Source organism: Escherichia sp. KTE159 (assembly GCF_000408805.1).
GTDB classification, from domain to species: domain Bacteria; phylum Pseudomonadota; class Gammaproteobacteria; order Enterobacterales; family Enterobacteriaceae; genus Escherichia; species Escherichia marmotae.
Map to the genome: position 1 here is coordinate 605,731 of NZ_KE137292.1, position 115,343 is coordinate 721,073.

At 51.0% G+C, this 115,343-nt stretch carries 108 protein-coding genes, 1 pseudogene and 1 riboswitch (1 of these 110 running past the window's edge); of the genes and pseudogenes, 51 read left to right on the plus strand and 58 right to left on the minus strand.

The annotated features are described in order from the left end of the window. Positions 1 to 50: 50 nt before the first annotated feature. The 3 genes from A31E_RS18515 to bioA all read right to left on the minus strand — a co-directional run bounded on the left by A31E_RS18515 (position 51) and on the right by bioA (position 3,310). The gene (locus A31E_RS18515; protein WP_001091591.1) at positions 51 to 1,334 is read right to left on the minus strand and encodes a putative acyl-CoA thioester hydrolase; all 1,284 of its coding nucleotides are present in this window, start codon (positions 1,332 to 1,334) and stop codon (positions 51 to 53) included. Between the two features lie 151 nt (positions 1,335 to 1,485). After that, the gene (locus tag A31E_RS18510; protein ID WP_001516024.1) at positions 1,486 to 1,962 is read right to left on the minus strand and encodes a kinase inhibitor; all 477 of its coding nucleotides are present in this window, start codon (positions 1,960 to 1,962) and stop codon (positions 1,486 to 1,488) included. 58 nt (positions 1,963 to 2,020) lie between these two features. Beyond that, positions 2,021 to 3,310 carry an adenosylmethionine--8-amino-7-oxononanoate transaminase gene (bioA, locus tag A31E_RS18505; RefSeq protein WP_016248498.1) on the minus strand — a complete coding sequence of 430 codons (1,290 nt, stop codon included), beginning with the start codon at positions 3,308 to 3,310 and terminating at the stop codon, positions 2,021 to 2,023. An 86-nt stretch (positions 3,311 to 3,396) separates the two neighbouring features. On the opposite strand from bioA, the gene bioB reads away from it, so the two are divergent. The 5 genes from bioB to uvrB all read left to right on the plus strand — a co-directional run bounded on the left by bioB (position 3,397) and on the right by uvrB (position 9,598). After that, positions 3,397 to 4,437: a biotin synthase BioB gene (gene bioB, locus A31E_RS18500; protein ID WP_000951218.1), complete on the plus strand. Its 1,041-nt coding sequence runs from the start codon at positions 3,397 to 3,399 to the stop codon at positions 4,435 to 4,437. Continuing rightward, positions 4,434 to 5,588, plus strand: a complete 1,155-nt coding sequence (gene bioF / locus A31E_RS18495) for an 8-amino-7-oxononanoate synthase (RefSeq protein WP_001516027.1) — start codon at positions 4,434 to 4,436, stop codon at positions 5,586 to 5,588. Before bioB ends, bioF begins: the two co-directional genes overlap by 4 nt. Next, complete coding sequence (gene bioC / locus A31E_RS18490) at positions 5,575 to 6,330, plus strand: malonyl-ACP O-methyltransferase BioC (protein WP_001516028.1); 756 nt, start codon at positions 5,575 to 5,577, stop codon at positions 6,328 to 6,330. The genes bioF and bioC overlap by 14 nt, the downstream gene beginning before the upstream one ends. Beyond that, on the plus strand, positions 6,323 to 7,003 hold the full coding sequence (bioD, locus tag A31E_RS18485; protein ID WP_016248499.1) for a dethiobiotin synthase: 681 nt from the start codon (positions 6,323 to 6,325) through the stop codon (positions 7,001 to 7,003). Before bioC ends, bioD begins: the two co-directional genes overlap by 8 nt. 573 nt (positions 7,004 to 7,576) lie before the next feature. Beyond that, the gene (gene uvrB / locus A31E_RS18480) at positions 7,577 to 9,598 is read left to right on the plus strand and encodes an excinuclease ABC subunit UvrB (RefSeq protein ID WP_000042544.1); all 2,022 of its coding nucleotides are present in this window, start codon (positions 7,577 to 7,579) and stop codon (positions 9,596 to 9,598) included. Between the two features lie 192 nt (positions 9,599 to 9,790). Here uvrB and yvcK read toward each other — a convergent pair whose 3' ends face one another. After that, complete coding sequence (gene yvcK / locus A31E_RS18475) at positions 9,791 to 10,699, minus strand: uridine diphosphate-N-acetylglucosamine-binding protein YvcK (RefSeq protein ID WP_001246027.1); 909 nt, start codon at positions 10,697 to 10,699, stop codon at positions 9,791 to 9,793. Between the two features lie 264 nt (positions 10,700 to 10,963). Next, a riboswitch (molybdenum cofactor riboswitch) is annotated at positions 10,964 to 11,108 on the plus strand. On the opposite strand from yvcK, the gene moaA reads away from it, so the two are divergent. The 7 genes and pseudogenes from moaA to A31E_RS26715 all read left to right on the plus strand — a co-directional run. Beyond that, the gene (gene moaA / locus A31E_RS18470; protein ID WP_001516029.1) at positions 11,096 to 12,085 is read left to right on the plus strand and encodes a GTP 3',8-cyclase MoaA; all 990 of its coding nucleotides are present in this window, start codon (positions 11,096 to 11,098) and stop codon (positions 12,083 to 12,085) included. It overlaps the preceding riboswitch by 13 nt. 21 nt (positions 12,086 to 12,106) lie before the next feature. Further along, positions 12,107 to 12,619, plus strand: a complete 513-nt coding sequence (moaB, locus tag A31E_RS18465) for a molybdenum cofactor biosynthesis protein B (protein ID WP_016248500.1) — start codon at positions 12,107 to 12,109, stop codon at positions 12,617 to 12,619. 2 nt (positions 12,620 to 12,621) lie between these two features. Continuing rightward, positions 12,622 to 13,107, plus strand: coding sequence for a cyclic pyranopterin monophosphate synthase MoaC (gene moaC, locus A31E_RS18460; protein WP_000080885.1), 486 nt, complete (start codon positions 12,622 to 12,624; stop codon positions 13,105 to 13,107). Beyond that, the gene (gene moaD / locus A31E_RS18455; RefSeq protein ID WP_001516032.1) at positions 13,100 to 13,345 is read left to right on the plus strand and encodes a molybdopterin synthase sulfur carrier subunit; all 246 of its coding nucleotides are present in this window, start codon (positions 13,100 to 13,102) and stop codon (positions 13,343 to 13,345) included. Before moaC ends, moaD begins: the two co-directional genes overlap by 8 nt. Position 13,346: 1 nt before the next feature. Beyond that, positions 13,347 to 13,799 (plus strand): molybdopterin synthase catalytic subunit MoaE, encoded by a 453-nt coding sequence (gene moaE / locus A31E_RS18450; protein WP_000852287.1) that lies wholly within the window; start codon positions 13,347 to 13,349, stop codon positions 13,797 to 13,799. Between the two features lie 137 nt (positions 13,800 to 13,936). Then, positions 13,937 to 14,641: a Bax inhibitor-1/YccA family protein gene (locus tag A31E_RS18445; protein ID WP_000373618.1), complete on the plus strand. Its 705-nt coding sequence runs from the start codon at positions 13,937 to 13,939 to the stop codon at positions 14,639 to 14,641. Positions 14,642 to 14,855: 214 nt separating this feature from the next. Next, positions 14,856 to 14,972 (plus strand): annotated as a pseudogene (locus tag A31E_RS26715) (BAX inhibitor (BI)-1/YccA family protein); the annotation flags it as partial. Positions 14,973 to 15,183: 211 nt separating this feature from the next. On the opposite strand, the gene A31E_RS18440 reads toward A31E_RS26715, so the two are convergent. The 3 genes from A31E_RS18440 to A31E_RS18430 are packed head-to-tail and all read right to left on the minus strand — an operon-like array spanning position 15,184 to position 18,139. Then, the gene (locus A31E_RS18440) at positions 15,184 to 16,140 is read right to left on the minus strand and encodes a lysylphosphatidylglycerol synthase domain-containing protein (RefSeq protein WP_001516033.1); all 957 of its coding nucleotides are present in this window, start codon (positions 16,138 to 16,140) and stop codon (positions 15,184 to 15,186) included. Further along, positions 16,140 to 17,381: a cardiolipin synthase ClsB gene (gene clsB / locus A31E_RS18435; protein WP_000649633.1), complete on the minus strand. Its 1,242-nt coding sequence runs from the start codon at positions 17,379 to 17,381 to the stop codon at positions 16,140 to 16,142. The genes A31E_RS18440 and clsB overlap by 1 nt, the downstream gene beginning before the upstream one ends. Beyond that, the gene (locus A31E_RS18430; protein WP_001113330.1) at positions 17,378 to 18,139 is read right to left on the minus strand and encodes an endonuclease/exonuclease/phosphatase family protein; all 762 of its coding nucleotides are present in this window, start codon (positions 18,137 to 18,139) and stop codon (positions 17,378 to 17,380) included. The genes clsB and A31E_RS18430 overlap by 4 nt, the downstream gene beginning before the upstream one ends. A gap of 132 nt (positions 18,140 to 18,271) precedes the next feature. Between A31E_RS18430 and A31E_RS18425 the strand changes: the two genes are divergently transcribed. Next, entirely contained in the window at positions 18,272 to 18,682 is a 411-nt protein-coding gene (locus A31E_RS18425) for a YbhQ family protein (RefSeq protein ID WP_000871975.1), read from the plus strand. Here the strand turns inward: A31E_RS18425 and A31E_RS18420 are convergent. From A31E_RS18420 to cecR, 5 genes are read right to left on the minus strand one after another with little or no spacing between them, the layout of a single operon-like run. Next, complete coding sequence (locus A31E_RS18420; protein WP_000469021.1) at positions 18,644 to 19,750, minus strand: ABC transporter permease; 1,107 nt, start codon at positions 19,748 to 19,750, stop codon at positions 18,644 to 18,646. The two genes, A31E_RS18425 and A31E_RS18420, sit on opposite strands and share 39 nt — an antisense overlap. A gap of 10 nt (positions 19,751 to 19,760) precedes the next feature. Further along, entirely contained in the window at positions 19,761 to 20,894 is a 1,134-nt protein-coding gene (locus A31E_RS18415; protein ID WP_016248501.1) for an ABC transporter permease, read from the minus strand. Continuing rightward, complete coding sequence (locus A31E_RS18410; RefSeq protein WP_000997115.1) at positions 20,887 to 22,623, minus strand: ATP-binding cassette domain-containing protein; 1,737 nt, start codon at positions 22,621 to 22,623, stop codon at positions 20,887 to 20,889. Before A31E_RS18410 ends, A31E_RS18415 begins: the two co-directional genes overlap by 8 nt. Further along, the gene (gene hlyD, locus A31E_RS18405; RefSeq protein ID WP_001516038.1) at positions 22,616 to 23,611 is read right to left on the minus strand and encodes a secretion protein HlyD; all 996 of its coding nucleotides are present in this window, start codon (positions 23,609 to 23,611) and stop codon (positions 22,616 to 22,618) included. Before hlyD ends, A31E_RS18410 begins: the two co-directional genes overlap by 8 nt. Before the next feature lie 2 nt (positions 23,612 to 23,613). Further along, the gene (gene cecR, locus A31E_RS18400) at positions 23,614 to 24,285 is read right to left on the minus strand and encodes a DNA-binding transcriptional regulator CecR (RefSeq protein ID WP_024191852.1); all 672 of its coding nucleotides are present in this window, start codon (positions 24,283 to 24,285) and stop codon (positions 23,614 to 23,616) included. A 228-nt stretch (positions 24,286 to 24,513) separates the two neighbouring features. Here cecR and rhlE point away from each other — a divergent pair, with 228 nt between their 5' ends. Next, positions 24,514 to 25,878, plus strand: a complete 1,365-nt coding sequence (gene rhlE, locus A31E_RS18395; protein WP_016248502.1) for an ATP-dependent RNA helicase RhlE — start codon at positions 24,514 to 24,516, stop codon at positions 25,876 to 25,878. Positions 25,879 to 26,111: 233 nt separating this feature from the next. Here rhlE and A31E_RS18390 read toward each other — a convergent pair whose 3' ends face one another. After that, entirely contained in the window at positions 26,112 to 26,594 is a 483-nt protein-coding gene (locus A31E_RS18390) for an NADAR family protein (RefSeq protein ID WP_072274915.1), read from the minus strand. Between the two features lie 119 nt (positions 26,595 to 26,713). Here A31E_RS18390 and dinG point away from each other — a divergent pair, with 119 nt between their 5' ends. From dinG to A31E_RS18375, 3 genes are all read left to right on the plus strand, one after another. Next, complete coding sequence (gene dinG / locus A31E_RS18385; RefSeq protein WP_016248503.1) at positions 26,714 to 28,864, plus strand: ATP-dependent DNA helicase DinG; 2,151 nt, start codon at positions 26,714 to 26,716, stop codon at positions 28,862 to 28,864. A 27-nt stretch (positions 28,865 to 28,891) separates the two neighbouring features. After that, on the plus strand, positions 28,892 to 29,860 hold the full coding sequence (gene ybiB / locus A31E_RS18380) for a DNA-binding protein YbiB (RefSeq protein ID WP_016248504.1): 969 nt from the start codon (positions 28,892 to 28,894) through the stop codon (positions 29,858 to 29,860). Between the two features lie 140 nt (positions 29,861 to 30,000). Beyond that, entirely contained in the window at positions 30,001 to 31,074 is a 1,074-nt protein-coding gene (locus A31E_RS18375) for a malate/lactate/ureidoglycolate dehydrogenase (RefSeq protein ID WP_016248505.1), read from the plus strand. A 222-nt stretch (positions 31,075 to 31,296) separates the two neighbouring features. On the opposite strand, the gene ybiJ is transcribed toward A31E_RS18375, so the two are convergent. The 5 genes from ybiJ to mcbA all read right to left on the minus strand — a co-directional run bounded on the left by ybiJ (position 31,297) and on the right by mcbA (position 35,856). Then, positions 31,297 to 31,557 (minus strand): DUF1471 family protein YbiJ, encoded by a 261-nt coding sequence (gene ybiJ / locus A31E_RS18370; protein ID WP_000849310.1) that lies wholly within the window; start codon positions 31,555 to 31,557, stop codon positions 31,297 to 31,299. A gap of 263 nt (positions 31,558 to 31,820) precedes the next feature. Further along, a complete protein-coding gene (ybiI, locus tag A31E_RS18365) occupies positions 31,821 to 32,087 on the minus strand; it encodes a C4-type zinc finger protein YbiI (protein ID WP_016248506.1) in 267 nt (88 codons plus the stop codon). Positions 32,088 to 32,160: 73 nt separating this feature from the next. Then, complete coding sequence (gene ybiX / locus A31E_RS18360; RefSeq protein WP_024193558.1) at positions 32,161 to 32,838, minus strand: PKHD-type hydroxylase YbiX; 678 nt, start codon at positions 32,836 to 32,838, stop codon at positions 32,161 to 32,163. A gap of 211 nt (positions 32,839 to 33,049) precedes the next feature. After that, on the minus strand, positions 33,050 to 35,332 hold the full coding sequence (locus A31E_RS18355) for a catecholate siderophore receptor Fiu (protein ID WP_016248508.1): 2,283 nt from the start codon (positions 35,330 to 35,332) through the stop codon (positions 33,050 to 33,052). Positions 35,333 to 35,595: 263 nt separating this feature from the next. Further along, positions 35,596 to 35,856, minus strand: coding sequence for a DUF1471 family periplasmic protein McbA (gene mcbA / locus A31E_RS25645; RefSeq protein ID WP_001516045.1), 261 nt, complete (start codon positions 35,854 to 35,856; stop codon positions 35,596 to 35,598). A gap of 275 nt (positions 35,857 to 36,131) precedes the next feature. Between mcbA and rlmF the strand changes: the two genes are divergently transcribed. After that, positions 36,132 to 37,058: a 23S rRNA (adenine(1618)-N(6))-methyltransferase RlmF gene (rlmF, locus tag A31E_RS18345; RefSeq protein WP_016248509.1), complete on the plus strand. Its 927-nt coding sequence runs from the start codon at positions 36,132 to 36,134 to the stop codon at positions 37,056 to 37,058. On the opposite strand, the gene ybiO is transcribed toward rlmF, so the two are convergent. The 6 genes from ybiO to rhtA all read right to left on the minus strand — a co-directional run bounded on the left by ybiO (position 37,055) and on the right by rhtA (position 43,859). After that, positions 37,055 to 39,280 (minus strand): mechanosensitive channel protein, encoded by a 2,226-nt coding sequence (gene ybiO, locus A31E_RS18340; protein WP_016248510.1) that lies wholly within the window; start codon positions 39,278 to 39,280, stop codon positions 37,055 to 37,057. The two genes, rlmF and ybiO, sit on opposite strands and share 4 nt — an antisense overlap. Positions 39,281 to 39,532: 252 nt before the next feature. Further along, a complete protein-coding gene (gene glnQ / locus A31E_RS18335) occupies positions 39,533 to 40,255 on the minus strand; it encodes a glutamine ABC transporter ATP-binding protein GlnQ (RefSeq protein WP_000569100.1) in 723 nt (240 codons plus the stop codon). Next, positions 40,252 to 40,911 carry a glutamine ABC transporter permease GlnP gene (gene glnP, locus A31E_RS18330; RefSeq protein ID WP_001159054.1) on the minus strand — a complete coding sequence of 220 codons (660 nt, stop codon included), beginning with the start codon at positions 40,909 to 40,911 and terminating at the stop codon, positions 40,252 to 40,254. Before glnP ends, glnQ begins: the two co-directional genes overlap by 4 nt. 108 nt (positions 40,912 to 41,019) lie before the next feature. After that, positions 41,020 to 41,766, minus strand: a complete 747-nt coding sequence (gene glnH, locus A31E_RS18325) for a glutamine ABC transporter substrate-binding protein GlnH (protein ID WP_001516049.1) — start codon at positions 41,764 to 41,766, stop codon at positions 41,020 to 41,022. 402 nt (positions 41,767 to 42,168) lie between these two features. After that, complete coding sequence (gene dps / locus A31E_RS18320; protein WP_000100800.1) at positions 42,169 to 42,672, minus strand: DNA starvation/stationary phase protection protein Dps; 504 nt, start codon at positions 42,670 to 42,672, stop codon at positions 42,169 to 42,171. 299 nt (positions 42,673 to 42,971) lie between these two features. Then, a complete protein-coding gene (gene rhtA, locus A31E_RS18315; protein WP_001119539.1) occupies positions 42,972 to 43,859 on the minus strand; it encodes a threonine/homoserine exporter RhtA in 888 nt (295 codons plus the stop codon). 233 nt (positions 43,860 to 44,092) lie between these two features. On the opposite strand from rhtA, the gene A31E_RS25650 reads away from it, so the two are divergent. Continuing rightward, entirely contained in the window at positions 44,093 to 44,158 is a 66-nt protein-coding gene (locus A31E_RS25650; RefSeq protein ID WP_120795379.1) for a protein YliM, read from the plus strand. Positions 44,159 to 44,210: 52 nt separating this feature from the next. Next, positions 44,211 to 44,726 (plus strand): outer membrane protein OmpX, encoded by a 516-nt coding sequence (gene ompX / locus A31E_RS18310; protein ID WP_001516050.1) that lies wholly within the window; start codon positions 44,211 to 44,213, stop codon positions 44,724 to 44,726. A gap of 50 nt (positions 44,727 to 44,776) precedes the next feature. On the opposite strand, the gene opgE is transcribed toward ompX, so the two are convergent. Together opgE and mntS are read right to left on the minus strand one after the other, a co-directional pair. Next, a complete protein-coding gene (gene opgE / locus A31E_RS18305; protein ID WP_001054649.1) occupies positions 44,777 to 46,360 on the minus strand; it encodes a phosphoethanolamine transferase in 1,584 nt (527 codons plus the stop codon). A 268-nt stretch (positions 46,361 to 46,628) separates the two neighbouring features. Further along, positions 46,629 to 46,757: a manganase accumulation protein MntS gene (gene mntS, locus A31E_RS18300; RefSeq protein ID WP_001001759.1), complete on the minus strand. Its 129-nt coding sequence runs from the start codon at positions 46,755 to 46,757 to the stop codon at positions 46,629 to 46,631. Positions 46,758 to 46,942: 185 nt separating this feature from the next. On the opposite strand from mntS, the gene mntR reads away from it, so the two are divergent. Together mntR and A31E_RS18290 are read left to right on the plus strand one after the other, a co-directional pair. Then, positions 46,943 to 47,410, plus strand: a complete 468-nt coding sequence (gene mntR / locus A31E_RS18295; RefSeq protein WP_000091026.1) for a manganese-binding transcriptional regulator MntR — start codon at positions 46,943 to 46,945, stop codon at positions 47,408 to 47,410. Beyond that, the gene (locus A31E_RS18290; RefSeq protein ID WP_016248511.1) at positions 47,407 to 48,525 is read left to right on the plus strand and encodes an anion transporter; all 1,119 of its coding nucleotides are present in this window, start codon (positions 47,407 to 47,409) and stop codon (positions 48,523 to 48,525) included. The genes mntR and A31E_RS18290 overlap by 4 nt, the downstream gene beginning before the upstream one ends. A gap of 57 nt (positions 48,526 to 48,582) precedes the next feature. Here A31E_RS18290 and ldtB read toward each other — a convergent pair whose 3' ends face one another. Continuing rightward, the gene (ldtB, locus tag A31E_RS18285; RefSeq protein WP_001056379.1) at positions 48,583 to 49,503 is read right to left on the minus strand and encodes a L,D-transpeptidase; all 921 of its coding nucleotides are present in this window, start codon (positions 49,501 to 49,503) and stop codon (positions 48,583 to 48,585) included. A 218-nt stretch (positions 49,504 to 49,721) separates the two neighbouring features. On the opposite strand from ldtB, the gene A31E_RS18280 reads away from it, so the two are divergent. Beyond that, on the plus strand, positions 49,722 to 51,314 hold the full coding sequence (locus A31E_RS18280) for an ABC-F family ATPase (protein ID WP_000961451.1): 1,593 nt from the start codon (positions 49,722 to 49,724) through the stop codon (positions 51,312 to 51,314). A gap of 221 nt (positions 51,315 to 51,535) precedes the next feature. Here the strand turns inward: A31E_RS18280 and A31E_RS18275 are convergent, their stop codons facing one another. The 4 genes from A31E_RS18275 to A31E_RS18260 all read right to left on the minus strand — a co-directional run bounded on the left by A31E_RS18275 (position 51,536) and on the right by A31E_RS18260 (position 57,244). After that, positions 51,536 to 52,795, minus strand: coding sequence for a DUF1479 domain-containing protein (locus A31E_RS18275; RefSeq protein ID WP_016248512.1), 1,260 nt, complete (start codon positions 52,793 to 52,795; stop codon positions 51,536 to 51,538). 150 nt (positions 52,796 to 52,945) lie between these two features. Beyond that, entirely contained in the window at positions 52,946 to 53,761 is an 816-nt protein-coding gene (ybiV, locus tag A31E_RS18270) for a sugar-phosphatase YbiV (protein WP_016248513.1), read from the minus strand. A gap of 145 nt (positions 53,762 to 53,906) precedes the next feature. After that, positions 53,907 to 56,339: a glycyl radical protein gene (locus tag A31E_RS18265; RefSeq protein ID WP_000209339.1), complete on the minus strand. Its 2,433-nt coding sequence runs from the start codon at positions 56,337 to 56,339 to the stop codon at positions 53,907 to 53,909. A gap of 5 nt (positions 56,340 to 56,344) precedes the next feature. Continuing rightward, positions 56,345 to 57,244, minus strand: coding sequence for a glycyl-radical enzyme activating protein (locus tag A31E_RS18260; RefSeq protein WP_001516054.1), 900 nt, complete (start codon positions 57,242 to 57,244; stop codon positions 56,345 to 56,347). Between the two features lie 128 nt (positions 57,245 to 57,372). On the opposite strand from A31E_RS18260, the gene fsa reads away from it, so the two are divergent. Next, positions 57,373 to 58,035 carry a fructose-6-phosphate aldolase gene (gene fsa / locus A31E_RS18255; protein ID WP_001516055.1) on the plus strand — a complete coding sequence of 221 codons (663 nt, stop codon included), beginning with the start codon at positions 57,373 to 57,375 and terminating at the stop codon, positions 58,033 to 58,035. A 187-nt stretch (positions 58,036 to 58,222) separates the two neighbouring features. Here fsa and moeB read toward each other — a convergent pair whose 3' ends face one another. Beyond that, complete coding sequence (gene moeB, locus A31E_RS18250) at positions 58,223 to 58,972, minus strand: molybdopterin-synthase adenylyltransferase MoeB (protein ID WP_016248514.1); 750 nt, start codon at positions 58,970 to 58,972, stop codon at positions 58,223 to 58,225. Continuing rightward, on the minus strand, positions 58,972 to 60,207 hold the full coding sequence (gene moeA / locus A31E_RS18245; RefSeq protein ID WP_016248515.1) for a molybdopterin molybdotransferase MoeA: 1,236 nt from the start codon (positions 60,205 to 60,207) through the stop codon (positions 58,972 to 58,974). Before moeA ends, moeB begins: the two co-directional genes overlap by 1 nt. 204 nt (positions 60,208 to 60,411) lie before the next feature. Between moeA and iaaA the strand changes: the two genes are divergently transcribed. The 7 genes from iaaA to A31E_RS18210 all read left to right on the plus strand — a co-directional run bounded on the left by iaaA (position 60,412) and on the right by A31E_RS18210 (position 70,507). Beyond that, positions 60,412 to 61,377 carry a beta-aspartyl-peptidase gene (iaaA, locus tag A31E_RS18240; protein ID WP_016248516.1) on the plus strand — a complete coding sequence of 322 codons (966 nt, stop codon included), beginning with the start codon at positions 60,412 to 60,414 and terminating at the stop codon, positions 61,375 to 61,377. After that, the gene (gene gsiA, locus A31E_RS18235; protein WP_016248517.1) at positions 61,364 to 63,235 is read left to right on the plus strand and encodes a glutathione ABC transporter ATP-binding protein GsiA; all 1,872 of its coding nucleotides are present in this window, start codon (positions 61,364 to 61,366) and stop codon (positions 63,233 to 63,235) included. Before iaaA ends, gsiA begins: the two co-directional genes overlap by 14 nt. A 19-nt stretch (positions 63,236 to 63,254) precedes the next feature. Beyond that, complete coding sequence (gene gsiB / locus A31E_RS18230) at positions 63,255 to 64,793, plus strand: glutathione ABC transporter substrate-binding protein GsiB (RefSeq protein ID WP_016248518.1); 1,539 nt, start codon at positions 63,255 to 63,257, stop codon at positions 64,791 to 64,793. 17 nt (positions 64,794 to 64,810) lie between these two features. Further along, the gene (gene gsiC, locus A31E_RS18225) at positions 64,811 to 65,731 is read left to right on the plus strand and encodes a glutathione ABC transporter permease GsiC (protein ID WP_016248519.1); all 921 of its coding nucleotides are present in this window, start codon (positions 64,811 to 64,813) and stop codon (positions 65,729 to 65,731) included. 2 nt (positions 65,732 to 65,733) lie between these two features. Further along, a complete protein-coding gene (gene gsiD, locus A31E_RS18220) occupies positions 65,734 to 66,645 on the plus strand; it encodes a glutathione ABC transporter permease GsiD (RefSeq protein WP_016248520.1) in 912 nt (303 codons plus the stop codon). Positions 66,646 to 66,822: 177 nt separating this feature from the next. Then, positions 66,823 to 69,171 (plus strand): sensor domain-containing phosphodiesterase, encoded by a 2,349-nt coding sequence (locus A31E_RS18215; protein WP_016248521.1) that lies wholly within the window; start codon positions 66,823 to 66,825, stop codon positions 69,169 to 69,171. 7 nt (positions 69,172 to 69,178) lie between these two features. Next, the gene (locus A31E_RS18210) at positions 69,179 to 70,507 is read left to right on the plus strand and encodes a GGDEF domain-containing protein (RefSeq protein WP_001516061.1); all 1,329 of its coding nucleotides are present in this window, start codon (positions 69,179 to 69,181) and stop codon (positions 70,505 to 70,507) included. Between the two features lie 46 nt (positions 70,508 to 70,553). On the opposite strand, the gene rimO is transcribed toward A31E_RS18210, so the two are convergent. The 3 genes from rimO to A31E_RS18195 all read right to left on the minus strand — a co-directional run bounded on the left by rimO (position 70,554) and on the right by A31E_RS18195 (position 74,579). After that, positions 70,554 to 71,879, minus strand: coding sequence for a 30S ribosomal protein S12 methylthiotransferase RimO (gene rimO, locus A31E_RS18205; protein ID WP_000049369.1), 1,326 nt, complete (start codon positions 71,877 to 71,879; stop codon positions 70,554 to 70,556). Between the two features lie 127 nt (positions 71,880 to 72,006). Continuing rightward, positions 72,007 to 73,242, minus strand: coding sequence for an oligosaccharide MFS transporter (locus A31E_RS18200; protein ID WP_016248522.1), 1,236 nt, complete (start codon positions 73,240 to 73,242; stop codon positions 72,007 to 72,009). 254 nt (positions 73,243 to 73,496) lie between these two features. Continuing rightward, positions 73,497 to 74,579, minus strand: coding sequence for a LacI family DNA-binding transcriptional regulator (locus tag A31E_RS18195; protein WP_000849774.1), 1,083 nt, complete (start codon positions 74,577 to 74,579; stop codon positions 73,497 to 73,499). A gap of 233 nt (positions 74,580 to 74,812) precedes the next feature. Here A31E_RS18195 and A31E_RS18190 point away from each other — a divergent pair, with 233 nt between their 5' ends. The 3 genes from A31E_RS18190 to A31E_RS18180 all read left to right on the plus strand — a co-directional run bounded on the left by A31E_RS18190 (position 74,813) and on the right by A31E_RS18180 (position 78,584). Next, the gene (locus tag A31E_RS18190) at positions 74,813 to 76,867 is read left to right on the plus strand and encodes a beta-galactosidase (protein ID WP_016248523.1); all 2,055 of its coding nucleotides are present in this window, start codon (positions 74,813 to 74,815) and stop codon (positions 76,865 to 76,867) included. A gap of 104 nt (positions 76,868 to 76,971) precedes the next feature. Beyond that, positions 76,972 to 77,355 (plus strand): biofilm formation regulator BssR, encoded by a 384-nt coding sequence (gene bssR / locus A31E_RS18185; protein WP_016248524.1) that lies wholly within the window; start codon positions 76,972 to 76,974, stop codon positions 77,353 to 77,355. A gap of 110 nt (positions 77,356 to 77,465) precedes the next feature. Continuing rightward, a complete protein-coding gene (locus tag A31E_RS18180; protein WP_016248525.1) occupies positions 77,466 to 78,584 on the plus strand; it encodes a PQQ-dependent sugar dehydrogenase in 1,119 nt (372 codons plus the stop codon). Here A31E_RS18180 and gstB read toward each other — a convergent pair. Further along, positions 78,581 to 79,207 (minus strand): glutathione S-transferase GstB, encoded by a 627-nt coding sequence (gene gstB / locus A31E_RS18175; protein ID WP_010379678.1) that lies wholly within the window; start codon positions 79,205 to 79,207, stop codon positions 78,581 to 78,583. The genes A31E_RS18180 and gstB overlap by 4 nt on opposite strands. A gap of 244 nt (positions 79,208 to 79,451) precedes the next feature. On the opposite strand from gstB, the gene dacC reads away from it, so the two are divergent. Further along, on the plus strand, positions 79,452 to 80,654 hold the full coding sequence (gene dacC, locus A31E_RS18170; protein ID WP_016248526.1) for a serine-type D-Ala-D-Ala carboxypeptidase: 1,203 nt from the start codon (positions 79,452 to 79,454) through the stop codon (positions 80,652 to 80,654). A gap of 47 nt (positions 80,655 to 80,701) precedes the next feature. Here the strand turns inward: dacC and deoR are convergent, their stop codons facing one another. Next, positions 80,702 to 81,460 (minus strand): DNA-binding transcriptional repressor DeoR, encoded by a 759-nt coding sequence (gene deoR / locus A31E_RS18165; protein WP_000450142.1) that lies wholly within the window; start codon positions 81,458 to 81,460, stop codon positions 80,702 to 80,704. Between the two features lie 57 nt (positions 81,461 to 81,517). Continuing rightward, on the minus strand, positions 81,518 to 82,114 hold the full coding sequence (gene ybjG / locus A31E_RS18160) for an undecaprenyl-diphosphate phosphatase (protein ID WP_000892326.1): 597 nt from the start codon (positions 82,112 to 82,114) through the stop codon (positions 81,518 to 81,520). Positions 82,115 to 82,399: 285 nt separating this feature from the next. Here ybjG and mdfA point away from each other — a divergent pair, with 285 nt between their 5' ends. Further along, positions 82,400 to 83,632, plus strand: a complete 1,233-nt coding sequence (gene mdfA / locus A31E_RS18155; protein ID WP_001516067.1) for a multidrug efflux MFS transporter MdfA — start codon at positions 82,400 to 82,402, stop codon at positions 83,630 to 83,632. 40 nt (positions 83,633 to 83,672) lie between these two features. Here the strand turns inward: mdfA and ybjH are convergent, their stop codons facing one another. From ybjH to A31E_RS18140, 3 genes are all read right to left on the minus strand, one after another. Further along, complete coding sequence (ybjH, locus tag A31E_RS18150; RefSeq protein WP_010379680.1) at positions 83,673 to 83,957, minus strand: protein YbjH; 285 nt, start codon at positions 83,955 to 83,957, stop codon at positions 83,673 to 83,675. Positions 83,958 to 84,041: 84 nt separating this feature from the next. After that, positions 84,042 to 84,857 (minus strand): Cof-type HAD-IIB family hydrolase, encoded by an 816-nt coding sequence (locus A31E_RS18145; protein WP_016248527.1) that lies wholly within the window; start codon positions 84,855 to 84,857, stop codon positions 84,042 to 84,044. Next, positions 84,857 to 86,065, minus strand: a complete 1,209-nt coding sequence (locus tag A31E_RS18140) for an MFS transporter (RefSeq protein WP_010379705.1) — start codon at positions 86,063 to 86,065, stop codon at positions 84,857 to 84,859. Before A31E_RS18140 ends, A31E_RS18145 begins: the two co-directional genes overlap by 1 nt. Before the next feature lie 84 nt (positions 86,066 to 86,149). Between A31E_RS18140 and rcdA the strand changes: the two genes are divergently transcribed. After that, positions 86,150 to 86,725, plus strand: a complete 576-nt coding sequence (gene rcdA / locus A31E_RS18135) for a DNA-binding transcriptional regulator RcdA (RefSeq protein WP_001516071.1) — start codon at positions 86,150 to 86,152, stop codon at positions 86,723 to 86,725. Positions 86,726 to 86,860: 135 nt separating this feature from the next. Here the strand turns inward: rcdA and A31E_RS18130 are convergent, their stop codons facing one another. After that, a complete protein-coding gene (locus A31E_RS18130) occupies positions 86,861 to 88,546 on the minus strand; it encodes an aspartate:alanine antiporter (RefSeq protein ID WP_001024862.1) in 1,686 nt (561 codons plus the stop codon). A gap of 268 nt (positions 88,547 to 88,814) precedes the next feature. Here A31E_RS18130 and A31E_RS18125 point away from each other — a divergent pair, with 268 nt between their 5' ends. Continuing rightward, a complete protein-coding gene (locus tag A31E_RS18125; protein ID WP_000681115.1) occupies positions 88,815 to 89,192 on the plus strand; it encodes an inner membrane protein YbjM in 378 nt (125 codons plus the stop codon). 32 nt (positions 89,193 to 89,224) lie between these two features. Here A31E_RS18125 and grxA read toward each other — a convergent pair whose 3' ends face one another. Next, the gene (gene grxA / locus A31E_RS18120) at positions 89,225 to 89,482 is read right to left on the minus strand and encodes a glutaredoxin 1 (RefSeq protein ID WP_001195226.1); all 258 of its coding nucleotides are present in this window, start codon (positions 89,480 to 89,482) and stop codon (positions 89,225 to 89,227) included. 159 nt (positions 89,483 to 89,641) lie between these two features. Here grxA and A31E_RS18115 point away from each other — a divergent pair, with 159 nt between their 5' ends. The 10 genes from A31E_RS18115 to rlmC all read left to right on the plus strand — a co-directional run bounded on the left by A31E_RS18115 (position 89,642) and on the right by rlmC (position 98,365). After that, positions 89,642 to 89,929 (plus strand): YbjC family protein, encoded by a 288-nt coding sequence (locus A31E_RS18115; protein WP_001259126.1) that lies wholly within the window; start codon positions 89,642 to 89,644, stop codon positions 89,927 to 89,929. Then, entirely contained in the window at positions 89,913 to 90,635 is a 723-nt protein-coding gene (nfsA, locus tag A31E_RS18110) for a nitroreductase NfsA (protein WP_016248528.1), read from the plus strand. Before A31E_RS18115 ends, nfsA begins: the two co-directional genes overlap by 17 nt. Before the next feature lie 60 nt (positions 90,636 to 90,695). Continuing rightward, positions 90,696 to 91,598: a 30S ribosomal protein S6--L-glutamate ligase gene (gene rimK / locus A31E_RS18105; RefSeq protein ID WP_000684354.1), complete on the plus strand. Its 903-nt coding sequence runs from the start codon at positions 90,696 to 90,698 to the stop codon at positions 91,596 to 91,598. 87 nt (positions 91,599 to 91,685) lie between these two features. Further along, positions 91,686 to 92,162, plus strand: coding sequence for a type III secretion system chaperone family protein (locus A31E_RS18100; protein ID WP_001516074.1), 477 nt, complete (start codon positions 91,686 to 91,688; stop codon positions 92,160 to 92,162). A gap of 350 nt (positions 92,163 to 92,512) precedes the next feature. Next, positions 92,513 to 93,625: a spermidine/putrescine ABC transporter substrate-binding protein PotF gene (gene potF / locus A31E_RS18095; RefSeq protein WP_000147250.1), complete on the plus strand. Its 1,113-nt coding sequence runs from the start codon at positions 92,513 to 92,515 to the stop codon at positions 93,623 to 93,625. Between the two features lie 94 nt (positions 93,626 to 93,719). Continuing rightward, entirely contained in the window at positions 93,720 to 94,853 is a 1,134-nt protein-coding gene (gene potG / locus A31E_RS18090) for a putrescine ABC transporter ATP-binding subunit PotG (RefSeq protein ID WP_000995979.1), read from the plus strand. Between the two features lie 9 nt (positions 94,854 to 94,862). Beyond that, positions 94,863 to 95,807 (plus strand): putrescine ABC transporter permease PotH, encoded by a 945-nt coding sequence (gene potH, locus A31E_RS18085; RefSeq protein WP_001516075.1) that lies wholly within the window; start codon positions 94,863 to 94,865, stop codon positions 95,805 to 95,807. Beyond that, positions 95,804 to 96,649, plus strand: a complete 846-nt coding sequence (gene potI / locus A31E_RS18080; protein WP_001516076.1) for a putrescine ABC transporter permease PotI — start codon at positions 95,804 to 95,806, stop codon at positions 96,647 to 96,649. The genes potH and potI overlap by 4 nt, the downstream gene beginning before the upstream one ends. A gap of 59 nt (positions 96,650 to 96,708) precedes the next feature. Continuing rightward, the gene (locus tag A31E_RS18075; protein ID WP_000389253.1) at positions 96,709 to 97,197 is read left to right on the plus strand and encodes a YbjO family protein; all 489 of its coding nucleotides are present in this window, start codon (positions 96,709 to 96,711) and stop codon (positions 97,195 to 97,197) included. Positions 97,198 to 97,237: 40 nt separating this feature from the next. Then, on the plus strand, positions 97,238 to 98,365 hold the full coding sequence (rlmC, locus tag A31E_RS18070; RefSeq protein ID WP_001149757.1) for a 23S rRNA (uracil(747)-C(5))-methyltransferase RlmC: 1,128 nt from the start codon (positions 97,238 to 97,240) through the stop codon (positions 98,363 to 98,365). A 174-nt stretch (positions 98,366 to 98,539) separates the two neighbouring features. On the opposite strand, the gene artJ is transcribed toward rlmC, so the two are convergent. From artJ to A31E_RS18040, 6 genes are all read right to left on the minus strand, one after another. Further along, the gene (gene artJ, locus A31E_RS18065) at positions 98,540 to 99,271 is read right to left on the minus strand and encodes an arginine ABC transporter substrate-binding protein ArtJ (protein ID WP_001516078.1); all 732 of its coding nucleotides are present in this window, start codon (positions 99,269 to 99,271) and stop codon (positions 98,540 to 98,542) included. Positions 99,272 to 99,574: 303 nt separating this feature from the next. Beyond that, entirely contained in the window at positions 99,575 to 100,243 is a 669-nt protein-coding gene (gene artM / locus A31E_RS18060; RefSeq protein WP_000895404.1) for an arginine ABC transporter permease ArtM, read from the minus strand. Next, the gene (gene artQ, locus A31E_RS18055) at positions 100,243 to 100,959 is read right to left on the minus strand and encodes an arginine ABC transporter permease ArtQ (protein ID WP_001001690.1); all 717 of its coding nucleotides are present in this window, start codon (positions 100,957 to 100,959) and stop codon (positions 100,243 to 100,245) included. Before artQ ends, artM begins: the two co-directional genes overlap by 1 nt. A 6-nt stretch (positions 100,960 to 100,965) precedes the next feature. Continuing rightward, on the minus strand, positions 100,966 to 101,697 hold the full coding sequence (gene artI, locus A31E_RS18050; RefSeq protein WP_000756581.1) for an arginine ABC transporter substrate-binding protein ArtI: 732 nt from the start codon (positions 101,695 to 101,697) through the stop codon (positions 100,966 to 100,968). A gap of 17 nt (positions 101,698 to 101,714) precedes the next feature. Then, positions 101,715 to 102,443, minus strand: a complete 729-nt coding sequence (gene artP / locus A31E_RS18045) for an arginine ABC transporter ATP-binding protein ArtP (RefSeq protein WP_000027205.1) — start codon at positions 102,441 to 102,443, stop codon at positions 101,715 to 101,717. Between the two features lie 217 nt (positions 102,444 to 102,660). Beyond that, entirely contained in the window at positions 102,661 to 103,176 is a 516-nt protein-coding gene (locus tag A31E_RS18040) for a lipoprotein (RefSeq protein WP_001516079.1), read from the minus strand. A gap of 125 nt (positions 103,177 to 103,301) precedes the next feature. Here A31E_RS18040 and A31E_RS18035 point away from each other — a divergent pair, with 125 nt between their 5' ends. Then, on the plus strand, positions 103,302 to 103,625 hold the full coding sequence (locus tag A31E_RS18035) for a heavy metal-binding domain-containing protein (protein WP_001160731.1): 324 nt from the start codon (positions 103,302 to 103,304) through the stop codon (positions 103,623 to 103,625). Beyond that, positions 103,622 to 104,452: an N-acetylmuramoyl-L-alanine amidase AmiD gene (amiD, locus tag A31E_RS18030; protein ID WP_001516080.1), complete on the plus strand. Its 831-nt coding sequence runs from the start codon at positions 103,622 to 103,624 to the stop codon at positions 104,450 to 104,452. The genes A31E_RS18035 and amiD overlap by 4 nt, the downstream gene beginning before the upstream one ends. On the opposite strand, the gene A31E_RS18025 is transcribed toward amiD, so the two are convergent. From A31E_RS18025 to aqpZ, 8 genes are all read right to left on the minus strand, one after another. Beyond that, positions 104,449 to 105,462 (minus strand): NAD-dependent epimerase/dehydratase family protein, encoded by a 1,014-nt coding sequence (locus tag A31E_RS18025; RefSeq protein ID WP_000866894.1) that lies wholly within the window; start codon positions 105,460 to 105,462, stop codon positions 104,449 to 104,451. The genes amiD and A31E_RS18025 overlap by 4 nt on opposite strands. Positions 105,463 to 105,562: 100 nt before the next feature. Then, entirely contained in the window at positions 105,563 to 106,993 is a 1,431-nt protein-coding gene (locus A31E_RS18020) for an SDR family oxidoreductase (protein ID WP_001136516.1), read from the minus strand. A gap of 10 nt (positions 106,994 to 107,003) precedes the next feature. Continuing rightward, positions 107,004 to 108,005 carry a low-specificity L-threonine aldolase gene (gene ltaE / locus A31E_RS18015; protein ID WP_000566404.1) on the minus strand — a complete coding sequence of 334 codons (1,002 nt, stop codon included), beginning with the start codon at positions 108,003 to 108,005 and terminating at the stop codon, positions 107,004 to 107,006. A gap of 36 nt (positions 108,006 to 108,041) precedes the next feature. Further along, a complete protein-coding gene (gene poxB / locus A31E_RS18010; RefSeq protein WP_000815343.1) occupies positions 108,042 to 109,760 on the minus strand; it encodes a ubiquinone-dependent pyruvate dehydrogenase in 1,719 nt (572 codons plus the stop codon). Between the two features lie 132 nt (positions 109,761 to 109,892). Further along, complete coding sequence (hcr, locus tag A31E_RS18005) at positions 109,893 to 110,861, minus strand: NADH oxidoreductase (RefSeq protein ID WP_001516083.1); 969 nt, start codon at positions 110,859 to 110,861, stop codon at positions 109,893 to 109,895. A gap of 11 nt (positions 110,862 to 110,872) precedes the next feature. Further along, positions 110,873 to 112,525, minus strand: coding sequence for a hydroxylamine reductase (gene hcp / locus A31E_RS18000; protein ID WP_000458827.1), 1,653 nt, complete (start codon positions 112,523 to 112,525; stop codon positions 110,873 to 110,875). Between the two features lie 142 nt (positions 112,526 to 112,667). Then, positions 112,668 to 113,567, minus strand: a complete 900-nt coding sequence (gene lysO, locus A31E_RS17995) for an L-lysine exporter LysO (protein ID WP_016248529.1) — start codon at positions 113,565 to 113,567, stop codon at positions 112,668 to 112,670. A 140-nt stretch (positions 113,568 to 113,707) separates the two neighbouring features. Further along, positions 113,708 to 114,403 (minus strand): aquaporin Z, encoded by a 696-nt coding sequence (gene aqpZ / locus A31E_RS17990; protein WP_001516085.1) that lies wholly within the window; start codon positions 114,401 to 114,403, stop codon positions 113,708 to 113,710. A gap of 424 nt (positions 114,404 to 114,827) precedes the next feature. Here aqpZ and A31E_RS17985 point away from each other — a divergent pair, with 424 nt between their 5' ends. Then, positions 114,828 to 115,343: the beginning of an ATP-dependent endonuclease gene (locus A31E_RS17985; RefSeq protein WP_000599821.1), read on the plus strand. 1,143 nt of this gene lie beyond the right edge of the window; only the first 516 of its 1,659 coding nucleotides appear in the window; it begins with the start codon at positions 114,828 to 114,830; its stop codon lies beyond the right edge, outside the window.

Below are 115,343 nucleotides of genomic sequence, written 5' to 3' on the forward strand. Positions count from 1 at the left end.
GTAGGCCGGATAAGGCGTTTACGCCGCATCCGGCCAATAGTTAACAGCGCTTACTTCTTCGCCTCTGCAACCACTTTGCTACCCACGCCGCGGTTATTGTATTCCCACATACGGTTGTAGTTTGTGTCATTCAGATTGCGCTGCACTTCGTCATCATCATCAACGCTGCCGGTGTTACCCGCAAACGGACGATTAGAGATCACCGCATCGGCCCACGGTTTGACAGTGTTGAAGCCTTCGTTGATCACACTGTCACGGATTACCACCTGACCGTTGGTATTGGCATCAACATCCAGCGAGCGGCCTAATTGCGCGACACCATCACCAGAAGCATTGAAACGGCTGTTTACCGCGAGGAAACCGTAATAGATGTTAGACAGCGTCGCCGGTGCAAAAACATACGCTTCCTGCTGGGTACGAGAGTTCACCACGCGGAATTCGGTGTTATCGAACACCACTGCGCCACGACCGGAAACGATATCCACATCCCCTTCAATGTAGCTATTTGTCACCAGTGTACGCGGCTGGCGATTGGTTTCCAGACGGTTCTGCACACCGCTGTTGGTGACAAAGAAGGTATTCTGACGACCGAGAATATTGACGTTATTGATCTGCACTTTATCGCCATCGGTACGCAGCGCCACTGCCGGATGATTACCCGCATCTACGCTATCGCCCAGGGTGTTTTCGATGGTCAGATTTTGCAGTTGCAGACCATTGTTTTGCGACCAGAAGACCGCAGAACACAGTACACCGATACTGTCGCTGCGTTTGCTCTGGCAGCTATCGTACATATACCACGCTGGTTTACCTGGCATATATTTGCCGCGTGGGTTGACGTCGTGACGCCAGTCGGCAGGACTCATTCCACCATCAAGGGAAAGCCCAATTTTGACATCAATCGGTTTTTCACCCGTACCGTACAAAGTGATTCCACCCGGAGCTGCAGGAACGTAAACCGTGCCTTCATACTCACCTGGCAGCACGGCAATATACTGGCGCTTATTGGTGCGCTTGATAATTGCCGCATCCACCGCAGCCTGAATGGTCGTGTGCGTCACACCTTGTGTACCCGCCGGTCCAACAACAAAGTCAGGTTGCGCGGGCAGGGTAATCGGTGAAGGGTTCCACGCTGCAGCACCTGGCGTCAGTGAGGAGAAATAGTGCTGCGCATCGAAATTCTGCGCTTCTTTTGCCGACAGAATCGGGCGAGAAGACGTACCAGGCGCGGTTTGATCAGAAGGACGTTGATCGGGCGGTGTTGAGCTACAGGCGGTCAGCGTCACGCCAAAAGCCAGTGCCAGCGCCAGACGGGAAACTGAAAATGTGTTCACAGGTTGCTCCGGGCTTTGAAATGGAAAAATGAATCCGTTGAAGCCTGCTTTTTTATACTAACTTTAGCGAAACGGGAAGGTAAAAAGACAAAAAGTTGTTTTTAATACCTTTAAGTGATGCCAGATGGTATCGCGCCATCTGGCAGAGTATTTAACTGAACATCGCGGTAATCGAGGCACTTGCCAGAGAGTGGAAATGGACGTTAAAGCCGACCATCGCGCCGCTGGCACCTTCATCGACATCAATACGTTCTACATCCAGTGCGTGAACGGTAAAAATGTAGCGATGGGTTTCGCCTTTCGGTGGCGCAGCGCCATCGTATCCGGTTTTACCAAAATCGGTACGCGTCTGCAAAACACCGTCTGGTATAGCCACCAGATCAGAGCCAAACCCTTGCGGCAATACGCGGGTATCGGCAGGCAAGTTAACAACTACCCAGTGCCACCAGCCAGAACCCGTTGGCGCATCCGGATCGTAACAGGTGACAACAAAACTTTTGGTTCCCGCAGGAACGTCGTCCCACGCCAGGTGCGGCGAAATATTATCGCCATCATAGCCCATGCCATTAAAGACATGACGATGCGGTAACTTATCGCCATCGCGCAGATCATTACTGATGAGTTTCATGAACCCTCCTTTCTTGTTTGCAGAAAGTGTAGCCAGAAACACTCACGCTGACTTCTCGTTATTGGCAAAAAAATGTTTCATCCTGCACCGCTCGGTTAACGGCTGCCGTCAGGCGCTGTAACTGTTCCGGGCGAATAATATAGGGTGGCATCAGGTAGATAAGTTTGCCAAATGGCCGGATCCATACCCCCTGTTCGACGAAGAATTTTTGCAGAGCCGCCATATTTACCGGGCGTGTGGTTTCGACCACACCAATTGCCCCCAGCACGCGGACATCGGCAACCATTTCGGCGTCACGGGCGGGTGTGAGTTGCTCGCGTAGTTGTGCTTCAATAGCCGCTACCTGCTGCTGCCAGTCGCCAGATTCGATAATCGTCAGGCTGGCATTTGCTGCTGCGCAGGCCAGCGGATTACCCATAAAAGTTGGCCCATGCATAAAGCAGGCAGCTTCGCCGTTACTGATGGTTTCCGCAACCAGGCGCGTAGTGAGTGTGGCGGAAAGCGTCATTGTACCGCCCGTTAAGGCTTTGCCGAGACATAAAATATCCGGTGCGATACCCGCATGTTCGCAGGCAAAAAGTTTGCCGGTACGGCCAAAACCGGTGGCAATCTCGTCAGCAATCAGCAAGATACCTTCGCGATCGCACATTTTGCGGATTCGTTTTAACCACTCCGGATGGTACATACGCATCCCGCCTGCGCCCTGAACAATAGGTTCAATGATTACGGCAGCGATTTCATGACGATGCGCCGCCATTAGCCGCGCGAAGCCCACCATATCGCGCTCATCCCATTCGCCGTCCATACGGCTTTGCGGGGCGGGAGCAAACAAGTTTTCCGGCAGGTAGCCTTTCCACAGGCTGTGCATTGAGTTGTCCGGATCGCACACCGACATCGCGCCAAAAGTATCGCCATGATAACCATTGCGGAAGGTCAGAAAACGCTGGCGCGTTTCGCCTTTGGCCTGCCAGTACTGCAACGCCATCTTCATCGCCACTTCTACCGCCACGGAACCGGAGTCCGCGAGAAAAACGCACTCCAGCGATTCCGGCGTCATTGCCACCAGTTTGCGGCACAGCTCAATGGCTGGCGCATGGGTAATACCGCCAAACATCACGTGTGACATGGCATCAATTTGCGATTTCATCGCGGCATTGAGCTGTGGGTGATTGTAGCCGTGGATCGCCGCCCACCAGGAAGACATACCGTCAACCAGGCGTCTGGCGTCAGACAAAATCAGTTCGCAACCTTCTGCGCTCGCCACTGGATAAACCGGTAGTGGGGAGGTCATGGATGTGTACGGGTGCCAGATATGGCGTTGGTCAAAGGCAAGATCATCCGTTGTCATAATCGACTTGTAAACCAAATTGAAAAGTTTTAGGTTTACAAGTCTACACCGAATTAACAACAAAAAACACGTTTTGGAGAAGCCCCATGGCTCACCGCCCACGCTGGACATTGTCGCAAGTCACAGAATTATTTGAAAAACCATTACTGGATCTGCTGTTCGAAGCGCAGCAGGTTCACCGTCAGCATTTCGATCCTCGCCAGGTACAGGTCAGCACTTTGCTGTCGATTAAAACCGGCGCTTGTCCGGAAGATTGCAAATACTGCCCGCAAAGCTCTCGCTATAAAACCGGTCTGGAAGCTGAGCGGTTGATGGAAGTCGAACAGGTACTGGAATCAGCGCGCAAAGCGAAAGCGGCTGGCTCGACGCGCTTCTGCATGGGCGCGGCGTGGAAAAATCCGCACGAGCGCGATATGCCGTACCTGGAACAAATGGTGCAGGGGGTAAAAGCGATGGGCCTGGAAGCGTGTATGACGCTGGGCACGTTGAGCGAATCCCAGGCGCAGCGCCTCGCGAATGCCGGGTTGGATTACTACAACCACAACCTTGATACCTCGCCGGAGTTTTACGGCAACATCATCACTACACGCACTTATCAGGAGCGTCTTGATACGCTGGAAAAAGTGCGCGAAGCCGGGATCAAAGTCTGTTCTGGCGGCATTGTTGGTTTAGGTGAAACGGTGAAAGATCGCGCCGGATTATTGCTACAACTGGCGAATCTGCCGACGCCACCGGAAAGTGTGCCGATCAACATGCTGGTGAAGGTGAAAGGCACGCCGCTGGCAGATAACGATGATGTCGATGCCTTTGATTTTATTCGTACCATTGCAGTGGCGCGGATCATGATGCCGACCTCATATGTGCGTCTTTCTGCCGGACGCGAGCAGATGAATGAACAGACTCAGGCGATGTGCTTTATGGCTGGGGCTAACTCGATTTTCTACGGCTGCAAATTGCTGACCACGCCGAATCCGGAAGAAGATAAAGACCTGCAACTGTTCCGCAAACTGGGGCTGAATCCGCAACAAACCGCCGTTCTGGCGGGCGATAACGAACAACAGCAGCGTCTGGAGCAGGCGCTGATGACCCCGGACACTGACGAATACTACAACGCGGCAGCCCTATGACCTGGCAGGAGAAAATCGACGCGGCGCTTGATGCGCGGCGCGAAGCTGATGCCCTGCGTCGTCGCTATCCGGTGGCGCAGGGAGCCGGACGCTGGCTGGTGGCAGATGGTCGCCAGTATCTGAACTTTTCCAGTAACGATTACCTCGGTTTAAGCCATCATCCGCACATCATCCGCGCCTGGCAGCAGGGTGTGGAACAATTTGGTGTCGGTAGCGGCGGTTCCGGGCATGTCAGCGGTTATAGCGTGGTGCATCAGGCGCTGGAAGAAGAACTGGCGGAGTGGCTGGGCTATTCGCGGGCGCTACTGTTTATCTCCGGTTTCGCTGCCAATCAGGCGGTCATTGCCGCGATGATGACGAAAGAGGATCGCATCGTTGCCGACCGTCTTAGTCATGCTTCGTTGCTGGAGGCTGCCAGTTTAAGTCCGGCGCAGCTTCGCCGTTTTAGCCATAACGATGTCACTCATCTGACGCGTCTGCTTACAGCCTCCTGTCCGGGGCAGCAACTGGTGGTGACAGAAGGCGTGTTTAGCATGGACGGTGATAGCGCGCCGTTGGCAGAAATCCAGCAAGTAGCGCAACAGCACAACGCCTGGTTAATGGTCGACGATGCCCACGGGACGGGCGTTATCGGTGAGCAGGGGCGCGGCAGTTGCTGGCAGCAAAAGATGAAACCAGAATTGTTGGTGGTGACTTTTGGCAAAGGATTTGGCGTCAGTGGGGCGGCGGTACTTTGCTCCGATAGCGTGGCAGATTATCTGTTGCAGTTTGCCCGCCATCTTATCTACAGCACCAGTATGCCGCCCGCTCAGGCGCAGGCATTACGTGCATCGCTGGCGGTGATTCGTAGCGAAGAGGGTGACGCACGGCGGGAAAAACTGGCGGATCTGATTGCACGTTTTCGTAGTGGAGTACAGGGTTCGCCATTTACTCTCGCGGACTCATGCAGTGCCATCCAGCCATTAATCGTTGGTGATAACGCTCGCGCGTTACGCCTGGCAGAAAACCTGCGTCAGCAAGGTTGCTGGGTGACGGCGATTCGCCCGCCAACCGTACCCGCTGGCACCGCGCGGCTGCGCCTGACTTTAACCGCAGGGCATGAAATACCGGATATCGACCGTCTGCTGGAGGTGCTGCATGGCAACGGTTAATAAGCAGGCCATTGCGGCGGCATTTGGTCGGGCAGCCTCACAGTATGAGCAACACGCAGAGTTGCAGCGCCAGAGTGCCGACGCCTTACTGGCAATGCTCCCACAACGCCAGTACGCCCGGGTGCTGGACGCTGGTTGCGGGCCTGGCTGGATGAGCCGCCGCTGGCGTGAACGTAGCGCACAGGTGACGGCACTGGATCTCTCTCCGCTTATGCTTGTACAGGCACGTCAGCAGGATGCCGCACATCATTACCTGACGGGGGATATCGAATCCTTACCGCTGGCGAACACGACGTTTGATCTCGCGTGGAGCAACCTTGCCGTGCAATGGTGCGCTGAATTATCTACGGCATTACGCGAGCTTTATCGGGTAGTGTGTCCTGGCGGAATTGTGGCGTTTACCACCCTGGCACAAGGCTCATTACCAGAGCTACATCAGGCATGGCAGGCTGTAGACGCACGCCCCCACGCTAATCACTTTTTACCGCCAGCAGAAATTGAACGGGCGTTGAAAGGTTTTCGTCATCAATACAATATTCAACCCATTACGCTGTGGTTTGATGACGCACTCAGCGCCATGCGTTCACTGAAAGGTATTGGTGCAACGCATCTTCACGAAGGGCGCGACCAGCGAGTATTAACGCGTTCACAGTTACAGCGATTGCAACTGGCCTGGCCGCAACAACAGGGGCGATACCCTCTGACTTATCATCTTTTTTTGGGAGTGATTACTCGTGAGTAAACGCTTTTTTGTTACCGGGACGGACACCGAAGTGGGGAAAACCGTTGCCAGTTGTGCGCTTTTACAGGCCGCTAAGGCTGCAGGCTACCGGACAGCAGGTTATAAACCGGTGGCCTCCGGCAGCGAAATGACTGCAGAAGGTTTACGTAACAGCGACGCGCTGGCGTTACAGCGCAACAGCAGCTTGCACCTGGATTACGCCACGGTAAATCCTTACACCTTCGCTGAACCTACTTCGCCACATATCATCAGCGCGGAAGAGGGGAGACCGATTGAGCCGAAGGTAATGAGCGCCGGATTACGCGCGCTGGGGCAACAGGCTGACTGGGTGTTAGTGGAAGGCGCTGGTGGCTGGTTTACGCCGCTTTCTGCTACTTTTACTTTTGCCGATTGGGTGAAGAGCGAACAACTGCCGGTGATTCTGGTCGTTGGGATAAAACTGGGCTGCATTAATCACGCGATGCTGACAGCACAGGCAGTACAGCAGGCTGGACTCACTCTCGCAGGCTGGGTGGCAAACGATGTCACGCCGCCAGGCAAACGGCATGGCGAATATATGGCCACTCTCACACGAATGATTCCTGCACCGCTGCTGGGGGAAATCCCCTGGCTTGAGGAAAATCCAGAAAGTGCGTTAACCGGAAGATATATCACTCTCACTTCACTGAAGTAGCAAAAAATTGGTTGAATTGCGAGCGAGCTGGCGTTTTCAGTCGTCCGTAATTTAACCAATCAAAGGCTAAAAAAATCGCGAAAAAATTTTTACCCCTGCATTATACGATTAGTATGGGAATTGCCCAGGCGGCTGGACATAGGGGCTGCAGGCAGTTATCCACTATTCCTGTGGATAACCATGTGCATTAGAGTTAGAAAACGTAATGTAAGCGAGAGAATACGCGGCCTGCACGCAAATTGGCGCTAAAGACGGCTTAAAGAAATATATGTTATTTTTTAATTGGTTAGATAAATGCAATGGCTGTCAGGAAAGTGTCATCTCCTGCAATAAATCCGTCATCAGCCATCTTGACAAATGTTAAAAAAGCCATTGCTCTGGGGATAACCCTGCAACACTGGCGTTTTATCTCGTCACTGCGTCAATTTTGCCTACGGTTGACACCTTAGTTTACGGCGTAACAGAGATATTGTGGTGTGAGCCTGTTTTTTTATCCAGTGTTATTTGTTGGCATTATTAATCATGACGAGTAAAATTACACACCTGCCCGCCCACTCCTTCAGGTAGCGACTCATGAGTAAACCATTCAAACTGAATTCCGCGTTCAAACCTTCTGGCGATCAGCCGGAGGCGATTCGCCGCCTCAAAGAGGGGCTGGAGGATGGCCTCGCGCACCAGACTCTGCTCGGTGTGACGGGGTCGGGGAAAACCTTCACCATTGCTAATGTCATTGCTGATCTGCAACGCCCAACGATGGTGCTGGCACCCAACAAAACGCTGGCAGCGCAACTTTATGGTGAGATGAAAGAATTCTTCCCGGAAAATGCGGTGGAATACTTCGTCTCCTACTACGACTACTATCAGCCGGAAGCCTACGTACCAAGCTCTGATACGTTTATTGAGAAAGATGCCTCGGTAAACGAACATATTGAACAGATGCGTCTTTCAGCAACCAAAGCGTTGCTGGAGCGGCGGGATGTTATTGTTGTTGCGTCAGTTTCCGCTATTTATGGTCTGGGTGATCCTGATTTATATCTCAAAATGATGCTGCACCTCACTGTCGGCATGATTATCGACCAACGTGCGATCCTGCGTCGCCTGGCGGAGTTGCAATATACCCGCAATGACCAGGCATTCCAGCGCGGGACCTTCCGCGTGCGTGGTGAAGTGATCGACATTTTCCCGGCGGAGTCCGACGACATTGCGCTACGCGTGGAGCTGTTTGATGAAGAAGTTGAACGATTGTCGTTGTTTGATCCATTAACCGGGCAAATCGTTTCAACAGTCCCACGTTTTACCATCTACCCGAAAACGCACTATGTTACGCCGCGTGAACGCATTGTGCAGGCGATGGAAGAGATCAAAACAGAACTGGCGGACCGACGCAAAGTGCTGCTGGAAAACAATAAACTTTTGGAAGAGCAGCGTCTGACTCAACGAACCCAGTTTGATCTGGAGATGATGAATGAGCTGGGCTACTGTTCGGGGATTGAAAACTATTCGCGCTTTCTCTCCGGGCGTGGACCTGGCGAACCACCGCCGACGTTATTTGATTACCTGCCTGCCGATGGTCTGCTGGTGGTCGATGAATCTCACGTCACCATTCCACAAATTGGCGGAATGTATCGCGGTGACAGGGCGCGTAAAGAGACTCTGGTGGAGTATGGTTTCCGATTGCCATCGGCGCTGGATAACCGTCCGCTGAAATTTGAGGAGTTTGAAGCGCTGGCTCCGCAAACGATTTATGTTTCTGCGACGCCAGGTAACTACGAACTGGAGAAATCCGGTGGTGACGTGGTGGATCAGGTGGTGCGCCCGACTGGCTTGCTCGATCCGATTATCGAAGTGCGTCCGGTAGCGACCCAGGTCGATGATCTTCTTTCGGAGATTCGCCTGCGTGCGGCAATTAACGAACGCGTTCTGGTGACGACGTTGACCAAGCGAATGGCGGAAGATCTAACGGAATATCTGGAAGAACACGGTGAGCGCGTGCGTTATCTTCACTCCGACATTGATACCGTTGAGCGTATGGAGATTATCCGCGACTTGCGTCTGGGCGAGTTCGACGTACTGGTGGGGATCAACTTACTGCGTGAAGGTCTGGATATGCCGGAGGTCTCATTGGTGGCGATCCTCGATGCTGACAAAGAAGGGTTCCTGCGTTCAGAACGTTCGCTGATCCAGACCATTGGCCGTGCGGCGCGTAACATCAACGGCAAAGCGATTCTCTACGGTGATAAGATAACCCCGTCGATGGCGAAAGCGATTGGCGAAACGGAACGTCGTCGTGAGAAACAGCAGCGGTACAACGAAGAGCATGGTATTACGCCACAAGGTCTTAATAAAAAAGTGGTCGATATCCTGGCGCTGGGGCAGAACATTGCCAAAACCAAAGCGAAGGGCAGAGGGAAATCGCGCCCGATTGTTGAGCCGGATAATGTGCCGATGGATATGTCGCCAAAAGCGTTGCAGCAGAAAATCCATGAGCTGGAAGGGCAGATGATGAAACATGCGCAAAACCTCGAATTCGAAGAGGCGGCGCAAATCCGTGACCAGTTGCATCAGTTGCGTGAGCTGTTTATTGCCGCGTCGTGACGAGATGAAGAAGCAGGAATGTTCTTCTGGTTTGAGGCTAATGAGAACGCAAAATTGCCTGATGCGCTACGCTTATCAGGCCTACATGATCTCTGCAATATATTGAATTTGCGCGGCTTGTAGGCCGCATCCGGCATGGATAACGTGCACTTTGTCAGCAATATGAATCCGGAATTCTCTTCCGGCTTCCCGTTAACCCAATGCCTGTAACGCCTTTTCCAGTGCGTTATGTAACAACTGGCGGTCATGGCGATAGGGGATATCGCTGGCCTCCAGTACGTCCTGAATCACTATTCTGTCGCTGACCGCAGAAACATCCACTTTCGGCCCAACGACTACGGCATCAATCACTTTCTTCCCGACATACTGTTCCATAATCGCCAGCTTATTTTCCAGCTTCAGATTCGCCGCAGGCAGGCTCAATTCACGCCCCAGATTGCCGATATAAACCATCGGCGCTGGCGTGCGGCGTAATGCCTGTGCCATTTCCTTAAGCAGCAGAATTGGCATCAGGCTGGTATAAAAACTGCCAGGTCCGATAAGGATCAGATCTGCGTCATTGATAGCATGAACCGCTTCACGCGTTGCGGGCACATTCGGGGTTAAGAGCAATTCCTGAATTGGCGTAGTTAACTGGTCGATATTGACCTCGCCATAAACTTCATGCCCCTGATCGTCAATGGCCATCAGATCAACGGGATGCTCTGACATCGGAATTAATTGCGCGTCCACTTTCAACAGATTACGAATTAAATTGATGGCTTCCAGAGGCCGCACGCTAAGGTGATCCAGCGCCTTTAACATCAAGTTTCCGAGATTATGACCGGAAAGCTCGCCATTGCCGCCAAAACGGTATTCAAACATCGCGGAGGCGACGCTCGGTTCCGTTATCAGTTGGTTGAGGCAGTTGCGCATGTCGCCCCAGGCAATGCCGCCTTCTGAGCGGCGAATACGGCCTGTTGAACCGCCATTATCGGTGGTGGTGACAATGCCCGTTAAACGAGAGCCTAAAGATGAAAGTGATGAAAGAACGCGTCCTAATCCATGCCCTCCGCCGAGTGCAACAACACGATCAAGGTCAGCCAGCGTACGATTGCGCATATAGATTCCTGAAGTCAGATTATCCGCGCTACAGTAGCGCAACTGACAGGGAAACGGCAATTAACCTGCCAATATTGAGGATACAAATATTTTCTTCTACCTCTAAAGGACGAGGTTCGCTGTGCATCCCTGATGATGTATATCAAAGTAAAACCGTCATATTCCCTTATTCTGTAGCGAAATAGCACGATCATGACGCTATATATATGATTACATAGCGGAAAGTGTGAATGGTAAAAATCTCATTTACACGCTAGTATCGACATAACCACTAAACACTCTAGCCTCTGCACCTGGGTCAACTGATATGGTGCTTTGGCCGTGACAATGCTCATAAAGATTGCCACCAGGGCGAAGGAAGAAATGACTTCGCCTCCCGTATCTGGAAAGGTGTACATGGCTTCACAACTGACTGATGCATTTGCGCGTAAGTTTTATTACTTGCGCCTGTCGATTACCGATGTGTGTAACTTTCGTTGCACCTACTGCCTGCCGGATGGCTATAAGCCGAGCGGCGTCACCAATAAAGGCTTTCTGACCGTCGATGAAATTCGCCGGGTTACTCGCGCCTTCGCCAGTTTGGGCACCGAAAAAGTACGTCTGACAGGCGGTGAACCGTCTTTACGCCGCGACTTTACCGATATCATCGCAGCCGTGCGGGAAAACGACGCTATTCGTCAGATTGCGGTCACCACCAATGGTTACCGCCTGGAACGCGACGTGGCGAACTGGCGCGATGCCGGACTGACGGGGATTAACGTCAGTGTCGATAGCCTCGACGCTCGCCAGTTTTATGCTATTACCGGTCAGGATAAATTCAACCAGGTGATGGCGGGGATTGATGCCGCATTTGAAGCCGGGTTTGAGAAGGTCAAAGTCAATACCGTGCTGATGCGCGATGTCAATCATCACCAGCTCGACACCTTTCTGAACTGGATCCAGCATCGCCCCATCCAGTTACGTTTCATCGAACTGATGGAAACGGGCGAGGGTAGCGAACTTTTCCGTAAGCACCATATCTCTGGTCAGATTCTGCGTGACGAACTGCTGCGTCGCGGCTGGATCCATCAACTTCGTCAACGCAGCGACGGCCCCGCGCAAGTCTTTTGTCATCCGGATTACGCCGGAGAAATCGGCCTTATCATGCCGTATGAAAAAGATTTCTGCGCCACCTGCAACCGTCTGCGCGTCTCCTCCATTGGTAAACTCCATCTCTGCCTGTTTGGTGAAGGCGGCGTTAACCTGCGCGATCTGCTGGAAGATGATGCCCAGCAACAGGCGCTGGAAGCGCGTATTTCAGCGGCGCTGCGGGAGAAAAAACAGACCCATTTCCTGCATCAAAATAACACCGGTATTACGCAAAACTTATCGTACATTGGCGGCTAAAACGTCAAAAGGAGAGATCAGATGAGTCAGGTAAGCACTGAATTTATCCCGACCCGTATTGCTATTCTTACGGTTTCTAATCGTCGCGGTGAAGAAGACGATACCTCCGGTCATTATCTGCGCGATTCGGCGCAGGAAGCGGGCCATCACATTGTCGATAAAGCGATTGTTAAAGAAAACCGCTACGCCATCCGCGCGCAGGTATCTGCGTGGATCGCCAGCGACGATGTGCAAGTGGTGCTGATTACTGGCGGCACCGGACTGACGGAAGGCGATCAGGCACCAGAAGCGTTGCTGCCGCTGTTCGATCGTGAAGTCGAAGGCTTCGGTGAAGTATTCCGTATGTTGTCATTCGAAGAGATTGGCGCCGCAACGTTGCAATCTCGTGCGGTAGCGGGCGTTGCTAACAAGACACTGATTTTCGCTATGCCGGGTTCGACCAAAGCGTGCCGCACCGCATGGGAAAATATCATCGCGCCGCAACTGGATGCCCGTACACGTCCATGCAATTTCCATCCACATTTGAAGAAATAAGTATGTCGCAACTGACTCATATCAACGCCGCTGGCGAAGCGCACATGGTGGATGTCTCCGCCAAAGCGGAAACTGTACGTGAAGCACGGGCGGAAGCCTTTGTCACCATGCGCAGCGAGACGCTGGCGATGATCATCGATGGTCGTCACCACAAAGGCGACGTATTTGCCACCGCGCGGATTGCCGGTATTCAGGCGGCAAAACGTACATGGGATCTGATCCCACTGTGTCACCCGCTAATGCTCAGTAAAGTTGAAGTCAATTTGCAGGCAGAGCCGGAACACAATCGGGTACGTATAGAAACCTTATGCCGCCTGACCGGGAAAACCGGCGTCGAAATGGAAGCGTTAACCGCGGCCTCGGTGGCGGCGCTGACCATTTACGATATGTGTAAAGCCGTGCAAAAAGATATGGTGATTGGTCCGGTACGCCTGCTGGCGAAGAGCGGCGGCAAGTCGGGTGACTTTAAGGTGGAAGCGGATGATTAAAGTTCTTTTTTTCGCCCAGGTGCGCGAGCTGGTGGGGACCGATGCAACCGACGTTGCCGCGGATTTTCCAACCGTTGAAGCGTTACGCCAGCACCTGGCAGCGCAGAGCGATCGTTGGGCGCTGGCGCTGGAAGATGGCAAATTACTGGCTGCCGTCAACCAGACGCTGGTGAGTTTCGACCATCCGCTAACTGACGGCGACGAAGTGGCTTTCTTCCCGCCGGTAACCGGAGGCTAAGATGGCTGAAACCAAAATTGTTGTCGGACCGCAGCCGTTCAGCGTAGGGGAAGAGTATCCGTGGCTGGCTGAGCGTGATGAAGACGGTGCGGTGGTCACCTTTACCGGTAAGGTGCGTAACCATAACCTGGGTGACAGCGTAAAAGCATTAACCCTCGAACACTATCCGGGAATGACTGAAAAAGCACTGGCGGAAATCGTTGATGAAGCGCGTAACCGCTGGCCGCTGGGGCGAGTCACGGTGATTCATCGTATTGGCGAATTATGGCCGGGTGATGAAATCGTTTTTGTCGGCGTTACCAGTGCGCATCGCAGTAGTGCGTTTGAGGCCGGGCAGTTTATTATGGATTATCTCAAAACCCGCGCACCGTTCTGGAAGCGCGAAGCTACGCCGGAAGGTGACCGCTGGGTCGAAGCGCGGGAGAGCGATCAGCAGGCAGCAAAACGCTGGTAGTTTTTTGTTGGCCGGATAAGGCATAGAGCTGCATCCGGCAATTTCACCGTACCGGACATACGTTTACGCTGCGGCGATGCACACCCTCATCATTTGCAGTATCCTTTAGATATTCCTTATATCTTCAGGAGATCTTCATGGACAGATTCCCACGTTCTGATTCAATCGTACAAGCCAGGACTGGCCTGCAAACCTATATGGCACAGGTCTATGGCTGGATGACCGTTGGCCTGTTGTTGACCGCGTTTGTTGCCTGGTATGCTGCTAACTCCGCCGCCGTGATGGAGCTGCTTTTCACCAACCGCATCTTTTTAATTGGTCTGGTAATAGCGCAATTAGCTCTGGTAATTGTGTTATCAGCGATGATTCAAAAGCTCAGCGCGGGTGTGACAACCATGCTCTTTATGCTTTATTCGGCGCTGACAGGTCTGACGCTTTCCAGCATTTTCATTGTCTACACCGCCGCCTCTATCGCCAGTACTTTCGTTGTTACCGCCGGAATGTTCGGTGCGATGAGTCTGTACGGCTACACCACGAAGCGCGATTTAAGCGGCTTCGGCAATATGCTGTTTATGGCGTTAATCGGCATTGTCATCGCCTCGCTGGTGAACTTCTGGCTGAAAAGCGAGGCGTTGATGTGGGTGGTGACCTATATCGGAGTGATTGTCTTTGTCGGCCTGACCGCCTATGACACCCAGAAACTGAAAAATATGGGTGAGCAGATTGATACCCGCGACACGTCGAACCTGCGCAAATATTCAATTCTTGGCGCATTAACGTTGTATCTCGACTTCATCAACCTGTTCCTGATGTTGCTGCGGATTTTTGGCAACCGCCGTTAATTCCGTTTCCCCTCCAAATCCCGGCCTGGCGTCGGGATTTTTTCTAATTAAAACGACAATGAATAAAAGCCTGTTATAAAATGCGCCCATGACATGGGGGCGCATCCATAAATATAATTTTTTGTATATATGGCTTAAGTAAAGATATCAATAAGATAAATGCTGCCATTGCAGGTGTAATGTATCTTTTTTTAATCTCTTTGGTGGTGATTGTCGTTGCGCTTTTATAGGGGCGTTAACTCTCTATTATTATTTTATCGGCTTCTTCGGGATTCTTGCAGCAATAGCTATAACACTTGTTTGGCAAAGGCATACGCGGTTTTTTCATTAGTCATAGAAAAATAGGTAAATTTCTTTCTTGGGTAAAATTGTGAGGAAACGCAATGAGCCCGATGCGCTACGCTTAGCAGGCACAGACTGGAATTGTAATCTATTAATTTAGCCCGGTTTTGTAGGGCGGATAAGGCGTTTACGCCGCATCCGCCATGAACAAATAGCACGTTGCTAACAATCTGCACAAACCAAAAGAACTTAATCGAACTTCACATCGCCGCTTCATTTTTCGCCCGTAGCTTCTTCGCCTGACTTTCCAGCAACAGGTAACAGATCAGCGCCAGCAGCAGCGGGATAAAGTAATACAGCACACGGTAAGCGAGTAGGGCGGCGATAATTGTGCCTTTGGATGTATTCTCTCCTGCCAGTAGCGCGATAAACACCGCTTCCAGCACGCCAATCCCCGCCGGAATATGCACGATGACACCAGCAATACTACTAACCAGTAACACGCCTAAGACAAAGAAATAATTCACGCTTTGGTCAAGTAACAGCCAGATAATTGCCCCCATCACCATCCAGTTAACGCTGGAAATCAGCATCTGAGCGAGGGCGAATTTCCATGAAGGCAGCACCAGCTTTTGCCCTTTGATGGTCATATGGCGGTGCTTCGCGAAAGCGCAAAACCATAAATAAACCGCGATAATCATCAGTAAGCCAATGCCGAGAATACGCAGCGTGGTTTGATCGACATACCAGTGATCCGGTAACGCCACCACGCCTGCGGTAAAAATAATCCCGGCTAATAAAATATAGCCCAGCCAGTTGGTGGTAATACTCAGCGAGAAAATGCGTGTGATGGTGCCGCCCGGTAATCCCAGACGCGAATAAAGGCGATAACGCATCCCAATCCCGCCGACCCAGGTACTGAGCGTCAGGTTGAAGGCATAGCAGATAAATGACACCAGCATCACCTGGCGCTTCGCCAGTTTGTGACCGCAGTAGAAACGGGCGAGCAGGTCATAGCAGCCGTAAATCAGATAACTGACGACCACCAGCCCGACCGCACTCAATAGCACAACGCGGTTATAGTCGCGGATGACCTTCCAGACCTCTTCCCAGTCCACTTTTTTGGCGTAGACCACCAGCAACACAATCACCGCGATAAAAAATAGCCAGGTAAGGATCTTCTTTGCTAAGCGCCAGCGAGGATGGGATTTACTCATCAGGGCTTTACCCCCGTATTTTCTGTTTCTACCCGATCCTGCGTTTCCATTGCCGGTTGCGCGGGCGGCTCAACCTGTGCCAGACGCGGCGTATGCGCCGGAAGCCAGCCCACCAGCGCCGGGAAGTGGCGCAAAAAGTGGAATGCCAGCACGCTTTTAGTCAGATTCCACCAGGTGCGTTTGGGCAGCATACTTTCATCTACCTGCCGACAATCGGCGGCGATGATGCCATTAAGATTGTCGCGTAGCGTCTGGTTAAAATTACGATCGTAGATGATGACGTTAGCTTCGAGATTCAGCGACAAACTGAGCGGATCGAGATTACTGGAGCCTACCGTCGCCCAGTGATCATCCATTAACGCCACTTTGCCGTGGAGCGGGCGGCGGCGATACTCAAACACTTGAACGCCGCCTTTAACCAGATAGTTATAGAGCAAACGCGCGCCAACCCTGACAATCGGCATATCCGGTTCACCCTGAATAATCAGTTTGATCCGCACCCCGCGCCGTGCCGCTTTACGTAAGGCGTGTAAAAATCGATAGCCGGGAAAGAAGTAGGCGTTGGCGATAATCACTTCCCGCCGCGCCTGAGTGAGCATTTTCAAATAGTGGCGCTCGATATCGCTGCGATGTTCTTCGTTATCGCGCCAGACCAGCAATACCTGCGCTTCCCCCGGTTGGCGGTTTTCTTCCGCTTTATGGTGACGTCGCCACCAGCGGCGTGCCGCGCTCTGCCCAGGCAAGTTTTCCAGCTCAAACTGCAGAATATCTTCAACAATCGGCCCTTCCAGCCGCACCGCGTAATCCTGTTTGGCCTGTGGGCCGTAGCTGGACATATGCTCGGCGGAGTAATTTATCCCGCCGATAAAGGCGATTCGTGTATCGATGACCACAATTTTGCGATGCATCCGGCGGAACACATTCGTGCGCATACCGAACAGGCGAGGACGAGGATCGTAATAACGAAATACCACGCCAGCCGCGGTCAGTTCGCTGACAAATTCATCGCTGAGATCTGGCGAACCATAGCCATCCAGCAAGACTTCCGCTTTAACCCCACGTTGCGCCGCTGCCAGCAGCGCCGCATGTAGCTGTTTGCCGACGTCATCTTCAAACCAGATAAATGTCTCAAGGATGATGCGTTGCTCTGCTTCGTTAATCGCTTTAAACACAGCAGGGTAATATTGCTCGCCGTTTTCCAGTAACTGAATCTTGTTCCCTTCGCGCCAACCACATTTCATAGATGGATCTCCACACTCAAAGGGGCATGGTCAGAAAGATGTCGCCAGGTCCGCAGCGGCAGCGCTGTGGGCGCACTGGCACTGGCGTTTTTGACGTAAATCCTGTCCAGACGAAGAACGGGAAATTGCACCGGAAATGTTCGCGCCGGGCGTCCGTGGGCGCGGGTAAATATCTCATCCAGCCCAGCCTGTACTTTTAAGGGATGATTGGCTTTTTGCCGCCAGTCGTTGAAATCTCCCGCGACTAATACTGGTTCGCCGTTCGGTAGTTGATTCACCCATTCAGCAAGCATCGCAAGCTGCGCCTGACGGTGCGCCTCCCGCAAGCCGAGATGCACGCACATCACATGAATCGCTTTCCCCGTGACTGGCGGAACAATGCGGCAATAAAGCACGCCGCGCTTTTCCGCGCCATCGACCGAAACATCGCGATTCTCATAATGTTCAATGGGATAGCGTGACAGCACCGCGTTCCCGTGATGCCCTTCCGGGTATACAGCATTACGTCCGTAGGCAAAATCACTCCACATGGTGTCGGCAAGAAACTCGTAGTGCGAAGTATCGGGCCAGTTCTTCACATGCAGTGGATGGACTTCGTGCGCCCCCATCACTTCCTGCAGGCAGACGATATCGGCGCTGACGGCACGCACGGCGTCGCGAAGTTCCGGCAAAATGAAGCGTCGGTTAAATGCTGTAAAGCCTTTGTGAATATTGATGGTGAGCACCTTGAACGAAAAATGTTGTGTTTGGTCGGGCATAATTTTCCTGTTTTTGCCTCTTATCTCATTGAAATAGTGTAGTCGGCGTCACAAAAAGGTGCGGTCTTACGGAATTTTCCGTAAAGTTCGGTACTCTGAATTAGTAGAGATAAATTCTTCAGGAGAGAAGCCATGAAGTGGCAACAACGCGTTCGTGTCGCAACTGGCCTAAGTTGCTGGCAGATTATGTTGCATTTACTGGTAGTGGCGCTGCTGGTTATGGGCTGGATGAGTAAGACGCTGGTTCATGTCGGCGTAGGGTTATGCGTGCTGTATTGTGTAACAGTAGTGATGATGCTGGTGTTACAGCGTCATCCTGAGCAACGCTGGCGCGAGGTAGCAGATGTGCTGGAAGAGTTGACCACCACCTGGTATTTTGGCGCGGCGCTGATTGTGCTGTGGCTGTTGTCCCGCGTGCTGGAAAATAACTATTTGCTGGCAATTGCAGGGCTGGCGATCCTTGCCGGCCCGGCGGTAGTGTCGCTACTGGCGAAAGATAAAAAGTTACATCACCTTGCGTCTAAACATCGCGTACGCCGCTGATCCTGTTGTGGCCGTTATCACCAGTAACGGCCACAAACTATTCCACACAATATCCAGACTCGCATCCTTCAAATAGATCTGCTTGGTAATGTCTGTAAAGTGGCGGATAGGGTTAATCCACGTCAGGTTTTGCAGCCATACTGGCATGTTCTCCACCGGCGAAACGTAACCGGAAAGCAGGATTGCAGGCATCATAAAGACAAATACGCCGATAAACGCCTGCTGTTGCGTTGAACAAAGTGATGAAATCAACAGACCGAAGCCCACCAGCGATAAACCGTAAATCACCATCGTAAAGTAGAACAGCGCCAGCGAACCGGCGAAGGGGATTTGATACGCCCAGATACCAATCGCCAGCACAATGGTGGCCTGGAACGTGGCGACAATTAACGCAGGGACGGCTTTACCAATAAATATCTGCCAGGTGGTGAGGGGTGAAACCAGCAACTGATCGAGCGTTCCCTGTTCACGTTCGCGGGCAACAGAAAGCGAAGTGACGATCATTACGCCGATAGTGGTGATCATGGCGATCAGTGATGGCACCACGAACCATTTGTAGTCGAGGTTCGGGTTATACCAGTTGCGCACCACCAGCTCGCTGTTGTTTGGCTTCGGCTTTCCTTCCAGCAGCTCCTGCTGATAGTTTTTGACGATTTGTTGCAGGTAGTTGGCGGCGATTTGCGCACTGTTGGAGTTACGTCCGTCGAGAATTAATTGCAACGGCGCGGTCTGGAAGGTATCCAGCTTGCGCGAGAAATCAGGCGGGAAGCGCACCAGCAATAACGCCTTTTGCGTGTCGATGGTCGGGCGGATCTCCTGTGGACTTTTCAGCAGCAACACATGGGTAAAGGCGCTGGCGCGGGCAAAACGTTGGGTCAGTTCTACCGAATGTGCGCCGTTATCTTCGTCGTAAATGGCGATGGTGGCGTTGGTTACTTCCAGCGTGGCGGCGAACGGGAACAGGATCACCTGAATCAGCACGGGTAAAATCAGAATCGCGCGCGTCTGCGGTTCGCGCAGCAGCGACTGCAACTCTTTGCGAATTAACGTCCATAAGCGATGAAACATGCTCTTCTCCCTAATCCAGTCGACGTTTGGTTTTCAGCCACGTCAGACCGATAAACATCACCGCCGAAGCGATCAAAAACAGCACATTCACGACCAGCACTACCGGAATATTCCCGGCGAGAAACAGGCTTTGCAGGGTGCTGACGAAATAACGTGCGGGAATAATGTACGTCACCGCGCGGATCACCGCAGGCATACTGTCGATCTGAAAAATAAAGCCAGAGAGCATAATCGACGGCAAGAACGCGGCGTTCAGTGCGACTTGTGCGGCGTTGAACTGGTTGCGGGTAATCGTTGAAATCAGCAGCCCCATCCCCAGCGTACTGAGTAAAAACAGGCTGGAGATAAAAAACAGAATCAGCAGCGAACCGCGATATGGCACACCGAGAATAAATACCGACACCAGCATACACAGCAGCATTGCCAGCATGCCGAGGACGTAATAGGGGAGCAGCTTACACAGCAGCAGTTCCGTGCGGGTAATCTCCGTAGAGAGCAAAGCCTCCATAGTGCCGCGTTCCCACTCCCGCGCCACCACCAGCGAGGTGAGGATCGCGCCGATCACCGTCATGATAATGGTTACAGCACCGGGAATAATAAAGTGCTGGCTAATCGCCGCCGGGTTAAACCAGTAGCGAGTCTGGACGTCAATAAGCGGCTCAAAAGTCTGCCCGTTGTCTTCCGCTCGCTGCATTTGCCAGATCTGCCAGATCCCTTCGACATAACCCTGCACAAAGTTGGCGGTATTTGGCTCGCTGCCGTCGGTAATCACCTGAATTGGCGCGGTGGCGTTGGCACGCTCCATCTGTTCCGCGAAATCCACCGGAATCACCACCAGACCACGAATTTTCCCCGCCTGCATTTTGGCGATTAATTCCTGACGATTATCGCTGATAGTGGCGTCGATATAAGGTGAGCCTGTCATGGTGTGGGTGAAATCCAGCGCCGCTTCGCTACGCTGTTCAAGCAATATTCCGACCCTCAGCTTGCTGGAGTCGAGGTTAATACCGTAGCCAAAAATAAACAGCAGCAACAGCGGGATCACCACCGCAATCAGCCAGCTACTCGGATCGCGAATGATCTGCCGCGTCTCTTTAACGCACAGCGCTCGCACGCGACGCCAGGACAGGATCGGATTACTCATTGCCATGCTCCTTATCCCAGTCGTGGATCAACTGAATAAAGGCTTGCTCCATCGTGGGGTCGGGTTGCTCATCGTTGGCCGATTGCGCTTTCAAATCGTCCGGCGTGCCGCTGGCAATCAGTTTCCCGCGATACACCAGTCCGATGCGGTCGCAATATTCCGCTTCATCCATAAAGTGGGTGGTGACCATCACCGTGACACCTTTCTCTACCATGCTGTTGATATGTAGCCAAAACTCGCGGCGGGTGAGGGGATCGACGCCGGAAGTGGGTTCATCGAGAAACAGAATATCCGGTTCATGCATCAACGAGCAGGCCAGCGCCAGCCGCTGCTTAAAACCTAATGGCAGTTCATCGGTAGCATGTGAGGCAATGCTTTTCAGGCCGAACGCTTCGCTCATACGGGTGATTTTTTCAGTCTGCGCCCGACCGCGTAAGCCATACACGCCGGAGAAAAAGCGTAAATTCTGTTCGACTGTCAGGTTGCCATACAGCGAAAATTTTTGCGCCATATAGCCGAGATGCTGGCGCGCTTTACCGGAACTCTCTTTCAGATCCATTCCCAGCACCAGCGCCTGACCGGAGGTCGGCACCAGCAAGCCGCACATCATCTTAAAGGTGGTGGATTTCCCCGCACCGTTTGGCCCCAGCAAACCAAAGATTTCACCGCGTTTGACGGCAAAATTGACGTGATCGGTGGCGGCAAAATCGCCAAACTTCTTGGTCAGCTCTTTCGCTTCGATCACCGTCTCATCCGGTGAGCCTTCTACCGTATGCAATATTGCGCCCAGCGGTGATTCTGAGGTTCCGGCACCGCCCAGCAAATCAATAAACGCATCTTCAAAGCGAGGTGTGGTTTCGTTGATGTTGATTTCCGGCATTCCGTCGGCGCGGCGAATATCGTCTGGTGTGGCCTCTTTTTTGAGGATCAGACGTACTGATTTCCCCTGAATCATCCCGTCGCTGACCTGCGGCAGTTTCAGCGTTCGTTGCAGCAGTTTGCGGTTGCTTTCGTGCGGGCTGGTCATCAGAAAGCTACGTCCGGCCATGGTTTGCGTCAGAGCCTTCGGTTCTCCCTGATACAGCAACTCACCTTCGTTCATCAGCAATACGTCACGGCACTGTTCGGCTTCATCGAGATATGAGGTACTCCAGAGGATCAGCATCCCTTCGCCTGCCAGTTCGTGCACCATCTGCCACAGCTCGCGCCGTGAGATGGGGTCTACGCCGACGCCGGGTTCATCGAGCAGTAACACTTTCGGCTCACCCACCAGGGTACAGGCCAGCCCGAGTTTTTGTTTCATCCCGCCAGAGAGCTTACCCGCCAGGCGTCCGGTAAATGGGCCAAGAGAAGTAAACTCCAGCAGGCGAGCAAACGTCTGTTTTCGCGCTTCACCGGTTACGCTGCGCAAATCCGCGTACAGATTAAGATTCTCCATCACCGTGAGATCTTCATACAGACCGAATTTCTGCGGCATATAGCCGAGCACCGCGTGTAACGCCGCGTCGTTTTTGATGGGATCAAAGCCAATGACCGTAGCACTGCCGTTGTCGGGTTTCAGTAACCCGGCCAGCATCCGCATCAACGTGGTTTTACCCGCGCCATCCGGCCCCACCAGCCCCGTAACATAACCGGCATGAATGGTACAGTTGAGCGGTGCGACGGCGGGCTTGTCCATACCCGGAAAGCGTTTTTCCAGGCCGTTTAGCGTGATAACGGCATCATTCATGTCCTGCCTCGTCACCGAATTGCACCGTTACTGGCATTCCCTGGCGTAACGCATCATCGGCGTCGGTCACCACAATCCGCAGGCGATAGACAAGGTCGGTGCGCAGATCCGGCGTTTCGACGGTTTTCGGGGTAAATTCAGCGGTAGGTGAGACAAAGCCAATCTGCCCGTGATACGGCTTGTCCGGGCGACCATCGGTATAGAGCAGTACTTTGCGGCCTGGCTGGGCCTGGTCGAGATTGCGCTCATCGACATAGGCACGCACCCACACCGGACGCGTTAGTGAAACGGTAAACACCGTGCCACCTTCATTGAGCACTGTGCCAGGCTCTACCGCGCGGGTTAACAGCGTGCCATCAGAGGGGGCTACCAACGTTGAGTCCTGTAAATTCAGCTCCGCCTGCGCCAGTTGCGCCTGCGCCTGTTCCAGGCTGGCTTTCGCCTGGGCGATGTCCTGTTCACGGTTACCGGAACGGTACTGACGCAATTTATCCTGTGCTGATTTCAGCGTTGCCTGGGCCTGGTCGCGCGAGGAGCGGGCATTTTCCAGGTCGTTTGCCGAAATAGTGCGGCTTTTCCACAATCCTTGCTGACGAGCATAGAAATTCTGCGCATAGTCGTAAGCGGCCTGCGCCTGTTTTACGGCAGCGGCAGCCTGGGCGATTTCTTCATCGCGATAACCGGCAAGCATCAGATCATATTGTGCCTGCGCCACCGAAACGCCTGCTTTCGCCTGCATCAGCGCAATCTCATACGGCTTGTGATCCAGTTCGCCCAGCACCTGACCCGCTTTGATGGCATCACCTTCGTCTACCGCCAGAGATTCAACGCGACCACCGACACGGAAGCTAAGATTAACAGTGCGAATATCCACGTTGCCATACAGCGTCAGGCCGTTATCCTGGCGGCTTTGATACCACCAGTAGCCTCCGGCAACCACGGCGGCAAGTACCACTACCGCCAGTCCAATCACGACAGGTTTTTTCATCACTACAAACTCCTTTGCGATAATCCTTGCAAAATCAGGTCGATATGACAGGTTACCGTCTGGTTAATCAGTTCGGTCTTTTCTTCATCGAACGCGGTCCAGCCGGTACGTAACAGAATCGTTTCTTTGCCGAGACGAAACGCCAGAATCTCGCCAATCAGCGCATGAGTATGGAGGATCATGCGGGTATCGTTGGCGTCACAGCCGGTCCAGGCGGCAATCAGGCGCGTAAGGTGGCTGTGTAGCGGACTAATCACCTGTTCATGCACCAGATGGTAGGCCGCCGTGGGAGAGAGCTGCTCACGGGAGATAAACTTGCTGAGGTTGACGGTATCATCCTGGGTGAGCAGTTGAATCATGTTCCTGCAAGCGCGAAGGATCAGTTCGCGGATAGCGGCGCGATCCGGCTGTGGTTGTGCGAACAAGCGTTCGGCTTCCTCGGCGTGCGGACGGAACTGCTCGCCAATAAAATCGGCAATCCACTGGGCGCAGGCGAGGTATAAATCTTCTTTCGAACCGAAGTAATAGGTGATGGCTGCGATATTCTGCCCGGCCTGGGCGGCGATATCGCGGGTGGTGGCGTTCATTCCATACTCACCAAACTGTGCCAGTGCCGCAGCAATTAGCTGTTTTTTGGCCTGTTCACCTTTGGTTGTCATGGCAGGACTATTCATCGCACAGCCCATTCTTAATCAAATGATTGATTAAGATTATGACTCATTTTTAGCGTTGTCCAGTATGGCTAAGAATTTTAGCAACGCCAGTCACAGGGATAATTTATGCGCTGCGTCACAAAAACTGCTACACTCCGCTCCCTCATGACATTGTGGTTTTTGTCATTTTCCTTTTCAGTATCTCCCTGAAAACTACACCGGTAACGGTCGGGGCGGTTCGGAGTAGTTATGTCTTTCGATTCTTTGGGTTTAAGCCCTGATATCCTGCGCGCCGTTGCCGAGCAAGGTTACCGTGAACCCACCCCTATTCAGCAGCAGGCGATCCCCGCAGTACTGGAAGGCCGTGATCTGATGGCCAGTGCCCAGACCGGCACGGGTAAAACAGCGGGCTTTACGCTGCCGCTATTGCAACACCTGATTTCCCGTGAGCCGCACGCCAAAGGGCGTCGTCCGGTTCGTGCGTTGATCCTCACCCCGACCCGTGAACTGGCGGCGCAGATTGGCGAAAACGTCCGTGATTACAGCAAATACCTGAACATTCGTTCGCTGGTGGTGTTTGGCGGCGTCAGCATTAACCCGCAGATGATGAAACTGCGCGGCGGTGTTGATGTGCTGGTGGCAACGCCCGGGCGTCTGCTGGACCTGGAACACCAGAATGCGGTGAAACTGGATCAGATAGAAATCCTCGTCCTTGATGAAGCTGACCGTATGCTCGATATGGGCTTTATCCACGATATTCGCCGTGTGTTAACAAAGCTGCCCGCGAAACGCCAGAACCTGCTGTTCTCCGCGACTTTCTCTGACGAGATTAAAGCGCTGGCAGAAAAACTGCTGCATAACCCGCTGGAAATCGAAGTGGCGCGCCGTAATACCGCCTCTGAGCAAGTGACCCAGCACGTTCATTTTGTTGATAAGAAACGCAAACGGGAATTACTGTCGCACATGATTGGTAAAGGTAACTGGCAGCAGGTGCTGGTGTTTACACGTACCAAACATGGTGCCAACCATCTGGCAGAACAGCTAAATAAAGATGGCATCCGTAGTGCGGCGATCCACGGTAATAAATCGCAAGGTGCGCGTACTCGTGCGTTGGCCGATTTTAAATCGAGTGATATTCGTGTGCTGGTGGCGACCGATATCGCCGCGCGTGGCCTGGATATCGAAGAGTTGCCACACGTCGTCAACTATGAGCTGCCAAACGTACCGGAAGATTACGTGCACCGCATCGGGCGTACCGGTCGTGCCGCAGCCACCGGCGAAGCGTTATCGCTGGTGTGTGTTGATGAGCACAAACTGTTGCGCGATATCGAAAAACTGCTGAAAAAAGAGATCCCGCGTATCGCTGTTCCGGGCTATGAGCCGGATCCGTCAATTAAAGCCGAACCGATCCAGAACGGTCGCCAGCAACGCAGCGGCGGCGGTCGTGGGCAGAGCGGTGGTCGTAGTCAACAGCAACCGCGTCGCGCAGAAAGCGGTGCGAAGGCTGGTAACGCGAAGCCTGCAGCAAAACCGTCTCGTCGTCTTGGTGATGCCAAACCGGCAGGCGAGCAACAACGTCGCCGCCGTCCGCGTAAACCTGCCGCAGCTCAGTAATCTTTTATGCCGGGTAATGCCCGGCATCTGAGACTGATGACAAACGCAAAACTGCCTGATGCGCTACGCTTATCAGGCCTACGTGGTTCCTACAATATATTGAATTTTAACAACTTGTAGGCCGGATAAGGCGTTCGCGCCGCATCCGGCATATCACTACAAGCGCTAGTCAGCAATTTGCAAGCGCGGCAAAAAGATTTCTCTGTTTTACCGCCCACAAGCCACCCGATGCGTTACTTCTCCGCAGCCAATTGTTCGCGCAGCTCCATTAAAAGGTAGCCCAGGCGATTCTTGCCCTGACCATTACCGCCATCTCCCCAGTAAGCATCATTTTTCGTATGCTCAACCAGTTTCGCTGACGCGGTTGCCAGCAGGAGCGCGCGCAGTTCTGCGTGTTGTTCGAATTTAGCGCGAAGCGCTTTGCGCATCACCTCTTCTTTTATCGACTCCCAGTTTTTACGCAGGGGCTTAGAACGGTCACGCCCCATACGCGCGGCGATCATGGGTGAGGAAATCCGGCGGATCTCTTCGTGGTATTTTTCATCAAGGAACTTTTGTGCCTGAAAATAGTGTTCTGAGGTGGGCCAGGTTTTGCCGTCAATCTTGATGGCCCAGGCGGCAAAGTTAGAAAAATCCCCGTAGTCGTCACTGGTGCTGTAGAAATTTATGATGGTGTCTTGCATGACGTGTTGAATCCTTTGTTGTCGAACAGGAATTAGACCGTATTATCCTGGCGGTTATTGCGAGCCACTTTCCAGAAACAGAAAAATCATTACCCCTGAAAACTGAAAAATGCCACAATATTGGCTGTTTATACAGTATTTCAGGTTTTCTCATGGCATTAACCGCCGCGCTTAAAGCGCAAATTGCCGCCTGGTATAAGGCGCTTCAGGAACAGATCCCCGACTTTATTCCCCGTGCGCCGCAGCGGCAGATGATTGCGGATGTCGCCAAAACACTGGCCGGAGAAGAAGGGCGGCATCTGGCGATTGAAGCCCCCACCGGCGTTGGGAAAACGCTCTCCTATTTGCTCCCCGGCATCGCCATTGCCCGCGAAGAGCAAAAAACGCTGGTGGTGAGTACCGCTAACGTGGCGTTGCAGGATCAGATCTACAGCAAAGATTTGCCGCTGCTGAAAAAGATCATTCCCGATCTAAAATTCACCGCCGCTTTCGGGCGTGGGCGCTACGTTTGCCCGCGTAACCTGACGGCGCTTGCCAGTACCGAACCCACACAACAGGATCTGCTCGCGTTTCTCGACGATGAACTGACACCGAACAATCAGGAAGAACAAAAACGTTGTGCAAAGCTGAAGGGCGATCTCGATACTTATAAATGGGATGGCCTGCGCGATCACACTGATATCGCCATTGATGACGATCTCTGGCGTCGTCTGAGTACCGACAAAGCCAGTTGCCTCAACCGTAACTGTTATTACTACCGCGAATGTCCGTTTTTTGTTGCCCGCCGGGAAATTCAGGAAGCGGAAGTGGTAGTGGCAAACCATGCGCTGGTGATGGCGGCGATGGAAAGCGAAGCGGTATTGCCAGAACCGAAAAATTTGCTGCTGGTGCTGGATGAAGGTCATCACCTGCCGGACGTGGCGCGGGATGCGCTGGAAATGAGCGCGGAAATTACTGCACCCTGGTATCGGCTACAACTGGATCTGTTCACAAAACTGGTCGCCACCTGCATGGAGCAGTTTCGCCCGAAGACCATTCCACCGCTGGCGATCCCTGAACGGTTGAATGCGCATTGTGAAGAGTTGTATGAGCTTATCGCCTCTTTAAACAACATCCTCAATCTCTATATGCCTGCCGGGCAAGAGGCAGAGCACCGTTTTGCGATGGGCGAATTGCCGGATGAAGTACTGGAGATCTGCCAGCGGCTGGCAAAACTGACCGAGATGCTGCGTGGTCTGGCTGAGTTATTCCTCAATGATTTAAGTGAGAAAACCGGTAGCCATGACATTGTGCGTTTGCATCGACTGATTTTGCAGATGAACCGCGCGCTGGGGATGTTTGAGGCGCAGAGCAAACTCTGGCGGCTGGCGTCTCTGGCGCAATCTTCTGGTGCGCCGGTAACCAAATGGGCGACGCGGGAAGAACGCGACGGGCAGCTACATCTCTGGTTTCACTGTGTGGGGATCCGCGTCAGCGATCAACTCGAAAGGCTGCTGTGGCGCAGTATTCCGCACATTATTATCACTTCTGCAACCTTGCGTTCGCTGAACAGTTTTTCGCGTTTGCAGGAGATGAGTGGGTTGAAAGAGAAAGCGGGCGATCGCTTTGTGGCGCTGGATTCCCCCTTCAACCACTGCGAACAGGGCAAAATTGTCATTCCGCAGATGCGTTATGAACCGTCCATTGACAACGAAGAGCAGCATATTGCCGAAATGGCGGCCTTTTTCCGTGAGCAGGTAGAGAGCAAAAAACATCTCGGCATGTTGGTGTTGTTTGCCAGCGGGCGGGCGATGCAGCGATTTCTCGACTATGTGACGGATTTACGTCTGATGTTGCTGGTGCAGGGCGATCAGCCTCGCTACCGCTTAGTTGAACTGCATCGTAAACGCGTTGCTAACGGTGAGCGCAGTGTATTGGTAGGTTTACAGTCTTTTGCCGAAGGCCTTGATCTGAAAGGTGACCTGCTAAGTCAGGTGCATATTCATAAAATCGCCTTTCCCCCCATCGACAGCCCGGTGGTGATCACCGAAGGAGAATGGCTAAAAAGTCTTAATCGTTATCCCTTTGAGGTACAAAGCCTGCCGAGCGCCTCGTTTAACCTGATTCAGCAAGTTGGGCGTCTGATTCGAAGCCACAGTTGCTGGGGTGAAGTGGTGATTTATGATAAACGCTTGTTAACCAAAAACTACGGCAAGCGGTTACTTGATGCCTTACCGGTGTTTCCGATTGAGCAACCAGAAGTCCCTGAAGGTATAGTTAAAAAGAAAGAAAAAGCAAAATCCCCACGCCGTCGGCGGCGTTAATGATGTGAGTCAGGTAAGGAGTCATAAATGGACTATCGCAAAATCATCAAAGAGATCGGGCGCGGCAAAAACCATGCGCGCGATTTAGACCAGGATACGGCGCGCGGCCTGTATGCCCATATGCTCAACGGTGAAGTACCTGACCTTGAGTTGGGCGGCGTATTGATGGCGCTGCGTATCAAAGGGGAAGGGGAAGCAGAGATGCTCGGCTTTTACGAAGCCATGCAAAATCACACCATCAAGTTGACGCCCCCTGTTGGCAAGCCGATGCCTGTTGTTATTCCCAGTTACAACGGTGCACGGAAACAGGCCAACCTGACGCCATTGCTGGCGATCCTGCTGCACAAACTCGGTTTTCCAGTAGTGGTTCACGGTGTTAGCGAAGATCCGACCCGCGTGCTGAGCGAAACCATTTTCGAACTGATGGGGATTACGCCAACGCTGCACGGCGGCCAGGCGCAGGCGAAGCTCGACGAACATCAACCTGTGTTTATGCCTGTAGGCGCGTTTTGCCCGCCGCTGGAAAAACAACTGGCGATGCGCTGGCGAATGGGCGTGCGTAACAGTGCGCATACGCTGGCGAAACTGGCGACGCCATTTGCTGAAGGTGATGCGCTGCGTCTTTCCAGTGTTTCGCATCCGGAATATGTCGGGCGGGTGGCGAAATTCTTTAACGACATCGGTGGGAGGGCGCTGTTAATGCACGGCACCGAAGGCGAAGTGTATGCAAATCCGCAACGCTGTCCGCAAATCAATCTGATTGATCGCGAAGGAACGCGGGTGCTGTATGAAAAACAGGACGATGCAGGCAGTGAGCTACTGATACTGCCAGAAGCAAAAGACCCGGAAACCACTGCGAAGTGGATTGAGCGTTGTCTGGCAGGCAGCGAACCGATTCCCAAATCACTAAAAATCCAGATGGCTTGCTGCCTGGTGGCGGCGGGCGAAGTGGCATCCGTTAGCGATGGCCTGGCGCGCGTTAAGCAATCATTTTAATTTCTCCCCCTGCCGGATGATGAGCGTCATCCGGCCTTTACTCCACAGCAACATGAAATTGCAGCATATTTATTGACCTTCCCGCGTGCGGCGCGCAGCATAAAAAAGCAACAGGCATATAACATAAACAGGAGTTAACTATGGCAAGTGGTCATCGCTTTCATGCCCGGACGCTGCACAACTTTATTCTGACTGTGTTTCGTCAGATGGGTAGCGAGGAACAGGAAGCAAAACTAGTAGCAGATCATTTAATTGCGGCAAATCTGGCAGGGCATGATTCACATGGGGTTGGCATGATCCCGAGCTATGTGCATTCCTGGCGACTGGGTTCTTTGCAAATCAACCATCACGCTAAAATTGTCAAAGATGCGGGGGCAGTGGTCACGCTTGATGGCGATCGTGCATTCGGTCAGGTGGCGGCGTACGAGGCCATGACACTTGGCATTGAAAAAGCGCGTCAGCACGGAATTGCTGCTGTGGCACTGCGTAACTCTCATCATATCGGGCGTATCGGTTACTGGGCGGAACAGTGCGCAGCGGCGGGGTTTGTCTCTGTTCACTTTGTGAGCGTAGTGGGGATTCCGATGGTGGCACCGTTCCATGGTCACGATCGTCGCTTCGGCACCAATCCGTTCTGCGTGGTCTTTCCACGAAAGGATAACTTCCCGCTGTTGCTTGATTATGCCACCAGCGCCATTGCATTTGGCAAAACCCGTGTCGCCTGGCATAAAGGTGTGCCCGTACCGCCAGGCTGCCTGATTGATGTTAACGGCGTGCCGACGACCAATCCGGCAGTGATGCAGGAGTCACCGTTGGGATCACTGCTGACCTTTGCCGAACATAAAGGTTATGCCCTGGCGGCGATGTGCGAAATTCTTGGTGGTGCGCTTTCCGGCGGCAAAACGACCCATCAGGAAACGTTACAAACCAGCCCCGATACCATTCTTAACTGTATGACCACCATCATCGTTAACCCGGAATTGTTCGGCGCGCCAGATTGTGCAGAGCAGACCGAAGCCTTTGTCGAGTGGGTGAAAGCTTCGCCGCATGATGAAGATAAGCCGATTTTGCTGCCAGGCGAATGGGAAGTGAATATGCGCCGTGAACGGCAGGAGCTGGGGATCCCGTTAGATGCCGGGAGCTGGCAGGCGATTTGTGACGCGGCGCGGCAAATTGGTGTACCAGAAGCGACGTTGCAGACTTTCTGCCAATAGTCAGCCAGCGAAAAAAAGCCCGTCCAGTGACGGACGGGCAAACAAGGGTAACATAGGATCAATGAGGGTTAGAGCACATGCGTCTGTCGGTAAACAGACAGGGAAATTCTTTTGCCGGATGCCGGTCAACGGTTCGGATTTTGTAGGCCTGATAAGACGCGGTAGCGTCGCATCAGGCACTTGTTGCCGGATGCGACGTAAACACCTTATCCGACCTGTGAATTACTTATAGATAACCGCAGTTCCGCTTAATTTATTGTTGTTGGTGGCAGAAGTAATGCTGTATCCACTGGCACCAGCCGCCGCAGCTTTTTCTGCCAGTTTTGCTTCCAGCGCGTCGAGGGTGGATGCGCCATCGGCAGAAACTACGCCGATTTTATTCATGCTTTGTGCCTGGGATGCCGTTACCGGTTGTGCCGCGAACACGCCAAATGACAGAGTTGAAAGAGCCATAGCAGCAACAACAGTATTGATAGTTTTCATAATTAATCTCTCGCAGGTGATTTTGTTTAAGTGACGTTGTTTCGTCGATGTGATGAGTATCACGTTTTTTCACGAGAGATAAAATCGAAGAGAATTGACCGCCTTGTTCAAATAAATTGATTGATATCTAAGATGCTGATAATTCATCTATTTGTCGTGCTTATGATTCAATTTTGTACCGCGTGTCAGTTACGGCTGCGTTAAAGGCACGGAATGCCACGCAAAATGCAAATTATACTTGCTGTACTCCATGCCAGTTGTAGTTAACGTAACTGGCTGTCCTTCGAGCCTCTGCGATTATATCCTGTATAAGAATGTTTTTGTAAATCTTTCTCCTGCTGGCAGTGGATGCATAAGCGCACGCCAGGAATGGCTTCCCGACGGGCCTGCGGGATGGGAGCACCGCACTCTTCACATTCATACAGGCTTTCACCACGCGGGATTTCACCCCGAGCGCGGGCAACCGCATCTTCAATTGTACTGTTGATCTGTTCGTTGACGGCGTCATCATTAGCCCAACCGGATGCCATATCGTCCTCCCCATATCAATGCTTGTACAATTAAGTGTAGCTAATATAGGGACAAACTCTGGCAGTTCAATTGTCATATCTCCGACCATTCTCGCAGCAGATTGTGATAAAGATTGAGTAGCGACAGGATTTCTTCACCTTCACCAAAGCGGTTTTTCAGCGACTGAATGTTGTTGTCCAAATCGAACAGCATGGCGCGCTTTTTATCATCGCGGATCATCGACTGGATCCACATAAACGAGGCCATCCGCACGCCGCGCGTGACGGGCGTTACGCTGTGCAGGCTACTCGAAGGATACAACACCAGATCGCCTGCCGGGAGTTTTACCCGATGCTGCCCGAAGGTGTCATTGACGACCAGTTCGCCGCCTTCATAGCTTTGTGGATCGCTCAAAAACAGCGTCGCAGAAAGGTCTGTGCGCATCCAGCCGTTTTGCGGATGACTGCGTACTGCGCCATCCACATGAAAACCATAGGTTTCATTGTGCTGGTAGCGATTAAACAGTGGCGTGGAGATAGTGCGTGGTAAAGCGGCGGCAAAGAACAATGCGTTCTGGTTAACCGCGTTAAGCACCTCAGTTTGCAATGCGGCATATAACGCGCTGCGGGTGTCCACTTGCTGATTGCTCTTAACTTGTGCGCCCTGCGCGCCAGTGGTGACACGACCATCAATCCATTCGGCTTGTTCCAGTTGTTCACGAAGACGTGCGACGTCCTGTGGCGATAACACGCCGGGAATGTGGTACATCATACAAGTTCTCCAAAAAGTGGGGCTTCACCCCACACCGATTTTTAACAGCAGGTGCTTTGTTCATGCCGGATGCGGCGTGAATGCCTTATCCGGCCTACCAAATGATGTGAACTCAACGTGTTGCACAACCTTGTAGGCCTGATAAGCGCAGCGCATCAGGCAGTCCTGTTCTCGCCATCAATCTTAGTAAGCCCTGCGCCCCATATCTGAATCAGAAATGCATATTGGCGGTGAGCAGGAAGGTTCTTGGCTCGCCCGGATGATAGCGGTAGCCGCTCTTGTTAATCGAGGCCACGTAATTGGTATCAAACAGGTTGTAGACGTTTAACTGGAAATCGAGGTTGCGATTGACGCGATAGCCCAATTTGGCATCGGCAACCCAATAACCTTCAGTAAACGCCGGAGTTCCCACCGCGCCGTCAGAACCTTTATGCATACTGCCGATATAGCGTGCGCCTGCACCAATGGAGATATCATCCGTTGCCTGATACTGGCTCCATAAGGTAAAGGCGTGTTCTGGCGTATACGGCAGTGATGACGAACCATCCTGAGCCACGTCCGCACCATTTTTAATGGTCGCTTTTTGCTGGGTATATCCGCCAATCACCTGCCATGCGGGAGTGATATTTCCAGCCACGGAAATCTCATAGCCTTCGACGCGCTTTTTACCGTACTGCGAGTAAGTCCCGTCGTCGTTTTGCTCAACTTCATTTTCGATATCGGTACGGAACAGCGCGGCAGTTAGTAGCAGGCGTTTATCCAGCACTTGCCATTTGGTGCCAATTTCGCTGGTCTTCGCTTTTTGCGGTTTAAAGTCGGTGCGGTTGGCGCTGTTACCGCTGCCAGACTGTGCAAGAGCGAAGTTGCTGCCGCCAGGCGGTTGTTGGGAAACAGCATAGTTGACGTAGACATTGCCATTTTCCGTCAGATGATACAGCGCCCCGGCTTTCCAGTTGACCAGATTGCCCGACCTGGCGGTGTCGACGGTGGTGACCGGAGAACCGTTTGCCGCGCCAGTTGGGCAGGTGACGGCACCGCGACCACTGCCGCCGCAGGCGGTAGCACTGTCATATTCAGTATGATAATTGTCCAGACGGATCCCGCCGTTCAGCTCAAAATCACGGGTGATTTGCAGCGTATCGAAGGCATAAATCGCGAAGGTATCTGTCTGGCCGTTAGCATTGGCACCGTTGCGCGTCAGACTGCCAGGATGAATGCTGCTGTCAGGATGGTAAATGTTCACCGGCGGTAACGTCACCGGATTAACGCCGTAGTTGGTCTGCGTTTCGCGGGTAAATTCCACGCCGGTACTGACATCATGGGCGATTGAACCGGTATAGAACGCCGACGTCAGGTTAGTCTGGTTGGTGAGGATTTTATTACTCACATCTTTAGTATTCGCCGTGCGTGACCACGTCCAGCTATCCACATTGCTGGTGGGCTGGGTAATATTCGATGCTCCGCCCATAATCGCCGTCATCAGATAATCCTGCTTCACGCGCGACCAGCGGGTGGTATTACGAATGGTGGTGTTATCGCTGATGTCATGTTCAAAACGCATAGTGGCGGTATCGGTGGTCGAATCGTCGTAATCGGAGTCCGTACCATAAAAGTTATGCGTATCCACTTTACCGGAATGGTTCAGTGCCGCCGTTCCTGCAGAAGGTGCGGAATAACCCGGCAAACCAATGGTCGGAATGCCGCCGTCCGGCGTGTTGTGCTGGGTAACGTGTAAATAGTTGAGATACAAACGCGTCGACGTACCGAGGCCTAATGCCACGGAAGGGGCGACGCCGTAACGTTCATTTTTAACCTTATCGCGCCCGGCATCGTGCGTTTTTTCGCCCATCACATTCAGGCGCACTGCGCTGGTGTCACCAATCACCTGATTGACGTCCAGTGTGCCGCGACGGAACCAGGCGCTACCAATACTGGCAGAGGCGTCAATACCAGAGTCATTACGTGGCTGTTTACTGATCATATTGATCGAACCCGTCGGCGCGCTGCGTCCGTAATCGGTGCCGGATGGGCCTTTAATGACTTCCACCTGTTCGGTATTGAAAGTGTCACGTGAGACACTACCAATATCGCGGATGCCATCAATATAAATGCTGTTAGAGGTATCCGCACCGCGCATATAAATGGCGTCGCCGGTAGTGGAATTACCATTCTCACCGGCAAAAAATGCGCCCACGCCAGGTACGTTTTTTAGCGCGTCAGTAAGGTTGGTTGCGCCCTGATCTTTTATCACCTGTTCAGAAATCACCGTCATTGTGCGGGTGGTATCGATGACCGGGCGGGAGAATTTTGGATCGGCAGATTTAAGTGGCGCATAAAGCGAAGGCGTCGATGCCTCGACAACCAGTGTATCATCAGCGTTTTGTTGCCCTTCTGCGGCGAGAGCCTGTGGCACAGGCGTGATGCCGATACAAAGACCGGCAAAGAACGTGAGCGAATGAAAGGGTCTGGCAGGGAAATTGCGATTGTTTTCCATTTGGCAGGTGACTTTTTCTTATATGTTTAAATTTTCACTGTCACGAGAAAGCGTCTCTGCGGATGCGATGCCACTGTTAATCCCGTAATAGTAATCTTGAAGTGATAATAATTTTGATAAGCATTATCACCTGGCGCGATTTTCTATCACCCATTGCGTGAAAAATAAATACATTTATTTACATTGTGTTCATATTTGATGTTTTTTGCTTACAAAACAGGCGAAAACTGCATCCAGAGGCGAATGCAGTTGCGTTGGTGTGGTTATTTGTAGATGGTTGCAGTACCGAACATCTGATCATTTCCGCCTGCGGAATTAATGACATAACCTTTCGCGCCTTGTTCGCGCGCTTTTTCTGCCAGTTTTTCCTCCAGATCGCTTAGGTTAGATGCACCGGTTGCCGAAACGGTTCCGGCTGGCCGTAGTTGACCGCTGTCCTGGTTACTCAGAGGTTGCGCGGCATAAGCCGTGAAGGTGATTCCGCTCAGGACGGTGGCAAGCAGTAGTGCGAGGCACTTTTTCATAATGACATCCTCATAAATACAACGAGTAGTGCCTGATAAGTGTAGGTCTCCTGCGTGATGAGAATGACGCAAAAAATTGACAGAGATGTGCTTGTTTTTTGAATGATGTATTTTTACAAAACCAGACAAATCAATGACATGCAGGGGGCTGATTTTTATGGTGAATTGCTGAAAAATGCAGTCAGGTTAAGGTTTTGAGTCATGTTAAACGCAGCCAGATATTTACCCTGCCGCGTTATGCGGGTATCTTACGCCGCTGCTTAAAGGAGAATGCTATGTCCGCCCAGAAACCGGGGTTGCACCCGCGCAACCGTCATCACAGCCGCTACGATCTCGCCACGCTCTGTCAGGTGAATCCTGAACTGAAGCCATTTCTCACGCTTACCCCTGCCGGTGAGCAAAGCGTAGACTTCGCCAATCCGCTGGCGGTGAAGGCGCTCAACAAGGCGTTGCTGGCACATTTTTATGCCGTGGCGAACTGGGATATTCCTGACGGTTTTCTGTGTCCGCCAGTACCTGGCCGGGCGGATTATATTCATCATCTTGCCGATTTACTGGCTGAGGCGACCGGAACAATTCCGGCCAGTGCCAGCATTCTGGATATCGGCGTTGGCGCGAACTGTATTTATCCGCTGATTGGCGTACATGAATATGGCTGGCGTTTTACCGGTACTGAAACTAACAGTCAGGCGTTAAGCAGCGCGCAGGCGATCATCAGCGCCAATCCGGGGCTTAACCGCGCCATCCGCCTGCGTCGGCAAAAAGAGAATAGTGCTATTTTTAACGGCATTATCCATAAAAATGAGCAATATGACGCAACCTTGTGTAACCCGCCGTTCCACGACTCTGCCGCGGCAGCGCGTGCTGGTAGCGAGCGCAAACGGCGTAATCTCGGATTAAACAGAGACGATGCGTTGAACTTTGGCGGTCAGCAGCAGGAGCTGTGGTGCGAAGGCGGTGAAGTGGCTTTCATCAAAAAGATGATTGAAGAGAGTAAAGGCTTTGCGAAGCAGGTAATGTGGTTCACCTCGCTGGTTTCTCGTGGCGAAAACTTACCGCCGTTGTATCGTGCTCTGACGGATGTTGGCGCGGTAAAAGTGGTCAAAAAAGAGATGGCCCAGGGGCAAAAGCAGAGCCGCTTCATTGCCTGGACCTTTATGAACGACGAACAGCGTCGTCGTTTTGCCAATCGTCAGCGTTAAAGTGTCGGTTCTCCCGGTAGTAATGGTTCTGCCGGGGTAACGCCCGGAGCAGGCAGCACTTGATAAGTCTGTATCGGTGCGCGAACACCCGCCTGGTCGAAATGTTTTTTTACCTGGCTGTCGAGGGCAAAACGTACTGTCCACTGTTTGAGTGGCAGCGTGGTAAACGAAACACGCAGTGTAAACGCGGTATTGCTTAAGCCAACAATTCCGGCAAAGTTAGGTTCACCGATAATCAGCCCGCGAACTTCTTCATTTTCCATCACTTCCGCCACGGCATCTTTTAGCGCCTGATTGGCTTTATCGGCATCTTCATGACGATCAACATCGTAATTCGCCACCACAGAGCCAATGCCGCGGACAAAGTTGGCAAAGGTGGTTATCGAGGACCACGGAATAATGTGATAAGCCCCGGTATCCTGGCGCACGCCCACGGATCGAATCGACATGCGTTCAACCGTGCCGGTCAGCGGCCCGATGGTGACTAAATCTCCGGTATTCATGCCGTTTTCAAACTGAATAAACACCCCGGTAATAATATCTTTCACCAGCGTTTGCGAACCGAAGGAAATCGCCAGCCCTAACGCTCCGGCTCCTGCCAGTAGCGGTGCAATATTGACGCCAATTTCCGACAACACAATCATAATGGTGATGGTACTGATTACCACCGCCAGCGCGTTGCGAAACAGTGTCAGCAGGGTACGCGTGCGGGCGCTGGGCAGCGGGCGACCATGAATATCCGAAGCCAGCCGATTTTCGATCAAACTGGCGAGTACCGTCCAGCCAACTGCCGAGAAGAAAAGGATGAGAGCGATGCGGATCAGGATATCCACCGTTTTCTGCCCCGCGCCGTTTTGCAGCCAGTTCCAGAAATCGAACAGTCCCCAGGCGCTGAATAGTAGCATCACCGCTACGCACACTGTCAGAATACGTGCCGTTTTCAGCGCCGCCGACAGCCAGCCGTTCAGCCGTTTTTGCAGTTCCGGATAGTTACGCTGAGTGTGTGGCGAAAGGGTAATGGTTTTTGCCAGCCAGCGAGAAAACATACCGGAAACAAACGCCGCGATCCCAATAATCGCCAGGCTACGCACCGTCGCGCCCATCATAAATTTCAGGCTGTTTCCTGGGTCAAATAACGAGAAGAAAAACAGCACGATAAAATAGGCGCTTGCCAGCCAGTGCCACACCAGCGCAAAAGCACGAATAAACAGACTGAAAAAGGCCAGTGAGTGTTCCGCGAAGTTGAGCAAATGCTGGGTAATCTCTTTTTTATTACGGAATATCAGATACAACGCCCACACCGTCATACACAGCATGATGATGACGTTCGCAAGTGCCCCGATTTGCACATTCACCTGGTTTGAGATAATCGGTACAGCCACAATCAGGCCATAACCAATCAGGCCGCTTAGCCAGCTAAGGCGGCGGCACCAGTAGCGGGCACTCTCATCCTGAATAGAGAATGGACGCAGTTCAGCAACGTTCGGGCAGAAAATCAGGCGTAAAACAGCTTTGAAAAATTCAATCAGGGCGAAAGCATTGAGAAACAGACTCTGTTGAAAAGCAATGGTGCGGCTGCCCGCATTCAGGTTGTCGCTTAAAACCTGACCGACAAATAATGTCAGTGCCAGTAACAGCAGGTCGATAATAAACGCACCGATAATCATCGCCGGAAGCTGCAACCAGTTACTGCGCTCACGATTTTTCTGCCGCGCCCACAGACCCATTTTGCGATATAACGGCAGTGCGCACAGGCGAACCAGCCAGTAAAAACTAAACACTAAAACGGCCAGCATGGAAAAATGGGTAAGGGCGTTGCTGAAGGTTTGCGGATTAAACGGTTTATGTGGGGAGCCAGTAATATTGCGATAAAGTTGCCCGAAGCGTGAGGAGAGAGCTTCACCATAATGGCGACTGACTTCGGTCACCTTTTGTAGCACGGTTTGCTCTTCAACCAGCGTTGGCGGCACGATCTTCGGTACGGGTTCCGCGGGGGGCGTGGCGGCGACGGTGCGTAACTGATCGACCAGCTCTTTGCGCGAGGTGTCATTATCCAGCACATCCGCCAGTGCACCATAGGCCGCTTTTTTTTGTTCAATATCCGGTTCCGGAGCCGGTTCAGTCGTTGGGGCCGTTGTCGTTGTGGTTGTAACGCCGGGTATGGATACCGCGTGGGCAGGTGCGCCCAGCAGGCAGAAGAGGATGAACAGGATCCACCGCATGACTCCTCCAGTGAGAAAATAGAGCAAAAAGATAAGTATAGATGCTGGGGGAGGGGGAATTTTAAATGAGAGGAATCTGGTGTTCCTCCCTTTCGGGTGAAAGGGAGGAAGGGATATTAAGCAGGTTGCTGATAACGTGCGGGCTTTTTTGCCGAATGCGGCGTGAACGCTCCTACAAATTTATGCAATTTCAATAAGTTGCTATATATTCTGTAGGACTGATAAGCGTAGCACATCAGGCAATGGGTCTTATTAAGAGACGTGCTGTAAAAATTCCTGCAAACGCTGGCTTGGCGGATTCTTGATCAACACCTGTGGATTGCCATCTTCCGCAATCCGGCCTTTGTCGATAAAGATAAGACGTGAAGCCACTTTTTCGGCAAAACCGATTTCGTGGGTTACGATCACCATCGTCATACCTTCCTCTGCCAGATCCTGCATGACCTTCAGCACTTCATGGCGCAGTTCCGGATCAAGAGCCGATGTCGGTTCATCGAACAACATCATTTTCGGCTTCACCGCCAGCGCACGGGCAATCGCCACACGCTGTTGCTGACCACCAGAAAGCTCGGAAGGGTAGTGATGCGCGCGTTCCGCGAGGCCAACTTTCGCCAGCAGTTCACGCGCCAGTTTTTCTGCGTCTTCTTTGTTTGCACCACGCACGCGCAGCGGGCCAAACATTACGTTTTCAAGCGCAGTCAGGTGCGGGAAGAGGTAAAACTGCTGGAACACCATGCCTGCTTCCTGGCGAATCAGACGCTCGTCAACTTTCGGATCGTTAACCTTCAGGCCATCGACAATCAGATCGCCGGAGGTGATTTCTTCCAGTTTGTTGATGCAGCGCAGCAGGGTTGATTTACCCGAACCGGATGGTCCGATAATCACCACCACTTCGCCCTGGCTAATGTTCAAATCGATATTGTGCAGCACCTGGGTTGGCCCAAAGTGCTTGGAGACGTTTTTAAATTCAATCACAGGATTTTCATCCTTCTTTCCAGACGACGCAGAACAAAGCTCAGCACCAGGGTAATAATCAGATAGAACACCGCTACGGCGCTCCAGATCTCAAGGGCGCGGAAGTTACCGGCAATAATTTCTTGTCCCTGACGGGTCAGTTCCGCCACGCCGATAACAATAAACAGCGAGGTGTCTTTAATGCTGATGATCCACTGGTTGCCCAGTGGCGGCAGCATACGGCGCAGTGCCAGCGGTAAAATCACGTAGCGAATGGTTTCCCAGCGTGAAAGACCGAGCGCCAGCCCGGCTTCACGAAAACCTTTGTGGATTGACAATACCGCTCCACGGGTAATTTCCGCGATGTACGCGCCGGAGTTGATCATGATGGTGACCACCGCCGCAGTAAACGGATCGATACGTAAGTCGTTAAACGCCATCGGCAGGGCGAAGTAGATAAACATTACCTGGACGACGATAGGTGTCCCGCGGATCACTTCAATAAAGACCAGCGCGACGTGGTTGGCTATCCAACCACCGAAGGTGCGTGCAAAACCAGCCGCCAGGCCGATCACCAGGCCGCCAGCCAGACCGAGGACAGAAATCCACAGAGTCATTTTAGCGCCTTCGATCAGAAGCGGAATGGCCGGCCAGATGGCACTCCAGTCAAACTGCATATGTTGTTCCTGTTACCGTGGTGTAAATACCCTGAGCCAGAAGACTGGCTGGGCGAAACGCAGGCCCGGTATGCAAAAGGCCACCGGGCCATAAATTAAAGGCAATAATTATTTCGGCTCAGTACCGAACCATTTTTTGTAGATTTCGTTGTAAGTTCCGTTCTCGCGCAGGGTTTTCAACGCGCCGTTGACCTTGTCACGCAGTTCGTCGCTACCTTTCGGGAACGCAATACCGTATTGCTGAGCTTCCAGGGAGTCACCTACCGCTTTGAACTGGCCGTTACCGGCGGTTTTGATGAAGTACAGAATGTTTGGTGTATCGTGCAAAACAGCGTCTGCGCGGTTGGTGCCCAGTTCCATATAGGCGTTATCGATATTCGGGAACTGACGTAGATCTTTGGTTTTGATGTTAGTTTTTGCGTAATCAACGGAACCCGTGCCGCTCTTCACTGCAACGACTTTACCGTCGAGATCTTTCACGCTTTTCACATCGTTATTGTTGGCTTTTACCATCACCAACAGGCCGCTTTTGTAGTAGCCGTCAGAGAAATCGATCGCTTTTTTACGCTCGTCGGTAATAGTGATGCCCGCCAGTGCCAGATCGATGTTTTTGGTTTGTAATGCCGGAATAATGCCGCTGAAATCCATCGGTTTCAGTTCGTAATCCAACTTCAGTTCTTTAGCAATTGCCGCCCACAGATCGACATCAAAGCCCACGTATTTGTCGCCCTGTTTAAATTCAAACGGAACGAAAGCGGTATCTGTCGCGACAACTAATTTTTTATCCGCGGCATGAGAAGAAACCGCAAAAGCCAGGGTCAGTGCAGCCAGTGAAACTTTTAATACAGACTTCATAGCATTTCCTTTTTTCTATCCACGGGACGATCCCCTGCGTGACATTCATATATATGAAAAAATCGTGCCAGTTTTGCAACCCGTTGATTTTTCGAGATGCGACGAAATCTTACTGCACGATCTATGGGGCAACGCCCCCAGATTGCACCATTCTGGGGCACCAAAGTGGTGCGCTAAAATTGTGCAGTCAGCACAATGATCATTTAGCGTAAATCCTGATGAAAAAACAATCTTTATGTAACGATTGTGTGATGTTGTGGATACAAAAAATTTACTTATTCAGCCGGGAACGGTAGATGAATGCACTAAAAAAGTGCATTAAGAAGGGCAGCAAAGCAAAACGGCCTCCTGTCAGGAAGCCGTTTCATTGCGTACTAAAGTTTTGAACCATCAGCGATGGATTTATTCGATGTTAGATTCGATAAACCACAGGAATTTATCCAGGTCGCGGGAAGCGGCGGTCAGAATATCCGCAGTGTCATCATCTTTTGCTTCCCCGATTGCTTTACGTACGTCATTGGCGACAATCGCGTAACGGTCTGCCAGTTCTTTCAGGTGATCCTGAACGTTGTGGATGTCCAGCGGGTAGCTTTTCAGCGGTGTTTTGCTATTGATAACTTGAGTGGTGCCAAGGGCAACGCCGCCCAGTTGTACCGCACGTTCCGCCATGGTATCCAGGTGATCAATCAGGGCTGTACGGAAGCCATCCAGCATTTCATGTACGGCAATGAAGTTAGCGCCGCGCATATTCCAGTGCGCTTGTTTAGTAATCAAAGAAAGATCAATAAACTGGATAACCTGACGATTCAGCAACTCTACTGTTGCTTTCTTCTCGCTGTCAGAGACATCGTTGCGGGTATAAAGCAGATTGGTCGCTTTTGATTTAACTAATTTAGCGGTACTCATAATTTCATATCCTCTTGATGTTATGTCCCAGCAATTAACGGGATTAAGTATAGCACCGGCTATGTATTTCGCTATTGTGGCTGTTCCTATCGCACTAATAGCGGTAATAAACGTGAAAAATAAAATCTGATATAAATTCAGTAAGTTATATGTAATGATAAGAACGATTCTTATTTATTTGTTCATCAGAAGCTTTCGGAATAAATATGCTTTTGTATAACTGGATATATAAGGCCGTAGCAGGTGAAAAAAAGCGGAATATTCTGCATGGTTATGCATAACCATGCAGAATTGTAAATTTAAGTAATATCTAATTCTTCTATTTTGTTCTCTTTGCGTGCTGTCAGCGTGGAGCCCATTGAAGCGGCAATGATAGCGCCGAGTGCCAGAAGCTGTATCGGCGTCAGCATCTCACCGAGGAAAATCATCCCGGAAATGGCGGCCAGCGCCGGTTCCATGCTCATCAGAGTGCCAAATGTTCGCGTCGGCAAACGGGTGAGGGCAATCATCTCCAGCGAGTAGGGCAGAGCGGTCGAGAGGATTGCGACAGCCAAACCCAATGGAACCACTGCCCAGTGCCAGAGAGCCTCTCCTGCCTGTAACGCGCCAATTGGCACGAAAATTAACGCTGCAATCAGCGAGCCAACTGCCACCGTTGCAGGGCCGTGTTCAGCACCCGCACGTTGCCCACTTAATATGTAGATAGCCCAACAAGCACCGGCACCGAGAGCCAGCGCACAGCCGGTTAAATCGACATGGGAAACATCTTGCCCCAGCGGCAGCAGGAACCACAGACCGAGCACTGCCAGCAAAACCCAAACGAAATCTACCGGACGACGCGAGGAGAACAGCGCCACCGCCAGTGGTCCGGTGAACTCCAGCGCAACCGCAATTCCTAGTGGTACGGTCTGAATAGAAAGATAAAAAAGATAGTTCATTCCACCCAGCGATACACCGTAAAACAACAGTGGCAACCGTTGTTCTTTGGCAAAACGCAGCCGCCACGGCTTAAAGAAAGCGATAAGAATCAGTGTCCCCAGAGCAAGACGCAGTGCAGTAACCCCGGGCGCGCCAACCAGTGGAAAAAGAGATTTTGCTAATGAGGCTCCACCCTGAATAGATGCCATGGCAACGAGCAATATTAATATCGGTAACCACACCGGCATTTTACGTAATGACCCTGGCATCATTTCTCCCATAAGTTTGTATAGTAAGGTAAAGCGTGGAGTGTACTGGATATACCGCAGGCTGGTTGAGCATTTGTTGAAAAATTTTTCCCCGTTTTGACTAAAATGCGCCAGGATTGATTGACTCATTAGTCTGATGATTAGGAATAATCTGGATGAGTGAGAGTGAAAATATGCGTAATACTTACGCAATTCACTGAAAAAATGATTTAAATTTAGATGGATAGCGGCATGTGGAAACGTTCTGTTACATGAAATGGCCCGTTAGACATCACAAATCGCGAAGAGTTTCCCATTAATTTTTGATATATTTAAAGCTTAGGACTTATTTGAATCACATTTGAGGTGGTTATGAAAAAAATTGCATGTCTTTCAGCACTGGCCGCAGTTCTGGCTTTCACCGCAGGTACTTCCGTAGCTGCTACTTCTACCGTTACTGGTGGTTATGCTCAGAGCGACGCTCAGGGCAAAATGAACAAAATGGGCGGTTTCAACCTGAAATACCGCTATGAAGAAGACAACAGCCCGCTGGGTGTGATCGGTTCTTTCACTTACACTGAAAAAAGTCGTACTAACAGTGCAGGCGATTACAACAAAACCCAGTACTACGGCATCACCGCAGGTCCGGCATACCGTATCAATGACTGGGCGAGCATCTATGGTGTAGTCGGTGTTGGTTACGGTAAATTCCAGGATACTAACTACCCGACCTTCAAACACGACACCAGCGACTACGGCTTCTCCTACGGTGCGGGTCTGCAGTTCAACCCAATCGAAAACGTTGCTCTGGACTTCTCTTACGAGCAGAGCCGTATTCGTAACGTTGACGTAGGCACCTGGATTGCCGGTGTTGGTTACCGCTTCTAATCACTTCGGTGATATAAAAAATCCGCCTCTCGGGGCGGATTTTTTTTGTCTCAAGATTTGGGATCGAATATATCGGTTCCGAGATGGTTGTAATCCACCTTCTGTAACTGGAAGTTTGTGATGTATATCGGCCCGGCTTTCTTTTCAGAAATAAACGGGTATTTGATGTTAATTTCCTTCGCTTTTATCCCCGTCCACTGTGAGAAAAAGCCTAAGAAGTCATTGGCTGAACGGCGTGCTTTAATTACCCGATGCGCTTTATCGTCGCTTGAAATGACCATAAAAGGCACCTGGAAATTTTGCTGATATTTATCGTCGTGAGCCAGATACTGGACTTCTTTACCGCGTTCCTTAAAGGCCAGACCGTGGTCAGAAAAGTAAACCATAGAGAAACTGTTACCGCTGTTGCGTAACTGGTCATAAAGTTTGCGCAGTAAGTCGTCCGTTTGCGTCATGGTGTAGAGATAGCATGACGTTTCTTTCGATTGTACGAAGGTTTCGTATTTGCCTTGTGTCCGGTCGCAGGCCTGCGGATGTGAGCCCATCAGATGTAAAACAATCAGTTGCGGTTGCGAGTGTTCTTCCGCCAACACCTGAGCGGTCATTTGCAGCAACGCTTCGTCTTTGGTGTTCTTATCGGCTTCAAAATTCCCTTCTTTCAGGAAGTACACTTCATCCGCACGTTTGGCGATGCTGGCGATGGCGGTATCGTATTCACCAATTTGTCCCTGATTGGAAAACCACCATGTCTGAAAACCCGCGCGGTTGGCAAGGGTGACAAAGTTATCCTGAAACTGTGGCTTGCCATCGACCACGCGGTTAAGCGTTAAGCCGAGCGATTTTTGCGTGGAACCACTGGCGGCAATGTAATCAGCAAAAATCAGGCCGTTAACGCTGCTGGCAAACGGGGTGTTGTTCCAGTGGCCGCCAAAGGCACCAAGCGCGTCGCGCCGCGCACTTTCACCGATCACCACCACATAAGTGTGGTATTTAGGCTTAACTGCCGTAATCGTCCAGGTGTCTTTCATCCCGGAAAGTTTCGCCATCCGTTCTTGCTCTTCAATTACCTCGTTATTGTTAACGATGACATCCTTAGCAAAACGAAATACCGGATAGCCAGTATCTTTCAGTTTAAATACGCCGCCCCAGGCCAGGTTTTGAACCGGAGCGACAAAAAATGTCGCCACGCTGAATACCAGGCACAGGCTGTCGAATTTATTCCAGCGCGCTTTTTCACTCTCTTTTTTTCGCCGGACAGCAATCACGCCGAGCGCAAAAATAAATAAGCCGACCAGATAGCTGTACCACGGAAAAATCGTCAGGATTTCAGTCGACTCTTCCATATTTGTGGAGTGCAATGCCAGCAATGTATTGAAGTTAGGCGCGCCGTAGGCCTGAGCAAAGGGGAAATAACAAGCTGCCACTAACGAACTGACGCCGATCAGGACTTTTTGCACGCGAGGCAATGTCCGCCATAGCAAAAGCAAAATAGCCGTAAACGCGGCGGTGTAGAGCAAACTGAAGGGATAGCCTAAGCCGAGATTAATTAATAGCGACTGTAAAAAGTAGAACGCAGTCCACGGGCTAAATACCCGGCTACGGGTAACAAGCGATTCTTTGAGGGTTAAATTCATATGCCACTATCGTAACAAACGCCATGTGCTCACCCTGGCGTCAAGGGTCAATACCTGCAAGAGTGCGAGAAGAGAGTGGAGTGGTCCGCATCCGCGAGCCGCAATATACGCAGGGCTGCAAGAAGATAGAGCGAGCCGCCGCTCAGGTCAACTACTGACGAAAAAATCTTTTGCGAAGAGAATAGCAAATCCGACAAAAAGTGGGGTTTTTCAAGCCAAAACAATGTTTCTGCTAAAAACTGGAGTGAAGCGGCGTACCGCGACGCCGCTATTTATTGGAGGGTTTATCTTGCTGCGGTTTGTTGTTGACCATATCGCACAACATCGAGAGCAGCATTAACCGCACTTTAAAGGGGGAGTAACTAAACACGCGTATACACCTCTTGAACTCATTCATAAGACCTCCTGACTTGCTAATCCCGTCGATCCATGAGGGATGATTGCATTACATACAGATATAGCACAGGCTATATTATATAGCTATTGCTAAAACGTTAAATTTTTGTGCCTTCACAACTCTGGTTTACAATGTGCGCACGAAATGAGAGCGCTATATATGTGTCACCATAATGAGGAAGCACAATGAGTCGTCGCGCAGGTACGCCAACAGTAAAAAAAGTGACGCAGTTAGTGAACGTGGAAGAGCACGTTGAAGGGTTTCGCCAGGTCAGAGAGGCACATCGTCGCGAGCTTATCGACGATTACGTTGAGCTGATTTCTGATTTGATTAGAGAAGTGGGAGAAGCACGTCAGGTTGATATGGCCGCCCGTCTGGGCGTCTCTCAACCGACGGTGGCTAAAATGCTCAAGCGGCTGGCAACAATGGGGCTAATTGAAATGATCCCCTGGCGAGGCGTGTTTTTGACTGCGGAAGGGGAAAAGCTGGCGCAGGAAAGCCGTGAGCGGCATCAGATTGTCGAAAATTTCTTGCTGGTGTTGGGCGTCAGCCCGGAAATCGCCCGTCGTGACGCGGAAGGTATGGAACACCATGTCAGTGAAGAGACGCTGGACGCCTTTCGTTTGTTTACCCAGAAACACGGTGCCAAATGAGCCTGCCTTTTTTACGCACACTACAAGGCGATCGCTTTTTTCAGTTATTAATTCTTGTTGGCATCGGATTAAGTTTTTTCGTTCCTTTCGCACCAAAGTCCTGGCCTGGCGCTATCGACTGGCACACCATCATCACCTTAAGTGGCCTGATGCTGCTGACCAAAGGTGTGGAGTTAAGCGGTTATTTTGATGTGCTGGGGCGTAAAATGGTGCGCCGTTTTGCCACTGAACGTCGACTGGCAATGTTTATGGTGCTGGCGGCGGCGCTACTTTCTACGTTTCTGACCAACGATGTTGCGCTGTTCATTGTTGTTCCGCTGACCATTACGCTAAAGAGACTGTGTGAGATCCCGGTTAATCGGTTGATTATATTCGAGGCGCTGGCGGTGAATGCCGGATCGCTGCTGACGCCGATAGGCAACCCGCAAAATATTCTTATCTGGGGACGCTCTGGCCTTTCGTTCGCCGGTTTTATTGCACAAATGGCACCGCTGGCTGGCGTGATGATGCTGACACTATTGCTGCTGTGCTGGTGTTGTTTCCCTGGAAGGGCGTTGCAGTATCATACTGGTACGCAAACGCCGGAGTGGAAGCCGCGACTGGTGTGGAGTTGTCTGGGACTGTATATCGTTTTTCTTACGGCGCTTGAGTTGAAACAAGAGCTATGGGGGCTGGTGATTGTAGCAGCGGGATTTGCGCTGCTGGCACGTCGCGTGGTGTTGAGTGTGGACTGGACGCTGCTGCTGGTGTTTATGGCGATGTTTATCGACGTCCATTTGCTGACCCAACTTCCAGCTTTACAGGGCGTGTTGAGTCACGTGAGTCATTTATCCGAACCCGGATTATGGCTAACGGCAATTGGTTTATCGCAGGTGATCAGTAATGTGCCGGGCACAATTTTGCTGCTGAACTATGTGCCGCCGTCGTTGTTACTGGCCTGGGCGGTAAATGTCGGGGGTTTTGGTTTGTTACCGGGATCGCTGGCAAATTTGATTGCACTGCGTATGGCGAACGATCGTCGTATCTGGTGGCGTTTCCATCTCTATTCGATACCAATGCTGTTGTGGGCGGCGCTGGTAGGATACGTTTTGTTAGTTATGCTCCCGGTTGGATAAGCGCTGGAAAATAAAAAAGGCGGATTATCAGTCCGCCTTTTGCTTAAGTTTTGAAGATTAATTCAGACGAACTGGCATCCCGGAACGGTTTTGAATAGCCTGGTCCAGAACCGCCTGATCAACATCTGGCTGACCGGTCACGGTCTGTACGCTCTTCGTCAGGGTAATTGGTACAATTTCCTGACCTTCAAACTGAGCTTCGGTCGTAGACAGCGGGTTATGGACTTCAATATAACGGCTGCCGTCTGGCTCGGTGGTCGCTTTCACTGGTTCATCAATAAACTGTACGCGCGTACCAACAGGCACTTTCTCGAACAGGAATTTGATATCTTCGTTACGCAGACGCACACAACCGTGGCTTACACGCAGGCCGATACCAAAGTTGGCGTTGGTGCCGTGGATAGCGTACAGGCGACCGATGTACAGAGCGTACAGCCCCATTGGGTTATCCGGACCAGCCGGAACAACAGCCGGAAGCGGTTCGCCTGCTGCACGGTATTCCGCATGCATTTTGGCGGTCGGTGTCCAGGTCGGGCCGGCTTTCTTACGTTCTACTTTGGTGGTCCAGTTGATAGGCGTGTCTTTACCTAACTGACCAATCCCGATCGGCAGCACGATAACGGTGTTAGTCCCTTTCGGATAGTAATACAGACGCATCTCTGCGCTGTTAATTACAATACCTTCATGAACCGTATCTGGCAGGATCAGTTGCTGCGGAATGTTCAAGACGGTGCCGCCTTTCGGCAGGAAGGTATCCACACCAGGGTTCGCTTCCATCATATTGGAAAGCCCCATCTGATACTCGGCCGCAAAATACTCCAGCGGCTGGGTATTGCCTTCTGGAATGGTGATCACCTGATTCTGACCAACCAGGCGACTCCCGTCGGTTGGCAGAGGATAAGTTACCGCTGACGCGGTACTGCAAAAGCCGACAACAGCGAAGGCCGCTGCGAATAACGTTTTCAATTTCATATTCATGTTAAGCGAGATTTCGTGCCTGGCAGGCCATTAGGTTGAGAATATTAGAGTATTGGAAGCGCATTATATGTTCATTCCTGCTAACAGTGAAATCAGATGTGTACGAAATCACATTTTTTGCCTTTGGGAAGAGTGTAGACCTTAAGCGGCGAGCGGGATCTTCTTTCAGACTTATGGCATAATACGCGGTTTGTCATATCTCTTTTCAGGATACGCCTGTGTTAGTTTCCAGTAACGTCACCATGCAGTTCGGCAGTAAGCCGTTGTTTGAAAACATTTCCGTCAAATTTGGCGGCGGCAACCGTTACGGCCTGATTGGCGCGAACGGTAGTGGTAAATCCACCTTTATGAAGATCCTCGGCGGCGACTTAGAGCCGACGCTGGGCAACGTTTCCCTCGATCCCAACGAGCGCATTGGTAAACTGCGCCAGGATCAATTTGCCTTTGAAGAGTTCACCGTGCTGGATACGGTGATCATGGGGCATAAAGAGTTGTGGGAAGTGAAACAGGAGCGCGACCGCATCTATGCTTTGCCGGAAATGAGCGAAGAAGATGGCTACAAAGTTGCCGATCTGGAAGTGAAATACGGCGAAATGGACGGTTACTCTGCGGAAGCACGCGCCGGTGAGCTGCTGCTTGGCGTGGGTATTCCAGTGGAGCAACACTACGGTCCAATGAGCGAAGTGGCTCCAGGCTGGAAACTGCGTGTGTTGCTGGCGCAGGCGCTGTTTGCCGATCCTGATATTCTCCTGCTCGACGAACCAACCAACAACCTGGACATCGATACCATTCGTTGGCTGGAGCAGGTGCTGAACGAGCGTGACAGCACCATGATCATCATTTCGCACGACCGTCACTTCCTCAATATGGTCTGTACGCACATGGCGGATTTGGATTACGGTGAGCTGCGCGTTTATCCGGGTAACTACGATGAGTACATGACGGCGGCGACCCAGGCACGCGAACGCCTGCTGGCTGATAACGCCAAGAAGAAAGCGCAGATTGCCGAGTTGCAGTCCTTTGTAAGCCGCTTTAGCGCCAACGCGTCGAAATCTCGTCAGGCGACTTCACGTGCGCGTCAGATTGATAAAATCAAACTGGAAGAGGTGAAAGCCTCCAGCCGTCAGAACCCGTTCATTCGTTTTGAGCAGGATAAGAAGCTGTTCCGTAATGCGCTGGAAGTAGAAGGCCTGACTAAAGGGTTTGATAACGGTCCGCTGTTTAAAAATATCAACCTGCTGCTGGAAGTGGGTGAAAAGCTGGCAGTACTCGGCACCAATGGCGTCGGTAAATCGACCCTGCTGAAAACGCTGGTAGGGGATCTGGAACCGGACAATGGTACTGTAAAATGGTCAGAAAATGCGCGCATTGGTTACTACGCACAGGATCATGAATATGAGTTCGATAATGATCTGACCGTGTTTGAATGGATGAGCCAGTGGAAACAGGAAGGCGATGACGAGCAGGCGGTACGCAGCATTCTCGGTCGTTTGTTGTTCAGCCAGGACGACATCAAAAAGCCTGCTAAAGTACTTTCCGGTGGTGAAAAAGGCCGTATGTTGTTTGGTAAGTTAATGATGCAGAAACCGAATATTCTGATCATGGACGAACCGACCAACCACCTGGATATGGAATCCATCGAGTCGCTGAACATGGCACTGGAACTGTATCAGGGCACGCTGATCTTTGTTTCTCACGACCGTGAGTTCGTAAGCTCCCTGGCGACCCGTATTCTGGAAATCACTCCGGAACGCGTGATCGACTTTAGCGGCAACTACGAAGATTATCTGCGTAGCAGAGGGATCGAGTAAGTTATTGCCCGTCACCCCGATACAGTCGGGGTGACGGCGGCTGAGGATAAACGCAAGATTGCCTGATGCGCTACGCTTATCAGGCCTACGCAGTCCCTGCAATATATTGAATCTGCAAGATTTTGTAGGTCGCATCCGGCATTAACAAAGCGCACGTTGTCAGCTCTCTGAGTAACATCGAACCGACTTCCTTAACCTCACTTCCACTAATCTATCAACTTTCACACGTCCATGCCCAGCGCGCGTTTACCGTGAACGTTCAGATCCTCCAGCGTAAAGCGGCCTTCCCAGTTTGCTTCATAATCTTCACGTGGGAAGTCACCCGGCGAGACGCCTTTTTCCAGTGCCTTTCTGACCTTGTGCGCATAAGCCCGGTTTTTCTCGCACATCGGCGCGGCGGGAATATACATCACGTTCCCCCAGCCTTGTTGATTGTCTACCGGCGCGACGGAGTGAATCACATCGCAGTGCCACCAGACGGAATCCCCCGCTGTTATTGCCGGAATTGACGTGAGTGCTTTTATCAACAATGGGTGCCATTTCTCTGAAATTGGCAGAACCTTACCAGGCGCGACACCGCACAGCTCGTCGTCCGGTACGTCATCCAGTAACGGACGCAGTAAAACGTATGCCATCGCTTCCGGGATTGGCACCACATGTAATAATCCCTGGCCAGGCAACATATCGGAGAGCGCCGTCCAGCCCTGAAACGTGCGGAACACCGAACATTTGGTGGTGTTATCTACGGTGTATTCTTCTACATCGGTACGATGCGCAGCATCCCACGGATCATAATCATCAAAATTACCGTTGAAAACATTGGCAAAAACGCGCTGATAAGCGGGTAATAGCCAGCGTTCCAGAGCACCAGAATCGGTGTGTGCGCCCAGACCTTTGGACGTCGTGCCCGGTGGGCGACGGCGAATTCTGTCCGGATAAATCACGCTGACATCGGGATCAAACCATTGTTTGCCGTTGCTTTCAGATTTCCACAGGCGGTTAAGGAAAGATTGAACCGCAGACATATTGTCGCTCTGCCGCGCTTGCATCTGCGCCTGTGACCAGTAAATGGGATAGATTTCGGGGCGAGAAGCCTCCAGCGAACCGAAAAAACTGTCGCCAGGACCTCTATACACATCATCAAAGTGATTGGCATCAAGGTAGTTGAGCATTGCGCGATCCCACGCCAGCGCCTGCTCACGAGGGAAATGGCCTTTTATTACCGCACAACCGCGGCGCTTAATTTCATTGCGAGTGACATTGTTTACTGTACCGGCTGCAATATCCCTATAAGAGATCTCCGGCCAAACTGGCAATCCTTGTGCTTTCAGGGCATCTATTTCTGCTACACGCGCTTCGATTTTTGCTGAGAGTTTATCGAAGACATGTTGCACATCACCGATCTGCTGTCGCAGCTCCGCTTTCATCTTACGGATAGCCGCTTTCGTATCTGTTGGCAGTGTCTCACAGGTAAAAGTCATATCAACCTCGCATCTTTCATTCGAAAGTAAAAATGATTGCGATTGATACTTTAAGTTAAAAATAAGTTAACGCAAGATAAAAATCTTGAGTCACTGCACAAAGCGAGAAAAAAGAGAGAGGCCGGAGGGGGCGCTCCGGCCAGGGGAAGATTACTTATTGAAAGGATCTGTGTTATCCAGCACCGCCTGAATCACATTCAGCGCGCCGTCATGATTATTATCATCGGTAGTGTAACGGGCGATGTGTTTAATGTTTTCCGCTGCATTGCCCATCGCAAAAGAATAACGCGCCATTTTCAGCATCTCTGCGTCGTTACCGCTGTCGCCAATTGCCACCACATTTTGCGGCGACAGATCCCAGCGTTTCAGTAACCGTGAAATGCCGTTCGCTTTATGCAGGCCGGGAATAATCAGGTCGATAAACCCAAAGCCGCTGGTAACGGGTTTCATTATGCCGTCGAGCGCAACGTGCAGTTTGTCAACTACCAGCGGGATCTGCTCATCCGGCAGGTTAAGTGAAAACTTGAACAGAACATCATCAATATCCTGATAATCTTTTACCGGTTTCAGGCGATGGTAGTGTTTTGCCATCAATGCAACGAATGATTCAGGGGCATTTTCACTGATGTATGCACTTTGCAGACCGCAGGCAACAAAATTGAGCTGTTTATCTTTCAGCAGTTCACCAATGACAATTCGAGATTCATGCGGGGTCAGTTCGCCGTGGAACAACTGCTTGCCATGTTCGTAGACCAGCGCGCCATTTTCCGCGACAAAAGAGATCTCATTCTTTAGCTCAGGAAAGAAGGAAATGAGCTGGTAATACTGGTTACCGCTGGCGACAACGAACTCGATGCCGCGCTTTTTCAGCTCCTGATATTGCGCCATAAAACGTGCCCGATTGTACGTTTTGGCATCGTTAAGAAAAGTACCGTCCATGTCTGTGACGATAACTTTTACGCTCATATGTGTGCTCCTGGCTCAAAAATGAAACCGTAACAGTGTAATAACAATGTGACGTGGAGCACAAATTATATTTCGAATGAAAGTAAGGGAGAATTGATTATGTGAATGATTTAGCCCGGTAACGACGGCTACCGGGCGGAGAGGACTACAGCATATGTTCGGTACGGGCGATGATATCGTCCTGAGCGTCAGGAGAGAGCGCGGTGAAGAAGGCGGAATAGCCAGCTACACGTACCACCAGATCGCGATACTGATCAGGATGTTTTTTTGCTTCCAGCAGTGTTTCGCGGGAAACGATGTTGTACTGAATATGCCAGCCTTTATGCACTTCGAAGAAGGTACGCAGCAGAACCATCAGCTTCTGCTTGTCGGACTCGTTCTCCAGTGTCGCCGGATTCAGTTTCTGGTTGAGCAGTACACCACCGAGAATCGACGCCGTAGGCAGTTTACCTACCGAACCAATCACCGCCGTTGGGCCGAGGTGGTCGGTGCCGGAGGCCGGGCTTGCACCTTCCGCCAGAGGCGTATGTGCTTTACGCCCATCCGGTGTCGCCATCGTCTGTGCACCAAACGGTACGTTCGCGGAGATAGACGACGTACCTGCGTAATAGTTACCGCCAACCGGGCCACGACCGTAGCGCGGATTATGGTACTGCTTCAGTTCATCGATATAGGTCTGATAAGCGCGAGCCAGCAGTGTATCGACGGTATCATCGTCGTTGCCGTACTTCGGCGCGCCATTAATCAGACGCTGACGCAGTTGCTCGTGAGTCAGCCCTTCAAAGTCATCCGCCAGCGCGGCAGCAAGCTGTTGCTGACCAATCGCGCCTTGTTCAAACACCAGTTTTTTCACAGCGGCCAGGCTGTTACCCAGGTTGGCAATACCGACCTGTAAGCCAGAAACCCAGTCATATTTCGCGCCGCCTTGCTTAATACTTTTCGCTCGCTCAATGCAGTCATCCACCAGCGCCGAGCAGAGAATATCGTGTACGTTCTCTTCCAGCATGGTGTCGACGACATATTCGATTTCGATCGATTTGCGCGTGTAGTAACGGATTTGTGTATCCCACGCGTCCATGACTTCATCGAAGTTGTTGAAGTTACCCGCTGACAACGCTTTTTCTTGTGGCAGGAACACTTTGCCGCTGGTGGCATCACGACCACCTTCCAGCGCCGCCAGCATTACGCGGGCGAAGTTGATAAAGCTCATGCCGGTGCAGCGATAGCCCCATTTGCCGCCGACGGCAGTTTCGATACAGCCAATTGCCGCGTAATCGTAAGCGTCCTTCGGTTCAATACCGAGTTTAATAAATTCCGGGATCACGATTTCATCGTTGTTAAATGCCGGCATCCCGAAGCCACAGCGGATCACTTGCACGCAGGCATCGAGGAAATCGTTACTCATTCCCGCGTGGTAACGCACGCTGAGGTTAGGCTGAGTTGAACGCAGGCGACCACAGGATTCGAGGATTGCGTAGGAGAGCGGATTCACTGCATCCATCGGCTGACCATCAACCAGGTTTTGCCCACCGATGGTGACGTTCTGATACAGCGGGCTACCGGCAGAGGCTTTGGAGTGCGAACCGGAGCGGATTTTGTTCACTTCCAGCAACTTCAGCCAGCAGCTATGCAGCATCTCAATGGCGTGTTCACGATCCAGCGTCTGGTTGAGTTCAACGTCGCGACGATAGTACGGATAGAGATACTGATCCATACGACCAAACGATACCGAGTGACCGTTGGATTCGATCTGCAAAATCAACTGGATGAAATAGCATAATTGCAGCGCTTGCCAGAAAGTCTGCGGTGGCTGGTGGGCGATGAGATCGCAGTTTTCGGCCATTGCCAGCAGTTCATCGCGACGGCTTTCGCGGGTTTCGGTGGCTGCCATTTCACGCGCCAGGGCGGCGAAACGTTCAATGTGTTCACTGACTGCCACCAGCACGATATCAATGGCTTTCAGGAATTGCTCGCCGTGCAAATCTTCCAGTACCGTCAGGTTAATACGCGAGCGGCGCTCCGCCACTTTTTCGCGCAGACCATCAAGCCCTTTTTCCAGCAGCAGCGGGAAATTGACCGCTAGGTGCGCATCGCCGGAGGTCATATTGCCTTCCGCTTTAATGATGCCGGTTGCCAGCAGGCCTTTTTGCTCATCGGTAAACATGCCATAGCAGCGATCCTGTACGGTTTGACCGCGCCACCACGGGCAGACTTCATGTAGAACACGTTTGTTCTCTTCGCTCACCGCAAAACCAGCGCCGGGACGATCCGCCAGATCATCAATCTCTTTTTCGATCCACGACACGGTATATTCCGGGAAGATCGGCGCGGCGCGGACTTCGCTTGCCTGGTTGCCGATGATCAACTCATCGTGTTTGATCCAGATGGTGCGATTAGCCAGGTGATGCGCCAGCGCCAGCGCGCGACGAACCGGGATTGGCTTATCGAGATGTTGTTGATACATCTCGGTATAGTGCTGTGCGCGCTCGGTACAAACCGGTGGTTTCACAATATGTACCAGCGCATTTTTGTGCGCTTTAATGCGGTCGCTGAGCGTATCCAGTTTCAGTGTTGTCATGATTGTTATCCTCGTAAGGTCGCGGTTAACCCTTTCTGGCAGGCATACTGCTGGGCAAAGTCGAGCAGTTCTGGCGCATCAAGCGGTTTTTCCGGGGCGTCATAGGGCAGATTAAGTAAGTGATATTTGTTGATGCCCAGCGTGTGGTAGGGCAGGAAATGAATTTCACCAACCTGTAGTTCATCGGCGGCAAAATCGGTAATGGCTTTCACTGCGGTTTCATCGGCATTAAAGCCCTGAATCAGCGGTACGCGGATGATGATTTTTTTCCCTGCCGCCGCAAGTTTTTTCAGGTTATCCAACACTCTGGCGGCGTTACCGTCGGTCCATTGTTTAAACGGTGCGTCGGCAACGTGTTTTAAATCGGCAAGAAACAGATCGATATAAGGCAGGGAAGGCGCGATATATTTCCACGGCACATGCAGACAGGTTTCCACTGCGGTATGAATACCGGCTTCGTGGCTGGCTTGCAGTAACGCCGCCGCCATTTCCGGCTGCATAAACGGCTCCCCGCCAGAAAGCGTTAAACCGCCGCCGCTGCGATCGTAAAACGGTTTGTCGCGCAGGACGGTCGCCATGATCTCCTCAACGTTTTTTGTTTCACCGCATACGGTCAGTGCCTGAGTTGGGCAGCAGTCGGTCAGCGCGCTCAGATGCTCAGGCGTTAACTTTTCACGATGGATAAGTAAACCATTCAGCGCTCGCTCAATCACTTCCGGGGCCGCCTTAGCGCACAGCTCGCAGCCTTCCAGGCACAGACGTGCGTCATACAGCAGATCCTGCGTGCGGGCGCGGCTTTCCGGGTTCTGACACCAGCGGCAGCCCAATGAGCAGCCTTTAAGAAAAACTACGGTGCGGATACCGGGACCGTCGTGGGTCGAGTAGCGTTGAATATTGAAGATCATAGATGCCCCTCTGTTTCGTTCAAACATTAAATAACTTTCGAATGAAAGTTAAATTGATGTGCATCAACTGTTCAGAGGGTTTTTTCGTGATAGTCTGATTTCATACAAAAGTACATTTGAGGATGGCTATGGAACTGTATCTGGATACTTCAGACGTTGCTGCAGTGAAGGCGCTGGCGCGTGTTTTCCCGCTGGCGGGTGTGACCACTAACCCAAGCATTATCGCTGCAGGCAAAAAGCCGCTGGAGGTTGTGCTTCCGGAACTTCACGAAGCGATGGGGGGGCAGGGGCGTTTGTTTGCCCAGGTAATGGCTACCACCGCTGAAGGCATGTTGAACGATGCACGCAAACTGCGTTCTATTATTGCGGATATCGTGGTTAAAGTACCGGTGACCGCCGAGGGGCTGGCAGCCATCAAGATGTTAAAGGCGGAAGGGATCCCAACGTTGGGCACGGCGGTGTATGGCGCGGCGCAAGGTCTGCTGTCAGCGCTGGCGGGTGCGGAATATGTTGCGCCTTACGTGAACCGTATTGATGCCCAGGGCGGAAGTGGTATTCAGACTGTGACCGATTTGCATCAGTTGCTGAAAATGCATGCACCACAGGCGAAAGTGCTGGCGGCGAGTTTCAAAACCCCGCGTCAGGCGCTGGACTGCTTACTGGCAGGATGTGAGTCAATCACGCTGCCGCTGGATGTTGCGCAGCAGATGATTAGCTATCCGGCGGTCGATGCCGCCGTGGCGAAGTTTGAGCAGGACTGGCAGGGGGCGTTTGGCCGGACGTCGATTTAACAGGACGTTCACCATCCTCAAAAATTGATTATGACGTGGCGGAGTGCACCGACGCCTGCCGCGTCTTATCAGGCCTGGAAATCTGCGCCCGAACCGTAGGCCAGATAAGGCGTTCGCGCCGCATCTGGCGTCTGGAGCAAATGCCCATGCGATGCCTGCCGCGTCTTATCAGGACTACAGGCGACAATTACTGTCCGCACACCTCACATCCAGGATTGCGCATCAGCTTCATTTCGCGAAACTGACAGGTCATCGCATCGTACATCACGATTTTCCCATTGGCAGGTTTGCCATAACCTGCCAGCAGTTTGATCGCTTCCATTGCCTGCAACGAACCAATTACGCCGATCAACGGAGCCATTACGCCTGCTTCCACGCAGGTTAACGCGTTTTCGCCAAACAGACGACTCAGGCAACGGTAGCACGGTTCACCATCCTGCCAGGTAAAGACGGTGATTTGACCTTCCATACGAATCGCCGCGCCAGAAACCAGCGGCACCTTTGCGGCAAAACAGCCCGCGTTAAGTTGATTACGCACCGTGACATTATCTGTACAGTCGAGCACCAGATTGTGTTTGGCAATCAACGCAGCAAGTTCAGCGTCGTCAAGCAGCGCATTCACCGGTGTAATTGCGATGTGAGGATTGATTCGCGCCAGTGCCTCACGGGCGGATTCAACCTTCGGTTGCCCGACCGTGGCATCACTGTGTAGTGTCTGACGTTGCAGATTCGAGAGCGAAACGGTGTCAAAGTCGAGCAACGTCAGGTTGCCGATGCCCGCACTTGCCAGATATTGCGATGCTGCACACCCCAGCCCGCCCAGGCCAACGACCAACACGCGAGAATCTTTCAGCGCTTCCTGACCGTCAAAATCAAAACCACGCAGGATGATTTGCCGGTTATAGCGCAGCATCTCCTGATCGCTGAGTTCCGCCATTACAAGCCCCCGAACAACGCGTTAAATGGCTCGACTTCTACCCATTCGCCCGCTTCTACATTTCCGCGATCGCGTTCCAGCACGATAAAACAGTTACCGAGACTAAAAGAACTAAAAATATGCGAACCCTGATGTCCGGTGGTCGACACTTCCAGTTCGCCGTTGGCGTTGCGTTGTAGCACGCCACGCTGGAAATCAAGACGTCCGGGGGATTTCTTCAGTCGAGATACTGTGCGTACGCGCTGACGCGCTGGCAGGCCGCTGGCGGTGTTGCCGCTTAATTTTGCCAGTAACGGTTGTACCAGTTGATAGAAAGTCAGCGTCGCAGAAACCGGGTTGCCCGGCAGGCCACAGAACCAGCTATTAGAGAGTTTGCCGAACGCAAACGGTTTGCCTGGTTTAATCGCCAGTTTCCAGAATGCGATTTCGCCCAGCTCTTCGAGAATGTTTTTGGTGTAATCCGCTTCACCAACCGAAACGCCGCCGGAACTGATCACCACATCCGCCTGACTGTCAGCTTCAATAAATGCCGCACGTAATGCGTTCGGGTCGTCACGGATAATCCCTAAGTTAATTACCTCGCAACCTAACTGTTCCAGCATCAGGTGCACGGCGAGACGGTTGGTATCGTAGATTTGACCATCACCCAGCGGCTGACCGGGTAACTGTAACTCATCACCCGTGGAAAATAGCGCCACACGCACTTTGCGAATCACCGGAACTTCGGCAATCCCCAACGAAGCAATCACGGGCAGTTCGGCAGTAGTCAGGCGAGTACCTGTCGGGAAAACAACTGCTCCCGCGGAGATATCCTCACCGCGTCGACGAATATTTTGCCCGCGACTTACTTCAGCGGTAAAACGTACGCCATTGTCCGTTTGTTCAGTCTGTTCCTGCATTACCACAGCTTCACAGCCTTCCGGCACCGGCGCGCCGGTCATAATACGAATACAGGTGCCAGCAGGCCACTCGCCATGATACGGCTGACCCGCAAACGACTTACCGGCGACGGGCAGTGGTTGACCGGAAGCGACATCGGCTAAACGAACCGCGTAGCCGTCCATTGCGGAGTTATCAAACCCAGGGACATCCAGCGGCGAAGTGACATCGCTTGCCAGAATGCGACCAAAACACTGTACCAGTGGCAGCGTTTCCTGGGGAGTCAGAGGGGTAACGCGAGAAAGCATCTCATTAAGCGCGGTGTCGAGCGGCATCAAACCGGTGGTAAATTCCATGAAAACACTCCTGCGGAGGCAAAATCGAATTTGCTTATTATGTCAGAAAAACGCCCCGGACTGTATGCCACCTCGGGCGTAGCGTGGGTTCCTGCCTTTACATGCCATATACATCTTTCTATATTCAAAAATTGAATGAGTAATTCATAAAAATTCTGATATTTATAGCAAAAGTGGCGAGCCACCCTTTAATGGACGAAAACTATGGGCAAAGCAGTCATTGCAATTCACGGTGGCGCAGGCGCAATTAGCCGCGCGCAGATGAGTCTGCAACAGGAATTACGCTACATTGAGGCGCTGTCTGCCATTGTTGAAACCGGGCAGAAAATGCTTGAAGCGGGCGAAAGTGCGCTGGATGTGGTAACAGAAGCTGTGCGCTTGCTGGAAGAGTGCCCACTATTTAACGCCGGTATTGGTGCTGTCTTCACCCGTGATGAAACTCATGAGCTGGATGCCTGTGTGATGGATGGTAACACCCTGAAAGCCGGTGCGGTCGCGGGCGTCAGTCATCTGCGCAATCCGATTCTTGCTGCCCGTCTGGTGATGGAGCAAAGCCCGCATGTGATGATGATTGGCGAAGGAGCGGAAAATTTTGCTTTTGCTCATGACATGGAACGCGTCTTGCCGGAGATTTTTTCTACGCCTTTGCGTTATGAACAACTGATGGCGGCGCGTGAGGAAGGGGAAATGATCCTCGACCATAGCGACGCACCGCTGGATGAAAAACAGAAAATGGGCACTGTGGGCGCTGTGGCGTTGGATCAATACGGCAACCTGGCGGCAGCCACGTCCACGGGGGGAATGACTAACAAATTACCCGGTCGGGTCGGTGACAGCCCGCTTGTCGGTGCCGGGTGCTACGCCAATAACGCCAGCGTGGCGGTTTCTTGTACCGGTACGGGCGAAGTCTTCATTCGTACGCTGGCGGCATATGACATCGCTGCGTTAATGGATTACGGCGGTTTAAGTCTCGCGGAAGCCTGCGAGCGGGTAGTGATGGAAAAACTCCCTGCGCTTGATGGCAGTGGTGGTTTAATCGCTATCGATCATGAAGGTAACGTCGCGTTACCGTTTAACACCGAAGGAATGTATCGCGCCTGGGGCTATGCAGGCGATACGCCAACCACCGGTATCTACCGTGAAAAAGGGGACACCGTTGCCACACAGTGATGAGCTTGATGCCGGTGATGTGCTGGCGGTTGAGAACCTCAATATTGCCTTTATACAAGACCTGCAGAAAATGGCTGCGGTTCGCGGCCTCTCTTTTAGTCTGCAACGCGGCGAGACGCTGGCGATTGTTGGCGAATCCGGTTCCGGCAAGTCAGTTACAGCACTGGCGTTGATGCGTCTGCTGGAACAGGCGGGCGGTTTGGTAAAGTGCGATAAAATGCTGTTGCGGCGGCGCAGCCATGAGGTGATTGAGCTTAGTACGCAGAGCTCCGGGCAAATGCAGCATATACGCGGCGCAGATATAGCGATGATTTTCCAGGAGCCGATGACGTCGCTAAACCCGGTATTTACTGTGGGTGAGCAGATTGCTGAGTCTATCCGTTTGCATCAAAACGCCAGTCGTGAAGAAGCGATGGTGGAGGCGAAGCGGATGCTGGATCAGGTTCGCATTCCGGAAGCTCAAACCATTCTTTCACGTTATCCCCATCAACTCTCCGGAGGGATGCGCCAGCGGGTCATGATCGCAATGGCACTGTCATGTCGCCCGGCGGTGCTGATTGCCGATGAGCCGACCACCGCGCTGGATGTCACCATCCAGGCGCAGATCCTGCAATTAATCAAAGTATTGCAAAAAGAGATGTCGATGGGCGTCATCTTTATCACTCACGATATGGGCGTGGTGGCAGAGATTGCCGATCGGGTGCTGGTGATGTATCAGGGCGAGGCGGTTGAAACGGGCAGCGTCGAACAGATATTTCATGCGCCGCAGCACCCCTATACCCGTGCACTGCTGGCTGCTGTTCCGCAGCTCGGCGCGATGAAAGGGCAAGATTATCCCCGTCGTTTTCCGCTGATATCACTTGAACATCCGGCTAAACAGGAAAGTCCTGTCGAACAGAAAACGGTGGTGGATGGCGAACCTGTTTTACAGGTGCGTAATCTGGTTACCCGTTTCCCTTTGCGTAGCGGGTTGTTGAATCGCGTAACGCGAGAAGTGCACGCCGTTGAGAAAGTCAGTTTTGATCTCAGGCCTGGTGAAACGCTGTCGCTGGTGGGCGAGTCTGGCAGCGGTAAATCCACTACCGGACGGGCGCTGTTGCGTCTGGTCGAATCGCAGAGCGGCGAAATTATCTTTAACGGTCAGCGAATCGATACTCTCTCGCCCGGTAAACTTCAGTCGTTGCGCCGCAATATCCAGTTTATTTTTCAGGATCCTTACGCCTCGCTGGATCCTCGCCAGACCATCGGTGATTCGATTATCGAACCGCTGCGCGTACACGGTTTATTGCAAGGTAAAGAAGCTGCTGCACGCGTTGCGTGGTTGCTGGAGCGCGTTGGCCTGTTACCTGAACACGCATGGCGTTACCCGCATGAGTTTTCTGGTGGTCAGCGTCAGCGCATCTGCATTGCCCGTGCGTTGGCGCTGAATCCGAAAGTGATTATTGCCGATGAAGCCGTGTCGGCGCTGGATGTTTCTATTCGCGGGCAAATTATCAACCTGTTGCTTGATCTTCAGCGTGATTTCGGTATCGCGTATCTATTTATCTCCCACGATATGGCAGTCGTGGAGCGGATCAGTCATCGCGTGGCGGTGATGTATCTCGGGCAAATCGTTGAGATTGGCCCACGGCGCGCGATATTTGAAAATCCGCAGCACCCTTATACGCGTAAATTACTGGCGGCAGTTCCGGTGGCGGAACCGTCCCGACTGCGACCACGGCGCGTACTGTTGTCGGACGATCTTCCCAGCAATATTCATCTGCGTGGCGAAGAGGTTGCCACCGTCTCGTTACAATGCGTCGGACCGGGGCATTACGTCGCACAACCACAATCAGAATACGCATTCATGCGTAGATAACATTCAGGCGGAGAATAAAATGGCAAGAGCTGTACACCGTAGTGGGTTAGTGGCGCTGGGCATTGCCACAGCGTTGATGGCATCTTGTGCATTCGCTGCCAAAGATGTGGTTGTGGCGGTGGGGTCGAACTTCACCACGCTCGATCCGTATGACGCGAATGACACGTTATCGCAGGCTGTGGCGAAATCGTTTTATCAGGGGCTGTTCGGTCTGGATAAAGAGATGAAGCTGAAAAATGTGCTGGCAGAGAGTTATACCGTCTCTGATGACGGCCTCACTTACACCGTGAAATTGCGCGAAGGGATTAAGTTCCAGGACGGCACTGACTTCAACGCTGCGGCGGTAAAAGCGAATCTGGATCGAGCCAGCGATCCGGCGAATCATCTTAAACGCTATAACTTGTACAAAAATATTGCCAAAACTGAAGCGGTCGATCCGACAACGGTGAAGATTACGCTCAAACAGCCGTTTTCCGCGTTTATTAATATTCTCGCTCATCCGGCGACAGCAATGATTTCACCTGCGGCACTGGAAAAATATGGTAAAGAGATCGGCTTTCATCCGGTCGGAACCGGGCCGTATGCGCTGGATACCTGGAATCAGACCGATTTTGTGAAAGTGAAGAAATTTGCGGGTTACTGGCAGCCCGGTCTGCCCAAACTGGACAGCATTACCTGGCGTCCGGTGGCGGACAACAACACCCGGGCGGCAATGTTGCAAACCGGTGAAGCGCAGTTTGCTTTCCCTATTCCTTATGAACAAGCCGCGTTACTGGAGAAGAACAAAAATATCGAGCTGATGGCCAGTCCGTCGATTATGCAGCGTTATATCAGCATGAACGTGACGCAAAAGCCGTTCGATAATCCGAAAGTGCGTGAGGCGCTGAATTACGCCATCAACCGTCAGGCGCTGGTTAAGGTGGCATTTGCAGGATATGCAACGCCAGCTACCGGTGTTGTACCTCCGAGTATTGCCTACGCGCAAAGTTATCAACCGTGGCCTTACAATCCGGCTAAAGCACGTGAGTTACTGAAAGAGGCGGGGTATCCCAACGGTTTCAGTACCACGCTGTGGTCATCACATAACCACAGCACCGCGCAGAAAGTGCTGCAATTTACCCAGCAGCAGTTAGCGCAGGTAGGGATTAAAGCCCAGGTGACGGCGATGGATGCCGGACAACGGGCGGTGGAAGTGGAAGGAAAAGGGCAGAAAGAGAGCAATGTGCGGATGTTCTACACGGGGTGGTCGGCATCGACCGGCGAAGCTGACTGGGCGCTTTCGCCGCTGTTTGCTTCGCAGAACTGGCCACCGACGCTGTTTAATACCGCGTTTTACAGCAATAAGCAGGTGGATGAAGACCTTGCTCAGGCACTGAAAACCAACGATCCGGCGGAAAAGGCACGCTTGTATAAGGCGGCGCAGGATATCATCTGGCAAGAATCGCCGTGGATCCCGCTGGTGGTAGAAAAACTGGTGTCGGCACACAGTAAAAACCTGACCGGTTTTTGGATCATGCCAGATACAGGCTTTAGCTTTGAAGACGCGGATTTGCAATAAGCAACGCAGGGAGTGGAATGCTTAATTACGTTATCAAACGCTTACTGGGATTGATCCCAACGCTGTTTATCGTCTCGGTGCTGGTGTTTTTATTTGTCCATATGCTGCCCGGCGATCCGGCGCGATTGATTGCCGGCCCCGAAGCCGATGCTCAGGTTATCGAACTGGTGCGCCAGCAACTGGGGCTGGATCAGTCGCTGTATTACCAGTTCTGGCACTACATCAGCAACGCCGTACAGGGGGATTTTGGTCTGTCGATGGTGTCGCGTCGTCCGGTTGCCGATGAGATTGCCAGCCGCTTCATGCCTACATTGTGGCTGACTATTACCAGTATGGTTTGGGCGGTGATATTTGGTATGGCGGCGGGGATTGTGGCCGCCGTCTGGCGTAACCGTTGGCCGGATCGATTGAGCATGACCATCGCGGTATCGGGGATTTCCTTCCCGGCATTTGCTCTGGGGATGCTTTTGATTCAGGTGTTCTCCGTTGAGTTGGGGTGGCTGCCGACTGTTGGTGCAGACAGTTGGCAGCACTACATTTTACCCTCCCTGACACTTGGCGCAGCGGTGGCGGCGGTGATGGCGCGTTTTACCCGTGCTTCATTTGTCGATGTCTTAAGTGAAGATTATATGCGTACCGCGAGGGCGAAAGGGGTGAGCGAAACCTGGGTCATCCTCAAACATGGGTTACGTAATGCGATGATCCCGGTGGTTACCATGATGGGCTTACAGTTTGGCTTCTTGCTCGGCGGCTCCATTGTCGTGGAGAAAGTCTTTAACTGGCCCGGACTTGGACGTTTACTGGTCGATTCGGTAGAAATGCGTGATTACCCGGTGATTCAGGCAGAAATTCTGCTTTTCTCGCTGGAATTTATTCTTATCAACTTAGTGGTGGATGTGCTTTACGCTGCCATTAACCCGGCTATCAGGTACAAGTAAGGATGCGATTATTTAACTGGCGACGTCAGGCGGTGTTAAACGCTATGCCACTGGTAAAACCTGACCTGGTACGTACACCGTGGCATGAGTTCTGGCGGCGTTTTCGTCGTCAGCATATGGCGATGAGCGCCGCATTGTTCGTTATCTTATTGATTATAGTGGCTGTTTTGGCGCGCTGGATCGCTCCTTATGACGCCGAAAATTATTTTGACTATGACAACCTGAATAACGGCCCCTCTTTGCAGCACTGGTTTGGCGTCGATTCACTGGGGCGCGACATTTTCAGCCGTGTCCTGGTGGGGGCGCAAATCTCGCTGGCGGCTGGCGTATTTGCGGTGTTTATTGGTGCGGCGATTGGGACGTTGCTGGGCTTGCTGGCAGGATATTATGAAGGCTGGTGGGATCGACTGATCATGCGCATTTGCGATGTGCTGTTTGCGTTTCCCGGTATTTTGCTGGCTATCGCTGTTGTCGCGGTGTTGGGAAGTGGCATTGCTAACGTGATTATCGCCGTCGCTATCTTTTCCATTCCGGCGTTTGCCCGATTGGTGCGCGGCAACACACTAGTGTTGAAACAGCAAACCTTTATTGAATCAGCACGCAGTATTGGTGCCAGCGATGTGACTATTTTGTTGCGTCACATCTTACCGGGGACAGTCTCTTCTATCGTCGTGTTCTTCACCATGCGTATTGGCACCTCGATTATTTCCGCCGCCAGCCTGTCGTTTCTCGGCCTTGGCGCGCAGCCGCCGACGCCAGAGTGGGGGGCGATGCTCAATGAAGCGAGAGCGGATATGGTTATCGCGCCGCATGTGGCGGTTTTTCCGGCACTGGCCATTTTTCTGACCGTGCTGGCTTTCAACTTGCTGGGCGATGGTTTACGCGATGCGCTGGATCCCAAAATTAAAGGATAATCACGGTTGAATATTGCTTGAAAGGGTTATCACCTCGCAGGAAATTATTGCCTGAAGCAAGTGTTGTAACTTTTTGCTGATTTTGTAGAATCTGGTCATTTAGTTAAAAAGTCGCTGTGGGGAACTATTTATGCAGCGGCACAGCGTACTGGCAGTTATTTTGTTAAATGTATTAACATGCTGAGTTTATACGAAAAGATAAAGATAAGGCTGATAATTTTATTTTTATTGGCTGCGCTGTCATTTATTGGTCTTTTTTTCATCATTAACTATCAGTTGGTATCGGAACGTGCGGTAAAACGTGCCGATAGCCGCTTTGAACTTATTCAAAAAAACGTTGGCTATTTCTTTAAAGATATTGAACGTTCGGCCCTGACGTTAAAAGACTCACTCTATTTGTTGAAAAACAGTGAGGAGATTAAACGTGCTGTTATTCTGAAAATGGAAATGATGCCATTTTTAGATTCAGTGGGACTGGTGCTGGATAATAATAAATATTATCTCTTTTCGCGGCGGGCGAACGATAAAATCGTTGTTTATCATCAGGAAAAGGTTAATGGGCCGCTTATCGATGAGGCGGGGCGCGTTATTTTTTCCGATTTTAACCCGTCGCAACGTCCGTGGTCTGTATCCTCGGATGGCTCTGACAGTAGCTGGAATCCGGCATACAATTGCTTTGATCGCCCGGGTAAAAAATGTATTTCTTTTACGCTACGAATTAACGGCAAAGATCGTGATTTGCTGGCTGTTGATAAAATTCACGTCGATTTAAATTGGCGATATCTGAACGAATACCTTGATCAAATCAGCGCAACGGATGAAGTCCTGTTTCTGAAACAAGGTCATGAAATCATTGCCAAGAATCAACTCGCTCGCGAAAAATTGATTATTTATAATAGCGAAGATAGTTATAATATTATTGATTCTGTTGATATAGAATATATCGCAAGGAAATCGGCAGTTCCTAATAATCCATTGTTCGATATCTATTTTTATTATCCTACGGGGGATTTATTTAACGCATCAGACAAACTCTTTTATTTACCATTTGCTTTCATTATTATCGTATTGCTGGTGGTTTACTTAATGACTACCCGTGTGTTCCGTCGACAATTTTCCGAAATGACAACGCTGGTCAATACGCTGGAATTTTTACCCGACTCTGCGGATCAAATGCAGGCACTGAAAATTCGTGAAGGCGATGCAAAAGAGATTATCAGCATCAAAAATTCGATCGCGGAAATGAAAGATGCAGAAGTTGAGCGTTCAAATAAATTGCTCTCGCTGATCTCCTACGATCAGGAAAGCGGGTTTATCAAAAATATGGCGATTATTGAGTCAAACAATAATCAGTATCTGGCCGTTGGGATCATCAAACTGTGCGGACTGGAAGCCGTCGAAGCGGTGTTTGGCGTTGAGGAACGCAACAAAATCGTCAGGAAACTGTGTCAGCAAATTGCCGAAAAATACGCGCAATGTTGCGATATTGTGACATTCAATGCCGATCTCTATTTATTATTGTGTCGGGAAAATGTAGAGATTTTTACCCATAAGATCGCGATGATAAACGATTTCGACAGTAGCTTTGGCTACCGCAATCTGCGTATACATAAATCTGCCATTTGTGAACCTCTGAAAGGCGAAAATGCCTGGAGCTACGCAGAAAAACTAAAACTGGCGATTTCCAGTATCCGCGATCATATGTTCTCTGAATTTATTTTCTGTGATGATGAGAAACTCAGAGAAATTGAAGAAAATATCTGGATTGCGCGCAATATCCGTAATGCAATGGAAAAAGGCGAGCTATTTTTGGTCTATCAACCGATTGTTGATATTAATACCCGCGACATTCTGGGAGCTGAGGCGCTGTGCCGCTGGGTTTCAGCAGAGCGGGGGATAATCTCGCCGCTGAAGTTTATTGCTATCGCTGAAGATATCGGTTTTATCAATGAACTGGGTTATCAAATTATTAAAACGGCGATGGGGGAATTCAGACATTTTAGCCAGCGTGCGGAACTGCAGGAAGGTTTCTTACTGCATATTAATGTTTCGCCATGGCAGTTAAACGAGCCACACTTTCATGCGCGTTTTACAGCTATTATGGAAGAACATGAGCTGAAAGCGAATAGCATCTGTATTGAGATCACTGAAACAGTGATTGAACGTATTAATGAACATTTTTATCTCAATATTGAACAACTGCGTCAACAAGGAGTACGGATATCGATTGATGACTTTGGTACAGGTTTGTCAAACCTGAAGCGTTTTTATGAAATTAATCCTGACAGCATAAAAGTAGACTCGCAATTTACCGGCGATATTTTCGGCACTGCGGGAAAAATTGTACGCATTATCTTCGACCTGGCCCGCTATAACCGGATCCCGGTAATTGCAGAAGGTGTTGAGAGCGAAGAGGTTGCGCGTGAATTAATCAAATTAGGGTGTATTCAGGCCCAGGGGTATCTATATCAGAAGCCGTTGCCATTCTCTGCCTGGGACAAAAGTGGAAAGTTAGTAAAAGAGTAGTTTAGGTATGTCCAGAATCAATAAATTCGTACTTACAGTCAGTCTGCTGATTTTTATCATGATTTCAGCAGTTGCCTGCGGGATCTATACCCAGATGGTAAAAGAACGGGTGTATGGCCTGAAACAGTCCGTTATTGATACTGCTTTTGCGGTGGCAAATATTGCCGAATATCGGCGCAGTGTGTCAATTGATCTCATTAACACGCTTAATCCGACTGAAGAACAACTGTTGGTTGGCTTGCGCACAGCTTACGCTGACTCGGTTTCACCTTCTTATTTGTATGATGTTGGTCCTTATCTGATTTCCAGCGACGAGTGTATTCAGGTTAAGGAGTATGAAAAAAATTATTGTGCAGATATTATGCAGGTTGTTAAGTATCGGCATGTCAAAAATACGGGGTTTATCTCTTTTGACGGTAAAACCTTCGTCTATTATCTCTATCCGGTTACTCACAACCGCAGTCTGATATTTTTGCTTGGGCTGGAACGATTTTCGTTACTCTCAAAGTCGCTGGCAATGGATAGCGAGAACCTGATGTTCTCTTTATTCAAAGGTGGCAAGCCAGTTGTTGGGGATGAATATAACGCGAAAAATGCCATCTTTACTGTTTCGGAAGCGATGGAACACTTCACTTATTTACCAACGGGGTTGTATGTCTTTGCTTATAAGAAGGATGTCTATTTTCAGGTTTGTACTTTAATTATTTTCTTTGCCGCATTAGTGGCAGCGATATCGGGGATAAGTTGCATGTATCTGGTACGCAGAGTCATTAATCGCGGCATCGTTGAGAAAGAAGCTATCATTAATAACCATTTTGACCGCGTGCTGGATGGTGGGCTTTTCTTCTCGGCGGCGGATGTCAAAAAACTCTACAGCATGTATAACTCAGCGTTTCTTGACGACCTGACGAAAGCAATGGGCAGAAAATCTTTTGATGAAGATTTAAAAGCCCTGCCGGAAAAAGGTGGCTATTTGTGCCTGTTTGACGTCGATAAATTCAAAAACATTAACGATACCTTCGGGCATTTGCTGGGCGATGAAGTGTTGATGAAGGTAGTGAAAATTCTCAAATCACAGATTCCGGTAGATAAAGGCAAAGTCTACCGCTTTGGCGGCGACGAATTTGCGGTGATTTATACCGGTGGTACTCTGGAAGAGTTGCTATCAATACTAAAAGAAATCGTCCATTTCCAGGTGGGGAGCATTAACTTAAGCACCAGTATCGGCGTGGCGCATTCAAATGAATGTACTACCGTTGAACGGCTGAAAATGCTGGCAGATGAGCGGCTGTATAAAAGTAAGAAAAACGGCAGGGCGCAGATTAGCTGGCAATAATGCTTATTAGCAGGCCGGGCGGGTAATTTGCCCGGCCTGACATTAATTAAACCCGACTCCCCCACAAATCGTACTCATCGGCGTGTTCGACTTTCACACGCACAATATCACCCGGCTTAACGTTGGTTTCACCATTGAGATAAACCGCGCCGTCGATTTCCGGTGCATCTGCCATACTGCGGCCAATCGCGCCTTCTTCGTCCACTTCGTCGATGATCACCAGAATTTCACGACCCACCTTCTCCTGCAGACGCTCGGCGGAAATCTGCTGTTGCAGTTGCATGAAGCGGTTCCAGCGTTCTTCTTTCACTTCTTCCGGAACCTGGTCAGGCAGGGCATTGGCATCAGCACCTTCAACCGGGCTGTATTTAAAGCAACCAACGCGATCCAGACGAGCTTCTTTCAGGAAATCGAGCAGCATCTGGAAATCTTCTTCCGTCTCGCCAGGGAAGCCGACAATAAAGGTTGAGCGCAGTGTCAGTTCCGGGCAAATTTCGCGCCACTGTTTAATGCGCGCCAGTTGGCGATCTACAGAACCCGGACGCTTCATCAGTTTGAGAATGCGCGGGCTGGCGTGCTGTAACGGAATATCCAGATATGGCAGAATTTTGCCTTCTGCCATCAACGGGATGACGTCATCCACATGCGGGTAAGGGTAAACGTAGTGCAGGCGCGTCCAGATCCCCAGTTTTGATAGCTGTTCGCACAGGCTGACCATGCTGGTTTTTACCGGTTCGCCGTTGTGGAAGCCAGTGCGGTGTTTTACATCAACACCATACGCGGAAGTATCCTGGGAGATCACCAGAATCTCTTTAACACCCGCATCAACCAGACGTTTCGCTTCACTTAACACTTCGCCAATCGGGCGGCTCACCAGATCGCCGCGCATAGACGGAATAATGCAGAAGGTGCAACGATGGTTACAGCCTTCGGAAATCTTCAGATAAGCATAATGACGCGGTGTCAGCTTAACACCTTGCTCCGGCACCAGGCTCAGGAATGGGTTGTGTTTCGGTTTTGGCACGTAGTGATGAACGTGTTCCAGAACCTGCTCGTAGCTATGAGGGCCGGTGATTTCCAGCACTTTTGGATGGACTTCGCGGATTTGATCTTCTTTCGCCCCCAGACAACCGGTCACAATTACCTTGCCGTTTTCATTCAACGCTTCGCCAATGGCTTCCAGTGATTCTTGCACCGCACTGTCAATAAAGCCGCAGGTGTTGACGATCACCATATCTGCGTCGTCATAGCTCGGTACTACATCATAACCTTCAGTGCGCAGTTCAGTCAGAATGCGCTCTGAATCGACGAGGTTTTTCGGACAGCCGAGGGAAACAAAGCCGATTTTCGGCTGGGGAGTTACTTTGCTCATAGCTTAAAAAATATTCAGTTACAGGAAAGGTCAGGGCAGGGATTCTACAGAGTTCTGGATAAAATTTGTATCGCAATCTGGTCAACCGGTGAGGAAAGCGCCCCAAATAAAGGGGCGCAAATGAGGATCATGCTACAGAATTTTCAGTTAGCGTCTCCGTAGGCTGGCTGCTGGATTTGTCCCGCAGCGTAAAGACCGAAATAAGCGTGAAGCAACCGGCAATAGCCCCCAGGATTAGATAGGTTTCAGCAAAGCCAATGGTGTCATACAGATAGCCTGCAATGGGTGAATAGATTGCTGTGGCGATGGATGCCACAAAAAGCACTAGCAGGTAGACCGTTGAAGAGAGTTTATGATCAAAGTTAGCCGCGATAAATTTAAACACAGACACCAGGATCAGTGGTTTTTCGATGGCGTGCATCATTTTAACGGCTGCAATCCACACCGGTCCCAGTTGGATTGCAGAACCGGCAATGCGTAACGACATAATGGTTCCGGCAATCACTAACGCCCATTTTGCACCAGTGCGGTTAACAAACCACGGCATCAGGCAGAGAAATAAGGTTTCTCCGCAGACCTGAACAGAAGCCAGAATTCCGTACCAGCGATTGCCTTCTTCTGGTGTCGGAAATTGCAGCGAAAAATACTGTGCGAACTGTTGATCGTAGGTGTCATAAATTTGTGTTACGAACAGAGTGAACATCAATAAAAACCAGAACTGACTATTTTTTGCCAGCTCAAGGGCATGGATGGCTTTCAGCGAATTGGTTTTTTCAATTTCGGCCTCGGTAAGTTCGATTTTGGTAAACATAAAGCAGATTGCGGCGATCACAATGGCGCAGCTTGCCAGCCAGAAAGAGAGATTAGGGTTGGTATCAATATATTTACCAACAATCCACGCGGCGGCGGCCCATCCCAGAGAGCCCCACATCCTTACGCGACCATATTCAAAATGATAACGACGCGAAACTTTATCTATCCAGGAATCCAGAACGCCACAGCCAGAATTAAAAATGATCCCCAGGTAAACGCCACCCAAAACAGCGCCCAGCCAGAAGTTATGAACCAGAAGCGGGGCATACACATAAATAAAGAATGGGCCTACGGGAAGTAATAATGCGACGAGGAGCCAGATGAGTTGTTTCTTAAGACCAAATTTATCGGAGATGAAACCGAAGAACGGCTGCATTAATAACGCAATGAAAGCATTAACGGAATAAAGTAATCCTGTGCGTGTGGCGGTAATTTCCAGATGCTGTGTCGTCCATATGACAAAAAATGCCATCGTTGCCGACCAGGCGAAGAGGTACAGAAAATCGAAAATACTGAGCAAAATATAATTACGTTTACCGGGCAATAACATAGCCATATCCTCAATCACTGGCGTTGGGTCATTTACCGTTGGCACAGGCATTAGCTGTGCTTACTGGTTATTGTTTTGGTATGCATCTCCGGAAATGTCATACGTTAACAATTTCATTTTTACTCTGGCCCTGACATTGATGATTAGGCAATGTGTTAAATGAATGTTTGAGATTTACATCACATTTATTGCTGATAATAAAAAAGATTTAGCGAAATGGATCACTAAATCTTCTTTATGAGAACGTATTACTTTTATGCCTTGCGTGTTAGCTCATCTGCCAGCGTGCGAAGGTGTTCGGCAATATTCATCAGATCAGCCTGTGGTGAGTGCAGAGGGCCAGCAGAATTACGTACGACCAGACGGCTGGGAAGGATGGTTGAAGAGCGGAGCATAGCTTGTGCATCGTCCGGCTGTAAAATTTGTTGAACGGCAATTTTCCCTTGCAAATCAAAGTCGATTGCGACGGTCGTCAGTGAAGGTTCAAAAAACGCACTCTCATAGGTGTCGTCATAGCCAATGACAGAAATATCCTGCGGGATTTTACGTTTTTGTTGATGTAAGGCGCTTAACGCACCCAACGCCATCTGATCGTTCGCGATCAGAAGAGCGGTCGCCTGTGGCGTTTCACGTAGCATCTGTAATGTCGCCAGATAGCCGCTTTGAGCGTCCCAGCTACCGTAATGTATGGCCAGCGGTGTCAGTTGGAGTGAGGCGAGGGTATCGCGCCAGGTATTGAGTCGTAACCGCGCCGGTACTGAATTTTCAGGGCCAGAGATCAAGCAAAATTGACGATGCCCCAAGTCGTAAAGATATTTTACGCTGGCGCGTGCACCTTCTGCGGGATTAAAGGTGACGTTAAACACCGGGCTATAAGGGTCCACGTCGAGAAACAGACACAATACATCACTGTTTTCAGCAACCAGAGTTTCAGCCAATGCCGTTTCCAGGGGGGCGTTGATAATAATCTTTGTTACCCGTTGTGCTTTTAAGTCATTAACTGCAGCCTGAATACCTTTAATATCAACATCATCAATCATCGATATCAGCACCTGATATCCCTGCTCCCCGGCATATTTTTTTACCGCCGCCGCAATTTGTGAAGGGGCATGTAGGGCGAGTGAGGTGGTGACCAGCCCCACCGTTTTGCTCTCTTTCCCTACCAACTGTTGAGCTACGCGATTTGGAACGTACTTAAGTTCGGCAATGGCTTGTTCAATTTTTTGACGTGTTTTGGCAGACACGTTCGCTGAATTGTTAAGCACCCGCGACACTGTCTGATAAGAAACATTGGCATGACGAGCAACATCGGCAAGGGTTGCAGCTTTGGTTTTCATATTCGCCCCGGCTAAAAGATTTGTCACAGTATACCGCAGTGAATGTCATACGTATCACGCTCACGTATTTCAGCGCATGTCTGCCAAACCGTGGAGCCTGTTTGAATGGAAAAACGCGTAGTTGCTCACATTTCTACCGGACACTTCTTGCATAACGAAGCAATTAATTACTAGATGACAGTATTGTGAACGAATAACATTTTTTGTCTGTTTAAAACAATTCAGGAGTCAGCATGGACAAGCATCCACCGATCATCCCCACAGCCCCGTGGTTACTTCATGGTGCCGATTACAATCCGGAACAATGGTTACATGTCCCTGGGATCCTGGAGAAAGATATTGCCATGATGCAACAGGCTGGTTGTAACACCATGTCGGTGGGCATCTTTAGCTGGTCAATGCTGGAACCCACAGAGGGGGAATATCGCTTTGACTGGCTGGATGAGGTGTTGGATAAACTTCATGCTGGCGGGATCTCTGTCTTCCTGGCAACCCCGAGCGGAGCCAAACCCGCCTGGCTTGCAGCACGTTATCCAGAGGTTCTGAGAGTTAGCGCGTCACGCGAGAAAATGCTTCACGGCGGTCGCCATAATCACTGCCTTTCTTCGCCAGTGTATAAAGAAAAAGTGACGCAAATTAACCGTAAGCTGGCGCAGCGATACGCGAATCATCCGGCGGTTCTGGGATGGCATATCAGTAATGAGTATGGCGGTGAGTGTCATTGTAACGGATGCCAACAGGCGTTTCGCCATTGGTTGCAGACTCGTTACACCACTCTTGAGGCACTTAATCAGGCATGGTGGACAGGCTTCTGGAGCCATACATACAGTGACTGGTCACAAATTGAGTCACCTTCTCCATTAGGTGAGATGTCTAACCACGGCCTGAATCTTGACTGGCGACGCTTTGTCACATCGCAGGTAAAAGAATTCTATCAAATGGAAGTCGCGCCGCTAAAAGCAGAACGGCCTGAGTTACCCACGACGACCAATTTTATGTGGTATTTCAATGATTACAACTACTGGTCATTAGCTGAGGTTGTCGATTTTGTAAGTTGGGATAGCTATCCCATGTGGCACAAACAGGAAGATGAACGCGCCGTAGCTTGTAAAACAGCGATGTATCACGATCTGATGCGTACCTTGAAAAATAAACCGTTCATTCTGATGGAATCCACCCCCAGCCAGACAAGTTGGCAGCCAACCAGCAAATTGAAAAAGCCGGGAATGAACATTCTTTCTTCTTTACAGGCCGTCGCTCATGGCGCAGATGGCGTGCACTATTTTCAGTGGCGTAAGAGTCGCGGAGCCGTGGAGAAGTTTCATGGTGCGGTGGTTGATCACGTCGGTCATCTGGAGACGCGTACCGGGCGCGAAGTTATACAGCTAGGGCAACGACTGGCACATCTTAAGCAATTGGTCGGGACGAAAACTCAGGCTAAAGTTGCCATTATTTTCGACTGGGAAAACCGCTGGGCGGTTAATGATGCTGCCGGGCCGCGCAATTGCGGTATCCATTACGAACAAACGGTAGTGGATCATTACCGACCTTTCTGGGAGCAGGGGGTGGCGGTCGATATTATCAACGCTGATTGTGATCTTACGGGTTATCAATTAGTTATCGCTCCAATGCTCTATATGGTTCGCGATGGATTTGCTGATCGTGCCCGTGCCTATGTCGAAGCTGGTGGCAATTTTGTCACCACTTACTGGTCCGGGATTGTCAATGAAACTGATTTATGTCACCTGGGCGGTTTTCCTGGCCCGTTGCGTGACCTGATGGGCGTGTGGGCTGAAGAGATCGATAGCCTTAATGATTATCAGCATAACGAAGTTATCTGCGAGCCGAATGCCTATGGATTGCAAGGTAAATGGCAGGCAAGGGAATTATGTGCGGTTATTCACGCCGAAGGCGCACAGGTTCTGGCGCGCTATGGTGAGGATTTTTATGCAGGTACACCTGCGTTAACGGTAAATCACGTCGGACAGGGACGTGCTTTCTATGTGGCTTCGCGTAATGATGCGTCATTTCATCAAGCGTTTGCTGCGATGTTGATCAACTCACTTAATCTTCCAAAAGCCCTTGCGACTGAACTTCCTGTTGGCGTTATTGCAACGCGTCGGACAGACGGCAATCAGGAATGGGTTTTTGTACAAAATTACACTGCTCATGTACAAAATGTGGTGCTTCCTGGTGCATGGCGAGTGGCGGAAACAGGCAAGGCTTGTTCACAAGAATTAGAACTGGCACCCTGGGGATGCGAGGTACTGGAAAGAGAAATAATGTAAATTATTATTAATAAGATGTGAAGTATTGATCCTTGACAGCACTTTGTTCAAAAAGTAGCCATGCTATTTAATTGCACTAAGGCTGCAAAGAGGAGGATCGAAGTATGTTCGTTGACAGACAGCGAAGCGATCTGCTTAATCGGTTGAACGATGCTCGAGTTGACCTCGCCGCATATGTGCGACTGAGGAAGGCCAAAGGATACATGTCCGTCAGCGAAAGCAATCATCTACGAGATAACTTTTTTAAACTGAATCGCGAACTGCACGATAAATCGCTGCGGTTGAATCTTCACCTGGATCAGGAAGAGTGGAATGCTCTTCATCATGCTGAAGAAGCATTAGCGACAGCCGCAGTATGTTTGATGGGTGGGTATCATGATTGCCCAACTTTTATTACCGTCAACGCCGATAAGCTTGAAAATTGTCTGATGAGCTTAACGCTGAGTATCCAGAGCCTGGAGAAGCACGCCATGCTTGAGCAGGCCTGAAAGCTAAGGGGGAGAAGGCGTCTCCCCCTTCATATTTAAGTTTATGTAAAAATAAATTTGTCACGCCCCTGACTGACTACGCTTTAAGCCAGAGTCAATCCGGAGGTGTTATGTATCGACAATCCTTTTACCTTGTGCCCCTTCTCTGTATTCCTTCCGCTCTTTGGGCGGCACCCGAAACGGTAAATGTCGAAGTACTGCAGGATAAACTCGACCATCCGTGGGCGCTGGCCTTCTTACCGGATAATCACGGCATGTTAATCACCCTGCGCGGCGGCGAGTTACGCCACTGGCAAGCAGGAAAAGGATTATCTGCGCCGCTTGCCGGTGTGCCGGAAGTCTGGGCGCACGGGCAGGGCGGTTTGCTGGATGTGGCATTAGCGCCTGATTTTGCCCAGTCGCGCCGTATCTGGTTAAGTTTTTCTGAAGTCGGTGATGATGGTAAAGCCGGAACTGCCGTAGGTTATGGCCGCTTAACTGATGACCTCGCAAAAGTGACGGACTTCCGCACCGTTTTTCGCCAGACGCCAAAACTTTCTACCGGTAATCATTTTGGCGGGCGGCTGGTATTTGATGGTAAAGGCTATCTGTATATTGGTCTGGGTGAAAACAATCAGCGCCCGACGGCGCAGGATCTGGATAAATTGCAGGGTAAATTAGTGCGCCTGACCGACCAGGGCGAGATCCCGGATGATAATCCCTTTGTGGAGGGGGCTGGTGTGCGAGCCGGGATCTGGTCTTATGGCATTCGTAACCCGCAAGGGATGGTGATGAATCCGTGGAGTAATACGCTGTGGTTGAATGAACACGGTCCGCGCGGCGGCGATGAAATTAATATCCCGGAAAAAGGTAAAAACTACGGTTGGCCGCTGGCAACCTGGGGGATGAATTACTCAGGTTTTAAAATACCGGAAGCGAAAGGGGAAATCGTCGCCGGGACTGAACAACCCATTTTTTACTGGAAGGATTCACCGGCGGTGAGCGGCATGGCCTTCTATAACAGCGACAAATTCCCCCAGTGGCGGCAAAAATTATTTATTGGCGCGCTGAAAGATAAAAATGTCATCGTGATGAGCGTTAAAGGCAACAAGGTGACAGAAGATGGTCGCATATTAACGGACAGGAGGCAGCGAATTCGTGATGTTCGCAGCGGACCCGACGGTTATTTATACGTTCTGACCGACGAGTCCAATGGAGAATTACTCAAAGTTAGCCCACGCAATAATTAGCTAACAGGGATCATCACAACTTTACGCACCGCGGGGCGTTCGGTGAGTTGCTGATACCAGCGTTGCAGATTCGGACGTGGTGTCCAGGTCAGGCCAACGTTAAACAAATTGTAGATAAACGGCGCGATGGCAATGTCGCCCACACCAAATGCATCGCCGGAGAACCATTTCACTTTCGCCAGCTCTGCATCGAGAAGGGCAAACAGGGCGTCGCATTCCTTGCAACTGGCGTCAATGGCGGCCTGATCGCGCTCTTCCGGTGGCGTTCTGACCAATCCCATCAGGATCCCTCGATGGGCATTACTGAGCGTCTGGTTTGCCCAGTCCATCCACTTTTCGGCTTCTGCGCGGCGTGCCGGTGAGTCGATCCATAAACGGTTTTGCCCGTACTGTGCTGCAAGGTAGCGGACAATGGCGTTTGATTCCCAAAGAATTAAATTACTTTCGTCGTCACGCAACAGCGGCACCAGCCCGTTAGGATTCATCGCCAGAAAATCGGCGTCATGGTTTACCCCAAACTCACGACCCGCCAAAATTTGCTCATAAGGTAGTTCCAGTTCTTCGAGCGTCAGCAACACTTTTTTAACGTTGGTTGAATTATTCCGACCCCACAGCGTAATCATAGTCACCCCTTTTATACAGGCAGCCACAGGCTGAACAGGATTCCGATGGTGAAGTAAAGTTAACTTTTAAGCAACAGTGAGTAAAAAAATGACACCAGAAGCAGCGAAGCGGCAGGATATTGCATAAACTTTAAAAACTTTACCAACTTACGGTTTCTTTAAGCTTGTGTGTGCGTTATTAATCACCGAACTTATCATACGGCGATATAACGTATTTTTTTGAATGGATACTCGGGTGGCATTTATGACGCAATACTCCTCTTTCCTTCGTGGTCTTGCAGCGGGTTCTGCATTTTTATTCCTTTTGGCCCCAACGGCATTTGCGGCGGAACAGACCGTTGAAGCGCCGAGCGTGGATGCGCGTGCATGGATTTTAATGGATTATGCCAGCGGCAAAGTGCTGGCAGAAGGCAATGCGGATGAGAAACTGGACCCCGCAAGCCTGACTAAAATCATGACCAGCTATGTGGTTGGACAGGCGCTTAAGGCCGATAAGATCAAACTCACCGATATGGTGACGGTCGGTAAAGATGCCTGGGCAACGGGCAATCCAGCGCTGCGCGGTTCATCGGTCATGTTTCTTAAACCGGGCGATCAGGTCTCTGTGGCGGATTTGAATAAAGGTGTGATCATTCAGTCCGGTAATGATGCCTGTATTGCACTGGCAGATTATGTTGCGGGCAGCCAGGAGTCATTTATTGGTTTGATGAATGGTTATGCGAAGAAACTGGGCCTGACCAACACCACCTTCCAGACGGTACACGGCCTGGATGCACCGGGGCAGTTTAGTACCGCGCGCGATATGGCATTGCTGGGTAAAGCGTTAATTCACGATGTACCGGAAGAGTATGCCATTCATAAAGAGAAAGAGTTTACCTTTAACAAAATTCGCCAACCTAACCGTAATCGCCTGTTGTGGAGCAGTAACGTTAATGTTGATGGTATGAAGACCGGAACCACGGCAGGTGCGGGATACAATCTGGTCGCTTCGGCTACCCAGGGTGATATGCGTTTGATCTCTGTGGTGCTGGGGGCGAAAACTGACCGTATCCGTTTTAATGAGTCTGAGAAATTACTGACCTGGGGTTTCCGCTTCTTTGAAACCGTGACACCAATTAAACCTGATGCCACCTTTGTGACTCAGCGGGTTTGGTTTGGTGATAAGAGCGAAGTGAATCTCGGTGCCGGTGAAGGGGGATCGGTGACCATCCCTCGTGGGCAACTGAAAAACCTGAAAGCCAGTTACACGTTAACGGAACCGCAGCTTACCGCACCGCTGAAAAAAGGTCAGGTCGTCGGCACTATTGATTTCCAGCTTAACGGCAAGTCGATTGAACAGCGTCCGCTGATCGTGATGGAAAATGTGGAAGAGGGCGGATTCTTTGGTCGGATGTGGGACTTCGTAATGATGAAATTCCATCAGTGGTTCGGCGGCTGGTTCTCTTAATCTTCTGATGACCGGATGACGCGTTAACGTCATCCGGTTATGCATCATCAATACATCAACTTAATATGCTGCGTCTGTGCGTACTTCACATACTCATCTTCCGGGCAACGATCGCTTACCACAATATCAAATCGTTTCAGGTCACTCATGCGTGCCGGGCGTACCTTGCCAAACTTACTGTGGTCGACAACCAGCACATGCTTTTGCGCCATCGACATGGCCCAGTGTTTTACCGGCAACTCTTCAAGATTAAAACAGGTAGCACCTTTACTGATATGCACTCCGGCTGCGGAATAAAAAGCGATATCTGGACAGAAATTATTCAACGTCAACTGAAAATCGACGGGTTTAAAAATGGCGTTACTGGCATGAAATTCACCGCCGCAAAGAAACACCCGGCAATGGGGTTTCTCTTTCAGTGCCAGAAAGGTATTTAGTGAATAACAAACGGCGGTGAAAGGGATTTCATTATCTATCGCTTCAATAATCCACGGCGTGGTAGTGCCACAGTCAAAAAAGAGGGTCTGATCGGGTTCTACCAGCGTCGCAGCCAGTTTTGCCGCCCGACGTTTTTCTTCCACCAGACGGGATTTTTGATCGCTTAACAGGTAATGGCTGGCACTGCGCGGTTCCAGAACGATATAACCGCCGAGTAATACGACGGGGGCGCTGTTGTTATTCAAATCGCGGCGAATCGTCATCTCTGAAACCCCGAGCAGGGTGGCGGCGTCCTTCAGATGTAACTTATCGCTGCGTTTTAATTCTTGCAGTAATTGCCCGATACGCTCTTCGCGACGTGTTTCCATAATCCCTCTGAATTGTTATTGAAGCGAGCCGCCTGATATTACACTTTTTATCCGAAATCAGCCACGCACCCAGCCTTTACGTATTGGTAAGGCGAAACAGATGCGATACCACAATTGCAGCCGCTGGTAGAGCCTGGATCCCACAGCTTGCCAGATAATCTGGGCGCTAAGGCAACCAATCATTCCCGCCAACAATCCACCAAGCATGTCCAGCGGCCAGTGAACACCGAGATAAACGCGCGACCAGGCAATAACTACCGCCAGTACCATGAGGATTGCTCCTGACCACAAACGATGCCAGCATAAAAATGCCAGCGCAAAGGTAAATATCACCGTGCCATGATCGCTCGGGAAAGAGTCATCTGCTGCATGATGCAGGAAGTTATAGCCGACATTCTCGACAAATGGACGGTCATGCGGAAACAGATGGCCCATCGTCCAGGAAACAAACAGACTGACCGCTAGCGCGATGGCGATTTTTATCACCAGTTGTCGTTGCGCCGTAAATCCCCATAGCCAAAGCACCGTAGCCAACAATGGCACCACGGTAATTAAATCTTTGGCAATAAAAATTGCTAACGAAATCATCCATGCGGATGAGTCTGGCGTCGCATTAATAAGAGAGAATAATGAATAATTCAGATTTTCCAGCATAACTTTCAGACTCAAAAGGTGATTAGTGGGCAGCCATCAGGCAAGTCGATGAGAATAAATCGCTTGTTAAACAGGGTAAAGCGGCATCGTCTTATTTACCTCAACCGGATTGGCTTACAGCAGAGAATGGTAACGCGAAGAAATTAAATAAAGCTTAAAGAAAGGGGGGCTATACTCGGAATAACGTAAGAATGTGCTTAACCGTGGTTTCAGCTACAAAATTTGCTTTCTCGTTTGCCACGCTTTTATTAAAATTTGCGCGATTATTATTGGCGAAGAAATTGCATGCAAAATAAATTAGCAACAGGTGCCAGACTTGGGCGTCAGGCATTACTTTTTCCCCTCTGTCTGGTGCTCTACGAATTCTCGACCTATATCGGCAACGATATGATTCAACCCGGTATGCTCGCCGTGGTGGAGCAGTATCAGGCGGGTATTGACTGGGTTCCTACTTCGATGACCGCTTACCTGGCGGGAGGGATGTTTTTACAGTGGCTGTTAGGACCACTGTCGGATCGTATTGGTCGCCGTCCGGTAATGTTAGCTGGCGTGGTGTGGTTCATAATCACCTGCCTGGCGATATTACTGGCGCAAAACATTGAACAATTCACGCTGTTGCGCTTTCTACAGGGGATAAGCCTCTGTTTCATTGGCGCTGTGGGTTACGCCGCGATTCAGGAATCTTTTGAAGAGGCGGTTTGTATCAAGATCACCGCGCTGATGGCGAATGTGGCGCTGATTGCTCCGTTACTCGGGCCATTGGTGGGTGCCGCGTGGATTCATGTGTTGCCCTGGGAAGGGATGTTTGTGTTGTTTGCTGCATTGGCGGCGATCTCCTTCTTCGGTCTGCAACGTGCGATGCCAGAAACGGCTACGCGCATTGGCGAGAAACTGTCGCTGAAAGAGCTTGGTCGAGACTATAAGCTGGTACTGAAGAACAGCCGCTTTGTTGCAGGAGCGCTGGCGCTGGGATTTGTCAGTCTGCCGTTACTGGCGTGGATTGCCCAGTCACCGATTATCATCATCACCGGTGAACAGTTGAGTAGCTATGAATATGGTTTGCTGCAAGTGCCCATTTTCGGCGCGTTAATTGCGGGTAATTTGCTGCTGGCACGTCTGACCTCGCGCCGTACCGTACGTTCGCTGATTATTATGGGGGGCTGGCCGATTATGATTGGTCTGCTGGTCGCCGCAGCGGCCACGGTCATCTCATCGCACGCGTATTTATGGATGACCGCCGGGTTAAGTATTTATGCTTTTGGTATTGGTCTGGCGAATGCAGGGCTGGTGCGTTTAACGTTGTTCGCCAGTGATATGAGTAAAGGGACGGTATCGGCGGCGATGGGGATGTTGCAAATGCTGATCTTTACCGTAGGTATTGAGATCAGTAAACATGCCTGGCTGAATGGCGGTAATGGATTGTTTAATCTGTTTAATCTTGCCAACGGAGTTTTGTGGCTGCTGCTGATGTTTATCTTTTTAAAAGATAAACAAACAGGAAATTCTAACGACGGATAAGAAAATGCCTGGTTGTTTTATACAATCAGGCATTCAGGGATTAGTGGTGATGGTCGTCGATCTGATGTTCGATTACCATCCCTTCGCCTACGCTGGCAAGGTGACGGACATATGGATGTGCACGGTAAGCCGGAGCTGGCGTAGGGGCCACGTATACGGTTTGCGGCACGCTGGCAACGCTGACGGCTTGCGGAACGCTGACTGAATCAGGGACCACCACCACTTTGTATCCACTCGGCACATCAACGGTGACACTTTGCGCCATTGCCACACCAGTAAAACTCAACAGAAACGCGCCCAGCAGTACACATTTTTTCATCATCATTTCGCCTGAAATAATCCAGAAGGGTAATTTCCGCGGATTATGCATCCTTCATTCAGGCATTGTGTTGCCGGGCGTGCTGCCGTTTTATTGATTAAATGGCGCTTCGTGTTTAAGAACTTTATCGATAATGTCCAGTACGCCTTCATGGTTATTGGAGCCTGCACGGTATTTCGCCGCCGCTACGACTGCGTTGCCAGCATTTTCCATTGCAAAGCTAAAGCCCGCCTGACGCAGCATCTCAATATCATTACCGCCATCGCCAAAAACCACCACTTCGCTGTCGTCTATGCCCCATAATTTCTGGAGTTGACGCAGGCCATTGGCTTTATGTACGCCGGGGATAATCAAATCGATACTACCGTTGCCGGTATGGACTGGCACCATAATATCGCCAATAGAATTATGTAACTCTTTTTGCACTTGCGGAATCAGTTCGTCAGAGAGATTTAACCCAAACTTGAAGAAGATATCGTCGATATTGTCAAAGTTATCGACATATTCCAGGCGATGATAGTACATCTCCGCCACGGCCTTCATTTCGGCGTCATACTTTTTCAGGGTATAGGCGCTATTTTTTCCACAGGCAATAATTTCCACCTCCGGGCGCGTCAGTAAATGCTCCACAATAGTGGAAAATGCGTCCTTCGACAGTTCGCCATTAAAAACATCTTTGCCTTCGTTCACCACCCAGCCGCCGTTTTCCGCCACAAAGGCAATTTCATTGGCAATTTCGGGAAAGAACGAAATTAACTGATAATATTGATTTCCACTGGCGACCACAAAGCGAATACCTTGTGCTTTCATCTGCTGATACTGGGCCATAAACCGCTCACGGTTATAGGTTTTTTGATCGCTTAAGAAAGTACCGTCCATATCTACCGCAATTAATTTAATGCCCATCAACTATTCTCCATCGCAGTTTGCGTTTTTGTATCGGGTTTGGCGACGGCTTTAGCGACAATAGCCGCAAGAATAACCAGCGCCAGCACAACCAGCATTGCACTACGTAATCCATAATGTTCTCCGAGATAGCCCAGCAGTGGCGGCCCGACGAGGAATGCCAGATAACCCGTCGTTGCCACTACGCTGACGCGGGTCGGCGCATCGGGGCCGGTATCGCTGGCGGCAGAAATGGTTAGTGGGAAGCCCAGAGAAGCGCCCAATCCCCAAAGCACAACAGACACCCCAGCGACCCATGCGCTATCGACAAAAATAATCAGTCCGATACCCAACGCACCCATCAAGGCACTGGCACGTACTACGGCAACGCGGCTGTAACGGTCGATGAACCAGCCACCGGTGAAGCGTCCAACGGTCATCCCCAATGTGAAACCGGCATAAATCAGTGAGCCTGACGTTGGACTAAAACCGTGGCCATCAACCATTAATAAGGGTAACCAATCGTTGGCAGAGCCTTCTGCAAAAGCCATTGCCAGTACTACGACACCAATCAACAGCAACTGGATGTCACGGTAAAAAGGCACACCTTTTTCGTCATGCTGCGAGCCATCGGCAGCGTTTTTGCCCGTACCGCCAGGGATTGCCTTAATAGCAATATAAATAGGTGCGATGCCCGCCAGTGCCGCCAACAAAATATGTACAGTTGCCGGAACACCAAAGGCTGTCAACGCCATCCCGACACCAGCGCCTGCCAGCGTGCCCAGGCTATAAAAGCCGTGCATCATAGGCAAAACCGTTTTATTCATTTCTCGCTCAACGGCTGCGCCTTCAACGTTTATCGCCACTTCAGCGGAACCAAAACTGGCTCCAAAGACACCAAGACCAACGGCAAAGAGGACGGGGGATGTCAGCCAGAGCGCCAGACTTAATATCATCATCCCGATCAAAGCGCAGGACATAGTGACCAGAATGACATTACGCGTCCCAAAGCGTTTCACTAACCACGCCGAGCAGAGGATACCGCTCATCGAACCTATCGACAGGCCAAAGAGTACACCGCCCATTTCAGCGATAGAGACAGAGAGAATATCCCGAATTGCTGGCGTGCGGGTGGCCCAGGAAGCCATTAGCAGTCCTGGCAAAAAGAAGAACATAAACAACGCCCAGGTACGGCGTTTCAAGGCATTACGTGAAGAATTTACTGTCATAGATCACGTCAAAAAAAGAAGTGGGAAGACAACCTTAGCAAGGTTGTGTACATTTGTACACAATTGCAGAGAGAGGGTAAAAATATGCGCCGCGCTAATGATCCCCAACGGCGAGAAAAAATCATTCAGGCCACGCTGGAGGCAGTGAAACTTTACGGGATACATGCCGTTACGCACCGTAAAATCGCCACCCTCGCCGGAGTGCCGTTAGGATCAATGACCTACTATTTTTCAGGAATTGATGAGTTGTTGCTGGAAGCGTTTAGCCGTTTTACGCAGACGATGTCGCGGCAATATCAGGCTTTTTTTGATGATGTCAATGACGCCCCCAGCGCCTGCCAGGCCATAACAGACATGATCTACAGCTCGCAGGTCGCAACGCCGGATAACATGGAACTGATGTACCAGCTCTACGCATTGGCCAGCCGAAAACCGCTATTAAAAACGGTGATGCAAAACTGGATGCAGCGTAGTCAGCAAACGCTTGAACAATGGTTTGAACCGGAAACTGCCCGGGCGCTGGATGCTTTTATTGAAGGGATGAGTCTGCATTTTGTCACCGACCGTAAGCCGCTATCGCATGAGGAGATTTTGAGGATGGTGGAGCGAGTGGCAGGGCTGGAGATAAATTTCAGGCAACAAAAAACCCATCAACCTTGAACCTAAATGGCGGGGTTGATGGGCTCCACAAAATGGGGACATCAAAGAAAAGCAGTGGCACTAATTAAGACTGATACCCTGAAGAAAAGTTCTGCGGTTGTACAAAAAAATTTCATTTTTAGGGCAACTTCAGTTTTATCCGAGTCCGGGCCATACCATCACAATGATTGTCCCTGCCAGTGTCAGCAGTACGTTAGCTATTGCATAAGTGCCCGCATAGCCCAGCGCCGGGATGTTACTGCGGGCTGTATCACTGATGATCTCCATTGCCGGTGCGCAGGTTCGTGCGCCCATCATTGCGCCGAATAACAGTGCGCGGTTCATACGCAATACGTAAGCACCGAACAGGAAGCAGATAACAACGGGCACCAGACTGACAATCAATCCGGCAATCAACATCTGACCGCCAATCGCGCCCAGGCCGTTATTGATGCCGCTACCGGCGCTTAAACCAACACCCGCCATAAACACCATCAAACCAAACTCTTTCACCATACTTAACGCACCCTGCGGAATATAGCCGAAGGTCGGGTGGTTAGCGCGCATAAAGCCCAGCATAATGCCAGCGAATAACAATCCGGCAGCGTTACCCATGCCAAAACTGAAAGTGCTGAACTGGAAGGTAATCATCCCGATCATCAGGCCTATAACAAAGAATGCGCAGAATGCCAGCAAGTCGGTGACCTGGCTGTGAATCGAAATAAAGCCGATACGGTCAGCGATGGTCTTCACACGGCGGGCATCGCCGCTCACCTGCAAAACGTCACCTTTGTTAAGCACTACGTTATCGTCAATTGGCATCTCGATCTGACTGCGGATCACGCGGTTAAGGAAGCAACCGTGATCGGTCAACTTCAATTGCGCCAGACGTTTACCGACGGCGTTATGGTTTTTGACGACCACCTCTTCAGTGACAATACGCATGTCGAGAAGGTCACGATCAAAAACTTCTTTACCGTTACGGAAGCTGGGATCGAGTCGGGCGTGGGCATCGGGATATCCTACCAACGCTATTTCATCGCCCATTTGCAACACGGCGTCACCATCCGGATTTGCCAGAATCCCGTTACGACGGATACGTTCAATGTAGCAACCGGTCTGTCGATAAATACCCAATTCACGCAAGTTCTTGCCGTCGGCCCAGGCGACCAGTTCCGGTCCGACTCGGTAAGCGCGAATCACCGGCAGATAGACTTTGCGGCTGGCGTCGGTGTCCAGACCTCGCTCACGAGCGATTTGCTGGGCGCTGGTCTGTAAGTCCTGATGCTGTAACTTGGGCAGGTAACGCGCTCCGACAATCAGGCTCACCAGACCGATCAAATAGGTTAATGCATACCCAAGGCTTAAATTATCCAGTGCCGCGGAGAGCTGCCCGCTTTCTATACCAGAGTGGCGTAACGTATCGCCCGCACCGACCAGAACCGGCGTCGATGTCATGGAGCCAGCCAACATACCGGCCGTCAGGCCAATGTCCCAGCCAAACAGCTTACCCAAACCTAAGGCGATCAACAGCGCACTACCGACCATTACCAGCGCTAACATTAGGTAATTTTTCCCATCGCGGAAAAAAATGGAAAAAAAGTTGGGTCCGGCTTCGACCCCGACGCAGAAAATAAACAGCATAAAGCCAAGATTAAGCGCGTCGGTGTTAATACTGAAATGTTGTTGACCTAATAATAGCGATACGACTAAAACGCCAATGGAATTACCCAGTTGGATTGAACCAAGTCGTAATTTTCCGAGACATAGCCCAAGCGCGAGGACCACGAATAATAACAGAATGTAATTCCCATTTAACAATTCGGCGACGTTTATATTCACGGAGACTAACTTCTTGTTTACGAGTAAGCTGTTGAAAGAAATGGTAATTTAAGATAATGTTTTTACCTGAATTCAGGGCGCAGATTCATTCAGCGCACTTAATCAATAGTAAAGTAACAATATATTTTACTAGTGTAATCACATTAGATACCAACGGCTATAAGAATTGTGTTGGCCTATATTAGCATGGAATGCGAAGCGGCTTTATCTTACTGAGCGCCACACTGGCGAAAAATGTGTTCGATAGAGGCAGTGTCAGGAGGAAGATGTGAAACATAAACAACGTTGGGCGGGGGCAGTCTGCTGTTTTGTCCTCTTCATTGTGGTGTGCCTTTTCCTGGCGACGCATATGAAGGGCGCTTTTCGGGCTGCCGGGCATCCTGAAATCGGCTTACTGTTTTTCATTCTTCCTGGAGCTGTCGCCAGTTTTTTTTCGCAGCGTAGAGAAGTCCTTAAACCCCTGTTTGGCGCAATGCTGGCAGCACCGTGTTCTATGTTAATTATGCGCCTGTTTTTTTCACCAACACGCTCATTCTGGCAAGAGCTGGCATGGTTATTGAGTGCTGTCTTCTGGTGTGCGCTGGGGGCGTTGTGTTTCTTGTTTATCAGTAGCTTGTTCAAGCCACAACACAGAAAAAATCAATAAAGCCCTCAAACAGAGAGGGCTTATCCGGCAAATCAGGCATCAAGATTCTCTTTTACCCAGGCTGCAAAATCGGTATAGCCACCGATGTGTTGCTGATCGACAAAAATCTGCGGCACGGTTTCAACGGGCTTCCCGGCCTTCTGTTGTAAATCTTCTTTAGTGATCCCTTCAGCACGAATATCCACATACTGATAGTGAAAATCATCGCGCTCGTTGCTTAATTTTTCTGCCAGATCTTTTGCACGAACGCAGTAAGGGCAACCCGGACGGCCGAAAATAACGGTTTGCATTTTCTCTCTCCATTTATCTGTCATGCGTGCATGATCACGCCAAATCTTATTCGCTGAAAGTAGGTTTAACCTGTTGCATTGATTGCTTAAAGCTATAACTGTTAAGCACAATGTGATGAAAGGTTTTAAACTGGCCGCTCACTTTGCAGAGGGAAGCCTATGCGCACGATCGGTAAATTGCCTGACAGTGTGTTGATACTGGAATTTCTCGGAATGATGTTACTGGCTGTGTCGCTGCTGTCGGTAAGTGACTACCTTTCGCTTCCGATGCCGTTTTCTACACCAGAAGCGCAAATTCTGATGATTTTTCTCGGTGTTTTGCTCATGCTTCCCGCTGCGGTGGTGGTTATTCTTCAGGTTGCAAAACGGCTTGCCCCGCAACTGATGAATCGTCCACCAGAATCTTCATGTTCAGAAAGAGAAAAAGATAATGACGCCAACCATTGAACTCATTTGTGGTCATCGCTCCATTCGCCATTTCACTGATGAACCTATCTCCGCTGAACAGCGCGAGGCGATTATCAACAGCGCCCGGGCGACTTCCAGTTCCAGTTTTTTGCAGTGCAGCAGCATTATTCGCATTACTGATAAAGCTCTGCGTAATGAACTGGTAACGCTGACCGGTGGGCAAAAACACGTTGCGCAAGCGGCGGAGTTCTGGGTGTTCTGTGCCGACTTTAACCGCCATTTACAGATTTGCCCGGATGCTCAACTCGGCCTGGCGGAACAGTTGTTACTCGGTGTCGTTGATACGGCGATGATGGCGCAAAACGCCTTAACCGCAGCGGAATCGCTGGGATTGGGCGGTGTATATATCGGCGGCCTGCGCAATAACATTGAAGCAGTGACGGAACTGCTGAAATTGCCGAAGCATGTATTGCCGCTGTTTGGCTTGTGCCTGGGCTGGCCTGCGGATAACCCGGATCTCAAGCCGCGTTTACCGTCCTCTATTTTGGTGCATGAAAACAGCTACCAACCGCTGGATAAAGACATTCTGGTGCAGTATGACGAGCAACTGGCGGAATATTATCTCACCCGTGGTAGCAATAATCGCCGTGATACCTGGAGCGATCATATTCGCCGGACGATTATCAAAGAAAGTCGTCCTTTTATTCTCGATTATTTACATAAACAAGGTTGGGCGACGCGCTAAAACCGTAACGCCGATGTATTATACGCGGGCTTTTGACCAGGTCTGACAGAGAGGTGCAGGGTGAAAATTGCCATATTGTCCCGGGATGGAACGCTCTATTCGTGTAAGCGACTGCGTGAAGCGGCGTTGCAGCGCGGTCACCTGGTTGAAATTCTCGATCCGCTTTCTTGTTACATGAACATTAATCCTGCGGCGTCGTCCATTCATTATAAAGGTCGCAAGCTTCCCCATTTTGATGCGGTGATCCCGCGCATTGGCACCGCCATTACCTTTTATGGAACGGCGGCGCTGCGCCAGTTTGAAATGCTGGGCAGTTATCCGCTAAATGAATCGGTTGCTATTGCCCGTGCGCGTGACAAATTGCGTTCAATGCAATTGCTGGCACGTCAGGGTATTGACCTGCCTGTCACGGGGATAGCGCATTCGCCGGACGATACCAGCGACTTAATCGAGATGGTCGGTGGTGCGCCGCTGGTGGTCAAGCTGGTTGAAGGTACGCAGGGAATTGGTGTGGTGCTGGCGGAGACGCGTCAGGCGGCAGAAAGCGTGATTGATGCATTTCGCGGCCTGAATGCCCATATTCTGGTGCAGGAATATATCAAAGAGGCGCAAGGGCGCGATATTCGCTGTCTGGTCGTCGGTGATGAAGTGGTTGCGGCGATTGAACGGCGGGCGAAAGAAGGCGATTTTCGTTCCAATTTGCATCGTGGTGGCGCGGCAAGCGTCGCAAGTATCACGCCGCAGGAGCGCGAAATCGCCATTAAAGCCGCGCGAACGATGGCGCTGGATGTTGCCGGTGTGGATATTCTGCGTGCAAATCGCGGACCGTTGGTGATGGAGGTAAATGCATCGCCAGGTCTGGAAGGGATAGAAAAAACCACCGGTATCGACATCGCGGGTAAAATGATCCGCTGGATTGAACGCCATGCTACGGCGGAATATTGCTTAAAAACCGGTGGTTAGTCGCAATAACGTGACTGATCATGGTTTTGCCTGCGCTTTTTGCGTAAGCTGTGCCGGTCTTTTTATCGGAAGAGGTTGTACAAAATTATGACATCGCTGGTCGTTCCTGGTCTGGATACGTTGCGTCAATGGCTCGATGACCTGGGGATGAGTTTTTTTGAATGTGATAACTGTCAGGCTCTGCATCTGCCACATATGCAGAATTTCGACGGTGTCTTTGATGCCAAAATCGATCTGATAGATAACACAATCCTGTTTTCTGCTATGGCGGAAGTCAGACCTTCAGCCGTGTTACCGCTGGCGGCGGATTTATCAGCCATCAATGCCAGTTCGCTGACCGTGAAAGCATTTCTTGATATGCAGGATGATAATCTGCCAAAGCTGGTGGTTTGCCAGTCTTTATCCGTTATGCAGGGCGTAACCTATGAACAGTTTGCATGGTTTGTACGTCAGAGCGAAGAGCAGATTTCGATGGTTATCCTTGAAGCCAATGCCCATCAACTGCTGTTACCGACTGATGATGAAGGGCAAAACAACGTTAGCGAAAACTATTTCCTTCACTGATAATTCCTTTTGAGCACGCAGTCGCTGCCGCAGTGGCTGCGCGTTGTAATATTTTCTGCTGATTTTAACCTTTCATTAAAGATTATTTCACTTCTGTTGTGCCGGATTTGCTTTATCACATAGAGCAAATACGCATAAAAATTTGTTAAATGCCGTTTTTTTATTACAGCTATAGTTTCAAACCCTGGCTAAAGTTATTCTTGCAATGCTTTTATATAGCGAGCAATGCTGGCCGGGAGAGAGTCCTCTTTTCTTACACCGCGCCGATAAAAAATATGCACATTTGTTGCATATCTTTCAGTGTGACAACTTTTGTTCGTTTGTTAACGAACTTTCAGAAGGAAAGAGATATGACCGGCTTAAATAAAAAATGGCTATCGGGTCTGGTTGCGGGTGCTCTGATGGCTGTCTCTGTCGGCACGCTCGCGGCTGAACAAAAAACACTCCACATTTATAACTGGTCTGATTATATCGCCCCGGATACGGTGGCAAATTTTGAAAAAGAGACCGGTATCAAAGTCGTCTACGATGTTTTTGATTCCAACGAAGTGCTGGAAGGCAAATTAATGGCGGGGAGCACCGGCTTTGATCTTGTCGTTCCATCAGCCAGCTTTCTTGAACGCCAGTTGACTGCCGGTGTGTTCCAGCCGCTGGATAAAAGCAAATTACCAGAATGGAAGAATCTCGATCCAGAATTGTTGAAACTGGTGGCAAAACACGATCCCGGCAATAAATTTGCCATGCCATATATGTGGGCGACGACTGGCATTGGCTATAACGTTGATAAAGTTAAAGCGGTACTGGGTGAAAATGCGCCTGTCGATAGCTGGGACTTGATCCTCAAACCTGAAAATCTGGAAAAACTGAAAAGCTGCGGCGTCTCTTTCCTCGATGCGCCGGAAGAAGTTTTTGCTACCGTGCTGAATTATCTCGGCAAAGATCCGAACAGTACCAAAGCAGATGATTACACCGGACCGGCTACCGACTTACTGTTGAAACTGCGCCCGAATATTCGCTATTTCCACTCCTCTCAGTACATAAACGATCTGGCAAACGGTGATATCTGCGTCGCTATCGGCTGGGCGGGTGATGTCTGGCAGGCGTCAAACCGTGCGAAGGAAGCGAAGAATGGCGTAAATGTCTCTTTCTCGATTCCGAAAGAAGGGGCGATGGCATTCTTTGATGTGTTCGCCATGCCTGCCGACGCCAAAAATAAAGACGAAGCGTATCAGTTCCTGAATTACCTGCTACGCCCGGATGTAGTAGCGCATATCTCCGACCATGTGTTCTATGCCAACGCCAACAAAGAAGCGACGCCGCTGGTAAGCGCGGAAGTGCGTGATAACCCGGGGATTTATCCTCCGGCAGACGTTCGCGGCAAAATGTTCACACTGCAAGTGCAGGACCCGAAAATTGACCGAGTGCGCACCCGCGCCTGGACTAAAGTGAAGAGCGGAAAATAATCCGCAGCCGTAGATGCCGGACGGGCGCGCCAGTCCCTCCGGCAATTTGCACCATCATGGTGCGCTTGCACACCTTAAATGCCGGAGAGCAGCCGTGAATGACGCTATCCCTCGCCCACAGGCGAAAAGTCGGAAGTCGCTGACACCACTATTAGAAATCCGCAATTTGACCAAATCTTACGATGGTCAACATGCGGTCGATGATGTCAGTCTGACCATTTATAAAGGCGAAATCTTTGCACTGCTGGGCGCATCTGGCTGTGGCAAGTCCACACTGCTGCGTATGCTGGCAGGTTTCGAACAGCCTTCTGCCGGGCAGATTATGCTTGATGGCGTTGATTTGTCACAGGTGCCGCCTTATCTGCGCCCCATCAATATGATGTTCCAGTCCTATGCGCTGTTTCCGCATATGTCCGTGGAACAGAACATCGCCTTTGGCCTGAAACAGGACAAGTTACCAAAAGCGGAAATTGCCAGCCGGGTCAACGAGATGCTCGGGTTGGTGCATATGCAGGAGTTCGCCAAACGCAAACCGCATCAACTTTCCGGCGGTCAACGCCAGCGTGTGGCGCTGGCCCGAAGCCTTGCCAAGCGCCCAAAACTTCTGCTGCTTGATGAACCGATGGGCGCGCTGGATAAAAAACTACGTGACCGGATGCAGCTTGAAGTGGTGGATATTCTCGAGCGTGTCGGCGTGACCTGTGTGATGGTCACCCACGATCAGGAAGAGGCGATGACCATGGCGGGGCGTATTGCCATTATGAATCGCGGTAAATTTGTCCAGATTGGCGAGCCGGAAGAAATTTATGAGCACCCGACCACCCGCTACAGCGCCGAGTTTATTGGTTCAGTTAACGTCTTTGAAGGGCTGCTAAAAGAGCGCCAGGAAGACGGACTATTGCTCTATTCGCCGGGGCTGGTGCATCCGTTGAAAGTCGATCCGCAGGCGTCAGTGGTCGATAACGTGCCGGTGCATGTGGCGCTGCGTCCGGAAAAAATCATGCTCTGTGACGAACCGCCTACTGATGGCTGCAATTTTGCGGTGGGAGAGGTGACACATATTGCCTATCTCGGTGATTTGTCTGTTTATCATGTTCGCCTGAAAAGTGGGCAGATGATCAGCGCTCAGTTACAAAACGCCCATCGTCATCGTAAAGGGCTGCCGACCTGGGGCGATGAAGTCCGTTTATGTTGGGAAGTGGACAGTTGTGTGGTGCTGACGGTTTAAGGAGCAAAGATGAGTACACTTGAACCTCCTGTCCAGCCGGGCGGGTTGAAACTGTGGCTTACGCAGTGGCAGATGAAGCACGGGCGTAAACTGGTGATTGCGCTGCCGTATATCTGGTTGATTTTGCTGTTTCTGCTGCCATTTCTTATCGTCTTTAAAATAAGTCTGGCAGAGATGGCGCGCGCCATTCCCCCTTACACCGAACTGATGGAATGGGCGGATGGGCAACTGTCGATCACCCTCAACCTTGGTAATTTCCTGCAGCTAACCGACGATCCGCTCTATTTCGATGCTTATCTCCAGTCGTTACAGGTAGCGGCGATTTCGACCGTTTGTTGCTTATTGCTCGGCTACCCGCTGGCGTGGGCGGTGGCGCACAGTAAGCCTTCAACCCGTAATATCTTATTGCTGCTGGTGATCCTGCCGTCGTGGACTTCGTTTTTGATCCGCGTTTACGCCTGGATGGGGATCCTGAAAAACAACGGTGTATTGAATAATTTCCTGCTGTGGCTGGGCGTTATCGATCAACCGCTGACCATTCTGCATACCAATCTGGCAGTTTATATCGGCATTGTTTACGCCTATGTGCCGTTTATGGTGTTGCCGATCTACACCGCGTTAACCCGCATCGATTATTCGCTGGTAGAGGCGGCACTGGATCTCGGCGCGCGACCGCTGAAAACGTTCTTCACCGTCATTGTGCCACTGACCAAAGGCGGGATTATCGCCGGATCGATGTTGGTTTTCATTCCGGCGGTTGGTGAGTTTGTGATCCCGGAACTGCTCGGCGGCCCGGACAGTATTATGATCGGACGCGTCCTGTGGCAGGAGTTCTTCAATAACCGCGACTGGCCGGTGGCCTCAGCGGTGGCGATCATCATGTTATTGCTGCTGATTGTGCCAATTATGTGGTTCCACAAATATCAGCAAAAAAGCGTGGGGGAGCACGGATGAATAATTTACCGGTCGTTCGTTCTCCCTGGCGGATTGTGATTTTGCTGCTGGGTTTCACCTTTCTCTATGCGCCGATGCTGATGCTGGTTATCTATTCGTTTAACAGTTCGAAACTGGTGACGGTGTGGGCCGGTTGGTCAACGCGCTGGTACGGCGAATTATTGCGTGACGATGCGATGATGAGTGCGGTCGGGTTAAGTCTGACTATTGCCGCCTGTGCGGCGACCGCGGCGGCGATCCTCGGGACTATTGCGGCGGTCGTGCTGGTACGGTTTGGACGGTTTCGTGGCTCAAATGGCTTTGCCTTTATGATCACCGCGCCGCTTGTCATGCCGGATGTGATAACTGGTCTGTCGTTGTTGTTATTGTTCGTTGCCCTTGCTCATGCTATTGGCTGGCCAGCCGATCGCGGCATGTTGACTATCTGGCTGGCGCACGTAACTTTCTGTACGGCGTATGTGGCGGTCGTTATTTCTTCACGTTTGCGGGAACTGGATCGCTCGATAGAAGAAGCGGCGATGGATCTCGGTGCGATGCCGCTGAAAGTATTTTTCGTGATTACGCTGCCGATGATCATGCCGGCAATCATTTCTGGTTGGTTGCTTGCTTTTACTCTGTCGCTCGATGACCTGGTGATTGCCAGTTTTGTTTCCGGACCCGGTGCCACCACATTGCCGATGTTGGTTTTTTCCAGCGTGCGGATGGGGGTGAATCCGGAGATTAACGCCCTGGCGACGTTGATCCTTGGGGCGGTAGGAATTATCGGATTTATCGCTTGGTATTTAATGGCGCGTGCAGAAAAGCAGCGGATACGCGATATCCAGCGTGCAAGACGTGGCTGAAGACACTAAAATTTGCCAACCTGGCTACATAATGCCGCGCATGTCGCGGCATTGTTTTCATGGAAGACGAAACGTTGGGATTTTTTAAGAAAACATCTTCATCACATGCTCGCCTGAATGTGCCTGCGCTGGTGCAGGTGGCGGCGCTCGCCATTATTATGATCCGTGGTCTCGACGTGCTGATGATTTTCAATACGCTGGGCGTTCACGGTATTGGCGAATTCATTCATCGTAGCGTACAAACCTGGAGTTTAACGCTGGTCTTTTTAAGCAGCCTGGCGCTGGTTTTTATTGAAATCTGGTGTGCGTTTTCGCTGGTGAAAGGCTGTAGCTGGGCGCGCTGGCTGTATCTGCTGACACAAATTACGGCTGCCAGTTATCTGTGGGCGGCTTCACTCGGTTATGGTTATCCTGAGCTGTTCAGCATTCCCGGTGAATCAAAACGCGAAATCCTCCATAGCCTGATGCTGCAGAAGCTGCCGGATATGCTCATCCTGTTGTTGCTATTCGTTCCCGCTACCAGTCGGCGGTTCTTCCAGTTGCAATAATGTGTATAATCGTCGCCCCTGATGATGTGAAGGTCAATGTATGCAGTGCGCACTTTACGACGCGGGTCGCTGTCGTTCCTGTCAGTGGATAACGCAGCCGATTCCAGAGCAACTCTCCGCTAAAACCGCCGATCTTAAAAATCTGCTGACCGATTTTCCGGTTGCGGAGTGGTGCGCGCCGGTGTCTGGCCCCGAACAAGGGTTTCGTAATAAAGCCAAAATGGTGGTGAGTGGCAGCGTTGAAAAGCCACTGCTCGGAATGCTACACCGCGACGGCACGCCGGAAGATCTTTGCGACTGTCCGCTTTATCCTGCCTCATTTGCGCCCGTTTTTGCGGCGCTAAAACCGTTTATTGCCCGCGCCGGGCTGACGCCGTACAACGTGGCACGTAAGCGTGGCGAACTGAAATACATTCTGCTGACTGAAAGCCAGACTGATGGCGGCATGATGCTGCGTTTTGTGCTGCGCTCGGAAACCAAGCTGGCGCAACTGCGTAAGGCGCTACCGTGGCTACAGGCACAACTGCCGCAGCTCAACGTCATTACCGTCAATATTCAGCCAGTACATATGGCGATTATGGAAGGGGAGACGGAGATCTACCTGACCGAACAACAGGCGCTGGCAGAGCGTTTTAATAACGTACCGTTGTGGATCCGTCCGCAAAGTTTCTTCCAGACCAATCCGGCAGTTGCCAGCCAGCTTTATGCCACCGCGCGCGATTGGGTGCAGCAACTACCGGTAAACCATATGTGGGATCTGTTTTGCGGTGTTGGCGGTTTTGGTTTGCATTGTGCGACGCCAGAAATGCAGTTAACGGGGATTGAAATTGCACCAGAAGCGATTGCTTGTGCGAAACAGTCTGCTGCTGAGCTGGGCTTAACGCGTTTGCAATTTCAGGCGCTGGACTCCACTCAGTTTGCCACCGCGCAAGGCGAAGTGCCGGAACTGGTGCTGGTTAATCCACCGCGTCGCGGCATTGGAAAGCCACTGTGTGACTATCTCTCAACGATGGCACCGCGTTTTATTATTTACTCCAGTTGTAACGCTCAAACGATGGCGAAAGATATTCGCGAACTGCCTGGTTATCGCATTGAGCGGGTACAGCTTTTCGATATGTTCCCGCACACCGCGCATTATGAAGTGCTGACGCTGTTGGTGAAGCAATAAAAAAGCCGCGGCTGCGGCTTCAGATTGTTGACCAGATGCGCTTTGTTCATGCCGGATGCGGGGTGAACACCTTATGCAACCTACAAAATCTTGCGAAATCAATATATTGTAGAGTCAATGTAGGCCAGATAAACGTAGCGCATCAGGCCATCTTACTTTTGTCATCAGTCTCAATTACTGCGGGAACCATTGATCACTGATTTTCTGATACGTACCGTCGGCTTTAACGGCTGCCAGTGCGTTATTCAGTTTCTCCAGCAGAGCTTTGTTATCCGGACGAACAGCGATGCCCAGGCCGGTGCCGAAGTACTGCGGATCGGTCACTTTCTCAGTCGCAACGCCCAGTTGTGGATTGGTTTTCAGCCATTCATTAACTACCGCTGTGTCACCAAATACACCATCGATACGGCCATTTTTCAGGTCGATAAATGCATTCTGATAGCTGTCATAAGAGACGGTTTTCACTTCCGGATGCTGATCCTGAATATATTTCTGGTGGGTGGTGCCGTTTTCCATACCAATACGTTTACCTTTCAAATCGGCAAAAGTCTTATAGGTATCTTTTTTGGCAATCACGACGGCAGAGTTTTCGTAGTATGGCGTGGTAAAGGCCACCTGTTTGCTGCGCTCTGGTGTGATGTCCATCCCGGAAATCACGGCGTCATATTTCCTGAATTTTAGTGACGGGATCAGGCTGTCGAAAGCGTGATTAGTAAAAGTACATTCTGCCTGCATTTGTTTGCATAACGCTTTTGCCAGATCGATATCAAAGCCGACGATCTCATTATTAGCACCTATAGATTCAAAGGGGGGATAGGTAGCTGATACGCCAAAATTGATTTTCTCTGCGGCAGAAGCGCCGAAAGTAAAGGAAGCAAGTAATGCGGCAAGAACTAACTTTTTCATGATGGAACTCCCGTCTGTCAATCTTATGTTTATTGGCCGTGTCTGCGGCATGGGTTAACAATGCCATTAAGTGAATTTATATGCAATAAATATGATTAAATAATTCAAAATAGATAAAAAAAGACGGACAACTTAGTAGGTTGCCCGTCTTCATTATAAGGGTTTATGCAATATGCGGGTTCTGTGCTGGTGTCTGATGCGATGCTTGCGGGTCTTATCAGACCTACAAATTATCCTGCGAATGTAGGCCGGATAAGGCGTTCACGCCGCATCCGGCATTAGCACGTTATCAATGCAGCCACATTAATTCCGGCGCTCGAACGCCAGCGCTTTACGCTCGATCAGGCGCATCATCAACGTCAGCAGGCCGTTAACGATCAGGTAAATAATCCCCGCCGCGCCAAACACCATCACATCGTAGGTGCGTCCGTACAGCAACTGGCTGTATCCCATCACTTCCATCAGCGTAATGGTGTAAGCCAGCGAGGTACTTTTAAACACCAGCACCACTTCGTTGGAATAAGAAGAGAGCGAGCGTTTAAATGCATACGGCAGCAGGATCGCCAGCGTATCTTTTTTACTCATCCCCAGGGCGCTACAGGATTGCCACTGACCTTCCGGGATCGCACGAATTGCTCCGTAAAACAGTTGCGTGGTATACGCGGCACTATTCAGCGATAACGCAATCAGTGCACACAACCACGGTTCCGACAGCAAATGCCACAGCGCCGGATACTCCTGCAACGTCGGGAACTGGCCCGGTCCGTAGTAAATCAGGAAGATCTGCACCAGCAGCGGCGTACCGGTAAACAGCGTGATGTAACCCCGCACCAGCCACACCAGCACCGGTGTTTTCAGCGTCAGGACGATGGTAAAAATTAACGCCAGAATCAGCGCCACAATCAGCGAGGCGACCGTCAGCGTCAGGCTGGTATGCAGCCCTTTCATCAGTTCAGGTAAATACTCAAGCATCAGCCAGGTCTCCGCTCAAAACGTGTCGCGCGCAGATCAATGCGTTTGAGAATGTACTGGCTCAACAGGGTAATCACCAGGTAAATCGCCGCCGCCACAATGTACCAGGTAAATGGTTCCTGGGTACGGGTGGCGATGCTTTTGGTTTGCAGCATTAAATCATTCACACTAATCAAACTGACCAGCGCGGTATCTTTCAGCAGTACCAACCACTGGTTGCCGAGACCAGGCAGCGCATGACGCCACATCTGCGGCATCACCAGACGGAAAAATATAGCCGATTTCGACAGCCCCAGCGCCTGACCAGACTCCCACTGACCCACCGGCACCGCTTTCAGTGCACCGCGCAGGGTTTGCGAGGCATAGGCAGCATACAGCAGGGACAGGGCGATCACCCCGCAGAGGAACGGGCTAACGTCGAAGTTCTCTATGTCCATCTGCACCGGGATCTGTACGAACCCAAGGTTGATGGTGAAGCCATCCGAAAGTGTCAGTAGTAGCTGCGAAGAACCAAAATAGATAAACAGCACTACCAGAATTTCTGGCAGGCCGCGCAGAATCGTTACCAGCGCCGAACCTGCCCACGCGACAGGACGCCATTTTGCTGACTCCCACACCGCGAAGAACATCGCCAGCGCCAGACCGACAATCAATGCACAAACGGCAAGGCCGACGGTCATCCCGGCGGCGCTTGCTAAAGGAAAAAATTCATTCATCAGGAATTACTTCTGGAACCATTTGTTGTAGATGGTTTCGTAAGTGCCATCTTTCTTCACTTTTTCCAGCGCAGCGTTGAATTTCTGCTGCAGTTCAGTGTTGCCCTGACGTACCGCAATACCGAGGCCAGTACCGAAGTAATCTTTATCGGTCACTTTGTCGCCAACTGGTGCCAGTTTGGGATTATTGTTCAGCCATTCGGTTACCACTGCGGTGTCACCGAATACGCCGTCAATACGGCCATTTTGTAGATCCAGTTTCGCGTTCTGGTAGCTGTCATATGGAACAGTGGTGATTTCCGGATGTTTATCCATAATGAATTTCTGGTGCGTCGTCCCGTTCTGCACGCCGACTTTTTTGCCTTTCAGTTGATCAACGCTGGTGTATTTGCCTTGCTGACCAACAAACAGTGCAGAGTTGTCATAGTACGGGGTGGTGAACAGTACCTGTTTTTCACGCTCAGGAGTGATATCCATACCCGCCATAACGGCGTCCACACGACGGAATTTCAGACTCGGGATCAGGCTGTCAAACGCCTGGTTAGAGAAAGTACAGGTCGCATCGATCTCTTTACACAACGCCTGCGCCAGGTCAACGTCAAACCCGACGATCTGGTTATTCGCATCCATCGATTCAAACGGAGGATAGGATGCTTCGGTAGCAAAACGAATGGTTTCAGCGGCTGTGGCGGAAAGACTAAAACCTGCAATTAACGCGGCAATCAGAACTTTTTTCATTGTCGTTATCCCGAATCTTAGTGAGAGAGATAGTTTTTAAATGCTTCGGTTTGCGGCTCGGTAAAACAGCTCGCGTCGCCTTGCTCTACGATGTGACCGTTTTCCATATACACCACACGGCTGGCGGTTTTACGCGCGACTTCAACTTCGTGGGTGACGATCACTTGGGTAATGTTGGTTTCCGCCAGTTCACGAATGATACTGACGATTTGCGCTGTAATTTCCGGGTCCAGTGCGGCGGTCGGCTCATCAAACAGCAACACCTGCGGTTCCATCATCAGCGCTCGGGCGATAGCAACACGTTGTTGCTGGCCACCAGAAAGGTGCAGTGGATAACGATCGCTATAAGGTTTGAGACGCAGACGTTCCAGCAGTTTTTCTGCACGAGCCAGCGCCTGATCTTTACTCAAGCCGAGTACGCGGCAGGGTGCTTCGATCAAGTTTTGCTGCACGGTGAGATGCGGCCACAGATTGTATTGCTGAAACACCATGCCAACGTTACGACGCAGGTCGCGAATCGCTTTGTCAGACGGTGTTTTGGTGAAATCGAAATGATTGCCTGCAATGTTGAGCGTACCGGAGCGCGGCATCTCAAGCAGATTGAGTACACGCAGCAGCGAGCTTTTCCCCGCGCCGCTGGGGCCAAGTAACACCAGCGTTTCGCCCTGCGGGCAATCCAGCGTGATATCGAACAGCGCCTGATGTGCGCCGTAGAAGCAATTAATGCCGTTTAATTGAATACTCATTGACTCTCGTATACTGGCAGTCTGATAGCTATTGAGGTCGAAGATAGTACCTTTGACAGAATAATTATGCAATATTTCTGCTTTAAAAGTTAAAAGCAAAGCACATTATTCACTAAACATAGCACAAAATAACGAGGGTGATGGGCGGCGAGCATAAATGTCGGCATTCCTCGCAGAATGCCGGACAATTTATGGGGGTTATAATCTGATCAAGGGATTAACGGTTCTCAACGGACTGACGTAATGTTCCCGCTTTGGCGTGAACGCTGCCACCTAAATAGCGCACATCATCGATAACCCAACATTGCCCCTCCTGAATCATCAATACTTCATCCTGCCAGCTCTGATCGCCTTGTTTCAGATCTACGCGCAGCGGAATATTGCGCGCATCGCGATTCGGGATGGTCGATGCGCTGGCGACTCGGGCGCTATCAGGCAAGGTAGTACGGCTGGAGAACGGATCGCTGCTTAACAATTCGCGATGGTTGTTATCGCGGTTGGCATCGCTGAGCAGTGCCGCCAGTTTATCGCTCAAATACGGGCGCAGAGCGGTAATGTCGTTACTGCGATGCTGAATACGGTAGTCATAGAATTGCTGAGCCACGCTGTCAGGGCCGCCCTGGACGCAAGAACCTGTGCGAGTGCCATTGTCTTTATAGGCTGGCGTAACGGTGGTACAAGCACTGAGTAACAGTGCGCAAGGGATAAGCATGGTCAATTTGCTGTAGCGCATAATGATTTCCTTATAAGCGAACACCTTGAAAGCGTTCTACGATAATAATGATATCCTTTCAATAATAGCGTATCAGTCCGATAATGCTTTTGAGATCGAAGGCTTAGCAAACAAGGAGATCGGTCATGCAATTTTCCACAACCCCAACACTTGAAGGTCAGACCATCGTTGAATATTGCGGTGTGGTGACGGGCGAAGCGATTTTAGGTGCCAATATTTTTCGCGATTTCTTTGCGGGCATCCGCGATATCGTCGGCGGACGCTCCGGGGCTTACGAAAAAGAACTGCGTAAAGCACGGGAGATTGCGTTTGAAGAGTTAGGCGATCAGGCACGGGCGCTGGGTGCTGACGCAGTGGTCGGCATTGATATCGACTATGAAACGGTCGGGCAAAACGGCAGTATGCTGATGGTCAGCGTCAGCGGAACAGCGGTGAAAACGCGTCGATGAGAAGAATCTTCTGGCTGGTTGCTGCGGTTTTGTTACTGGCAGGGTGCGCAGGAGAAAAAGGAATTGTTGAGAAGGAGGGATACCAGCTCGATACCCGACGTCAGGCACAGGCAGCGTATCCTCGTATCAAAGTGTTGGTGATCCATTACACTGCAGATGACTTCGATTCTTCGCTGGCGACACTGACCGATAAGCAGGTCAGCTCGCATTATCTGGTGCCTGCCGTGCCGCCGCGTTACAACGGCAAACCACGTATCTGGCAACTGGTGCCGGAACAGGAACTGGCCTGGCATGCGGGGATCAGCGCCTGGCGCGGAGCAACACGAATTAACGACACCTCTATTGGTATTGAGTTGGAAAATCGTGGCTGGCAAAAATCGGCGGGGGTGAAATATTTTGCGCCGTTTGAACCGGCGCAGATTCAGGCGCTCATTCCACTGGCGAAAGAGATTATCGCCCGCTATCACATCAAACCAGAGAATGTGGTGGCACATGCGGATATAGCCCCACAGCGCAAGGACGATCCTGGCCCGTTATTTCCGTGGCAGCAACTGGCGCAGCAGGGGATTGGTGCCTGGCCGGATGCATCGCGCGTTAGCTTTTATCTGGCCGGACGCGCACCACACACGCCGGTAGAAACAGCATCGTTACTGGAGCTTTTGGCGCGCTACGGCTATGACGTAAAACCTGAAATGACGCCGCGCGAGCAGCAGCGAGTCATTATGGCGTTTCAGATGCACTTCCGCCCGACGTTATATAACGGCGAAGCGGATGCAGAAACTCAGGCGATTGCCGAAGCCCTACTGGAGAAATACGGCCAGGACTAGCGCGGCAGTTTTCCGTGGTCGCGCAGCCAGGCAGCAGTTTGCTCGATACCTTCATCCAGCGAGATGACCGGCTGATACCCCAGCTCCTCCTGTGCTCGCGTAATATCCAGCGTAAAGTCAAAATTCAACTTGGAGACGCCGTAATGGGTTAGCGGCGGCTCTTTTGCTGACTTGCGTCCTAAACGCTCCATACTGCGGGCAATCATATCCAGCATCGGGTAAGGCACCGAACGGATACGGCAATCAATATTCAGTTCGTCGATCAATTTCTGCACGATACTGCGCAGAGTGCGATGTTCGCCGTTGGTAATGTTATACGCACGACCAGAAGGCAGTTTATCGCACGCTTCCTGGCTCGCCAGCCACATAGCGTGCACCGCATTTTCATAGTAAGTCATATCGACCAGTGCGCTGCCGCCGTGGGGTAACAGGATGCTGCCGTAGTGGTGCATCATATGCGCCAGACGGGGAATAAAGACTTTATCGTGCGGCCCAAACAGGCTTTGTGGGCGCAGAATGGTAAAGCGCGTTTGTGGATTTGTCTGCGAAAGCATATTGATGACCTCTTCACTGGCGGCTTTGCTGCGGGCAAATTCGTTGGCGAAGCGGTGCGGACGAAAATCTTCTTTGATGTCGCGGTGGTGGTGGTAATCGAAGTACAGTGACGGTGAAGAGATATGAATAAAATTACGTACGCCCCAGGCGACAGCCCATTCACCCAGGCGGCGAGTGGCGCGAACGTTTGCCAGATCGAAAGCCTGCTGCGTTCCCCACGGCGAGGTAAAGCTGGAACAGTGCCACAGCGTATCAATGCCTGCGAGCATTACTTTTGCCTGCGATGAGACCAGTTCAGTCAGATCCGCCTGGACAAACTCTGCGCCTATTTTCTCCAGCAATTTACCCATCGCTTCATTGCGACCGGTCGCTCTTACGCTGATGCCTTTTCGGCATAAAAATTCAACCGCGTTTCGACCTAAGCCGCTGGTGGCGCCGGTAACCAGTACCTTCATATCATTCCACTGTTGTTGATAAAAACGACGTGCGCATTCTTCCGTGATTTCATCCTTGATGCAATGGGAAACATGAAAGAATAACGCAGGTTTTTTTCGATTAATCTGTGCTTTGTTCTGCCAGTCTGGCGATTCGTTTTGCCATCCCGCGAAAAATAAACAGATGTGCGGGGATCATGAACAGCCAGTAAAACAGCCCTGGCATCCCGTGCGGGTGCCAGAAAGCGCGGACATCAATAGTGCGATAGTCGCCTTTATCTTCGAGAGTAAAACAAAGTCGCCCAAGTCCTGGCGCTTTCATACCAAACAATAAGGTAAGCTGTTTTTCAGGCTCGACGACAATCACTTTCCAGCTATCCACCGCATCGCCGGTTTGCAAATATTCTCGCTCGGGGCGACCTTTCGCCAGTTTGTGACCTATTGCGCGGTCCATCAACGCCCGGGTCTGCCACAAAATATTGCCAAAGAAGTAACGTTCTTTACCGCCGATTTGATTCACTACCCGCCATAAAGCCTGAAGGCTGGCGGAGGTTTTAACGGTATAACCCGCCTGTTTGGCGAAATAACCGTATTCTGGTCGCCAGCGGGCAAAGGCCTGAGTGTCATATCCCCAGTCGCTGGAGTTGGCGAGCTTTTCTTCCTCTCTCAACGTGCGACGCACAGCGTCATCAAAAGCGATCAGCGGTTGTGGAATGAGCGCGCGTAAGGCGGTGTCATCCGCCAGCAGATCGTGTTTCAGTCCCTGAATCAACGCACTTGCGGTGGTGGACGGTACGGAGGTAATCACATTGAGAAACCACACCGAAATCCAGCGGGTGGGGAAAGGGATGGGGATTAACCCGCGGTGTTTGCCGCTCACGCTCATAAAATGTTCAAACTGCTGTTGATAGCTGAGCACCTGTGGTCCGGCGGCTTCGAATACCCGATGTTCGCAGGCCGGATGGTCTAACAGCGCCACCAGATAGTGCAGCAGGTTTTCCAGCGCGATGGGTGTGGTACGTGAACGAACCCAGCGCGGTGGTGTTAGCACTGGCAGGTTGTAAACCATATCGCGCATGACTTCGAACGCCGCTGACCCGGCTCCGACGATAATTCCGGCACGCAATTCAGTAACAGGCACATCGGCTTCACGCAAAATATCCGCCGTGGCCTGACGGGCGCGCAGATGATCCGATTGCTCATGGGGCGGAGCCTGCAATGAACTAAGAAAGATGACTTGCTTAACCGGCACTTCACGCAGCGCATCACGGACGTTGAGAGCAACCTGGCGTTCCTGAGCGATAAAATCACCGCCTTCGCCCATGCTGTGCACCAGAAAATAGACGGTATCAACATCTTTTAACAAGGCCGTAAGGTTGTCCGGCCAGCTAAGATCGACTTTATGGCAACTGACATTAGCCAGTTGTAGCTTTGTAAGCCTGTCGACATGACGTGCCGCCGCCAGGATCTGATGCCCTTGCTGGTTGAGTGTGCGCACCAGATGCTGACCAATGTAGCCACTGGCACCGAGAACTAAAATGCGTTGCGGCACGTCTCGCTCCTTAACGCGTCAGGAAAGCGCGCCAGTGGGCGGCGACTTCAGCCAGTTGTTCACGCGAGACGTCGAGATGTGTTACCAGGCGAACAATCGGTGAGGCGTTAATCAGCACGTTTCTCGCTTTCATGTATTCACCCAACGCAGCAGCATTTTCTTCCCCGACGCGAACAAACAGCATATTGGTGTCCTGGCGCATCACATCAGCGCCCGCTTCACGCAGTTGCTCTGCCATCCAGGCGGCATTGTCGTGGTCTTCCTGTAAACGCGCGACGTTATTTTTCAGCGCATACATCCCGGCGGCCGCCAGGATCCCGGACTGACGCATCCCGCCACCGGTCATTTTCCGCCAGCGGATGGCTCGTTTAATGTAATCACGATTGCCTACCAGTAGCGAACCTACCGGCGTACCAAGACCTTTCGACAGACATATGGTGAACGAATCACAATATTGCGTGATCGCTTTCAGTTCGCAGCCATAAGCCACCACGGCGTTAAAGATGCGAGCGCCGTCAACGTGCAGCGCCAGATTGCGCTCGCGGGTAAATTCCCATGCCTGTTTCAGGTATTCACGCGGTAGTACTTTGCCGTTGTGGGTGTTTTCCAGACTAAGCAACTTTGTGCGGGCGAAGTGGATATCGTCAGGTTTGATTTTCATCGCCACTTTATCCAATGGCAGCGTGCCGTCGGTAGCCGCATCGATGGGTTGCGGCTGAATGCTGCCCAGCACCGCAGCACCACCAGCTTCAAACAAATAGTTATGTGCTGCCTGACCGACAATATACTCTTCGCCGCGTTCGCAGTGACTGAGCAGAGCGACCAGGTTGGCCTGGGTGCCGGTAGGCAGAAAAATGGCGGCTTCTTTACCGGAAAGCTCTGCCGCGTAGTCCTGCAGAGCATTAACGGTAGGGTCGTCTCCATAAACGTCGTCCCCAACCGGGGCGGCCATCATCGCTTCTAGCATGGCGCGGCTCGGTCGGGTAACGGTATCACTGCGTAAATCAATCATGGCATGTCCTTATTATGACGGGAAATGCCACCCTTTTTACCTTAGCCAGTTTGTTTTCGCCAGTTCGATCACTTCATCACCGCGTCCGCTAATGATCGCCCGCAACATATACAGGCTAAAACCTTTGGCCTGTTCGAGTTTAATCTGCGGTGGGATAGCTAACTCTTCTTTCGCGACGACCACATCCACCAGTACAGGACCGTCGATGGAGAAGGCGCGTTGCAGGGCTTCGTCGATTTCAGCGGCTTTCTCTACGCGGATGCCCGTAATACCGCACGCTTCGGCAATGCGGGCAAAGTTGGTGTCGTGCAGTTCAGTGCCATCTGTCAGGTAACCACCAGCTTTCATCTCCATCGCCACAAAGCCCAGCACGCTGTTGTTAAAGACGATGATTTTCACCGGTAGTTTCATCTGTACCACCGAGAGGAAATCGCCCATTAACATACTAAAACCGCCATCACCGCACATGGCGACTACCTGACGTTCTGGCTCGGTTGCCTGCGCGCCCAGCGCCTGTGGCATGGCGTTAGCCATCGAACCGTGGTTAAACGAACCTAACAAGCGACGCTTACCGTTCATTTTCAGATAACGCGCAGCCCATACCGTTGGTGTGCCGACGTCACAGGTAAAGATGGCATCATCGGCAGCAAAATGGCTAATTTGCTGAGCCAGATATTGCGGGTGAATCGCTTTCTCGCTCGGTTTGGCTAAATCGTCCAGCCCTTTACGGGCATCGCGGTAATCTTCCAGCGCTTTATCCAGGAACTTGCGATCGGTTTTTTCTTCCAGCAATGGCAGAAGTGCTCGCAGGGTTGATTTGATATCGCCCACCAGCGCCATATCCACCTTGCTGTGTGCGCCAATGCTGGCAGGATTGACATCGATCTGAATAATTTTGGCATCGGTCGGGTAGAACGCGCGGTAGGGGAATTGGGTGCCGAGCAGCACTAAAGTGTCGGCATTCATCATGGTATGAAAACCCGATGAGAAACCGATTAAGCCGGTCATTCCGACATCATACGGATTATCGTATTCGACATGTTCTTTACCACGCAGAGCATGGATGATTGGCGCTTTAATTTTCCCGGCAAACTCTACTAACTCTTTATGCGCGCCCGCGCAGCCGCTGCCGCACATCAGTGCAATATTTCTGGAGTAACGCAGTAGTTGCGCCAGCTTGCGTAACTCTTCTTCTTCCGGCGTCACTATTGGCAGTGGCGCGTGATACCAGTGGGTGGTTGCCCCTTCTGGCGCAGGTTTTAACGCCACATCGCCCGGTAAAACGACCACCGAAACGCCACGGTTAAGCACCGCTTTGCGCATGGCGATCGCCAGTACTTGCGGGATCTGCTCCGGGCTGGAAACCAGCTCGCAATAGTGACTACATTCGCGGAATAACTCTTGCGGGTGGGTCTCCTGAAAATAACCGCTACCAATTTCGCTGGAAGGAATATGGGCGGCAATCGCCAGTACCGGAACGTGATTACGATGACAGTCGAACAGGCCGTTGATTAAGTGCAGGTTGCCTGGCCCACACGATCCGGCGCAGACCGCCAGTTCTCCTGAAAGCTGGGCTTCAGCGCCAGCGGCAAAGGCCGCGACTTCTTCATGGCGGGTGGACATCCACTCGATAGTGCCCATACGATTAAGGCTGTCGCTGAGGCCGTTAAGCGAGTCGCCCGTCACTCCCCAGATACGTTTCACCCCAGCCGATTCGAGCGTTTTAGCGATATAAGCTGCAACCGTTTGTTTCATGGTTTTCCGTCTCCTGAATGTGATAACGGTTACAAGTTTAGTTCATCTGACGGAGAGGGAAGGGATGGGAGAAAAAGGAGGCACTAACAGTTAAATTGCCCGATGACAGGAATATCATCGGGCATAATGCGATTACGCGAGAACCATATCTCCCTGCGGATGGCAGGAACAGGCCAGCACGTAACCCTCAGCGATTTCGGCGTCAGTCAGCGTCATGGTGCTGCTCACCGTGTATTCGCCAGAAATTACTTTTGTTTTACAGCAGCCGCAAACACCCGCACGACAGGCGGCGACGACCGGAACTTTATTGCTTTCCAGCGCCTCCAGCAGCGTGGTGCCAACCGGGGCATAAAATTCTTGTGCCGGTTGTAATTTGGTGAATTTCAGACCACTGGTCGCAGCGTCCGCCACCGGCGTGAAGAACTTCTCTTTAAAGAAGCGTGTTACGCCAAGTGCTTTCACTTCCTGTTCCACCCAATCCATATACGGAGCCGGGCCACAGGTCATCACGGTACGCGAAGCCAGGTCAGGAACGCTTTCCAGCAGTTCGCGAGTCAGGCGACCAGCGATAAAGCCCTCGCTGACGTTATTTTCTGCCACCAGCGTCACCGGATAGTTGCGCCATTCGTCGGCAAAAATGACATCCTGCGGTGTGCGCACGTTGTAGATCACCTGTACATCGGCCTGCGGACGATTTTTCGCCAGCCAGCGACGCATCGACATAATTGGTGTGACACCGCAGCCTGCTGCCAGTAACAGGAATTTCTCTTCTGTTTTATCGTCGCAGGTAAATTCCCCCATCGCATCCGAAAGCCAGAGATAGTCACCGCGTTTCACCTCGCGAGTCAGCCACTGGGAGCCGACACCGTCATCAATCCGCCGCACGGTCAGGGTGATGTATTCACTCACGCCTGGCGTGGAGGAAATGGTATACGCACGCAGCGTTTCTGCTGAGTTACGCACGCTGACCAGCGCATATTGCCCGGCGCGATACGGATAGTAATCGTGGCAAATCAGGGAAAGCGTCCACACATCCGGTGTTTCTTGCTTAATGTGATGAACCTGCATCCGCCACGGGCATTGATTCGTTGGCATCGTCATCGATAAACTCCTTACGCGCTCAACAGTTGCTTCATGTCTTCTTCAACAGTGGTGATAGAACGCAGGCCGAATTTCTCATTCAGCACCGCCAGCAGGTCTGGGGTCAGGAAGCCTGGTGCAGTCGGGCCGGTGACGATATTTTTCACGCCCAGAGAAAGCAGCGTCAGCAGAATAACAATTGCCTTCTGTTCAAACCAGGAGAGTACCAGCGAGAGTGGCAGATCGTTGACACCGCAACCCAGTTTTTCTGCCAGGGTGACAGCCAGAATAATCGCTGAGTATGCATCGTTACACTGGCCGGCATCCACCAGACGCGGCAGACCTTCGATATTGCCAAACTCAAGTTTGTTAAAGCGATATTTACCGCAGGCGAGCGTCAGGATCAGGCAGTCATCCGGCACGCTGGTAGCGAAATCGGTGAAATAGTGACGCTCACCACGGGCACCGTCACAGCCGCCAAGCAGGAAGATATGACGCAGTTTTTCACGGCTCACCAGATCAATCAGCGTATCGGCTGCGCCAAGCAGCGTCTGACGACCAAAACCTACGGTGATCAGATGCGGAATTTCGCTGTACGGGAAGCCCGCCATTTGTTGCGCCTGGGCGATGACCGCAGAGAAATCTTCACCATCCAGATGACGCACGCCCGGCCAGCCAACAATGCTGCGGGTCCAGATACGATCGTCATAAGCGCCGACGGTTGGATCGATGATGCAGTTAGAGGTCATCACGATAGGGCCAGGGAAGCGAGCGAACTCAACTTGTTGATTCTGCCAGCCACTGCCGTAGTTACCGACCAGATGCTTGAATTTACGCAGCTCCGGGTAGCCGTGAGCAGGCAACATTTCGCCGTGGGTGTAGACGTTAACGCCCGTGCCTTCGGTCTGTTCCAGCAGGTTATAGAGATCTTTAAGATCGTGACCGGAAATCAGAATGCATTTACCCGCTGTAGCTTTGACGTTGACCTGAGTCGGTGTCGGATGACCGTATTTACCGGTTTCGCCTGCATCCAGAATGCTCATCACTTTGAAGTTCATCTGGCCGATTTCCATGGAACACTCGAGAAGTGCGTTCATATCGGAAGGCCAGGTTCCCAGCCATGCCATGATTTTATGGTACTGGGCGTAAATATCGTTGTCGTACTGACCGAGAACGTGAGCGTGTTCCATATAGGCCGCCGCACCTTTCAGACCATACAGGCAGAGCAGACGCAGGCCGAGAATATTTTCGCCAATCGTTGCTTTATCTTTATTTGGCGTAAATTCCGCCGCCTGACGTTGCAGTTCACCGAGATCATCGCTCACCAGTTGCAAGTCAGCCATCGGGTTATCGACGCGGGCGTTTGCATCTACTGCCAGGCATTGTGCTTTCAGCGCCTCACGCAGGGCAATCGCTTCACGGGCGTAGCCGACAATACGAGGAGAATCGAAGTTAACGTTAGTCAGCGTTGAGAAAAATGCACGCGGCGCGAAGCTGTCTACGTCGTGGTTGATGATGCCGTATTCACGTGCTTTTACCGCCCAGGCAGAAAGCCCTTGCAGCGCCGCAATCAGTAAGTCCTGAAGGTCAGAGGTTTCCGCCGTTTTACCACACATCCCCTGCGCGTATGAGCAGCCGTTTCCTGCCGGAGTACGGATAGTTTGTTCACATTGCACACAAAACATGATCACACCTTTAAAGTTATATTTAATATACATGTTTAAGGTTAAGACGCTTAACGCGGGGATAAAAGGGATTTTTGTTGCAACTTTAAGGGAGATTGATTTAGCGCAATTTTGGCGGCAGGGTTCTACCGCCAGAGAGGTATTACGCGGAGAAAAGGGCGATCAGAATGGGCACCAGCAGGCTAAGAATAAAACCGTGAACAATCGCCGCCGGGACCATCTCCAGACCACCTGTACGCTGAAGAACGGGCAGGGTGAAATCCATCGATGTGGCACCGCACAAACCCAGCGCCGTTGAGCGACTGCGACGGATAAGTCCGGGGATTAGCATGATGGCGATCAGCTCTCGTGCCAGATCATTAAAAAACGCTGCGCTACCGATTACCGGGCCAAAAGATTCGGTCAACAATATACCGGAAAGAGAATACCAGCCGAAACCGGAGGCCATTGCCAGCGCGGTGTTGATAGGGAGATCAAGAATAAAGGCGTTAATTAAACCGCCAATTAATGAACTGGCAACCACTACCACAGCGACAATCATTCCCCGGCGATTAAGGACAATCTGCTTTAAGGTCATGCCATTATTGCGTAGCTGAATACCGACGAGGAAAAGTAACAGAATTAACGTGTATTCGCTGGCTTCAGTGGCGTGTTGTAAGAAACCTAATCCGCTAAGGCCAATGGCAAAACCAATCACTACTACGCCGCACAGTTTTAGCGACTCCAGTGCCATCGCAATACGTGACGGTAATTTCTCTTGCTGGTGGTTATTACGCCATGGCAAACCACGCTCCAGCCACAGCAAGGCGACAATATTGCATAGCAAAATAACGGTAATACTGACGGCGGAATAATGCAGGATCGCCAGCAAATTACTGGCGAGATTATCAAGGAACGCCAGGCTAATACCCATAAAAAAGAGAATGAGATAGACCATCCAGCTTAATAACTGATTAATGCGTTTTAACGCAGCTTTTTGGCGAAGCGGAATGAGGTAACCCACAATGAGTGGCACCAGAATGATTAACAGCCCAGAAAACATGAAAACTCAGCCCTTGCAAAGAAGAAATCGAAATGCGCGATGACACACTACTGAAAGCGGAAGGATGAGTAAAGTTGCAATTAAAAGGAAACGTTATGCAAATGAGAAGGCCTGACATTGCGTCAGGCCTTCTGCGTTAATTAATCGCGTTTTTCCAGCAGTGTCCGGTAAATCAGACCACCAATAATACCGCCGACAATGGGCACTACCCAGAAGAACCACAGTTGTTCTAACGCCCAGCCACCCTGGAAGATAGCAACCGCAGTGCTGCGCGCCGGGTTAACGGAGGTGTTAGTGACCGGAATACTGATTAAGTGAATCAGCGTTAATGCCAGACCAATGGCAATCGGCGCAAAACCCGCTGGCGCGAATTTGTCGGTCGCACCGTGGATCACCAGCAAGAAACCAGCGCTCAATACCAGTTCAACAACCAATGCAGAAAGCATGGAATAGCCGCCAGGTGAATGCTCACCATAACCGTTAGACGCAAAACCGCTGGCCGCCGCGTCAAATCCGGCTTTACCGCTGGCGATTAAATACAGCAGTGCCGCCGCAACAATACCGCCAACAACCTGGGCAATGACGTAGCCAACGACTTCTTTTGCCGGGAAACGACCGCCAGCCCATAAACCAATAGTGACTGCCGGGTTAAAATGACCACCAGAAATATGACCAACAGCGAAGGCCATGGTCAGTACTGTCAGACCAAACGCCAGCGCGACACCAGCAAAGCCAATACCTAATTCCGGAAATGTTGCCGCCAGCACAGCGCTACCGCAGCCACCAAATACAAGCCAGAAAGTACCAAAACATTCTGCTGCTAATTTTCTGAACATATCCACCTCAATTAAAAATTGACCCTGTGAAAAATATGGTCGTTTTATAGGGTCGTCGTAAAAAAGTGACGACAGAAATAATGCGTGGGTATTTTAAAAACGAAGCTGAGTCATTCGCCAGATAAATAAATCCAGTAATTTTGATTTAGAACAAATGAGAGTTCCCCCATATAGTCATTTGCCTGATTGACAGTGTAGTGCAAACCACGAAATTAAACCTTTGGGGGTAATAAAAATAATACACAAGATTAATCATTTGATTTTATTGTTTTTTGGGGGAAATCAGTGAGAGGGCGTCTGACACAATTATTCGCTCATTTTTCAGACATTTGCCATGCTTAAGTGTGATGTCATCACGTATTCCTGGGGGCTTTCCCGTTATACTGCCGGAGTAAAGGATAAGTAACATATTTCTGGAGGGGATATGATTCTTGAGCGCGTTGAAATTGTGGGCTTTCGTGGTATCAACCGACTATCGTTGATGCTGGAACAAAACAACGTCCTGATTGGGGAGAACGCGTGGGGTAAATCCAGTTTGCTGGATGCGCTAACCCTACTGCTATCGCCAGAATCAGATCTCTACCATTTTGAACGCGACGATTTCTGGTTTCCGCCGGGCGATATCAATGGCCGGGAACACCATCTGCATATCATTCTGACCTTTCGTGAATCGCTGCCAGGGCGGCATCGTGTTCGCCGTTATCGCCCACTTGAAACATGCTGGACGCCGTGCGTCGATGGTTATCACCGCATTTTTTATCGTCTGGAAGGGGAGTGTGCGGAAGATGGCAGCGTGATGACGCTGCGCAGTTTTCTTGATAAAGACGGGCATCCGATTGAGGTTGATGATATTAACGATCAGGCGCGTCATCTGGTGCGGTTGATGCCTGTTCTGCGCTTGCGTGATGCCCGCTTTATGCGCCGTATTCGCAACGGAACT

What these genes read in the sequence shown, in the direction of transcription:
- A31E_RS18510 (WP_001516024.1), bottom strand. Translation starts at nt 1,962, where the DNA reads ATGAAACTCATCAGTAATGATCTGCGCGATGGCGATAAGTTACCGCAT.
- bioA (WP_016248498.1), bottom strand. Translation starts at nt 3,310, where the DNA reads ATGACAACGGATGATCTTGCCTTTGACCAACGCCATATCTGGCACCCG.
- bioB (WP_000951218.1), top strand. Translation starts at nt 3,397, where the DNA reads ATGGCTCACCGCCCACGCTGGACATTGTCGCAAGTCACAGAATTATTT.
- bioF (WP_001516027.1), top strand. Translation starts at nt 4,434, where the DNA reads ATGACCTGGCAGGAGAAAATCGACGCGGCGCTTGATGCGCGGCGCGAA.
- bioC (WP_001516028.1), top strand. Translation starts at nt 5,575, where the DNA reads ATGGCAACGGTTAATAAGCAGGCCATTGCGGCGGCATTTGGTCGGGCA.
- uvrB (WP_000042544.1), top strand. Translation starts at nt 7,577, where the DNA reads ATGAGTAAACCATTCAAACTGAATTCCGCGTTCAAACCTTCTGGCGAT.
- yvcK (WP_001246027.1), bottom strand. Translation starts at nt 10,699, where the DNA reads ATGCGCAATCGTACGCTGGCTGACCTTGATCGTGTTGTTGCACTCGGC.
- moaA (WP_001516029.1), top strand. Translation starts at nt 11,096, where the DNA reads ATGGCTTCACAACTGACTGATGCATTTGCGCGTAAGTTTTATTACTTG.
- moaB (WP_016248500.1), top strand. Translation starts at nt 12,107, where the DNA reads ATGAGTCAGGTAAGCACTGAATTTATCCCGACCCGTATTGCTATTCTT.
- moaC (WP_000080885.1), top strand. Translation starts at nt 12,622, where the DNA reads ATGTCGCAACTGACTCATATCAACGCCGCTGGCGAAGCGCACATGGTG.
- moaD (WP_001516032.1), top strand. Translation starts at nt 13,100, where the DNA reads ATGATTAAAGTTCTTTTTTTCGCCCAGGTGCGCGAGCTGGTGGGGACC.
- moaE (WP_000852287.1), top strand. Translation starts at nt 13,347, where the DNA reads ATGGCTGAAACCAAAATTGTTGTCGGACCGCAGCCGTTCAGCGTAGGG.
- A31E_RS18445 (WP_000373618.1), top strand. Translation starts at nt 13,937, where the DNA reads ATGGACAGATTCCCACGTTCTGATTCAATCGTACAAGCCAGGACTGGC.
- A31E_RS18440 (WP_001516033.1), bottom strand. Translation starts at nt 16,140, where the DNA reads ATGAGTAAATCCCATCCTCGCTGGCGCTTAGCAAAGAAGATCCTTACC.
- clsB (WP_000649633.1), bottom strand. Translation starts at nt 17,381, where the DNA reads ATGAAATGTGGTTGGCGCGAAGGGAACAAGATTCAGTTACTGGAAAAC.
- A31E_RS18430 (WP_001113330.1), bottom strand. Translation starts at nt 18,139, where the DNA reads ATGCCCGACCAAACACAACATTTTTCGTTCAAGGTGCTCACCATCAAT.
- A31E_RS18425 (WP_000871975.1), top strand. Translation starts at nt 18,272, where the DNA reads ATGAAGTGGCAACAACGCGTTCGTGTCGCAACTGGCCTAAGTTGCTGG.
- A31E_RS18420 (WP_000469021.1), bottom strand. Translation starts at nt 19,750, where the DNA reads ATGTTTCATCGCTTATGGACGTTAATTCGCAAAGAGTTGCAGTCGCTG.
- A31E_RS18415 (WP_016248501.1), bottom strand. Translation starts at nt 20,894, where the DNA reads ATGAGTAATCCGATCCTGTCCTGGCGTCGCGTGCGAGCGCTGTGCGTT.
- A31E_RS18410 (WP_000997115.1), bottom strand. Translation starts at nt 22,623, where the DNA reads ATGAATGATGCCGTTATCACGCTAAACGGCCTGGAAAAACGCTTTCCG.
- hlyD (WP_001516038.1), bottom strand. Translation starts at nt 23,611, where the DNA reads ATGAAAAAACCTGTCGTGATTGGACTGGCGGTAGTGGTACTTGCCGCC.
- cecR (WP_024191852.1), bottom strand. Translation starts at nt 24,285, where the DNA reads ATGAATAGTCCTGCCATGACAACCAAAGGTGAACAGGCCAAAAAACAG.
- rhlE (WP_016248502.1), top strand. Translation starts at nt 24,514, where the DNA reads ATGTCTTTCGATTCTTTGGGTTTAAGCCCTGATATCCTGCGCGCCGTT.
- dinG (WP_016248503.1), top strand. Translation starts at nt 26,714, where the DNA reads ATGGCATTAACCGCCGCGCTTAAAGCGCAAATTGCCGCCTGGTATAAG.
- ybiB (WP_016248504.1), top strand. Translation starts at nt 28,892, where the DNA reads ATGGACTATCGCAAAATCATCAAAGAGATCGGGCGCGGCAAAAACCAT.
- A31E_RS18375 (WP_016248505.1), top strand. Translation starts at nt 30,001, where the DNA reads ATGGCAAGTGGTCATCGCTTTCATGCCCGGACGCTGCACAACTTTATT.
- ybiJ (WP_000849310.1), bottom strand. Translation starts at nt 31,557, where the DNA reads ATGAAAACTATCAATACTGTTGTTGCTGCTATGGCTCTTTCAACTCTG.
- ybiI (WP_016248506.1), bottom strand. Translation starts at nt 32,087, where the DNA reads ATGGCATCCGGTTGGGCTAATGATGACGCCGTCAACGAACAGATCAAC.
- ybiX (WP_024193558.1), bottom strand. Translation starts at nt 32,838, where the DNA reads ATGATGTACCACATTCCCGGCGTGTTATCGCCACAGGACGTCGCACGT.
- A31E_RS18355 (WP_016248508.1), bottom strand. Translation starts at nt 35,332, where the DNA reads ATGGAAAACAATCGCAATTTCCCTGCCAGACCCTTTCATTCGCTCACG.
- mcbA (WP_001516045.1), bottom strand. Translation starts at nt 35,856, where the DNA reads ATGAAAAAGTGCCTCGCACTACTGCTTGCCACCGTCCTGAGCGGAATC.
- rlmF (WP_016248509.1), top strand. Translation starts at nt 36,132, where the DNA reads ATGTCCGCCCAGAAACCGGGGTTGCACCCGCGCAACCGTCATCACAGC.
- ybiO (WP_016248510.1), bottom strand. Translation starts at nt 39,280, where the DNA reads ATGCGGTGGATCCTGTTCATCCTCTTCTGCCTGCTGGGCGCACCTGCC.
- glnP (WP_001159054.1), bottom strand. Translation starts at nt 40,911, where the DNA reads ATGCAGTTTGACTGGAGTGCCATCTGGCCGGCCATTCCGCTTCTGATC.
- glnH (WP_001516049.1), bottom strand. Translation starts at nt 41,766, where the DNA reads ATGAAGTCTGTATTAAAAGTTTCACTGGCTGCACTGACCCTGGCTTTT.
- dps (WP_000100800.1), bottom strand. Translation starts at nt 42,672, where the DNA reads ATGAGTACCGCTAAATTAGTTAAATCAAAAGCGACCAATCTGCTTTAT.
- rhtA (WP_001119539.1), bottom strand. Translation starts at nt 43,859, where the DNA reads ATGCCAGGGTCATTACGTAAAATGCCGGTGTGGTTACCGATATTAATA.
- ompX (WP_001516050.1), top strand. Translation starts at nt 44,211, where the DNA reads ATGAAAAAAATTGCATGTCTTTCAGCACTGGCCGCAGTTCTGGCTTTC.
- opgE (WP_001054649.1), bottom strand. Translation starts at nt 46,360, where the DNA reads ATGAATTTAACCCTCAAAGAATCGCTTGTTACCCGTAGCCGGGTATTT.
- mntS (WP_001001759.1), bottom strand. Translation starts at nt 46,757, where the DNA reads ATGAATGAGTTCAAGAGGTGTATACGCGTGTTTAGTTACTCCCCCTTT.
- mntR (WP_000091026.1), top strand. Translation starts at nt 46,943, where the DNA reads ATGAGTCGTCGCGCAGGTACGCCAACAGTAAAAAAAGTGACGCAGTTA.
- A31E_RS18290 (WP_016248511.1), top strand. Translation starts at nt 47,407, where the DNA reads ATGAGCCTGCCTTTTTTACGCACACTACAAGGCGATCGCTTTTTTCAG.
- ldtB (WP_001056379.1), bottom strand. Translation starts at nt 49,503, where the DNA reads ATGAATATGAAATTGAAAACGTTATTCGCAGCGGCCTTCGCTGTTGTC.
- A31E_RS18275 (WP_016248512.1), bottom strand. Translation starts at nt 52,795, where the DNA reads ATGACTTTTACCTGTGAGACACTGCCAACAGATACGAAAGCGGCTATC.
- ybiV (WP_016248513.1), bottom strand. Translation starts at nt 53,761, where the DNA reads ATGAGCGTAAAAGTTATCGTCACAGACATGGACGGTACTTTTCTTAAC.
- A31E_RS18265 (WP_000209339.1), bottom strand. Translation starts at nt 56,339, where the DNA reads ATGACAACACTGAAACTGGATACGCTCAGCGACCGCATTAAAGCGCAC.
- A31E_RS18260 (WP_001516054.1), bottom strand. Translation starts at nt 57,244, where the DNA reads ATGATCTTCAATATTCAACGCTACTCGACCCACGACGGTCCCGGTATC.
- fsa (WP_001516055.1), top strand. Translation starts at nt 57,373, where the DNA reads ATGGAACTGTATCTGGATACTTCAGACGTTGCTGCAGTGAAGGCGCTG.
- moeB (WP_016248514.1), bottom strand. Translation starts at nt 58,972, where the DNA reads ATGGCGGAACTCAGCGATCAGGAGATGCTGCGCTATAACCGGCAAATC.
- moeA (WP_016248515.1), bottom strand. Translation starts at nt 60,207, where the DNA reads ATGGAATTTACCACCGGTTTGATGCCGCTCGACACCGCGCTTAATGAG.
- iaaA (WP_016248516.1), top strand. Translation starts at nt 60,412, where the DNA reads ATGGGCAAAGCAGTCATTGCAATTCACGGTGGCGCAGGCGCAATTAGC.
- gsiB (WP_016248518.1), top strand. Translation starts at nt 63,255, where the DNA reads ATGGCAAGAGCTGTACACCGTAGTGGGTTAGTGGCGCTGGGCATTGCC.
- gsiC (WP_016248519.1), top strand. Translation starts at nt 64,811, where the DNA reads ATGCTTAATTACGTTATCAAACGCTTACTGGGATTGATCCCAACGCTG.
- gsiD (WP_016248520.1), top strand. Translation starts at nt 65,734, where the DNA reads ATGCGATTATTTAACTGGCGACGTCAGGCGGTGTTAAACGCTATGCCA.
- A31E_RS18215 (WP_016248521.1), top strand. Translation starts at nt 66,823, where the DNA reads ATGCTGAGTTTATACGAAAAGATAAAGATAAGGCTGATAATTTTATTT.
- A31E_RS18210 (WP_001516061.1), top strand. Translation starts at nt 69,179, where the DNA reads ATGTCCAGAATCAATAAATTCGTACTTACAGTCAGTCTGCTGATTTTT.
- rimO (WP_000049369.1), bottom strand. Translation starts at nt 71,879, where the DNA reads ATGAGCAAAGTAACTCCCCAGCCGAAAATCGGCTTTGTTTCCCTCGGC.
- A31E_RS18200 (WP_016248522.1), bottom strand. Translation starts at nt 73,242, where the DNA reads ATGTTATTGCCCGGTAAACGTAATTATATTTTGCTCAGTATTTTCGAT.
- A31E_RS18195 (WP_000849774.1), bottom strand. Translation starts at nt 74,579, where the DNA reads ATGAAAACCAAAGCTGCAACCCTTGCCGATGTTGCTCGTCATGCCAAT.
- A31E_RS18190 (WP_016248523.1), top strand. Translation starts at nt 74,813, where the DNA reads ATGGACAAGCATCCACCGATCATCCCCACAGCCCCGTGGTTACTTCAT.
- bssR (WP_016248524.1), top strand. Translation starts at nt 76,972, where the DNA reads ATGTTCGTTGACAGACAGCGAAGCGATCTGCTTAATCGGTTGAACGAT.
- A31E_RS18180 (WP_016248525.1), top strand. Translation starts at nt 77,466, where the DNA reads ATGTATCGACAATCCTTTTACCTTGTGCCCCTTCTCTGTATTCCTTCC.
- gstB (WP_010379678.1), bottom strand. Translation starts at nt 79,207, where the DNA reads ATGATTACGCTGTGGGGTCGGAATAATTCAACCAACGTTAAAAAAGTG.
- dacC (WP_016248526.1), top strand. Translation starts at nt 79,452, where the DNA reads ATGACGCAATACTCCTCTTTCCTTCGTGGTCTTGCAGCGGGTTCTGCA.
- deoR (WP_000450142.1), bottom strand. Translation starts at nt 81,460, where the DNA reads ATGGAAACACGTCGCGAAGAGCGTATCGGGCAATTACTGCAAGAATTA.
- ybjG (WP_000892326.1), bottom strand. Translation starts at nt 82,114, where the DNA reads ATGCTGGAAAATCTGAATTATTCATTATTCTCTCTTATTAATGCGACG.
- mdfA (WP_001516067.1), top strand. Translation starts at nt 82,400, where the DNA reads ATGCAAAATAAATTAGCAACAGGTGCCAGACTTGGGCGTCAGGCATTA.
- ybjH (WP_010379680.1), bottom strand. Translation starts at nt 83,957, where the DNA reads ATGATGATGAAAAAATGTGTACTGCTGGGCGCGTTTCTGTTGAGTTTT.
- A31E_RS18145 (WP_016248527.1), bottom strand. Translation starts at nt 84,857, where the DNA reads ATGGGCATTAAATTAATTGCGGTAGATATGGACGGTACTTTCTTAAGC.
- A31E_RS18140 (WP_010379705.1), bottom strand. Translation starts at nt 86,065, where the DNA reads ATGACAGTAAATTCTTCACGTAATGCCTTGAAACGCCGTACCTGGGCG.
- rcdA (WP_001516071.1), top strand. Translation starts at nt 86,150, where the DNA reads ATGCGCCGCGCTAATGATCCCCAACGGCGAGAAAAAATCATTCAGGCC.
- grxA (WP_001195226.1), bottom strand. Translation starts at nt 89,482, where the DNA reads ATGCAAACCGTTATTTTCGGCCGTCCGGGTTGCCCTTACTGCGTTCGT.
- A31E_RS18115 (WP_001259126.1), top strand. Translation starts at nt 89,642, where the DNA reads ATGCGCACGATCGGTAAATTGCCTGACAGTGTGTTGATACTGGAATTT.
- nfsA (WP_016248528.1), top strand. Translation starts at nt 89,913, where the DNA reads ATGACGCCAACCATTGAACTCATTTGTGGTCATCGCTCCATTCGCCAT.
- A31E_RS18100 (WP_001516074.1), top strand. Translation starts at nt 91,686, where the DNA reads ATGACATCGCTGGTCGTTCCTGGTCTGGATACGTTGCGTCAATGGCTC.
- potF (WP_000147250.1), top strand. Translation starts at nt 92,513, where the DNA reads ATGACCGGCTTAAATAAAAAATGGCTATCGGGTCTGGTTGCGGGTGCT.
- potH (WP_001516075.1), top strand. Translation starts at nt 94,863, where the DNA reads ATGAGTACACTTGAACCTCCTGTCCAGCCGGGCGGGTTGAAACTGTGG.
- potI (WP_001516076.1), top strand. Translation starts at nt 95,804, where the DNA reads ATGAATAATTTACCGGTCGTTCGTTCTCCCTGGCGGATTGTGATTTTG.
- A31E_RS18075 (WP_000389253.1), top strand. Translation starts at nt 96,709, where the DNA reads ATGGAAGACGAAACGTTGGGATTTTTTAAGAAAACATCTTCATCACAT.
- rlmC (WP_001149757.1), top strand. Translation starts at nt 97,238, where the DNA reads ATGCAGTGCGCACTTTACGACGCGGGTCGCTGTCGTTCCTGTCAGTGG.
- artJ (WP_001516078.1), bottom strand. Translation starts at nt 99,271, where the DNA reads ATGAAAAAGTTAGTTCTTGCCGCATTACTTGCTTCCTTTACTTTCGGC.
- artM (WP_000895404.1), bottom strand. Translation starts at nt 100,243, where the DNA reads ATGCTTGAGTATTTACCTGAACTGATGAAAGGGCTGCATACCAGCCTG.
- artQ (WP_001001690.1), bottom strand. Translation starts at nt 100,959, where the DNA reads ATGAATGAATTTTTTCCTTTAGCAAGCGCCGCCGGGATGACCGTCGGC.
- artI (WP_000756581.1), bottom strand. Translation starts at nt 101,697, where the DNA reads ATGAAAAAAGTTCTGATTGCCGCGTTAATTGCAGGTTTTAGTCTTTCC.
- artP (WP_000027205.1), bottom strand. Translation starts at nt 102,443, where the DNA reads ATGAGTATTCAATTAAACGGCATTAATTGCTTCTACGGCGCACATCAG.
- A31E_RS18040 (WP_001516079.1), bottom strand. Translation starts at nt 103,176, where the DNA reads ATGCGCTACAGCAAATTGACCATGCTTATCCCTTGCGCACTGTTACTC.
- A31E_RS18035 (WP_001160731.1), top strand. Translation starts at nt 103,302, where the DNA reads ATGCAATTTTCCACAACCCCAACACTTGAAGGTCAGACCATCGTTGAA.
- amiD (WP_001516080.1), top strand. Translation starts at nt 103,622, where the DNA reads ATGAGAAGAATCTTCTGGCTGGTTGCTGCGGTTTTGTTACTGGCAGGG.
- A31E_RS18025 (WP_000866894.1), bottom strand. Translation starts at nt 105,462, where the DNA reads ATGAAGGTACTGGTTACCGGCGCCACCAGCGGCTTAGGTCGAAACGCG.
- ltaE (WP_000566404.1), bottom strand. Translation starts at nt 108,005, where the DNA reads ATGATTGATTTACGCAGTGATACCGTTACCCGACCGAGCCGCGCCATG.
- poxB (WP_000815343.1), bottom strand. Translation starts at nt 109,760, where the DNA reads ATGAAACAAACGGTTGCAGCTTATATCGCTAAAACGCTCGAATCGGCT.
- hcr (WP_001516083.1), bottom strand. Translation starts at nt 110,861, where the DNA reads ATGACGATGCCAACGAATCAATGCCCGTGGCGGATGCAGGTTCATCAC.
- hcp (WP_000458827.1), bottom strand. Translation starts at nt 112,525, where the DNA reads ATGTTTTGTGTGCAATGTGAACAAACTATCCGTACTCCGGCAGGAAAC.
- lysO (WP_016248529.1), bottom strand. Translation starts at nt 113,567, where the DNA reads ATGTTTTCTGGGCTGTTAATCATTCTGGTGCCACTCATTGTGGGTTAC.
- aqpZ (WP_001516085.1), bottom strand. Translation starts at nt 114,403, where the DNA reads ATGTTCAGAAAATTAGCAGCAGAATGTTTTGGTACTTTCTGGCTTGTA.